General features: G+C 46.9%; 103 protein-coding genes and 1 other annotated feature (1 of these 104 cut by a window edge). Of the genes, 21 read left to right on the forward strand and 82 right to left on the reverse strand.

Annotation, left to right across the window (positions count from 1 at the left end):
- The 22 genes from AC0YNT_RS23390 to ilvB form a co-directional block, all read right to left on the reverse strand.
- Positions 1-8: the 5' portion of a DNA alkylation repair protein gene (locus tag AC0YNT_RS23390; RefSeq protein WP_475806773.1), read on the reverse strand. Its footprint begins 700 nt before the window's first position; 8 of the gene's 708 nt are visible here — the first part of the coding sequence; it begins with the start codon at positions 6-8; the stop codon falls past the left edge of the window.
- Between the two features lie 119 nt (positions 9-127).
- Positions 128-1252 (reverse strand): NADH-dependent flavin oxidoreductase, encoded by a 1125-nt coding sequence (locus AC0YNT_RS23395; protein ID WP_475806774.1) that lies wholly within the window; start codon positions 1250-1252, stop codon positions 128-130.
- 182 nt (positions 1253-1434) lie between these two features.
- Positions 1435-2994: a glycoside hydrolase family 43 protein gene (locus AC0YNT_RS23400; protein ID WP_475806775.1), complete on the reverse strand. Its 1560-nt coding sequence runs from the start codon at positions 2992-2994 to the stop codon at positions 1435-1437.
- A gap of 74 nt (positions 2995-3068) precedes the next feature.
- Positions 3069-4064 (reverse strand): endo-1,4-beta-xylanase, encoded by a 996-nt coding sequence (locus AC0YNT_RS23405; protein WP_475806776.1) that lies wholly within the window; start codon positions 4062-4064, stop codon positions 3069-3071.
- 20 nt (positions 4065-4084) lie between these two features.
- A complete protein-coding gene (locus AC0YNT_RS23410; RefSeq protein WP_475806777.1) occupies positions 4085-6148 on the reverse strand; it encodes an alpha-glucuronidase family glycosyl hydrolase in 2064 nt (687 codons plus the stop codon).
- A gap of 129 nt (positions 6149-6277) precedes the next feature.
- Complete coding sequence (locus tag AC0YNT_RS23415) at positions 6278-7198, reverse strand: carbohydrate ABC transporter permease (protein ID WP_475806778.1); 921 nt, start codon at positions 7196-7198, stop codon at positions 6278-6280.
- Positions 7199-7236: 38 nt separating this feature from the next.
- Positions 7237-8184, reverse strand: coding sequence for an ABC transporter permease (locus AC0YNT_RS23420; protein WP_475806969.1), 948 nt, complete (start codon positions 8182-8184; stop codon positions 7237-7239).
- Positions 8185-8293: 109 nt separating this feature from the next.
- On the reverse strand, positions 8294-10006 hold the full coding sequence (locus tag AC0YNT_RS23425) for an ABC transporter substrate-binding protein (protein WP_475806779.1): 1713 nt from the start codon (positions 10004-10006) through the stop codon (positions 8294-8296).
- 133 nt (positions 10007-10139) lie between these two features.
- Positions 10140-11873, reverse strand: coding sequence for a sensor histidine kinase (locus AC0YNT_RS23430; protein WP_475806780.1), 1734 nt, complete (start codon positions 11871-11873; stop codon positions 10140-10142).
- 15 nt (positions 11874-11888) lie between these two features.
- The gene (locus tag AC0YNT_RS23435; RefSeq protein ID WP_475806781.1) at positions 11889-13457 is read right to left on the reverse strand and encodes a response regulator; all 1569 of its coding nucleotides are present in this window, start codon (positions 13455-13457) and stop codon (positions 11889-11891) included.
- Between the two features lie 334 nt (positions 13458-13791).
- Positions 13792-15306, reverse strand: coding sequence for a leucyl aminopeptidase (locus AC0YNT_RS23440; protein ID WP_475806782.1), 1515 nt, complete (start codon positions 15304-15306; stop codon positions 13792-13794).
- Positions 15307-15386: 80 nt separating this feature from the next.
- Entirely contained in the window at positions 15387-16766 is a 1380-nt protein-coding gene (locus AC0YNT_RS23445; protein WP_475806783.1) for an ATP-binding protein, read from the reverse strand.
- A gap of 164 nt (positions 16767-16930) precedes the next feature.
- Entirely contained in the window at positions 16931-18226 is a 1296-nt protein-coding gene (locus AC0YNT_RS23450; protein WP_475806784.1) for an anti-sigma factor domain-containing protein, read from the reverse strand.
- Positions 18223-19017, reverse strand: coding sequence for an RNA polymerase sigma factor SigI (gene sigI / locus AC0YNT_RS23455; protein WP_475806785.1), 795 nt, complete (start codon positions 19015-19017; stop codon positions 18223-18225). The genes AC0YNT_RS23450 and sigI overlap by 4 nt, the downstream gene beginning before the upstream one ends.
- A 233-nt stretch (positions 19018-19250) precedes the next feature.
- Positions 19251-19667, reverse strand: coding sequence for a hypothetical protein (locus AC0YNT_RS23460; RefSeq protein ID WP_167282176.1), 417 nt, complete (start codon positions 19665-19667; stop codon positions 19251-19253).
- A 378-nt stretch (positions 19668-20045) separates the two neighbouring features.
- Complete coding sequence (locus tag AC0YNT_RS23465; protein WP_167282174.1) at positions 20046-20594, reverse strand: peroxiredoxin; 549 nt, start codon at positions 20592-20594, stop codon at positions 20046-20048.
- Between the two features lie 147 nt (positions 20595-20741).
- Positions 20742-21821, reverse strand: coding sequence for a 3-isopropylmalate dehydrogenase (gene leuB / locus AC0YNT_RS23470; protein WP_167282172.1), 1080 nt, complete (start codon positions 21819-21821; stop codon positions 20742-20744).
- A 135-nt stretch (positions 21822-21956) separates the two neighbouring features.
- Complete coding sequence (locus AC0YNT_RS23475) at positions 21957-22376, reverse strand: secondary thiamine-phosphate synthase enzyme YjbQ (RefSeq protein ID WP_475806786.1); 420 nt, start codon at positions 22374-22376, stop codon at positions 21957-21959.
- Positions 22377-22461: 85 nt separating this feature from the next.
- Positions 22462-24006 (reverse strand): 2-isopropylmalate synthase, encoded by a 1545-nt coding sequence (locus tag AC0YNT_RS23480; RefSeq protein ID WP_167282168.1) that lies wholly within the window; start codon positions 24004-24006, stop codon positions 22462-22464.
- Between the two features lie 131 nt (positions 24007-24137).
- Entirely contained in the window at positions 24138-25130 is a 993-nt protein-coding gene (gene ilvC, locus AC0YNT_RS23485) for a ketol-acid reductoisomerase (protein ID WP_167282166.1), read from the reverse strand.
- Between the two features lie 220 nt (positions 25131-25350).
- A complete protein-coding gene (gene ilvN, locus AC0YNT_RS23490) occupies positions 25351-25836 on the reverse strand; it encodes an acetolactate synthase small subunit (RefSeq protein ID WP_167282164.1) in 486 nt (161 codons plus the stop codon).
- Positions 25833-27578: a biosynthetic-type acetolactate synthase large subunit gene (gene ilvB / locus AC0YNT_RS23495; RefSeq protein ID WP_441893716.1), complete on the reverse strand. Its 1746-nt coding sequence runs from the start codon at positions 27576-27578 to the stop codon at positions 25833-25835. The genes ilvN and ilvB overlap by 4 nt, the downstream gene beginning before the upstream one ends.
- A gap of 520 nt (positions 27579-28098) precedes the next feature.
- On the opposite strand from ilvB, the gene AC0YNT_RS23500 reads away from it, so the two are divergent.
- A complete protein-coding gene (locus AC0YNT_RS23500; protein WP_475806787.1) occupies positions 28099-28560 on the forward strand; it encodes a GNAT family N-acetyltransferase in 462 nt (153 codons plus the stop codon).
- On the opposite strand, the gene AC0YNT_RS23505 is transcribed toward AC0YNT_RS23500, so the two are convergent.
- From AC0YNT_RS23505 to AC0YNT_RS23525, 5 genes are all read right to left on the reverse strand, one after another.
- On the reverse strand, positions 28561-28971 hold the full coding sequence (locus tag AC0YNT_RS23505; protein WP_475806788.1) for a hypothetical protein: 411 nt from the start codon (positions 28969-28971) through the stop codon (positions 28561-28563). It abuts the gene before it with no gap.
- A gap of 209 nt (positions 28972-29180) precedes the next feature.
- Positions 29181-31235, reverse strand: coding sequence for an alpha-galactosidase (locus tag AC0YNT_RS23510; protein ID WP_475806789.1), 2055 nt, complete (start codon positions 31233-31235; stop codon positions 29181-29183).
- 121 nt (positions 31236-31356) lie between these two features.
- Entirely contained in the window at positions 31357-32988 is a 1632-nt protein-coding gene (locus tag AC0YNT_RS23515; protein WP_475806790.1) for an ABC transporter substrate-binding protein, read from the reverse strand.
- A gap of 105 nt (positions 32989-33093) precedes the next feature.
- Positions 33094-33981 carry a carbohydrate ABC transporter permease gene (locus tag AC0YNT_RS23520; RefSeq protein WP_475806791.1) on the reverse strand — a complete coding sequence of 296 codons (888 nt, stop codon included), beginning with the start codon at positions 33979-33981 and terminating at the stop codon, positions 33094-33096.
- Positions 33982-34007: 26 nt separating this feature from the next.
- Positions 34008-34991 (reverse strand): ABC transporter permease, encoded by a 984-nt coding sequence (locus AC0YNT_RS23525; protein WP_475806792.1) that lies wholly within the window; start codon positions 34989-34991, stop codon positions 34008-34010.
- 174 nt (positions 34992-35165) lie between these two features.
- Here AC0YNT_RS23525 and AC0YNT_RS23530 point away from each other — a divergent pair, with 174 nt between their 5' ends.
- Positions 35166-36806, forward strand: coding sequence for a response regulator (locus AC0YNT_RS23530; protein ID WP_475806793.1), 1641 nt, complete (start codon positions 35166-35168; stop codon positions 36804-36806).
- 17 nt (positions 36807-36823) lie between these two features.
- Complete coding sequence (locus AC0YNT_RS23535) at positions 36824-38566, forward strand: sensor histidine kinase (RefSeq protein ID WP_475806794.1); 1743 nt, start codon at positions 36824-36826, stop codon at positions 38564-38566.
- A gap of 272 nt (positions 38567-38838) precedes the next feature.
- Here AC0YNT_RS23535 and AC0YNT_RS23540 read toward each other — a convergent pair whose 3' ends face one another.
- Together AC0YNT_RS23540 and AC0YNT_RS23545 are read right to left on the reverse strand one after the other, a co-directional pair.
- Positions 38839-41883: a carbohydrate-binding protein gene (locus AC0YNT_RS23540; RefSeq protein ID WP_475806795.1), complete on the reverse strand. Its 3045-nt coding sequence runs from the start codon at positions 41881-41883 to the stop codon at positions 38839-38841.
- A 183-nt stretch (positions 41884-42066) separates the two neighbouring features.
- Positions 42067-44391: a glycoside hydrolase family 95 protein gene (locus AC0YNT_RS23545; RefSeq protein ID WP_475806796.1), complete on the reverse strand. Its 2325-nt coding sequence runs from the start codon at positions 44389-44391 to the stop codon at positions 42067-42069.
- A gap of 196 nt (positions 44392-44587) precedes the next feature.
- Between AC0YNT_RS23545 and AC0YNT_RS23550 the strand changes: the two genes are divergently transcribed.
- Complete coding sequence (locus AC0YNT_RS23550) at positions 44588-45457, forward strand: helix-turn-helix transcriptional regulator (RefSeq protein WP_475806797.1); 870 nt, start codon at positions 44588-44590, stop codon at positions 45455-45457.
- Between the two features lie 98 nt (positions 45458-45555).
- On the opposite strand, the gene rplT is transcribed toward AC0YNT_RS23550, so the two are convergent.
- The 5 genes from rplT to AC0YNT_RS23575 form a co-directional block, all read right to left on the reverse strand.
- Positions 45556-45915 carry a 50S ribosomal protein L20 gene (gene rplT / locus AC0YNT_RS23555; RefSeq protein WP_167282138.1) on the reverse strand — a complete coding sequence of 120 codons (360 nt, stop codon included), beginning with the start codon at positions 45913-45915 and terminating at the stop codon, positions 45556-45558.
- Between the two features lie 53 nt (positions 45916-45968).
- Positions 45969-46169: a 50S ribosomal protein L35 gene (rpmI, locus tag AC0YNT_RS23560; RefSeq protein ID WP_091186665.1), complete on the reverse strand. Its 201-nt coding sequence runs from the start codon at positions 46167-46169 to the stop codon at positions 45969-45971.
- Positions 46170-46189: 20 nt separating this feature from the next.
- Positions 46190-46687, reverse strand: coding sequence for a translation initiation factor IF-3 (gene infC / locus AC0YNT_RS23565; protein ID WP_167282366.1), 498 nt, complete (start codon positions 46685-46687; stop codon positions 46190-46192).
- Between the two features lie 56 nt (positions 46688-46743).
- Positions 46744-46905: a sequence feature (ribosomal protein L20 leader region), on the reverse strand.
- A gap of 77 nt (positions 46906-46982) precedes the next feature.
- Positions 46983-48221: a glycosyltransferase family 2 protein gene (locus tag AC0YNT_RS23570; RefSeq protein WP_475806798.1), complete on the reverse strand. Its 1239-nt coding sequence runs from the start codon at positions 48219-48221 to the stop codon at positions 46983-46985.
- A 350-nt stretch (positions 48222-48571) separates the two neighbouring features.
- Positions 48572-49750 (reverse strand): glycosyltransferase family 4 protein, encoded by a 1179-nt coding sequence (locus tag AC0YNT_RS23575; RefSeq protein ID WP_475806799.1) that lies wholly within the window; start codon positions 49748-49750, stop codon positions 48572-48574.
- Between the two features lie 326 nt (positions 49751-50076).
- Here AC0YNT_RS23575 and AC0YNT_RS23580 point away from each other — a divergent pair, with 326 nt between their 5' ends.
- Positions 50077-50640, forward strand: a complete 564-nt coding sequence (locus tag AC0YNT_RS23580; protein ID WP_475806800.1) for a phosphatase PAP2 family protein — start codon at positions 50077-50079, stop codon at positions 50638-50640.
- A 6-nt stretch (positions 50641-50646) separates the two neighbouring features.
- Here the strand turns inward: AC0YNT_RS23580 and trmB are convergent, their stop codons facing one another.
- The gene (gene trmB / locus AC0YNT_RS23585) at positions 50647-51402 is read right to left on the reverse strand and encodes a tRNA (guanosine(46)-N7)-methyltransferase TrmB (protein WP_167282130.1); all 756 of its coding nucleotides are present in this window, start codon (positions 51400-51402) and stop codon (positions 50647-50649) included.
- Between the two features lie 160 nt (positions 51403-51562).
- On the reverse strand, positions 51563-51769 hold the full coding sequence (locus AC0YNT_RS23590; RefSeq protein WP_475806801.1) for a hypothetical protein: 207 nt from the start codon (positions 51767-51769) through the stop codon (positions 51563-51565).
- 285 nt (positions 51770-52054) lie between these two features.
- Between AC0YNT_RS23590 and mnmL the strand changes: the two genes are divergently transcribed.
- From mnmL to AC0YNT_RS23610, 4 genes are all read left to right on the forward strand, one after another.
- Entirely contained in the window at positions 52055-53020 is a 966-nt protein-coding gene (gene mnmL, locus AC0YNT_RS23595; RefSeq protein WP_475806802.1) for a tRNA modification radical SAM protein MnmL/YtqA, read from the forward strand.
- Position 53021: 1 nt separating this feature from the next.
- A complete protein-coding gene (mnmM, locus tag AC0YNT_RS23600) occupies positions 53022-53600 on the forward strand; it encodes a tRNA 5-(aminomethyl)-2-thiouridylate-methyltransferase MnmM (protein ID WP_475806803.1) in 579 nt (192 codons plus the stop codon).
- 435 nt (positions 53601-54035) lie between these two features.
- Positions 54036-55031, forward strand: a complete 996-nt coding sequence (locus tag AC0YNT_RS23605; RefSeq protein WP_475806970.1) for an ROK family transcriptional regulator — start codon at positions 54036-54038, stop codon at positions 55029-55031.
- Positions 55032-55049: 18 nt separating this feature from the next.
- Positions 55050-56276 (forward strand): MFS transporter, encoded by a 1227-nt coding sequence (locus AC0YNT_RS23610; RefSeq protein ID WP_475806804.1) that lies wholly within the window; start codon positions 55050-55052, stop codon positions 56274-56276.
- Positions 56277-56332: 56 nt separating this feature from the next.
- On the opposite strand, the gene AC0YNT_RS23615 is transcribed toward AC0YNT_RS23610, so the two are convergent.
- Complete coding sequence (locus tag AC0YNT_RS23615; RefSeq protein ID WP_475806805.1) at positions 56333-57007, reverse strand: deoxynucleoside kinase; 675 nt, start codon at positions 57005-57007, stop codon at positions 56333-56335.
- A gap of 201 nt (positions 57008-57208) precedes the next feature.
- Positions 57209-57523 (reverse strand): ArsR/SmtB family transcription factor, encoded by a 315-nt coding sequence (locus AC0YNT_RS23620; protein ID WP_475806806.1) that lies wholly within the window; start codon positions 57521-57523, stop codon positions 57209-57211.
- A 182-nt stretch (positions 57524-57705) separates the two neighbouring features.
- Here AC0YNT_RS23620 and AC0YNT_RS23625 point away from each other — a divergent pair, with 182 nt between their 5' ends.
- The gene (locus AC0YNT_RS23625; RefSeq protein ID WP_475806807.1) at positions 57706-58893 is read left to right on the forward strand and encodes an MFS transporter; all 1188 of its coding nucleotides are present in this window, start codon (positions 57706-57708) and stop codon (positions 58891-58893) included.
- A 62-nt stretch (positions 58894-58955) separates the two neighbouring features.
- Here AC0YNT_RS23625 and AC0YNT_RS23630 read toward each other — a convergent pair whose 3' ends face one another.
- Complete coding sequence (locus tag AC0YNT_RS23630; protein WP_475806808.1) at positions 58956-60782, reverse strand: B12-binding domain-containing radical SAM protein; 1827 nt, start codon at positions 60780-60782, stop codon at positions 58956-58958.
- A 142-nt stretch (positions 60783-60924) separates the two neighbouring features.
- Positions 60925-62469, reverse strand: coding sequence for a stalk domain-containing protein (locus AC0YNT_RS23635; protein WP_475806809.1), 1545 nt, complete (start codon positions 62467-62469; stop codon positions 60925-60927).
- 248 nt (positions 62470-62717) lie between these two features.
- Between AC0YNT_RS23635 and AC0YNT_RS23640 the strand changes: the two genes are divergently transcribed.
- Positions 62718-63656, forward strand: a complete 939-nt coding sequence (locus AC0YNT_RS23640) for an RluA family pseudouridine synthase (protein ID WP_475806810.1) — start codon at positions 62718-62720, stop codon at positions 63654-63656.
- Between the two features lie 6 nt (positions 63657-63662).
- Positions 63663-63962: a DUF6509 family protein gene (locus tag AC0YNT_RS23645; protein ID WP_475806811.1), complete on the forward strand. Its 300-nt coding sequence runs from the start codon at positions 63663-63665 to the stop codon at positions 63960-63962.
- Between the two features lie 44 nt (positions 63963-64006).
- Here AC0YNT_RS23645 and AC0YNT_RS23650 read toward each other — a convergent pair whose 3' ends face one another.
- Entirely contained in the window at positions 64007-64354 is a 348-nt protein-coding gene (locus AC0YNT_RS23650; protein ID WP_475806812.1) for a hypothetical protein, read from the reverse strand.
- A gap of 100 nt (positions 64355-64454) precedes the next feature.
- Here AC0YNT_RS23650 and AC0YNT_RS23655 point away from each other — a divergent pair, with 100 nt between their 5' ends.
- Both AC0YNT_RS23655 and AC0YNT_RS23660 read left to right on the forward strand, forming a co-directional pair.
- A complete protein-coding gene (locus tag AC0YNT_RS23655) occupies positions 64455-66320 on the forward strand; it encodes a prenyltransferase/squalene oxidase repeat-containing protein (RefSeq protein ID WP_475806813.1) in 1866 nt (621 codons plus the stop codon).
- 183 nt (positions 66321-66503) lie between these two features.
- Positions 66504-66836, forward strand: coding sequence for a DUF1904 family protein (locus AC0YNT_RS23660; protein WP_475806814.1), 333 nt, complete (start codon positions 66504-66506; stop codon positions 66834-66836).
- A 56-nt stretch (positions 66837-66892) separates the two neighbouring features.
- Here AC0YNT_RS23660 and fur read toward each other — a convergent pair whose 3' ends face one another.
- The 3 genes from fur to AC0YNT_RS23675 form a co-directional block, all read right to left on the reverse strand.
- A complete protein-coding gene (fur, locus tag AC0YNT_RS23665; RefSeq protein ID WP_475806971.1) occupies positions 66893-67363 on the reverse strand; it encodes a ferric iron uptake transcriptional regulator in 471 nt (156 codons plus the stop codon).
- Between the two features lie 148 nt (positions 67364-67511).
- Complete coding sequence (locus AC0YNT_RS23670) at positions 67512-68048, reverse strand: GNAT family N-acetyltransferase (RefSeq protein WP_475806815.1); 537 nt, start codon at positions 68046-68048, stop codon at positions 67512-67514.
- An 80-nt stretch (positions 68049-68128) separates the two neighbouring features.
- Positions 68129-68695: a GNAT family N-acetyltransferase gene (locus AC0YNT_RS23675; RefSeq protein ID WP_475806816.1), complete on the reverse strand. Its 567-nt coding sequence runs from the start codon at positions 68693-68695 to the stop codon at positions 68129-68131.
- A 93-nt stretch (positions 68696-68788) separates the two neighbouring features.
- Here AC0YNT_RS23675 and AC0YNT_RS23680 point away from each other — a divergent pair, with 93 nt between their 5' ends.
- The gene (locus tag AC0YNT_RS23680; protein WP_475806817.1) at positions 68789-70867 is read left to right on the forward strand and encodes an ATP-dependent helicase; all 2079 of its coding nucleotides are present in this window, start codon (positions 68789-68791) and stop codon (positions 70865-70867) included.
- Here AC0YNT_RS23680 and AC0YNT_RS23685 read toward each other — a convergent pair.
- The 4 genes from AC0YNT_RS23685 to AC0YNT_RS23700 all read right to left on the reverse strand — a co-directional run bounded on the left by AC0YNT_RS23685 (position 70858) and on the right by AC0YNT_RS23700 (position 73801).
- Entirely contained in the window at positions 70858-71403 is a 546-nt protein-coding gene (locus AC0YNT_RS23685; protein ID WP_475806818.1) for a hypothetical protein, read from the reverse strand. The genes AC0YNT_RS23680 and AC0YNT_RS23685 overlap by 10 nt on opposite strands.
- 80 nt (positions 71404-71483) lie before the next feature.
- Complete coding sequence (locus AC0YNT_RS23690; protein ID WP_167282050.1) at positions 71484-71987, reverse strand: ferritin; 504 nt, start codon at positions 71985-71987, stop codon at positions 71484-71486.
- Positions 71988-72076: 89 nt separating this feature from the next.
- Positions 72077-72298 (reverse strand): DUF1450 domain-containing protein, encoded by a 222-nt coding sequence (locus AC0YNT_RS23695; RefSeq protein WP_167282048.1) that lies wholly within the window; start codon positions 72296-72298, stop codon positions 72077-72079.
- An 84-nt stretch (positions 72299-72382) separates the two neighbouring features.
- Positions 72383-73801: a S41 family peptidase gene (locus tag AC0YNT_RS23700; protein WP_475806819.1), complete on the reverse strand. Its 1419-nt coding sequence runs from the start codon at positions 73799-73801 to the stop codon at positions 72383-72385.
- A gap of 173 nt (positions 73802-73974) precedes the next feature.
- Here AC0YNT_RS23700 and AC0YNT_RS23705 point away from each other — a divergent pair, with 173 nt between their 5' ends.
- Complete coding sequence (locus tag AC0YNT_RS23705; RefSeq protein WP_475806820.1) at positions 73975-74781, forward strand: Cof-type HAD-IIB family hydrolase; 807 nt, start codon at positions 73975-73977, stop codon at positions 74779-74781.
- Positions 74782-74857: 76 nt separating this feature from the next.
- Here AC0YNT_RS23705 and AC0YNT_RS23710 read toward each other — a convergent pair whose 3' ends face one another.
- From AC0YNT_RS23710 to AC0YNT_RS23735, 6 genes are all read right to left on the reverse strand, one after another.
- Entirely contained in the window at positions 74858-75919 is a 1062-nt protein-coding gene (locus AC0YNT_RS23710; protein WP_475806821.1) for a sulfate ABC transporter substrate-binding protein, read from the reverse strand.
- 43 nt (positions 75920-75962) lie between these two features.
- Complete coding sequence (locus AC0YNT_RS23715) at positions 75963-77027, reverse strand: sulfate/molybdate ABC transporter ATP-binding protein (protein WP_167282040.1); 1065 nt, start codon at positions 77025-77027, stop codon at positions 75963-75965.
- 3 nt (positions 77028-77030) lie between these two features.
- A complete protein-coding gene (locus tag AC0YNT_RS23720; protein ID WP_475806972.1) occupies positions 77031-77828 on the reverse strand; it encodes a sulfate ABC transporter permease subunit in 798 nt (265 codons plus the stop codon).
- 2 nt (positions 77829-77830) lie between these two features.
- Positions 77831-78646, reverse strand: coding sequence for a sulfate ABC transporter permease subunit CysT (gene cysT, locus AC0YNT_RS23725; RefSeq protein ID WP_167282038.1), 816 nt, complete (start codon positions 78644-78646; stop codon positions 77831-77833).
- A gap of 231 nt (positions 78647-78877) precedes the next feature.
- Entirely contained in the window at positions 78878-79510 is a 633-nt protein-coding gene (locus AC0YNT_RS23730; RefSeq protein WP_167282036.1) for a YigZ family protein, read from the reverse strand.
- Entirely contained in the window at positions 79510-80859 is a 1350-nt protein-coding gene (locus AC0YNT_RS23735; protein ID WP_475806822.1) for a glucose-6-phosphate isomerase, read from the reverse strand. The genes AC0YNT_RS23730 and AC0YNT_RS23735 overlap by 1 nt, the downstream gene beginning before the upstream one ends.
- A 191-nt stretch (positions 80860-81050) precedes the next feature.
- Between AC0YNT_RS23735 and AC0YNT_RS23740 the strand changes: the two genes are divergently transcribed.
- Entirely contained in the window at positions 81051-81944 is an 894-nt protein-coding gene (locus tag AC0YNT_RS23740; RefSeq protein WP_475806823.1) for an NAD(P)-dependent oxidoreductase, read from the forward strand.
- Between the two features lie 323 nt (positions 81945-82267).
- On the opposite strand, the gene ppnP is transcribed toward AC0YNT_RS23740, so the two are convergent.
- The 4 genes from ppnP to AC0YNT_RS23760 form a co-directional block, all read right to left on the reverse strand.
- The gene (gene ppnP, locus AC0YNT_RS23745; protein ID WP_167282030.1) at positions 82268-82585 is read right to left on the reverse strand and encodes a pyrimidine/purine nucleoside phosphorylase; all 318 of its coding nucleotides are present in this window, start codon (positions 82583-82585) and stop codon (positions 82268-82270) included.
- A 35-nt stretch (positions 82586-82620) separates the two neighbouring features.
- On the reverse strand, positions 82621-84639 hold the full coding sequence (tkt, locus tag AC0YNT_RS23750) for a transketolase (RefSeq protein ID WP_475806824.1): 2019 nt from the start codon (positions 84637-84639) through the stop codon (positions 82621-82623).
- 156 nt (positions 84640-84795) lie between these two features.
- Positions 84796-85674: a formyltetrahydrofolate deformylase gene (purU, locus tag AC0YNT_RS23755; RefSeq protein ID WP_475806825.1), complete on the reverse strand. Its 879-nt coding sequence runs from the start codon at positions 85672-85674 to the stop codon at positions 84796-84798.
- A gap of 47 nt (positions 85675-85721) precedes the next feature.
- Positions 85722-86852, reverse strand: coding sequence for a deoxyribonuclease IV (locus AC0YNT_RS23760; RefSeq protein ID WP_475806826.1), 1131 nt, complete (start codon positions 86850-86852; stop codon positions 85722-85724).
- Positions 86853-86953: 101 nt separating this feature from the next.
- Between AC0YNT_RS23760 and AC0YNT_RS23765 the strand changes: the two genes are divergently transcribed.
- From AC0YNT_RS23765 to AC0YNT_RS23775, 3 genes are all read left to right on the forward strand, one after another.
- Entirely contained in the window at positions 86954-87391 is a 438-nt protein-coding gene (locus AC0YNT_RS23765; protein ID WP_167282022.1) for a DUF2621 domain-containing protein, read from the forward strand.
- A 236-nt stretch (positions 87392-87627) separates the two neighbouring features.
- Positions 87628-88137, forward strand: a complete 510-nt coding sequence (locus tag AC0YNT_RS23770) for a hypothetical protein (RefSeq protein ID WP_475806827.1) — start codon at positions 87628-87630, stop codon at positions 88135-88137.
- Between the two features lie 18 nt (positions 88138-88155).
- Positions 88156-89061, forward strand: a complete 906-nt coding sequence (locus AC0YNT_RS23775) for a TIGR01777 family oxidoreductase (RefSeq protein WP_475806973.1) — start codon at positions 88156-88158, stop codon at positions 89059-89061.
- A 9-nt stretch (positions 89062-89070) separates the two neighbouring features.
- Here the strand turns inward: AC0YNT_RS23775 and AC0YNT_RS23780 are convergent, their stop codons facing one another.
- Genes AC0YNT_RS23780 through AC0YNT_RS23825 form a run of 10 tightly spaced genes read right to left on the reverse strand, consistent with a single transcriptional unit; the run spans position 89071 to position 99229 of the window.
- Entirely contained in the window at positions 89071-90564 is a 1494-nt protein-coding gene (locus tag AC0YNT_RS23780) for a DUF6382 domain-containing protein (protein ID WP_475806828.1), read from the reverse strand.
- 17 nt (positions 90565-90581) lie between these two features.
- The gene (locus tag AC0YNT_RS23785) at positions 90582-91094 is read right to left on the reverse strand and encodes an A24 family peptidase (protein ID WP_475806829.1); all 513 of its coding nucleotides are present in this window, start codon (positions 91092-91094) and stop codon (positions 90582-90584) included.
- The gene (locus AC0YNT_RS23790; protein ID WP_475806830.1) at positions 91091-92062 is read right to left on the reverse strand and encodes a TadE/TadG family type IV pilus assembly protein; all 972 of its coding nucleotides are present in this window, start codon (positions 92060-92062) and stop codon (positions 91091-91093) included. The genes AC0YNT_RS23785 and AC0YNT_RS23790 overlap by 4 nt, the downstream gene beginning before the upstream one ends.
- Positions 92028-94256 (reverse strand): coiled-coil domain-containing protein, encoded by a 2229-nt coding sequence (locus AC0YNT_RS23795; protein WP_475806831.1) that lies wholly within the window; start codon positions 94254-94256, stop codon positions 92028-92030. Before AC0YNT_RS23795 ends, AC0YNT_RS23790 begins: the two co-directional genes overlap by 35 nt.
- Positions 94253-94894, reverse strand: coding sequence for a hypothetical protein (locus AC0YNT_RS23800; protein WP_475806832.1), 642 nt, complete (start codon positions 94892-94894; stop codon positions 94253-94255). The genes AC0YNT_RS23795 and AC0YNT_RS23800 overlap by 4 nt, the downstream gene beginning before the upstream one ends.
- Positions 94895-94946: 52 nt before the next feature.
- Complete coding sequence (locus tag AC0YNT_RS23805) at positions 94947-95135, reverse strand: Flp1 family type IVb pilin (RefSeq protein ID WP_475806833.1); 189 nt, start codon at positions 95133-95135, stop codon at positions 94947-94949.
- 34 nt (positions 95136-95169) lie between these two features.
- Positions 95170-96018, reverse strand: a complete 849-nt coding sequence (locus tag AC0YNT_RS23810) for a type II secretion system F family protein (protein WP_475806834.1) — start codon at positions 96016-96018, stop codon at positions 95170-95172.
- Between the two features lie 10 nt (positions 96019-96028).
- Positions 96029-96889 carry a type II secretion system F family protein gene (locus AC0YNT_RS23815; protein WP_475806835.1) on the reverse strand — a complete coding sequence of 287 codons (861 nt, stop codon included), beginning with the start codon at positions 96887-96889 and terminating at the stop codon, positions 96029-96031.
- A complete protein-coding gene (locus tag AC0YNT_RS23820) occupies positions 96880-98127 on the reverse strand; it encodes a CpaF family protein (RefSeq protein WP_475806974.1) in 1248 nt (415 codons plus the stop codon). Before AC0YNT_RS23820 ends, AC0YNT_RS23815 begins: the two co-directional genes overlap by 10 nt.
- On the reverse strand, positions 98117-99229 hold the full coding sequence (locus tag AC0YNT_RS23825) for a P-loop NTPase family protein (RefSeq protein ID WP_475806836.1): 1113 nt from the start codon (positions 99227-99229) through the stop codon (positions 98117-98119). Before AC0YNT_RS23825 ends, AC0YNT_RS23820 begins: the two co-directional genes overlap by 11 nt.
- A 283-nt stretch (positions 99230-99512) precedes the next feature.
- Here AC0YNT_RS23825 and AC0YNT_RS23830 point away from each other — a divergent pair, with 283 nt between their 5' ends.
- Positions 99513-99623 carry a paeninodin family lasso peptide gene (locus AC0YNT_RS23830; RefSeq protein ID WP_475806837.1) on the forward strand — a complete coding sequence of 37 codons (111 nt, stop codon included), beginning with the start codon at positions 99513-99515 and terminating at the stop codon, positions 99621-99623.
- Positions 99624-99768: 145 nt separating this feature from the next.
- Here the strand turns inward: AC0YNT_RS23830 and AC0YNT_RS23835 are convergent, their stop codons facing one another.
- From AC0YNT_RS23835 to AC0YNT_RS23900, 14 genes are all read right to left on the reverse strand, one after another.
- The gene (locus tag AC0YNT_RS23835; RefSeq protein WP_475806838.1) at positions 99769-101580 is read right to left on the reverse strand and encodes an ABC transporter ATP-binding protein; all 1812 of its coding nucleotides are present in this window, start codon (positions 101578-101580) and stop codon (positions 99769-99771) included.
- Positions 101581-101595: 15 nt separating this feature from the next.
- Positions 101596-102789 (reverse strand): nucleotidyltransferase domain-containing protein, encoded by a 1194-nt coding sequence (locus tag AC0YNT_RS23840; RefSeq protein ID WP_475806839.1) that lies wholly within the window; start codon positions 102787-102789, stop codon positions 101596-101598.
- A gap of 19 nt (positions 102790-102808) precedes the next feature.
- Positions 102809-103258: a lasso peptide biosynthesis B2 protein gene (locus AC0YNT_RS23845; RefSeq protein WP_475806840.1), complete on the reverse strand. Its 450-nt coding sequence runs from the start codon at positions 103256-103258 to the stop codon at positions 102809-102811.
- Positions 103259-103264: 6 nt separating this feature from the next.
- Positions 103265-103558 (reverse strand): lasso peptide biosynthesis PqqD family chaperone, encoded by a 294-nt coding sequence (locus tag AC0YNT_RS23850; protein ID WP_475806841.1) that lies wholly within the window; start codon positions 103556-103558, stop codon positions 103265-103267.
- Positions 103555-104502, reverse strand: coding sequence for an aldolase (locus tag AC0YNT_RS23855; protein WP_475806842.1), 948 nt, complete (start codon positions 104500-104502; stop codon positions 103555-103557). The genes AC0YNT_RS23850 and AC0YNT_RS23855 overlap by 4 nt, the downstream gene beginning before the upstream one ends.
- Before the next feature lie 74 nt (positions 104503-104576).
- Complete coding sequence (locus AC0YNT_RS23860; RefSeq protein ID WP_475806843.1) at positions 104577-105725, reverse strand: glycosyltransferase; 1149 nt, start codon at positions 105723-105725, stop codon at positions 104577-104579.
- A complete protein-coding gene (locus tag AC0YNT_RS23865) occupies positions 105722-106915 on the reverse strand; it encodes a glycosyltransferase family 4 protein (protein ID WP_475806844.1) in 1194 nt (397 codons plus the stop codon). The genes AC0YNT_RS23860 and AC0YNT_RS23865 overlap by 4 nt, the downstream gene beginning before the upstream one ends.
- Entirely contained in the window at positions 106912-108099 is a 1188-nt protein-coding gene (locus tag AC0YNT_RS23870; protein WP_475806845.1) for a glycosyltransferase family 4 protein, read from the reverse strand. Before AC0YNT_RS23870 ends, AC0YNT_RS23865 begins: the two co-directional genes overlap by 4 nt.
- A 24-nt stretch (positions 108100-108123) precedes the next feature.
- Complete coding sequence (locus AC0YNT_RS23875; protein ID WP_475806846.1) at positions 108124-109179, reverse strand: glycosyltransferase family 4 protein; 1056 nt, start codon at positions 109177-109179, stop codon at positions 108124-108126.
- A complete protein-coding gene (locus tag AC0YNT_RS23880; protein WP_475806847.1) occupies positions 109176-110303 on the reverse strand; it encodes a glycosyltransferase family 4 protein in 1128 nt (375 codons plus the stop codon). The genes AC0YNT_RS23875 and AC0YNT_RS23880 overlap by 4 nt, the downstream gene beginning before the upstream one ends.
- Positions 110300-111646, reverse strand: coding sequence for a lipopolysaccharide biosynthesis protein (locus AC0YNT_RS23885; protein WP_475806848.1), 1347 nt, complete (start codon positions 111644-111646; stop codon positions 110300-110302). Before AC0YNT_RS23885 ends, AC0YNT_RS23880 begins: the two co-directional genes overlap by 4 nt.
- Positions 111647-111658: 12 nt before the next feature.
- On the reverse strand, positions 111659-112810 hold the full coding sequence (locus tag AC0YNT_RS23890; protein ID WP_475806849.1) for a glycosyltransferase family 4 protein: 1152 nt from the start codon (positions 112808-112810) through the stop codon (positions 111659-111661).
- Entirely contained in the window at positions 112785-114215 is a 1431-nt protein-coding gene (locus AC0YNT_RS23895; protein WP_475806850.1) for an O-antigen ligase family protein, read from the reverse strand. Before AC0YNT_RS23895 ends, AC0YNT_RS23890 begins: the two co-directional genes overlap by 26 nt.
- Entirely contained in the window at positions 114191-115117 is a 927-nt protein-coding gene (locus tag AC0YNT_RS23900; RefSeq protein ID WP_475806851.1) for a glycosyltransferase family 2 protein, read from the reverse strand. The genes AC0YNT_RS23895 and AC0YNT_RS23900 overlap by 25 nt, the downstream gene beginning before the upstream one ends.
- Positions 115118-115343: the final 226 nt, after the last annotated feature.

Genomic DNA, 115343 nt, shown 5'->3' on the forward strand with positions numbered 1-115343 from the left:
AAGGTCATCTCTTGGCCTCCAATTGCACTCTAATTAATATGAGTATAACGTTGCAGGAGGGGTTGTGCAAAACAAAAAGGACTGACAAGCGGATGCGTTACTCATCCACTGTCAGCCCCCATTTATATTAATCGGTGAATGACAACCAGCCTTCTCTTGCCGTCAGCATGTGCCATAAACCGTCGGGAATTACTAGTTGCTTCTGTGAGCTTAAGCTCAGCTTCGTTTGAATCTCATCCGCATGTCCGGTTTCGACCTTTTGCACCCAATCCGGATCAGTCAGCAGTACCCGTCCAATTGCCACTAGAGGAGCCCCCGCTTGCTGGACCTCAATCGCCTCATCAGCTGTATGAATCGAACCGACGCCAATAATCGGTACCAGCTGTCCTACACGCTCCGTAATCCATTCGAGTCTTGTTTTGCTGTCATCAGCGCCACGCGCTGGCTTGGAACGGAAGTCAAAGAGTGATACATGAAGGTAATCTAATTCCTTCTGCGCCAGCTCATCAATCAGGCGGAACGTATCCTCCATCGTAAGCCCTGGTGTTTCCGGCTCTTCCGGCGAGAAGCGGTATCCCACCAAGAAAGGACCTTCCGCATGTTCAGCCGCTGCCCGTTTCACTTCATCAACAACAGCTAGCGGGAAGGTAAGTCTGCGATCAATATCTCCACCCCATTGATCACTTCTGCGATTGGAATGCGGAGAGTAAAACTGCTGCAGAAGATAAGTGTTAGCGCCATGAATTTCGACTCCATCGAAGCCGGCAAGTGCCGCACGACGGGTCGTCTCGCCAAAATCACGGATAATCGATTCAATCTCTTCATGCGACAACTCACGCGGAACAACATTTGGATTTTCTGACGATGCAACTGCACTTGCGCTGACAACATCTCCGTTAGGAACCAATGCTGGAGGAGCTTGACGGCCGCCATGGAAAATTTGCAGAACAGCCTTAGCTCCTTTGGACTTAATGGTTTCTGCCAAACGAGTCAGGCCCGGAATCATCTCATCACTATCTCCGGCGAATTCCCCGGGAAATCCTTTGCCGTTAGGTGTGACGTAAATACATGCCGTAATAACCAACCCTGCTCCTTCGGAACGGCGTGCATAGTACTCTAGCTCTGCATCCGTTACCGTTCCATCCTCATTCGAAGACGAGTGTGTCATAGGTGCCATAATAATCCGGTTGCTGACCTCAACCCCACTCCGGAATTTAAAGGATTCAAATAATGGTTTATGCTTTTGATCCAAGTTCTCCACTCCTCGTGAACATATCGTATTATTTCGTCGTCAAGTAACTGTAACAACTTTTGTTACTGTAATAATATTACACACAGTTTAAGCTGTCAAGGGTAGTTTATGTAGTTGCGAGCGAAGTAAAACAAAAAGCCCCGTCTCATACCTTGAGACAGGGCTGACCATTGAGGAAGGAGTTACTCCACGAATCCCTCATATTCAAAATAATCATAATAAGCTGGAGCCGAGCTGCCCGCTTCTGTTCCCGTAGCAAACATACCAACACATACGCCAGTAAAAGCGCCATCAACATCAGAGGTCAAATTCTGAGCTGGCATCGTACCAAGGCTTATCCATTCTGCAGTTGTACCATCCAAGGTATACAAGAACTCATAGACATTCTCATCTGAACGGATCGACAGCCTGACGGGTACCTGAGCTTTTATTGGGGTAAAATACTTCGTCACCTTCCCTTGTCTCCATGCCGTTACAAGAATGCCGGCTCGTCCATCTTGCCGAGTTACTCCAATGGAATAATTAGATTTATCACTTAGTCTCGCGGCAATCCCTGCAATCTCACCCTCATGGACCGGCTCATACATCAACCTGGTCTCTATTCTCATGCAATGGTGCTGCTGGCGGCGGCATACAAAAACATTTGCTCCACCTTCTCGAAGACCATTAGCATTGCCGGTTAGCCTAAGGCAGCCTTCCAGCTCCGTCAACGACACGACATCCGATCCAGGAATAACACGGGTGTACATCCATTCCAGTCCAAGACCTTTAGATGAAAATCTCGTCATGACCCTGTTTTTGAAGGATTGGACTGCCCCCTGCTCTCCAATAGCAGGCACCTTCATCTGCAAGGATACATGACCTTCATTATTATCGATCATTGGCCAGCCATCTTCGCTCCACTTCACAGGTGCTAAGAAAGTCTCTCGTCCAAGAACACTGCCTTTTCCGTTCTGCGGCCGAACACCAAGAAATAATGCCCACCAATTACCATGTACATCATCAATTAATTCGACGTGGCCCGTATATTGAATGGGATGATCCTTTAATTGATTATGCGTCAGGATTGGATAAGACAGCATCTCAAATGGACCATATGGCGACTCACTACGGCCAATGATCTCACGATGCATCGGCCCTGTTCCTCCTGAGGCCGTCATCATATAATAGGTACCATGAATTTTGTACAAATGTGGTCCTTCCACCCATGGACCTTCATCACCTTCCCATACGACAACAGGTTCCGTCAGCGCTTTGCCTGTTAAGATATCAATCTCATATTGAATAATATGAGACGTTTCTCCAAACCCAGCTTGTGCGGACACATACACTTTGCCATCCTCATCAAAGAACAGCGAAGGATCAATGTTGCCATAAGGAATAAGAATAGGATCAGACCATGGCCCTGCCGGATTCGTCGCCGTAACATAGAAGTTGCTGATCCCATACACATCTGTCGTAATCATATAGAACACACCATCATGATAACGAAGGACAGGAGCATAGATTCCCTCCGAGCTGTTGCGCGAAAGAAGGTTCACCTGACTTTCACGAGTTAAGACATGACCGATCTGCTCCCAATGAATAAGGTTCTTGCTATGAAAAATCGGCACCCCGGGAAAATATTCAAACGTACTTGTCACCATATAATAATCCTCGCCTACTCGAATGGCGCTGGGGTCCGGATAAAAACCCGGAAGTACCGGATTACGATAGGTCATTGTACTTGCTGCTTTTGCCATTCATGAACCCTCCTCATATTCCAAAAACACATAATGAACGGAGCCCTAAATTCGGGCTCCGTTTCACATCAAGCTTATTTCTGCTGCCAATTGGCGATTTTCCAGAAGGATGCTTTAGGCTCATGCTTCTGATCAAATACAAATGGCCAGTTCTTCCGTCCCCGAACCGGGAAGTTATTCAGCCAGGTGTAATCATCTGCTGCGCCCCAGAAGGTAACGGCTGTAATCACATCTTTGTACTCTCGGAACAGCTGGAATATCTGCTCATACCGCTCAGCTTGCTTCTCCAGCATCTCTTCCGTAGGCTCCGTAAGATCAGTCCGCTTTTCTTCATGATCAAACACTGATATATCAAGCTCTGTCACCTGAAGCTTAAGGCCAGTAGCGGCATAACGCTCAATGGCTTCCCGAATCTCCTCAAGGCTTGGGCCATTCAAGTTCCAATGTCCTTGCAGGCCAATACCGTGAATCGGTACATTCTTATCCTTCAGTGATTGAATGAGACGAATGATTTTATCCCGTTTCTCCGGATTGCATTCATTGTAATCGTTGTAGAACAATAGAGCGTTTGGATCCGCTTCATGTGCATATTCAAATGCTTTTGCAATAAAATCCTCACCCACGAGATTCAGCCATTTGGACTCACGCAGCCAAACGCCGCTTTTATCTTCAATAACTTCGTTTACAACATCCCAGCCGTAGACAATCCCTTTATAACGACCGACAACCGTCTCGATATGAGCCTTCATACGAGCAAGCAGCGTTTCCCGGTCTGCCCCATCAAATACCCAGTCCGGAGTCTGATTATGCCACACCAAGGTATGTCCTCTAAGCTTCATGCCGTTAGCAGCAGCAAAGTCTGCTATTTGATCAGCCGCTTCAAAGGTATAGACCTCTTCAGAGGGATGAACTCGTTCGAATTTCATATCATTTTCTGCGGTTATACTGTTGTAATGGGTGGTCAGTACAGCCTTCTGCGTCTCAATGGTCATTAAATTAACAGCTGCACCAATATCAAAATAATCTTTATATAAGGAATGAAGTGCTGGTATCGTTGATGTTTGTGCCATGTGATGCACCATCTCCTTTGTTAGTAGATAACACGGTTTTGTGCATCAGGAATGCCGGATTTACGGAAGAAGTACGTATTCACAATATCGCGCCATTGCTTGGCGTTCTCAAGCTGTTTGTTCATGCGGCCTGCCACGTGATGGAAGCGATCCTCATCGACAAGGCCCTCCAGCTCCAGCCAGCGGCTGATCCAATACTCAACTTGTTCAACCCCTGCAAAATGCGTATCGTAAATATGTTGAATAATGGTCTTGCCGGATTTCAACTGATGCGTATATGGAACATGATGGAAGAATAGCAGCATTTCATCCGGGCAGCTATCCAGGCTGTCATAGATTTCAGCATTTGGCTTCATATATTGGCCGGAGTACCCCGTACCTGTCGCAATCGTACGATCGACACCAATCCCTTTATGATCAGCAAAATGATACGTTCCCCATTTGGAATATTCATAACCATCTATATCCGGACCGTAGTGATAATGCGGTGTAACCATCCAGCCTACACCAAGTGGTGCTGTATAATTCTCATAGATCGACCAGGACTGCAGCAGGAAGTTTACACTAAAATCTTGTACTTTCTCATTGCTGCCGAAGGTTTGTGCTGCCCACTCTCGAGCAATCTCCTCTGAAGTAAGCTCCGGATTCCAGATCAACCGGCCATAGCCGTACAGATTCGCCTGTGCCAGGTGATGCCCCGTCCAGTTCTCGTCATTACCAATATTACTTACGGCCGTAATGCCGCTATGTGTGTAAGCATGTACTAGTCCTGCTGCGATTTCCTTCACGGTACTACCTGACCCTTTGACATGAGTGTCAAAGTTCAGGACTTCTTTCCATTGCGGAATTAGAAAGCAGACATCTCTTTGCTGGCCCGTGTATTCTTGTGCAATTTGGAACTCCATCATTTGATTCGTATGCTCCATAGCGCCAAAGAGAGGAGAGACAGGCTCACGAACCTGGAAGTCCATCGGTCCATTCTTAATTTGCAGGATAACATTATCTTTGAATCGTCCATCAAGCGGCTTAAAATGATCAAAGGCTGCACGGGCACGATCAGTCGACCGGTCACGCCAGTCCTGATGGCAGTTATACACAAAACAACGCCACAAGACGAGACCGCCGTATGGCTCAAGCGCTTCAGCAAGCATGTTGGCGCCGTCTGCATGGTCCCGGCCATATGTAAATGGACCAGGACGATTCTCCGAATCCGCTTTCACTAGGAAGCCTCCGAAGTCCGGAATATAACGGTACACTTCTGCCGCTTTATCCTTCCACCAAGCACGTACTCGCTCATCAAGCGGATCCGCCGTTTCCAAGCCGCCGATCTCGATTGTGCCGGCATAGTTCACGCTAAGGAATAGCTTAATGCCGTATTCACCAAACACTTCAGCGATACGTGAGACATCCGGCAGCAGCTTTTCTGTAATAAGGAAGGTTTCTTCCCGATGGACATTAACATTATTGATTGCAATTCCATTAATACCGACAGAGGCCATCAAGCGAGCGTAGTCGCGAATTCGCTCAGCATCAGACAACACTTTATTGTTCTCGTAAAAGATGGAACGGCCAGAATACCCCCGCTCTACGCTGCCATCGATATTATCCCAATGATTAATCATGCGCAGGCTATATTTCGGTGACTCTACCAGATCAAGCTGGTCTAGAGAAGCACCTGACTGCATCAGGCGGAGAAGATGGAATGCAGCGTAAAGAACACCTTTCTCCGTACGGCCAGCGGCCACAATGTATTCCCGCTCGCCTTCGCGGACAGTCTTCAAGATATAGCCTTCATCAGAAACTAAGGCTACATTTCCAACCATTTTATCTACCCATGTCTCTCCACCAAGCACATCAAGCACGATAAAACGCTCTTGTGATGACTCATGCGTTACAGACGGTGCCGTCTCAAGCAGCGATCGAATACCACGTGAAAGCTCCATTACAGCCGTCTTCAGAACTCCTTCAATCGGTACTCCAGAAGGGATAACGATCTCCTTTGTCCACTCCGCATATTGTGCCGCAAGCTCTGTTCCCGTCACTTGATCATATCTCAGCCACGCTGCGTATCCATTGTCCCCCACTATTTAAACCCTCCTTAAAGAATTGCGAAGCAATTCTACTTCGTAAGTATTAACCTAAAAAAATGGCGTCCGCCCGATTCCATAGGATGTCGAACGGACGCTATCAAACTATTCGTAATTTTCAATCGACTAGCCTTTTACGCCGCCAACCGTCATGCCTTTTACAAAATATTTCTGTAAGAACGGATAAACCATAATAATGGGCAAGCTCGCAATAATCGTCATTGTTGCGCGGATCGAGGTTGGTGTAACCGCCGTAACCCCGCTTTGACCTGCTGCGAACTGGTCGCCTACATTCGTAGAAGAAGCTGCCGTATTCGAAGTTTGTAAGATTTTCATCAACTCATATTGCAACGTACTTAAGTTAATGTGTGATGAGTTATACAAGAATACGTCGAACCATGAGTTCCACTGCGATACAGCTACAAACAGGGATACGGTCGCTAGAGCTGGAACCGTAAGCGGCAGCACAATACGCATAAACGTAATGAAATCACCCGCTCCATCAATCTTAGCCGACTCCATGATGCCATCCGGCAATCCTTCAATAAAGGAACGGATAACAATCAGATTGAAGACGCTGATAATGCCTGGAATGATGTACACCCAGAAGGAGTTGATCATGTGAAGCTCTTTGATGAGCAAGTAACCAGGAATCAAACCACCGCTGAAATACATTGTGAAGATTGCTACAATCGTTACGAATTTACGAAGTACATACTCTTGACGGCTTACGGTGTACGCCAGCATAGCCGTACAGAAGACGGAAACAACCGTTCCGAGAATGGTACGCAAAGCCGAGATAAATGTAGCATGATAAATCGAAGCTTCATTGAAAATATAATTATAGTTATCCCATGTCCACACGCGAGGCCAGAAATAGAGCCCTCCACGAATCGAATCATTCGCATCATTAAACGATAAGGCGAACATATTAATGAAAGGATACAATGTTACGGTTACGATGCACAACATAAAAACTATATTAGTTATATCAAAAACTTTATCCGGAACGGAGTTGTACCTTGCTTTGGCAGAACTCTCTTTCATGTCGATAACCTCCTTGCTTAGTCCAGCACGCAATAAATCTAGAACAGTCTACTCTGTCCAAGCCGCTTCGCAATCGAGTTGGCTGACAAGAGGAAGATAAAGCTGACGACCGTTTTGAACATGCCAGCGGCCGTAGCCAAGGAATAGTTGCCCATGTTCATCCCGTATTTCAGAACGAATATATCAAGGTTTTCGGAATAGTCAACGGTCATACCGTTACCGAGCAAGTATTGCGGCTCAAATCCGGATTCCAATATATTTCCTAGGTTCATGATCAACAAGATTACGATAACCGACTTCATACCAGGTAGTGTAATATGCAGGATGCGTTGGAAGCGGTTCGCTCCGTCAATCTCAGCAGCTTCATATTGTGATGGGTCAATAGTTGTAATGGCTGCTAAATAAATAATGGTGTTCCAGCCTACGTTTTTCCATACTTCCGATGCACCAAGAATACCCCAGAAGTAATTGCCTTTACCAAGCCACAAGATCGGTTGATCGATGAGATGCAGCTTCGTCATTAAAATATTGATGACCCCTTCAGGCGCCAGCGCCGAAGAAATAATGTTGGCCGCAACGACCCAAGAAATGAAATGCGGTAAGTAACTGATCGTCTGAACGACCCGTTTGAACATCATGTTGCGTAACTCGTTTAACATAATGGCTAATACAATCGCTGTTACAAATCCAAGTACAAGGTTGATCGAGCTCATCACAATCGTATTTCTTAGAACACGATAGAAAGAGTCATCACTGAATAAGAAGTGAAAGTTTTTCCAGCCTACCCATTCTTGATCAAACAAATCCTTTGCAGGTCTAAACTTTTGAAAGGAGATTGTCCAGCCCCAGAGCGGCACATATTTAAATAGGAACAACCAAAGCACAAACGGTATAGACATCAATAACAGTACTTTTTGTTGCATCAGTTTCTTAAAGAACAGTTGAAGCCGTGATGAGCTTGCTGCTGGGCTTTTGACAACTGGCATAACATCTTGTAGTTTCTCCACCTGCTATTCCCCTCTCTGCCATCTTGCATCCATCATAGATCGGAAGGCCGGTTAAGCTGCATCCGGCCTTCCGTCTACTTTTATTTAATTACCATTTACCATTAATACGGTCTTGAACAACTTTCGTAATGAACGTTTCATAACCTTTTACATCAAGCTTGTTCATTTGGCCTACATAATCGTTCCAAACCGAATCGAAATCGCTTGTTTTAGCAAGTACGAGTTTCGGAATATATTTCTTTTGAAGGTCGCTAGCTTTTTGCTCGAAGATTTGCTCTGGTGTACCTTGGCCTTTGTTGATACTCCAAGCTGGGTACCAAGCACGCTCGTCCGGTTTCGAGAAGTATTCGGAGAAGGTCTTAGCGCCGTATGCGTCCAGAAGTGCTTTGTCGCCATCTGTGTAACCTGCATAGGCTACTTCTGGCTGATTGCTTACTGCATACGAATTGCCGTCAGCAAGAACGGAGTTGTTGCCGTAACGCGGCCAGCTGTACTCGAAGTACTGCCATCCGATCGAGCGTTTTTTCTCAGGGTCACTACGATCAGAGATTTGTTGAGCGTTCATAATGAAGCGGCCGTTTGCGTCTACGCTATAGTTCTGATCTTTAACGCCCCATTGAACAAGAACTTGGTTCTCTTCTTTGAGCAGGTTGTCCCAGTACTTGATAATACGTTCTGGATCTTTAGCATTAACCGAAATACCGATACCGCGGTTGTTTACAAAGCTAGGTGGATCTAAGTATTGGTCTTTGGTGTTCTCATCAAATACGATTGGCAGCGGAGCGTAACGCTTCTCGTCAATGCCGGCTTTCATCAGGTTGTTCGTCGCATCGCCAACTTGCCATGCGTAGTTGAAGTAGCCAAGAACACGGCCAGAAGTCAGCTTAGCAAGGAATTGGTCTTTGTTCGCCGTGAATGTTTCTGGATCGAACAAGCCTTCCGAGTTCACTTGGTTCAGCTTTTGCAGCCATTTTTTCTCGTTATCAGTAGCTGCATATGTTTTTGCTTCATGTGTAGTCATGTCAACGATAACGCTGCCGTCATTTGGATAGCCCGCAAGGTGCATGGCTGGGTTCGTGATCGAGAAGAAGCTGTCAGCAGGACCAGCCAGGGAAGCGAAACCAATTGTTCCTTTGCCGTCCACTGTTGGATGCTTCTCTTGATATTGCTTGATTAGATCGAAGTATTGATCAAGTGTTTTGATTTTTGGATAGCCCGCTTCTTTCAGAACCGAACGTTGAATCCAGAAAGCGCCTTGGCTGATACCAGGATCGCCTACGTAGCCTTGGTTCGCACCAAATGGCAGGAAGTACATTTTGCCGTCTGCTTGTCTGAACTTATCGAAGTACTGGCCATACACGCGTTTGATGTTAGGACCGTATTTCTCGATCAAATCATCCAGTGGAATAAATGCGCCAGCATCAAGCAGCTTGTCGATTTCGCCTTCCGGTACGATAACGTCTGGATAGTCACCAGATGCGATCATTACGCCGGATTTCGTTTGCGGGTCGCCGACAAGGTATTCCATTTTCCAGTCTACACCGGTTTGGTTTTGCAGTTCTTTACCGATAACGGTGTCGCTAGCCATTGTGTCTTTCTGGCTGGTGAAGCTGTAATACGAGAAAGTGACGGGTGTTTTGTCTTCTGCTTCAGGTGAAGTAGATGCATTAGCTGCATTACCGCTGTTGCCTGTATTGCTGCTTTTTGGTTCATCATTATTGTTATTGCCTCCGCAAGCGGATGCAGTAACAGCTAACATCGCAGCAGCTAAGCTGACAGTTAAAAGCTTTTTATTGACCATTCTTTTTCTATCCCCTTTCGTCATTTCAACGCGTCTGTTGTAAGCACTTTCATCATAAAACGAATACGAGTTCTTGATTACCCCTCAAACTTTAGTTCGTACTTTGAAAAGCATAGTTCAATGATTTCGTCGTTTATTGACCATTCATGTCGAGAGGCAGGCGTAATTCAACTATAGTCCCATGACCTTCCTCACTACGAATGTCGAACTCGAAGGAGTCTTTATAGCACAATTTAAGCCTTGTGTATACGTTCTTCATGCCTACGTTATCACCAATGGAATCATCCATTCTTAGGTAGTTAAGAAGCTCAGAGAGCTTTGTTTCGGACATGCCGATCCCGTTATCAGACAATCTGAACATCAGCTTATCGCCCGTAATTCCGATATGAATCTGAATGAAGCCAATCCCCGGCGAGCCTTCAATGCCATGAATACTTGCATTCTCGACAAACGGAAGGAAGGTCATCTTCGGAATCATTTGATCGTAGACCGCATCTTCAATCGTCAGTTGATACTTAAGTTTATCGCCAAACCTGTATTTTTGAATTTCCAGGAAGCATTCGGTCAGCTCGATTTCCTCCCGAATAGTTACCCAGCTGCGTTTCCACGAGATCGATTTACGGAAAATTTTCGCCATATAGTGAATGGTCTTCGCCGTCTCCGTTTCACCCTTCATCAAGCTGCGCATCCGGATAGTCTCCAGAGAGTTGAACAGAAAATGAGGATTAATCTGGCTGTGAAGGGCATGAAGCTGCGCCTGCCGCTGCCGGATCTCAAGATCCTTTTTCTGAATATCCGCCAGGTAAACATCCGTAATTAAGTTGTCGATCCTCTCGGTCATACGGTTAAATTCACCGGTTAATTGACCAATTTCATCACGTGAATCATCAAGCGGAATCGTCTCGAAATGCTGGTTTTTCACTTTTTTCATATGCTTCACAATCTTAACGAGCCGTACATGAATCGACCTGGAGAGAGCCGCAATAATTAAAGAAGGCAGCACGAAATTAATGAGCGCCAAATAGATGACAAAAGCACCTGATTTCCGTACATCATGCAGGAAGCTTTTCTCATTAATCACACCATGCAGCGACCAATTATTCAAATAATTATTGTTGGTGTACACCTTGTCGAAAGAAATGGTGTTCTTCGGCTTTTCTACTCGATCAAGCTTAATTTCTTGGAAACGCCAGTCCAATGCATTATCATTCGAATAACGAATCGTGCCATCGGGCTTCAGGAAATAAATACTTCCTTCAAAGCCAGAGATAGCAAACAGCTGCTTTACAGTGGTCATATTCAGATCAATCTTGATTAGATTGTTATAGCCGTTGCCCTGCGTATAATTAAGCCTCTGAATAAGACTAAAGGTATCATCGGATTGAATTAACAGAGGATAAGACACCTTTGTATTCATAAACTCCCTGTACCAGTCCGTTGCCTTTTCAATATCCGTAAGCGGCATAATAGGTCCCGAGGACAATACGGTCGGATTATCGGTATAAATGATCGTAGAGCTGGTCGTTTTGTACGCCTGCTCGGATTTGTTAAAGACACTTCGGATATTGTTGAACGCTTCAACATATTCAATTTGAGAATCATAATTGTGGTCGAGAAGCTGGTTAAGAAGAGGATCAATGTAGTACAAATAGGAGATCCCCGCCGCTTCATCAATGACAGCACGAAGCTCGCCCTGAAGCTGCTCCAGGGCGATATTGGCATCATGTGTTTTCTGATTTTTAATATTGTTGGTTGTTACGTTGTAAAAAATAATATTCGTCAGCACGATCGGAATAAACACGCTGCAAATGTACATTAACAGCAGCTTGTCCCGCAGCTTTAGATGATTCCAATGAAATCTGCCCATCCAATCCCCACCCGTTTATTTTTTGCCCAGCAGCTTGTTGCGATAATCGGTCGGGGTTACTTTCTCCAGCTTCTCGAATTGGGTTACAAAATAATCGGCGTTCTGGAAACCTACCTTCTCCGCAATTTCGTACATCCGGAAATCCGTTTGACGAAGCAGCTTCTTCGCTTCACTGATCCGAATTTGCAGTAGAAAATCATTAAAATAGACACCGTATGTTTTGCGGAATAACTGTCCCAAATAAACCGAATTCATATAGAATTTGCCCGCAATACTCTTCAAGCTAATATTCTCGGTATAGCTCACTTCAATGTATTTCTTAATTCGTTCGATACCGCCCTTAGACTGCTCATTACGAAGCTCGGCTAAATAAGCGGCAGCCTCGTGCAGAAAATCAGCAAACAAGCTCTTAAGATCCTGTAATCGGCTGTAGTTGCCTTGCCAGTCCATAATAAGCGGAAGCTTGCGAAGTCCTTTCTCATCGCCTTCCATCTTTCGAATAATATTGATGATCCCGATTACGAATCGGGTAATTGTATTGGCGACAGCATTTGGAGCAAATCTTTTCTCAACAAACTGACGGAACAACAGCTCGATATCCTGCTCATACAGCTCCGCATTATTTTCTTCCAGACGCTCAAGCAGCCTGCTGTATACTTCCGAATCGACGTCGAAATAATACAGAGGTGTTCCCTGAACCTGGCTGGAATAGATAACGGGCGCATCATTCTCCGCATACTTGTAGGACATCGTTTCATTAGCAGAACGATAGGATAGATTCATTTCCTGTAGATGATCAACGGGTTTGCCGATATACAAAGTTACAGGTCGGCCCGAAGCTTTTGTTATTGCAGCATGCAGGCTAAGATAAGCGGATTCCAACCTTCCTTCCGATGTGACGAACTGCTCCAAATCGACTAATAGGCCATACAATCCACTGATTTGTTCATACACCGGTACTTTACCAGCTGGATTCGCCATCACCGTTTGCATAACTGCAGTTAACTCTTTGGCCGTCCACTCTAAAGTTGGTGTATTCGGATTAGTGTGAAGCTCGACCAGCACATATTGAAAACGGGAAATTTCCGGCATTTGAAGAGCAGCAGACAAAGCCCCTTTATCTTCTTCGGAAAACTGGCCCTGCACCAGCGTCTCCACAATAGAATCGGTAACAAAGCTGTCTCCAGCAATTGTCGTCAGCTTTTTAAGCCCAAGCGTACCGGAAAGCGTCTTTAAAGTAGACTCTAGTTCAACCTCGTCTATTGGTTTCAATATATAGTCATGTACGCCATATCGTAGTGCACGCTGTGCATACTGGAAATCATGATAGCCACTGACAATGATGAAAGTCGGACGATAAGCACCTTCCTCGGTAACTCTGCGTATCAACTCCAATCCATCCAGGACCGGCATCCGGATATCGGCGATAACAAGATCAGGTTCAAGCAGCTGAATTTTCTCGAGTGCTTCCTGACCATTACCCGCTTCGTCGCAAATCTCGTAGCCCAGCGATTCCCAGTCCATTAAATTTTTCAAGCCTTTACGAACAAAAATCTCATCATCCACTAATAATACTTTGTACATACGTGATGCCCCCTGACCCATAAATCGTAAAAGCGTAATAAACCAATTCCAATAATTAACGATATTAACTATTATAGAGACAAGTCTTTATGAAAAACATCCTACTATGGTTATCCGTATTATTGTATTATTAGGAAATTTCATTTCAATTAATTATCATGAAAGCGATTGCATCAAAATAATGTCCGGTGTACGCCGATGATTATACGGCTGTTGAGCACCTATTAATACCTAAAAACTATAGTTCTTTCTTTGTAAATTAAACAAAAAAAGCTAGTTATGGCAGGCTGATGTTCAGCCTTTCATAACTAGCTTTATGAGTATTTACTCGGAACTAGCTTTGGCTATTTGTCACCAATTCTACAAGTGTGCGAACCATTACGCCGGTTGCGCCTTTCGGCTCAATCCCGCGGCTCTTATCCAGATAAGCTGTTCCAGCTATATCCAGATGAACCCATGGCAGGTCTTCTGCAAACGCTCCAATAAACAATCCGCCTGTAATCGTTCCTGCATATCGGCCGCCGCTGTTTTTCAAGTCGGCTGCATCGCTGCGCAGCTGTTTCTTATATTCCGGATAAGTCGGCATCTGCCATACCCGTTCGCCGGAACGTACTGCAGCTTGCTGCAGCTGCTGCATTAATGCCTCATTATTGGTTACGACGCCTGTTGCTTCTGTACCAAGAGCAACAAGTACTGCACCCGTTAATGTGGCTACGTCAACCAGCTGCGTTGCACCACGGCGAATAGCAGTCGTTAAGCCGTCTGCGAGGACTAGTCGTCCTTCCGCATCAGTATTTACGATTTCTACCGTAAGACCATTCATCATTTTAATGACATCGCCCGGCTTAAAGGCTTGCGCAGACGGCATATTTTCCGCTGTAGGAATAACTGCAATAATATTTACTTCCGGCTTAAGCTCACCAATAATGCGCATTGCACCAAGAACTGCTGCAGCTCCGCCCATATCGGAGATCATATCTTCCATTCCAGGCCCCTTTTTCAAGGAAATGCCACCTGTATCAAACGTGATGCCTTTGCCGATTAAGCCCCACGCTTCCTCCTGATCAGGTGCTCCTTTATAATGAAGCACGATCATTCTTGGCGCGTGAATGCTGCCTTGGCCAACCGCAAGCAAACCACCCATCCCTTGCTCTGCTGCACTCCATTCATCCAGCACTTCAATATCCAGATCATATTCACGAGCCAGATCCTCCGCATGTGCTGCGAGGACTTCTGGTACCAGCTTATTACCCGCCATATTCGTCAAGTCACGAGCAACAATTACGCCTTCCGCATACACCACTCCAAGAGTAACACCCTCCATCCACTGCTCCGCAGCATCTGCGGGCAGAGCAACACCTGCTGCCGGTACAAAGGATACATGTGATAAGCTGTAACGCTGCTTCGGTTGACGCAGATCAGGCAGGCGGTCATAGACAGCTAAAGTAAGACCTTCCACCAGTGCCTGTGCCGCTTGCTGCAGTGTAAAATCTTCTATCGATACAATGGATTCCGGCAATCGTACTTGAGCCGTTTGCGCTTTGATCCGCTTTAATGCATTGGCTGCTGCAGCGGCAGCAAGCCGCAAGCCGTCTATGCCATTTTTATCATCATAGCCTACGAATATAATATGGCCAGCGGAATGTAGTCCGAGGGTCGATAAGACTTCTGTCTGCTCCGGTTCAGCCTTAAACAAGCCCTTCGCATAAAGCCCTCTGATGGCTTCGTCAATCTGCGGCAATATCCATTGCGCCGTGCCCTGCTTAAGCTCCGCAGCGCTGATCAGCCTTACAATCGCATCTGCAGACCCTGCTGTCGCAGCTGCTTCATATGTAAAATGTGTTTGCATGAATAAATTCCTCTCTCTCAATGACAAAATCGGGGATTCGCAAGATCTTAAGATCAAGCGCCTCCCCCGATTCTAATCGTTTATTCTGCTAATGGCAAATAGATCAAGAACGAAGTTCCACTTCCTTCGGTGCTGTCTACACGGATCGACCCATTATGATTACGGATAATCCGATAGCTGACCGATAAGCCAAGTCCCGTTCCAGCTTCCTTCGTTGTGAAGAAAGGATCAAACAAACGGGCAAGCGTCGCTTTGTCCATTCCTTTGCCATTATCCTTTAATGTAATTTCTGCAAAATGCCCGTCGGATCGCACAACAAGATCAATTCGGCCTCTTCGTGCTTCCTGAAGCGACTCAATGGCATCGATTGAGTTCTTGACAATATTCAAGATCACTTGCTTAATCTGTTTCACATCAATCGATACCATCAAATCACTGTCATTCTCATAGGTTTCGAGTTGAATATCGCAGTTACGCATTAAAGCTTCGCTCTCCGTCAGTAGTATAACCTCTTGAATCAGGCGATTAATCGACACTGATTTCTTCATTGGAGCCGATGGCTTGGATGAATTTAAAAACTCGAAAATAATATCATTGGCACGATCAATCTCCGTTAGGATAATCCGGGCATACTCTTCCTTGCCAAGCTGCATCAAGTAAGGACGGAGCAGTTGGATGAAGCCTCGAATTGATGTGAGCGGATTACGAATCTCATGGGCGATAGCAGCGGCAATACGGCCCAGCATGGCCAGCTTATCGTTCTGTAAAGCGGTCTGCTCTATTTGCTTGTATTCGGTTACATCCTTCACACTGATGAGAAAATCTCCGTTCATCTGCTCGCCATTCGTAAAGGTGACAAGCAAATGCTTGCCATCCTTATCTTGAAACTCGTAATAAACACTACGCTTCAAGATCATTTCCTTATACAAGCGAAGAATGACGCGCCTTGTCGATCGCTTCAGCAGCGGATGCAGCAAAATCTCCCTCAAATTGCAGCCAACCAGCGTTTTCCGCGGAATATCAAGCAGCCCTGCCATCCGGACATTAATAAACGACAGGATGCCGTCACTATCAAATAAGGCAATGCCGCTATCCATATGCTGGAGGACATTCTCATACTTATGCTTGACCATCTCAAACGACCTATTGGACAGAAATAGTCGCTCCCGCATATCCGAAAACTTTTGCTCCACGGTATCAATAGGCACTTCATTCATACGGTATGCAACCATCACTTCTATAAGAAACATGAACGATTGATTATAAAGTTTAACCGCTTCCTCTGATTCCACGTTGGCTGCCAAATATTGAATACTCTCTTCGTGAACAGCAATAATCTCCTCAGGCTTGAAGTTTTGCATGTATTTACCGAGTTCAGATGCTTTGTAGAGGGACTGCTCCTCGCCGTCACGAATATATTCGGCAAGCGCCGGGAAATAGCGCTTTCTAATGGAATGCATCTTCAACCCTCCCCGGCAACATCAATAGACAACAATTATCAACATAACATATCACTATTATCATAGGATCTATTACCAATAGCTGTCAATCGGAGACTTTGTCGAAAGATAGGTCATTTCCAATCGAAAAAACGACTAATTTCATGCGTCTATCGCCCTACCCTTTATCTATTCCGATCACGACGGCTATCTGAATCATCCCGCTTGTTATCCCAACGATCATCATCGTCATCATTATTGTTATTATTGTTATTATTGTTATTATTGTACCAAGACCATTTCTCCAGCTTATTTGAGCTGCTTTCGTCCTTATTCTTACTAGAGTTGCCTCGCTTGTCATCCTCAGAATCGTCATTTTGATTCCATCTGTTATTAGACCAATCCCCGTTCTGCTTCTTATCCTTATCCGAGCTAGAAGGCTTGGCAGGAGTAATCGGCTTCACGGGGCGATTTGGTTTATGTGACTTATCATCCTTAGACCAGTTTGGACGTTCCGATGGATTTGGTTTCGTTGGCAGCTTTGGCCGTGTTTCATTTGTTTTTGGCGATTCGGTTTTAACCGTGCTCTTCACTGGTGTTGCTGTCGGCTTAGCAGCTTGCGCTTTATCTACAGCAGGTGTTGCTGAAGCTTGCTTTTTGTTTTGCTTTTCCTTCTGAGCAAGTTCTTTCAGCTTTTCTTTGCTCGCACCCTGTTCGACAATTTTCTTCACACCGCCAATGGATTCTGTTGCATCCGCAATCGATTGAACCTTTAGTTGTTCAAGCTCAATATCGAATCCCTCTTCCTTGGCCATCAAATAAACAGCCATTTTACCAGAAGAGATGCCGTTTGCAGCTGCTTCCTCCCGAACTTCCGTAGGGACTGAAAGTACAGTCACATTGGGCTCATTGTTCGCATCCAGTTGCTTGATTGTTTCTTTTACTTTCTGATCAAGCGCTTTGGCTACCATTTGCTCGAGATCATTAGCTGGATTATCGCTATCCAGTATTAAACTTGTGATTACGATATCTTTATCTGGTTTATCCAAATAATGACCTTTCGCAACCGTACTCATAATCGATGCTGCTACAACATCAACCGGCTTACCCTTATAGCTCAGACCGCTAATAATGGCTTTCCCATCGCTATTGAGTCCTTTGAGCTCCTGCACTCGCTGCTCTTTATCTACTCCCATTTCGATGCTTGGATTAATATCCAAGCTTACGTAAGCAACCACAGGATGGGCCTCCGCTGTTGTAAGAAAGAAGAAGGGGATAATAAACAGCAGAATCGCTGCAGCTGCGCCGGAATACCAGAAGGCTCTTTTTGGTGCACGCTTAGGCACCTTCGACTCTGCCTGAATTGAAGTTTCTTCTCCAATTCGCATGTGGGCTTCGTGCGGGACTGAAATGAATTGGCCGTCTGCAGTCATTAGAACAGCCTTCTTGTTTTCTATGGAGAGAACAATTCCTCGTTTCATAATCCCGCCTCCTTCCCTTGCTTTGGTATTGTAATGTTTAAGTAGTCCGATAAATAAGGATATGTACCGTTCATAATAAGTGAAATCGCAATAATATATTTCCGGTTGCGCTCAACTGTTTTTCTCGACACGCCGCATAACTCTGTAAGCTCTTTGACCGGGAGTTTACCCGTCACATAGAGCTGTGCGAACATATCACGTTGACTTGCAAGTGTCTGGGCTATTCCCTGCAGCAATTGGCGGGAATCAGCATGCTTTGGTGAACACTCCGCAAGTTCCATGAAGGAAATCTGGAACTGCATCAATTCCTTCGTATATTCTTCAATCTCCAGACGCCTGTCATCACCGTCTTGCTTGAGCTGATAGGCATGCAGAGCCATCTTCGTATCTAACGGATTATAAATTTGTTCATCTTCATCCTGCTGATCAAATGCTGTATAGGGCACTGTCTTTAAATGACGCTGCTCCTTACGCACATAGTCAATCAGCCTGCGGCGCATGACCGTTTCTGCAAAGCTAAGGAAAGATCTACCTGATTCAGAAGAAAATTGTGTGATAGCCTCATTAAAAGCCGTTAAAGCGATACTAAACTCATCATCTCGAGTTGGGTCAACGTATCGTTTGCAGAATCCGCTTGTAACCTTAGCTACATACGGCCTGTAATCAGCAATGAACTTCTCTCTTAGCTGTTCATCGCCCTCTTTAATTTGTTTAATGATTTGCTCAGGAGATAGCCTTTCATCATGCGCAGCTTCAGCGGTAGTTTTCTTCCGCAAAAACCGTTTGAACATGAAGAGTATCCTCCTCTCTGTATAAATTTCGATAGTGCATCTTCTTTTTAAGGGGGTTCCAAGTTAGCAAATGTTAGAAATATGAGAAAAAACATTAGAAACATGTAGAAACGGTACTACCGTCTTCATTACAGCAAAGTACCGTTTCGCGATGATAGATAATAAGTACTTACAATACCTTATCCATAAAAAAAGCCTCCGGCTCGGAGGCTTAACTTTATTCCATCTAAAAGTTAAACAGACGTTCGTCGCTGCCGTAGTTTATTACGTCTGTCGCTCAACATACCAAGACGTGTCTTTAGCTCATTTTCCCATTCTGAATCGCCAATCTGCTTTGCAAAGCATAACAAGTCTAAAGACATGTCAATCTGGCTGAGTACAACATCCATCGGATCCTCATTCTCGTGATTGACGCAGTTTTCATGCAACGCTTTGCCTTCCTGTTCCACATACTCCTGGAAATCAACCTCGGCGGCGCCGTCCCCGTGTGCATATTCAGCCAGTATTTCATATTCATTCTCGATTAAGTAGTGAATTTCTACACGGTGACAAACAGGACAAAATAAGATAGGTACATTATGAATATGAGTTCGCATATGCTTCAAAGTGCCTTTCGTTCCGATCATACTCGCTCCACAACAAAAGCTCATCGGGCACAACCTCCTCAAAAGAATTTTCGCGGTCTTTGCGATAATTCTTACCTCGTAAGGATCAGCTTAAAGAATTTTCGCGGTCTTTGCGATAATTCTTACCTCGTAAGGATCAGCTTAAAGAATTTTCGCGTTCTTTGCGATAATTCTTACCTCGTAAGGACCAGCTTAAAGAATTTTCGCGTTGCGATAATTCTTACTTCGTAAGGACTAACTTCACTAGCGCATGCTTACTTCTCAAACTTATTCGCTTTCCTATACCGAAATTCCTGCTTTTCAAGCAGATTCCTGCGCCTTTCTACACAAAACGGGGAATAAGCGTATAAAAAATAGCCCGTACCACCTAAGTGGCACGGGCTATTTGCATCGAATAATCGATTATTTGGCAACCAGAGTTTGTTGACCTGGTTTCCAGTTCATTGGGCACAGACCGCCGGATTGCAATGCTTGCAATACGCGAAGAGTCTCATCCACGCTACGACCTACGTCGTTGTGGTTAACAACTTGGTATTTCACTTCGCCTTCTGGATCGATGATGTACAGGCCGCGCAGTGCAACGCCTTCTTCTTCGATCAGGACGCCGTAGTCACGAGCAACGCTCTTCGTGATATCAGCAGCAAGCGGGAAGTTCAATTGGCCAAGGCCATTGTCATTAACTGGTGTGTTGATCCAAGCGCGGTGGCTATGTTTGCTATCAACGGAAACACCAAGAACTTCTGTATTAAGTGCTTTGAATTGCTCGGAAGCAAGGCTCAAAGCTGTAATTTCGGTAGGACATACAAATGTGAAGTCGAGTGGATAGAAGAACAATACCAGCCATTTACCTTTGTAATCAGCAAGTGTTGCCGTTCCGAAATCTTTACCGTCACCTGTAGCTGTATCCATTTTGAAATCTGGAGCCGGACGGCCAACCAAACGCTCTGCCATAATACAATTCCTCCTTAACCAATCCAACAATTTTATAGTTAATGTCACTATCAAGTCGTGACTTACTTATAGAATAGTAACATCAGTCTATAATAAAGTCAATATTGTAATCAATATTTATTTATAATTATTATAATTAAGAGTTTCCTATTTTGTCATTGCTGCAACGATCAAATCGCCCATTGCAACTGTACCGATTGCTGTACTCTTATCAACTGCGATATCACCTGTACGGTGACCAGCATCAAGTACATTTTTAACCGCATCTTCAATCACTTGAGCTGCTTCATGGTAGCCGAATGTCAGGCGGTACATGAGTGCAACGGAGAGGATTGTCGCGATTGGATTCGAGATACCTTGTCCAGCAATGTCAGGAGCGGAGCCGTGTACCGGCTCGTACAGGCCGAAACTGCCTTCGCCAAGGGATGCAGAGGACAACATACCAATCGAGCCTGTCAGCATAGCTGCTTCGTCGCTCAGGATGTCGCCAAACATGTTCTCAGTAACGATTACGTCAAAGCTCGATGGACGGCGAAGCAATTGCATTGCGCAGTTGTCGACCAGTACATGCTCAAGTTCAACTTCCGGATACTCAGGAGCAATCCGGTTAACCACTTCACGCCACAGACGGGAAGTTTCAAGTACGTTAGCTTTATCAACGGAAGCGAGACGTTTGCTGCGTGTCATTGCGATTTCGAATGCTTGGCGCACGATACGCTCAATCTCTTGCACATTGTATACGCAAGTATCAACCGCTTCTTCACCACTCGCACCCTCACGACGGAATTTCTCGCCGAAGTAGATACCGCCAGTCAGCTCACGAACAACGATCAGATCTGTACCTTCCAGTACTTCTGGTTTCAGTGTCGATGCTTCTTTCAGGCAGTCAAATACGTTTGCAGGGCGGATGTTCGAGAACAAGCCCAGTGCTTTACGAATACCGAGCAAGCCTGTTTCAGGACGAAGCTCTTTCGAGTTGTTGTCCCATTTCGGGCCGCCTACAGCGCCGAGCAATACAGCGTCAGCATTTTTACAAATATCAAGTGTTTCTTGCGGCAGCGGAGTACCTTTCTCATCAATGGCAATACCGCCGAACAAACCATGCTCGAATTCAAATTGGAATCCGAACAATTCCTCGGTTTTTTTCATCACTTTGATTGCCTCGCCAACTACTTCTGGACCGATACCGTCCCCGGCGATGACAGCGATTTTTTTAACTTCTGACATAATTGAACACTCCTCTTATTCGCTCTAGTAAGCTATTCTCATTCTGTTATCATTTGTACCACATTTCTAGCACGAAAACCAAGATATAAAATCTATCATCTTTATAGGCACTGCTTATAAAGGCTATAGCCTAGCTTATCCATTGATTATCTTCACATGAAAATGACGATTACGCGGACCATCAAATTCGCAGAAATAGATGCCCTGCCACGTGCCAAGCAGCAGCCGGCCTTCAGTAATAATCACGGTCTGGCTTGTCCCTGTTGTTAGCGCCTTCAGATGAGAGGCCGTATTTCCTTCTGCATGACGGTATTTCGGATGCTCCCAAGGATACACCTCGTCAAGTCGCATCAGAATGTCGTGCTTAACATCCGGATCTGCATTCTCCTGAATCGTAATGCCGGCGGTTGTATGAGGACAGTATACCACCGCAAGACCTTCCTTCACCCCTTCACGGGCTACTATGGATGCTACTTTACGTGTAATATCCATCATTTCATCTCTTCTGGCCGTTTGCAGTGTTTCAGTAAACAATAGTATTCCCTCCTTCTTCATTTATTCAGCCAATTGACCACAAAAGCCAAACAGAGAAAGTCTGAATAGACTTAGTCCGCTTGGCTTTTGTCGGTATTGTTCTTTGTTAGATCAAGCTCATCTTATCGCGGCGTCCAGGGGACTTGCGCTTCTCGATGAGTCGGTTCACTGCGTCGATATAAGCACGTGCGCTTGCTTCAAGAATGTCTGTGCTAAGGCCGCGGCCTTGAGCAGACACTTCATCCTGCTTTAAGACGACATGCACTTCACCCTGTGCATCCTTACCTTGCGATACGGACTTGATGGAATAATCCTCAAGCTCAACCGCTTCTGCCGTTACTTTATCAATCGCATTGTAGATTGCATCTACCGAACCATTGCCGATCGCAACTTCCTCACGAGTCTCGCCTTCCGCTACGCGGATGCGAACCGATGCGCTAGGCGTCGATTGGTTGCCGTAGCTCACTTGAATCGCCTCAAGCGTAAATACTTCAGGCGTATCGATGAGCTTCTCTTCCAGGAAGGCACGGATATCTTCATCCGTTACATGCTTCTTGCGGTCAGCCAAATCCTTGAACTTCGCGAAGGCTGCGTTAACCGCTTCTTCATCCAGCTCATAGCCAAGGTCGATCAGCTTCTCGCGGAATGCAGCACGACCGGAATGCTTACCAAGAACAAGCTTCGAATCACGAAGACCGATCGTATCCGGAGAAATAATCTCGTAAGTTGTTTTCTCCTTCAGCATACCGTCTTGGTGAATACCGGATTCATGCGCAAATGCGTTCGCGCCAACAATCGCTTTGTTGCCAGGGATAACCATACCGGTCAGCTTGCTTACAAGACGGCTTGTTTTTGCAATTTCCTTCAAGTTCAATGTCGTCTTCGCATCAAAGTAATCGAAACGAGTCTCAAGCGCCAGCGCAATTTCCTCAAGTGCTGTGTTACCTGCACGTTCACCAATACCATTGATCGTACCTTCGATCTGGTCGGCGCCGTTCAGAATTGCAGCGAGGGCGTTAGCTGTTGCCATACCAAGATCGTCATGGCAATGTGCGCTCAGTTGAATTTTTTCGATATTTGGTACGTTTTCTTTCACGGTCTTGAAGATGTTGCCGTATTCAAGCGGATTCAAGTAACCAACGGTATCTGGAAGATTCACGACAGATGCACCTGCTCGAATCGCCATTTCTGTCATTTGGCAGACGAAATCAAGCTCGGTGCGTCCTGCATCTTCAAGCGAGAATTCGATCTTGCTGAAATACTTCTTCGCGTAAAGGATCGCGCGTTCAGCCGTTTCCAGCACCTGCTCCTTCTCCATCCGCAGCTTATGCTTGCGGTGAATCGGACTGGTAGCCAGAAACACGTGAATAGATGGATCCTGCGCGCCTTTCAGCGCTTCACGTACCGCGTCGATGTCCTGTTCGCGGGAGCGTGACAAGCCAATAATCGTAGCATTCTTAACTGCGCTCGCAACCGCATTAACTGCCGCAAGGTCACCTGGGGAAGCCGCAGGGAAACCAGCTTCAATCCGGTCTACTCCGAGCTTCTCAAGCTGCAGCGCGATCTCAACCTTCTCTTTTGTGTTCAGGTTAACACCGGGAGACTGCTCTCCATCACGAAGCGTCGTGTCAAAAATATAAATTTTTCGCATTTGTGCCTTACACCTCCGAGAACAGAATCATCCCGGACCACTCAGAGCGCGTGCCGGATAGGTTGGAACCTAACCTACTCGCACTCCGGCGAACCGGGATAACATCTTTTTATATGCGGGTTATGATCTTATTACTTTTTGATCCAGTGCATCAGTTCGCGCAGCTGTTTACCAGTTTGCTCGATTGGGTGAGCAGCCTCGTTACGACGAGTAGCTGTCAGCATAGCACGGTTCGATTGGTTCTCAAGAATGAAGTCGCGAGCGAAGCGGCCGGATTGGATGTCTTCCAGAACGCGTTTCATTTCTTTTTTCGTTTCTTCAGTAACGATACGTGGACCAGTTACATAGTCGCCGTATTCAGCTGTGTTGGAGATCGAGTCACGCATTGTAGCCAGACCGCCTTCATACATCAGGTCAACGATCAGCTTCAGCTCGTGCAAGCACTCGAAGTAAGCCATTTCTGGAGCGTAGCCAGCTTCAACCAAAGTTTCGAAACCTGCTTTAACGAGCGCGGAAGCGCCGCCGCACAGTACAGCTTGCTCACCGAACAAGTCAGTTTCTGTTTCTTCTTTGAAGGAAGTTTCGATAACGCCTGCACGAGTACAGCCGATACCTTTTGCATAAGCAAGACCAATTGCTTTCGCGTTGCCGGAAGCATCTTGATGGATAGCGATCAGACCAGGAACGCCGAAGCCCTCTTGGTATGTACGGCGAACCATATGACCAGGGGATTTAGGAGCTACCAGGAATACGTCTGTATCTCTGCTAGGTACGATTTGACCGTAGTGAATGTTGAAGCCGTGGGAGAACATCAGAGCCGCACCTTTTTTCAGGTTTGGTTCGATTTCTTCTGCATATACTTTCGCTTGGGTTTCGTCAGGGAGCAAAATTTGAACAACGTCAGCAACTTTAGTAGCTTCAGCTACAGTCAACACTTCGAAACCGTCTTTTGCTGCAACGTCTGCGGATTTACCCGGACGAAGGCCGATAACAACTTTCAGGCCGCTGTCGCGAAGATTTTGCGCTTGCGCATGGCCTTGGCTGCCGTAACCGATAACTGCGATTGTTTTACCTTGAAGTACGCCTTGATCTGCGTCTTTTTCATAATACAATGTAACTGCCATTTTAATGATTGCCTCCTTTAATTTAACCCTTTTGAACGGGTGTTTAAGCAGAGAAACTCAGAAACGATTGCGCCCTCTCCAGGAGGAGCAATAAGTTTCTCGAGAAAAATATAAGCATAGTATAAAGAAATCTATACTTTCTTATATTTTAGAAGCTTCTCCCCTTAAACTCCCGTTCAAAACGGGATATAGCTTATTATAAATGGTATTGCAAATGTTATTAACGTGCGTTACCGCGGTTTAGTGCTGTTACGCCAGTACGCGAAAGCTCACGGATGCCGTATGGTTTAAGAAGTTCTACCATTGCATCGATTTTCTCTGTATCGCCGATAACTTGAACGATAAGTGAATGAGTGCCAATATCAACTACTGCAGCACGGAAAGTATCTACTACGCCAAGAATTTCTGGACGAGCAGCAGGCTCTGCACTTACTTTAATAAGCGCAAGCTCGCGGGATACCATCGGATTCGAGCTGAGGTCGATAACTTTAATAACGTCGATCAGCTTGTACAACTGCTTTGTAACTTGCTCGAGCGTATGGTCATCGCCAGAAGTGACGATAACCATACGGGACAAGCCCTGCTCTTCGCTTGCACCTACTGTAATGCTCTCAATATTGAAGCCGCGGCGTCCGAACAAGCCGGAAACACGCTGCAGAACGCCGGGCTGATCGTTAACGATTACTGCGATCGTGTGCTTTTTCATTCTGCATCCCCCATGATCATCTGGTCGATCGTGCTACCCTGTGCAACCATTGGATACACATTCTCGTCTCTGCGAACGACAAATTCTACTACTGCAGGTCCTGGATGATTCATTGCCTCTTCCCATACTGCTTTTGCTTCTTCTTTGTTCGAAGCACGGAAGCCTTTAACACCGTAAGCTTCTGCAAGCTTAACGAAGTCCGGGCTGCCTGCAAGATCGATATGGCTGAAGCGGTTCTCGTGAATTAGTTCTTGCCATTGACGAACCATGCCAAGCACTTGGTTGTTCAGAATAACTACCTTAACCGGAATATTGTTGATTGCACAAATCGCAAGTTCCTGTGCACACATTTGCATGCCGCCGTCACCATTGATCGATACAACGACACGATCCGGGTTAGCCATTTGAGCGCCAATCGCGGATGGGAAGCCAAAGCCCATTGTACCAAGACCGCCGGAAGTAACCCAAGAGCGTGGTTTGTTGAATTTATAATATTGCGCAGCCCACATTTGATGCTGGCCTACGTCAGTTGTAACAATTGCGTCGCCGTTTGTTGTTTCATGAATCATTTCAACAACCCATTGCGGCTTCAGCTCAACATCCGAATCTTTGTAGCTGAACGGATATTGCGCTTTCGATGCTTGAATCTGCTCACGCCAAGCGTCTGCTTTGTCGGCGCGTTTCGCCAGTTGGTTAACCTGCTGCAGAACCGTTTTCACATCACCTACGATAGGGATATCAGTAGGAACGTTCTTGCCGATCTCTGCCGGATCAATATCGATATGAACGATCTTCGCAAGTGGCGCAAAGCCGGCCAGCTTGCCCGTCACGCGGTCATCGAAACGTGCGCCGATATTAATAAGAAGATCCGCTTTTTGAATGGAAGTATTGGCCGTGTACGTACCGTGCATACCTGGCATACCAAGCCACAGATCATTACCGCTTGGGAAGCCCCCAAGACCAAGCAAGGTTGTTGTGATTGGAATTTCCGTCTTTGTTGCAAACTCCAGCATCTCTTCATGTGCCCCGGAGTATACAACGCCGCCGCCTGCAAGAATAAGTGGACGCTCCGACTCTTCGATCGCTTTGATCAATTTGTCGACTTGCAGTTTATTAGGCGATACCGTCGGGTTGTAGCCGCGGATGCTAACTTCCGTCACCGGCTTAAACAATGTTTTCTTAGCCGATATATCCTTCGGAATATCGATCAGGACTGGACCTTTACGGCCAGTATTGGCGATATGGAAGGCTTCATGGATAATGCGAGGAAGATCCTCAACATCACGTACCATATAGCTGTGTTTCGTAATAGGCATTGTAATACCTGTAATGTCAGCCTCTTGGAAAGCATCGGTGCCGATCAGGGACGAAATAACATTACCTGTAATAACAACGAGTGGTACAGAGTCCATATAAGCGGTCGCAATCCCCGTTACGAGGTTCGTTGCACCTGGACCGGATGTGGCGATACATACGCCGACCTTGCCGCTAGCACGGGCATAGCCGTCTGCTGCATGAATTGCGCCTTGCTCATGCCGTGTGAGCACATGGTTGAAATCGGAGAATCCGTGCATTGCATCGTAGATATAAAGGACGGCACCGCCCGGATAACCAAATACGCAATCGACGCCTTCCAGCACCAAACTACGGAGTAATATTTCGGAACCGGAAATTACTTCAGGTTTTCTCATCCGTTCCATAACTTCTTCTTTTGACTTCAGCGTTGCACTTTGCGTGACCATTAGTCATCCTCCTCTCGAAAACAACAAAAAAACCTCTCGTTCCTCCAGCTTCAATAATTGAAGCCTGAGGGACGAAAGGTTATATCTTCCGTGGTACCACCCAAATTCGTTATACATCTTGCGATGCATAACCTCCATAAGGTAATGAACGTGTGCGCACAATACGCCCATACCTTTGACACAATAACGCGTGTCTTGCGATTTTCCCTAATAACCAACATTTGACGATGTTGCTTTTCAGGAAAACAGCTCCGAGGTGAGCTCGTAGAAAAGGGGTTTTGGCGATGGTTGCAGCTGATCCATCCGCTCTCTGAGCAAAAGAGCCCTTAACACTTCGTCCTCATCATTGCCGATAACATATGCTTGGATAAGATTTTCTTTATTATATGCCTTGGATACCTGTTCGTCAAGCTAAACTGCCTAACAATTGCAAAAAATAGTGAGGCGCATAATTCGCCTGCTATTCATAGTATAACTTAGCCCATATTCGGCAATTTCATTCGGTCAGGACGGATCGCTGATGATACGAGCACGTAATCCAAAAACAGATGACACGGAAATTTTCCGTCTCATCCAAGCCGAGCTTATTCCGATGTCTCATACCGCTCATCCCTTAGATGCCCAAACGATGCGAGAACTCCCCATACGATTCCGACGGGGCGTCACCTATGTAGCAGCAGAAGGTAAAACAAGTAAGCCTTACGGCTTTATTCGATTTGAAATTACAGGCGAAATCCTGTATCTCGATATGCTTGTCGTTCACCCGGATCACCGGAACCGGCAATGGGGCAGAAAGCTCCTGCTTGCTGCTGAAGCTTACGGCACAACCCAAAACTGCAGAGTCTCCAGACTATTCGTGGATGATATTAATACCAAAGCCAGAAATCTATACAGCCGCCTTGGTTATCAAGTCATCCAGTATTATCCGGAGCTCCGCTGTTATGAGATGATTAAACCTCTAGTTTCCTTGCCTTATTTCTAATTAATAAAAATTGCCGCCGCCGTAGCCGCCACCATAGCCACCGTTGCCGCTATAACCACCATCATAGCCGCCGCCGCCAAAACCGCCGCCATAGCCACCACCGTAGCCACCGCCGCCGCCATAGCCGCCACCGTAACCTCCTCCGCCGCCGCAGCTGCCGCAGCCAAAGCCACCGCATCCACACCCGCCGCCACCGCTCCAGAGTCCGATGGCAAGCAGTTCAAACAACACCAATGGAATTATCGCTTTTGTTTTAACTACTTTCCCCTTATCTCTCTTCAGAGGTGCCAGTACGAGCTTGTTTTGCCGCAGTTCCACCAGTTTGCCTGTAACGACAGATCCATCCTTGCGAACCGCATAGATTTTTTTGCCGACCAGCTTCCGAGCTTGTGCCTTGGAAACTTTGCTCATGTTAGTATCCCTCCCTTCCCGTTGTTCTTTAGCTTATTCAACGGATACTAAAGCTGCCTGTTTGTTTGTCCTTGGAGGATATTTGCAGGCTCTTCCTATTTGGAGTCAACTGATAGATTACTATTAATAGATATAAAAAAAGGACGTTCCCTCCGATCGTACTGACCGGATGGAACGTCCTTTTAAACATATATAATGATGCTTAACGGCTAGACGTAGAACAGCAGCTTCGATTCGGCAGGCTCAAGCTCCACCAGATGTTCCGCCGTCCCAGGTTTCAGGCTGAAGGACTCACCACTCCATAGATCGCGTACCGTCAGCCCCTTTGATCCATCGATGCCAACGCGGGATAAATCAATCGTTTTCGACTTCCCATTCCCTGCATCAAAATTAAAGACTGCAACCCAGGTGCCGCCATCGCCAGACAGCGAGTACAAGTCCTCACCGCCGGTGCCGCTTCTGCCTTCTGAAGGACGGAAGGTTTCTCCACGTCTTGCAAGGGACATTACTTCCTTGTTTGTCATCCATGCTTTAGCGCGGGCTGCCGCTTCTTCCATACGATAATCATCGCCGAGCAGCAGCGACGTGCCTGCTATGACACCAGAGTTCAAACGGCTTCTGCCTTCATGGGCAGAGGTTGACTCCTGATTATAGCTTTTGAACAATACGATATGATCCGGATCATTAAAGCGGTACAAATTGTCGCTGATCCACCAGCCGTATGTCAGTGCATTTAACATATATTCCGTATCGCTGATCATACCAAAAGCGTCACAGGAAACACGTCTGCTATGCGCATAGCCATGCGGGAACAGTGGTGCAATCGACAGATTGATCAGAAAGGGACGGCCGATTCGCTCTGGGCTTAGTGCTTCTGCAATAGCCGCCATGCCGTAATTGTATGCCTGGATACCAGTACGGAACGAAGGATCGTAATGTACACCCTCCATCGCACCATGCGCCAAAAAGTCCATTTTCAAATAGTCAAAGCCGTCAGCAACGACTTCATCAAGCTTACGCATAATACGGGCAATCGCTTCTGGATGCGTCGGATCTATCGGCATGGCGCCATCCAGCCTCGGCAGCGGTCTGCCTGCAGCATCCTTCAGCAGAATATCCCGGTACATGACCGAACCATCTGTTCCTTCAACCGGCGTATCCGGGTCTTTCCCCCAGAACGCAAACGGCGTATAGTACGTTCCCGGCTTCTGGCCGTTTGCCTTAACCCGGCGAACAGCATCCTCAAGCTCCCCTTCCTTTAAATTGGTGGAGAAAGCATCGAAGTTAACGTACAGGCTGTTTTCCTGATCCGCAAAGCCGTTCTCTTGAAGCTCCTTCGCGAAAAAATCAGAGGTATGTGTATAGACTTCATAGTCAAGCTTCGCCATAACAGCAGACCAGCTGTTCCAGCCCATTGGTACACCGCCAAACCAAGGCAGCGCAGGCTGTATAACTGTATTTGCTTTGCCGTAGGCTTCCATACCTTCCCGGTAATCGCTGTAAGCGCCTACAAATATCGTCGAAGATACAATTGATGTTCCCCTCAGCGAGCCGTGCGGCACAGTATCACGAGTCTGCAGATCAGAGGCACCGGCCAATACCCGCAGACGTCCAATTGCTTCAGAGAAAGTGCCTTCCACGTCAATCGCCGTTTTCCACGTATCATGGGTTACTGATCCAATAACAAAGCCCCGTCTAGAATATGCCCGGTAGATCGCAGTCACCTCGTAGCTGCGCACACTGCCCGGATTAGCCTGGGAGCCGAACCGTACCCACTTATCATTATCAAAAGGAATAAACAGAGAGCGGATTTCTTCCTTCGAATCGTCGCCAAAATCAAGTATGCCATCATCATTCAGGTAAGCTGCTAGCGGAGTTAATTCATTCGTCTCCCACTCCTGCGTATCTTCCGCTTCCAGTTCAATCAAGGCGTAAGGCAGGTTCTTATACAAGCGAATCTGCTGTTTAAGCGTCGGCTTACCCGGCTCTGCATGCTCAAAGCTGAATCGAAGACCTTCACCTAAGCCATCCTCAATCGATTGAACCGCTGCTTCAGAAACAGTATGCGAGCCGTAATAGGTTGAACGAACGACAGCTCCACCAACACGAGCTTCAGCGAACAAGCCTGTCATCGTCTGACCGTCTTTCCAGGCGAGCATCAATGTACCGTCTGCCGTATTTGCTGTCACCTTAAGAATGCCGTTATCCGCTGTAAACGTCCCGGATACCTGCTCCAACTTGAATTGTCCCAAATCCGTCGTCATGATTGATCCGCTCCCATTCTATTATTGGTTCACATTCTATTCTACGCTTATATAGTTTGCTATGTAAGGGAAAAAGCCAGCTCCGCTGGCCCTTCCCTTGCTCTCATTTCTTCCGACAATATTAATTCCACAGTTGTTTGCGGGCAGCATAATTGCTAGAGTATACAGCTTCAACTTTGTCGTCGCCTGCGCCCTTCATATCGGACAGCATCTTATCAAAAATCGAGCTGGCTTCATCAGCCGAAGGTGCCATAATCGCTTTCGTGATTGCCTGCTTCATAATGTCGCTGATCTTCTGTTCGCTCAGCGCTTCCGGTGTACCGCCCTGTGGGCTCAAGCCATCATAAATGGCTGTATCAAACACTGTATCGGACAAGTTTTTGATCGCCATCTGGTCAATTGGTGAACGCTCGTAACGGCCTGGAAGATCATAAGGTGTGCCGTCAGTACCCGGACCGTTCTTAATAAACCAGGTCCATTTGCGAATACCAGTTTCTTTCGTATATGCAGCCCAATCGTCTTTGAAAGCTTGCAGTGTTTCCGGACGCGGCACATGCTTGCCATCCTTCATATCCCAGTGCGTACCTTCGATGCCCCACATAAGCAGGTATTGGCCTTCTTCGCTTGCCAGGAAGTTAATGAATTGCATCGTACGTTCTGGATTTTTGTTCTTCTTCGTAATAGCAATCGCATCCCAGCCGAGTGAGCTGCGGCCGCCATACGTCGTCTTCGCAGGGTCTACACCATCTGCCACAACTTTATAGGCAAACAGCTGTGACTCTTCACCTTTATCCTTTTTGAGGATGGTGTTGGAGTTACCCAGATCCCAATAAGCGCCTGTTGAAGAGAAGATCGTGCCTGTTGCGATTTTTTGCTCCCATACTTGGCGTTTGTTGATTGCCCATTCTTTGTCCATCAAACCGGAGCGGTACAAGTCGTTCATGTACAAAATCATATCTTTGTACATTGGATCCTTCACGTCATATTGCAGCTTATCGTCATGCTCGTAATAGCCATTCAGACCAAACATTCCTTTGAAGGTGCCAAGCGTACCTCCCCAGTTCTCGCCGTCCATCGTCAGAGCGATCGAGTCCTTACCGTCAATTTGCGGATATTTCGCTTTGAAGTCGGTCAAGAGCTGCTTGAATTCGCTTTGTGTGAATGGAACTCCGCCTTCCGCTTTATCCGGTGCAAGCTCCTTCACGATATCCTTACGCATGTTGAAGCCGAATACCGGCTCATGCTCGAGACCATACCAGTTGGACAGGTAATAGTTTTTACCGTCTTTGTAACGTGTTTTGTTCAGCACATCGCCGTACATTTCGGTTACGTCTGGACCGTATTGCTTAATCAAATCATCCAGCGGAATGATCGAGCCCGCTTCAATATATTTCGCCACCAGATCGCTGGAGCGATCGAACATAATCATATCCGGCAAATCATCGCTCGCCAGCATCAGGTTCAGCTTTTCCGTCGGATTGCCCGTCGGCTGTTGGATCTCAATCGTTACGCCGGTACGCTTCGTGATCTCTTTGGCGATGGCGTTATCGAATTTGTCACCTGTGTTTTTGTCAAAGAACGTAATCGTAATCGGATCCGTGCCTGGTTCCTTTGTTCCGCTGTTATTACCCGTTTCGGTATTCGTTGTTCCCGTGTTGCTTGGTTTATTAGATGAATTGGAAGAACAGGCAGATATTACGGAAATCATCATTACAGCTGTTAGCATAGACAGCATCCATTTTTTTGCGTTCATATGAAATCCCCCTAATTCAATAATTGTAGGCTAATCATAAAAGCTGTTCGGCCTTCTTCTGCCGGGCCGCACCTCCCCTTAAGTAATCTGTAATGTCCAGGCGGGTTAACTTTTAACTGCGCCTAGTGTCATACCTTTAACGAAATATTTTTGCAGGAACGGATACACCATAATGATAGGAAGCGTTGCGACCATCGTCGCAGCCATCCGGATCGTGTCCGGTGACACCGCCAGACGCTTAGCTGAATTCGCCATAGCCTGTGCATCGCCTACCATAGAGCCCGTTTGATACTGGTTCAAAATTTTGACGAGTACAGCCTGCAGCGTTTTCAAATCCGGATTATAAGTAAACACATAGGAGTCAAACCAGGAATTCCAATGGCTGATCGCCGTGAACAAACCGATTGTTGCGAGTACTGGCGTCGTCAGCGGCAATATAATCCGGAAGAAAATCTGGATGTAATTTGCTCCGTCCATTTTCGCCGATTCATCCAGCTCCTGCGGCAGTCCCTGCATAAAGGTCCGGATGATGATCATATAAAACACATTCATTAAACCCGGCACGATAAACACCATAAAGCTGTCGATCAGATGATAGCTTTTGAGCACCATGTAGTAAGGAATTAGTCCGCCGCCAAAATACATCGTAAAGACGAAGTATAACGTCCAGAAGCGGTTTGCGACCAGCTCCTTTTTACTAAGTGCAAATGCCAGCATACTAATCGTGATAACTGCTAGCGGCGTACCGATGACTGTCCGCAGCAGCGTAACCCGGATCGCCATCCAAATCTCGCTGTCGCTCAAAATCTGCGTATAGCTTGCAAGACTAAACTCTCTTGGCCACAGATACAGATTCCCACGCAGCGTGTCCTCTGCACTGTTGAGCGAAATAATGAAGACATTCCAGAAAGGATAGAACGTCACTATAAATACCGCAACGATAAATGTGTAAACGGCGGTCATAAAGAGAAAATCTTTTTTGTCTTTCACCATGACGTGTTCTCCTCTTCCGTTTTGTACTAGAACAGCGACTGCTCTTCCGTCTTTTTGGCCATCTGATTAACGGTGATGACAAGCAGGAATGCCACAACCGATTTGAACAAACCAACTGCAGCACCGTAGGAGAACATCCCGTTCTGCAAGCCGTATTTGTACGTGTACGTATCAATGACTTCCGAGTATTCCATAACCGTATTGTTCTGAAGCAGGTACTGCTGGTCAAAGCCTGCGTTCAATATTCCGCCAACCGCGAGAATGGCCAAAATGATAATGGTTGGACGAATAGAAGGAAGCGTAATATGCAGCATTTGCTTCAGACGACTTGCTCCATCAACCTTCGCCACCTCGTACAGCTCGGGGTTAATTGCCGCTATCGCAGCCAGATACATAATGGCATTAAAGCCCATGTCCTTCCAAGCATTCGAGAAGGCGATAATCCACCAGAAAAGATGGCCCTTTTGCATGAACTGGATCGGCTCGTCAACAATATGAAGTCCGGTCAGGATGTTATTGATGACCCCGCCTGATGAAAGCATCGTAATAATGATGTTCGCTGCGATAACCCACGAGATAAAATGCGGCATGTAGGAGACGGTCTGGAACGTTCGTTTGAACCAGCCGTTGCGCAACTCATTAATCATTAAGGCCAGAATGATCGGCATCGGGAATCCGAACAGCAGCGACAGGAAGCTTTGCGCCAGCGTGTTACGCATAATTCGCACAAAATCGCCGTTAGTGAAGAAGTAATCAAACCACTGCAAGCCAACAAAGTCTGTTGTGAAAAATTGCTTGAAAAACGATCCGCCGCCCGGCTGATAGTTAATGAACGCCATATACAGCCCGAACATCGGCACGTAGGAGAACATCAAGGTCAGGATGATCGCGGGCAGCATAAGTACGTAAAGCAGCTTCTGCTCTTTCAATCTATCAAGCAGTCCACCTCTTTTCCGCTTGACGGTAAGCGCTCCGCTTCCTTGTGGATGCGCTTTCGTTTGTATGTTCATCGTGTTGCCCTCCTATGAATGGATTGCGTTGTCATCGCTTTGTGTCCTTATTATAGGCCGGGCAAAATAGCCGTTCTATAATAAGATCTACCGATTCATGCTCGAAACCCACACACTTCCTTTTGCTCCATTGTTGAATAACGGCATAGCCGTTAAACTAGAGAAACATGAAGCATGAAAGTTATTATTCTACCGAGAAAGGCTGGTGCCGACATGTATTCTGTGCTTCTGGTAGACGATGAAGCTATCGAGTTGGAGACGATGGAGCATTATGTTCCTTGGGAGCAAGCCGGCATACAAGTCGCTGGAACGGCGCGTAACGGAAAGGAAGCGCTGGCTAAGCTGACCGAGCTCAAGCCGGACATTATCGTGACAGATGTGCGTATGCCCATCATGGACGGACTGGAATTTGGACGGCGTGCGAAGCAAATCGATAAGAGCGTCAAGCTTATTTATTTAAGTGGACATAATGAATTTCAATATATTAAGTCCGCCCTTAATATCGAAGCCGCAGGCTATTTGCTCAAGCCAATCGACATGGAAGAGCTGCTTGTGCTTCTGGAAAAAGTAAAGAAGAAATGCGAGGATGAGCAGCTTGCCAGCGAAGGCGGCGGCTGGCAGCTTGAGAAGCTGCTGCTGCGCATTGTGCGTGAGTCATCCGCGCAGCGACGGCTCGAATGGATTCGGCAATGGGAGAAAGCCGCTTCCGGCTTTCTCCCACATCAATCTTTTGGAGCCGCTTACATGACGTTCGAGCATCCGGCATTTCGCAGCAAATCGGCTGATGGCGCGGCTGGAGACAAAGCACGGCAGCCATCCTCCTCCATTCTGGCCGCAGATGCAGCAGAGACTGTGCGGGATCTGCTCAAGCGGAGACTAGATGCCGCTATTGTTCTGGAGACCGGACCAAACACGCTGTTTGTTCTATTCCAAGGAAAACCCCAGCAATGGGACATTGCTTATTGGGAGCTGCTCCGAGAGGAGCTGCTGGCCGTAACAGCGCAGGGAGAAGCCTTTGCGACCATTGGCTTGTCCGGCCCTTACAAAGGGTTTCATCTGCTCAAGGAAGCGTACGAGGAGTCACAGCGATGTAACGAAGAGAAGTTGTACCGGCAGGCCGGATCCGTCATCCGAAGCGGCAGCGATGAGCTGGTGAAGCAGACCGATATCCCTGTCGAAGGCGCAGCAGCTTCCCTAATTGCCGCCGTCCAAGCAGGCGATGGAGAGCGTGTGGGCTTGGTGCTGGATGACTGGTTTTGCAGCATGCGGCAGGAGCGAATCGAGCGTAATTTTGCCGTTCGGGCAGTTATCCAAATTTTGACCATCCTGGAGCAGCATTTTACCTCCTTCATGGTAGGTCCGCTTCGCGATCAACTATTGGCGGATCACTGGAAGGAGCTGTCGTCGCTCCCGACGATCGCCCATTATCACGCTTATGCGCTTCGATTCTGTTCGGAGCTGGTGAAGGCTGCAGCCGAACGTGATGTCGATCGCCATCAATCGGTTGCTGAGCAGATTATGAAGCTGATCGCGGAGCGCTATCATCTGCCTCTTACAGTGGAGGATATCGCCAAAGAGGTCTTTTTATCACCAAACTATGTCCGTACCATCTTTAAAGAAAAGACCGGCGAGACGATCCTTGATTACTTAACCCGGATCCGGATGAATCATGCGGCTGAGCTGCTGAAAGACCGTTCGCTGAAGGTGCGCGAGATCGCCCATCGGGTCAGCTATGAGAATGTATCCTATTTCTGCTCGGTATTCCAAAAGCATAAAGGCAGTACGCCAAACGAATACCGCAAATTGCAACTTTAGGCTGGAGTGGTCTGTCAATGAGGAAGCTTGTCGGATGGCTGATTAATCCCTTTTACAATTGGCGGCTTCGCGAGAAGCTGTTTGTCATGTTTTTGCTGGGAGGCATTCTCCCTTTGCTCTTTTTCGTTCAATATTCCTATTCAACAATTCGCAGCGAGCTCTCCTCCCAGATGGTAGCGAATACTGGCTCTACGGTAGCGCAAATTAATTCCAACCTGGAAAATAAGCTGGATACGTACACGAAGCTGTCTGCAACGCTGTACTTAGACTCCTCGCTGCGTGCCTATTTGACGAATGATTATTCGAAGGATCCATCTCTGTTCGTTGATGCTTACAAATATATCAACAACTCTTTCGTCAACATGCTGACGACAAATCCAGATATTGATTCGATGACGATCTTCATTAGCAATGAAACACTGCCTACCGATGGTATGTACATCAAAGAAATGGATGACAGCTTTATGAGCTCCTTGCCGTACAAATCCCTGCGAGGAAGCTTTGGGGATGTCCGGTTTGTCACGTCGCCGCCTTTGCCCGACAAGCCGCCGATGTTCACACTGACACGTCTGCTGAATATTAGCAGCATGAACAACCCCTATGGCGTGCTGACGATTAATATTTTGGAATCTGATATTTTCCGGCTGATGGAGAAGGAAGCCAATGACAAAACAGTGCTGATCATCAATGAAGAAGGTGTTGTTATGTCAGCCAAGGATAAAACGCTCCTTAATCAGCCGATCGACTTGCCGGATACCTTCCCCGTAGAGACAAATGGCAAATTCGACAGCACATATAAAGGCGAGAGAGTACTTGTCGTTTACAATACAACCAAATATGGTTGGAAAAGCGTCTCCCTCATTCCATATAGCAGCTTTCTCTCCAAAGCCCATCTAACGGCCAAAAGAATACTCACGTACGCGTTAATCAGCCTTGCGCTTATGGCGATTATGATCTATGTGACCGCCCGGCTGTTCACCAAGAGGATGGAGAAGCTCGTCGGCATGATACGCCGCATTGAAAAGGAAGACTTCGAGCTTATCGACATTCGCCCGCTAGGACGAGATGAGATCGGTCAAATCGGCAACGCGCTGCGGAAAATGGGACAGCGTCTGAACTCTCTGATCTCCGACGTCTACATGAAGGAAATCGATAAACGAGAGGCCGAGCTGAACGTGCTGCAAGCGCAGATTAACCCGCATTTCCTGTACAACTCGCTTGCCTCGATCTCGTCGCTCGCTATACGAAACGCCGATCCAAGAATGAACAAGATGGTCACCGATTTGGCGAAGTTTTACCGTATCTCGTTAAACAAAGGCAAAAACACGCTGTCGGTGCATGAGGAAATTCAGTTGACCCGCTATTATGTATCTATCCAGCAAGTGAGGTTCGCGAATCTGCTCCGGGTTCACTACGATATTGATGAATCAGTGCTGGCCTGTCCAATCGTCAAGCTGACGCTTCAGCCGTTCGTGGAAAATTGTATCAACCATGCGATATGGGATCATGAGCATGGCATCAATATTATTATTAGAGCCTATCGCGATGGTCAGGATATCCTGCTCAATGTGATTGATGATGGTATGGGGATGAGGATGCAAAGCGGACTCCTGCCAATAAGTGAGGATACGTTGTCGGGCTATGGTGTGAGGAACGTGGATAATCGGATTAAGTTGTTGTTTGGCGATTCGTATGGGGTGACGATATTTAGTCGACTTGGAATTGGGACTACGGTGACGATTCGGATTCCGGGGAAATGAACGTTTGGTTAAACAGCAGACTGCGCATTTGAATGTTCTTCCGATCGCCATTGCTCGGGGATTCCTCCCAACAATCCTAGCGGATTGGAATCCCCGAGCAAAAGCGAACGTTAACACTTCTTCAGAATCATTCAAATTACTCCGCTTGCTATTAACCTCATTTCCGGCCTTTGTAGTCGCTATATTACAAGACGCCTAATATCTTATGATTATGCAGTTAGACAAAACAGCCGCGCAGGTTATCCCTGCACGGCTGTTTTTTTGTTAGAAGGCTATTTCTTGATTTTGATCTTGTAGAGCTTCGATTGAGCGCCTTCCAGGCTCACTTGGAGAGTGTCTTTGGCTTCGACTTTGGAGTTGGTCCACACGTCCGTGAGCTCAACCTTCGAGGATGCCGTTACGCCTAATGCCCGCTTCAGATCGACCGTTTTGACTGTTGGGTCGTTCGTGTAGTTGAACACAGCGAGGTAGTAGTCCTGTTTGTCTTGGAGGACGAATACGTCCGCTGCGGAGTTGCCTGTGTTGCCTTCAACCGGACGGAAGGCTTCGCCGATCAGGGCGATATCGTTTACGTTTTTATTTGTCAGCAGCGATTTCATCAGCTTTTGTGTTTCCACATTGCTTACGTCATCAGAGTTCATGTAGACCGTACCGGAAATCGCCGCGGAGTTAACCCGCGTTTGTGCCGCGTTATATGAGCCGCCCTTCGCGAGGGTCACATAATCCGGATCCGTGTAAGCGTAGATGGTGCCGTTCTGCCACCAGCCATAGGTCAGATTGTTAAGCTGGTATTCCGTGCGGCTAAGGCTTCCATCAATATCGCAGGAAATGCGTCTTGCATGCGCATATTGGCTAGGGAACATCGGTGCGATCGAAGCGCTGATGAACATTTTGCCGCCCAGTGTCTTGTTGATATGAGCCATTCCTTGGTTATAAGCTTGAATACCCGTTTGCACTTTAGGATCGAAATGCTGACCTTCGAAGGAGCCGTGGCTCAGGAAGTCGATCTTGATATATTCAAAACCATAATCCAGGAACTTCTTGAATACATATTCAACGCGCTGCTTTGAGCCCGGATGGGTTGGATCGATGGCATAAGCGCCATCCACCTTCGGAAGGATATTGCCTGCGGCATCCCGCAGCACGATATCACCGTAAGTGTACTTGCCGTTTGTCCCTTCTACAGGCTGAGACATATTGTCGCCCCAGTATACAAATGGACCATAGTAAATACCAGCTTTTTGTCCGTTTTTACGAATCACCTTCACAGCGTCACGAAGCTGCTGTTCGGATAGGTTATCCCAATAGGAGTCCATATTGATATAGACGGTACCCTTGTTTGTGAAAGACTTTTGCAGATTAGCCTTAAAGAAATTGGATACCTCAACAACTTTATCGTAGCTAAGTGAGCTTTCATATGCTCCCCAGCTGTTCCAGCCAACTGGCACGCCGGAAGGGATACCTTTCTCGAACTTGAGAGGTGGAGCAACAGCCGCATTAGCCTCCCCGTAGTTCTCCAGCCCGTAACGGTAATCCGCGTAATAACCGACAGCAATTTGAGGTGAAGTAATGGTTTTGCCCGATACTTTGCCATGCCCAATGCTGTCATGCGTTGATGTGAGCGATGTAAAACCGCCATACACCTTCAATTTATTTATCTTGTCGTTTGAACCACTCCAGAAAATACCCGTTTTCCAAAGATCGTGGGTAACCGAACCAATTACGAGACCACTGCGGCTGGTGTTATCATAGATGGCCGTCATCTCGGAGCTGATATAGTTATTATTATTCAGCGATGTATTGATCGTACGCGCCTGATAGCGGGACCATGCGTCATTGTCATATGGAGTAATCAGTACGCGGTTATCTCCATAGCTACCAAGATCAACGCCACCGCTCGCATTCACGACAAGCGGAGCCATATCATTCGAGCTGACCGTAGAACTGCTCACTACTTGCTGCGATACGAGGAAATAAGACTGATCCTCATACAGCTGGTAAATTTGCTTCATCGTCGGCAAGCCCTCACTGCGATTCTCAACCGTAATACGGACGCCTTTGCCATGTCCGTCCTTTATTTTCTCAACTTCACTCAGCTTAAAGCTGTGTTCGCTGTATTTACGGCTGTCGAGCAGTTGATCTTCCAGCTGCGCGCTCGCATAAGCGCCTTTAACAAGCGTTTTGCCGTTCCAAGCGAATGCCGCAAGCCCTGATTCCGTATTGTACGTAACGCTGTAGGAGCCGGATAAGAAGGTAGCTCCTTTTTCATGTGCCGTTATTTTGATAGAACCGTATTTTTTCGAGTCGATCACTTTGCCAATCAAGCCAATGTTGTCCACCGGTCCTGGATCTTCGCCCGGATCTTCCGCAGCTGCAATCTCCAGCTTATCGATATCTGGTGACCAGCCACCGTCATCGTTGAACGTAATCGTATTTGCTCCTGCTTTCAACGCAATCTCCAGCTTGAACACGCCAAGCGTATCCCAGTTTTCCGTTTTGGGCAGCGCGTAATTTTCTAAAGCGCCGTCATTGACGGCAATGGATACCGGACGTGGATCCCCCGAAATATAAGAAATGCTAAGCGTGTACACGCCTGCTTTTTCCGCCATAACATCTCGGAATTGAAGCGTAGAGCCGCCCCACAGATTGCCCACCTTCTTGCCTCCTGAGCAATCGGTAGCTGCTGAGCAGCCACTAACAGATGCATTACCCGTTAATACATTGATTGATGATTCTGCCTCGTATGCAGTACCTTCTACCGGCCCACCAGGACCATCGGATAACTGGAGATCGATCCGGTCAATGTCTGGCGAGTAGCTGCCTTCATCGTCCAACCGGATCGTGTTCACTCCCGCCTTCAATTCAAGCTCCAGCTCGTAAACACCAAGCGTGTTCCAATCAACTGTACTCGGCAGATCATAGTGATCCACGGTACCATTGTTGATACTTACCCCAACTGACCTTGGATCTCCAGAAATATAATGCACCGTCATCGTATATACACCAGCTGTCTCTACCGTCACCTCGTTGAAGGTTAGTGACGAGCCGCCCCACAGCCCTCCAACCAATTGCCCACCCGAGCAGCCTACAGCTTCTTCGCAAGCTTTGATTTCCGCTTTGCCTGTAAGTGTATTGGCGGCCGCTTCTGCTTCATACGAATAGCTCCCAGCAGCAGCAGCTATCGAAGTGGTCGACTCCACACTTGCGGCGGCCTCAACTTCCCGCCCAAATGTTCCTCCAGCTAATTGGACAATCAGGACTGCAACCAGCAAGAGGAACAAGCCTTTACCGGACCATGCCCCATACTTCCTTTTCATTACATCAAGCCTCCTGTTCGTATCGAAAATGATGAAGCGCTTTCAAGATGCATATTCAATGTAATTCAGAGAAGAGGCTTGAACAATCCCAATATTTAACGAACAATACGACAAACCGCCAAAGTTTGAAGCGGAGCCCTCTGCTCTCTCTTCCTTTGGCGGTTAGGTAACGATAAATAGGAATTAGACCTTTTCAACCTCTACCAGTTTCAGCCGGTCATCCAACCGATAGCGCTTGCCTGCTTCCATCTGCAGGCTGATCTGCCTGCCTCCACATTTGACGATTGTCTCCAGATCGGAATACGCCGTTATTACCGCTTCAGTCAAACGGTCATCCTGCCAGGATGCCGCTGCTTCCGCATTCCCCTTTGCCCGCAAACCTCGATATGAACCAACAGACCAGTCCACCGGCAAGGCGGGTAACAAATGAATGGAACCTGCATGACTTTGAAGCAGCATGTCGGCAATCGCTGCCGTCCCACCAAAATTGCCGTCAATGACAAATATATTTGTCTCGGCACCAGCTACACCCGGCTTGGAATAGGACAGCAAGTTATCAAAGCAGAGCTCTCCGATCAAATGCCGGACATGCTTCACAGCCTGATTACCATCATGCAATCTGGAAAAACCAAGAGCGAACAACGCTGCCGTAAATTCAATATCTTCCCGCTCATCAACCAACATTCGGCCCAGCAGTGTTTGCCTCATAGCCTCACTCAGCTCTGGCGTTTGCTCTGGTGTAATCTGGTTGCCGGGATAAACACCATACATGTGGGAGAAATGCCTGTGCTGCGGCTGCGCCTCAGCATAATCCTCCAGCCACTCCTGCAGCTGGCCACGCTTGCCGATTTGCAGTGGCGGCAGTAGATTAATAGCCGACCTTAGGCGTTCTTGCAGCCCCACATCTGTCTGCAGGAGCTCCGCAGACTCCAGCACAAAATCAAACAAATCGCGGACAAGCATTTGGTCCATCGTTGAGCCCATAGAGAGCTGCTGCTCCCCCTGCTCAGGAGGATCTGGATAGAAGCTGTTTTCCGGAGAGGTTGACGGCCCAGTAACAAGCCAGCCGTATTTCGGATGTACTGTCATATAATCCAGGAAAAACAACGCCGCTTCCTTCATGACTGGATACGCCTGATTGGATAAAAACTTACGGTCCATGCCGTATTCAAAATGCTCCTTCAGATGAGTCGCAATCCATAAGCCGCCCGTCACGTTTAAGCCCCACGATCTTCCCCAGCCAGGCGACGCAAATCCCCATGCATTGGAGAACACATGCGCCACCCAGCCCTCGCAGCCATAGAAATCCTCAGCAGCTGCACGTCCCGCCTCTGCAAGCTGCTCGATATAATTCATAAGTGGAATGTGGCATTCTGCCAAATTACTTATTTCCGTCGGATAATAATTCATTTCGGTGTTCACGTCGAGGTGGTAGTCGCAGCTCCATGCCATCGCGTTAGCTTCACCGTCATTCCATATGCCCTGCAGATGAAGTGGCAGACGCGAGTCATGCCGTGATCCAGCAATCGTCAAATATCGTCCGTACTGATAAAACAAAGCGATAAGTCCGTTATCCTCCGAATCTCCAGCCCGCAGCCGTCGAATCCGTTCGTCTGTCGGCAGAGCATCTAATCTGTCCGAAGAGCCTCCAAGGTCAAGCTCTACGCGGCCAAACAGCATTTGATAATCGCTAATATGATTGTCCCGCAGCTGCTCGAAGCCTTTTGCCTCCGCCGCTTTAAGCCGCTCCATACTCTCGGCCTTCCACCCATCATCCATACGGCCATAGTCAGTCGCTGCCGCGAAATAAAGGATGACCTCATCGGCTTGCTTGACAACAATGGCGCCATCCTCGCTGAATACCCTGCCACCTTTGGCGATAACCTTTAATCCACCTTCACACCAGACCCCGCAAGCTCCGTCGCTATGTATGTTTTCCGTTGCCTGAGTGCGGAAAGCCAGCTTATCCGAACCTTCCAGCCAGGTATCAAACGTGTTCGTTCTGCCCGATAGGCGCAGCATAAGCGATACGCTTCCTATCCTATCACCTTGTATACGAGAGACCAGCACCCCGTCCGCATGCGTCGCGAACGTTTCCCTGCGGATCGCCGCTCCTGATGTGCTTCTATACGATACCGTTGCGACAGCCCTTTCCAAATCCAGCTCCCGCATCAGTTCACTGCCTTCTTCATCCCCATAGGTAATAAGAATATCGCATAACGACAGGTTGGTACCGAAGTTGCCTTTCTTTGGCTCCAGCTGCTCCTCTGCCAGCTTGTCTCCAAGCACATAATCACCGCTGAAAAAAGCTTCCCTCATGACGGACAGCTTTCCTTTTGGATCCTGTGACCCACCAAAGCGCTCCGGCTTACCCGACCAAAAAGTAACCTCTGTCATATTCCAGGTTTCGCTGTTGATGCCGCCATGCAGCACAGCACCTAGCTGTCCGTTTCCAAGCGGAAGCCCTTGCTTCCAGCTTGTTGCCGGCTGTGTATAAGTCATTTTCATTACAATCATCCTCTCGGGTGTTGGCTAATCATCCGCCTTAACGGTGAAAGCCCTTTCGTAAATTTCGCCATTATTGTAACATTGATAACCATAGACGTATTTGCTCACCAGTCCATTTAGTTGACGATTAATCCGGTAATTTTATGGATGATTGTACTCGAGAGGGTGGGACGATTGCCAAAGCAGGGGGAAAGCGATGAAAAACTTGAATGAATTAAAGCCTTATGTCGGTGATTCCATGCGTTATCTATATGTTGGCGGCTGGAACGAGAAGCTGCGTGTCTGCAATGTGTATGCATTCCATCTGTTTCTAGACGGGCCTGGCGAAATGGAAGTGAACGGGAAGCTGTACCCGATCGACCGCCACACCTTAATTTTCCTGCGCCCGGGTGAGCCCCATGCCTTCCATATTACAAAAGAACAACCACTCTCTTCCTTCAACCTCTATTGCGACATGTGGGCAGGTGCATCTAATCCCGTATCTCTTAACCGGGTCTTCATTCACGCGCCGGAGCCATTCTCACTAGAGTCCAGCTCGGTGATGGAGGTATGCCCAGAGTTGGACTCGCTGCCAAGCTGTTTCTCACTCCAGCCCTATCCGTGGCTTTACGATTCCTTCGTAACGTTAGCCAAGCAATTCGAAGAAGCTAAGCACTACCGTGCCGAACTGGTAAATAGCTTGCTGTACGCCTGGATGCTTAGCTGGCACAACGTTATTCACACCAGCCAGCCAAGTGACTTCCGGATCGTTAAGCTGCTCGCGCACTTGAACGAGCACCCAGAGATGCGCTCGTCCGTAGAGGAATGGTCGGCGATGTGTGGCCTGAGACGATCCTACTTCCATTCCCTCTTTCTGCGCGAAACCGGATATACGCCAAGCGTGTACCGCCACAGACTGCTGATGAAACAAGCTGCTCAACTGCTCGTAGAAACGAATTATTCGGTGACCGCTATTGCCGAACGGCTTGGCTATCTATCCATACACCCGTTTACTCGCCATTTCAGCGCATTCCACGGTGTCAGCCCACGTGCCTACCGGCTGCAGCCATCTCCAGTCCTCATCTAACCTGCTGTCACTTTTCGAATATATGTCCAATCGTCTTAATATACAAAAAGAGGTTGTCCCCATTAAGGGAACAACCTCTTTTATATCACGCTTAGAAACTAAGCGTTGATTTTCTCTTTTGCAACGCCAGCAAGGGAGTTGAACGAGTTGATGTCGTTAACAGCCAGATCAGCAAGCATTTTGCGGTTTACTTCGATGCCAGCCAGTTTCAGGCCGTGCATGAATTTGTTGTAGGAAAGACCGTTCAGACGAGCAGCCGCGTTAATACGAACGATCCACAGTCTGCGGAATTGACGTTTGTTTTGACGACGGTCACGGTATGCGTAAAGAAGCGATTTACCAACTTGCTCCTTTGCTGTTTTAAACAGACGGTGTTTCGAACCGAAATAACCTTTTGCTAGTTTAAGAATTCTTTTACGACGACGAGCGCGGACAAAACCGCCTTTAACTCTTGCCATGAGTGGAAACCTCCCGTAGGTTGAATTGGATTATCTTATCTGAACAATTGCTACTATTTAAGGTTAGCGAGACCTTGTTGAATACGACGAACGTCGCCAGCTGCCATCAGTGGTTGGCCAGCAAGTACACGTTTTTGACGACCGGATTTGTGGGAAAGCAAGTGATTTCTGAACGCTTTATAGCGTTTTACTTTACCAGTACCAGTAATTTTGAAGCGGTCTTTCAGACTGCTGTGTGTTTTCATTTTAGGCATGTCGATTATCCTCCCTTTATTTAAGTGTTGCTTTTTGGTGCCAAAATCATAATCATGCTCCGGCCTTCCAGCTTCGGTGCACGTTCTACGCTGCATATTTCGGCAACCTCTTGCGCCAGACGATCCAGAATTTTCTGGCCGATCGACGCATGGGCGATTTCCCGTCCGCGGAAACGTACGGAAGCTTTAACTTTGTCGCCTTCACCCAAAAACTTAACGACATTACGGAATTTCGTTTGGTAGTCATGCTCGTCGATGTTGGCACGGAACCAAACTTCTTTAAGGTCGACGATCTTTTGATTCTTGCGTGCTTCTTTTTCTTTCTTCTGTTGCTCGTAACGGAATTTACCGTAGTCCATAATCCGGCATACCGGTGGTTTAGCCGTTGGTGCTACATTCACCAGGTCCAGACTAAGATCAATTGCCATTTGCATAGCTTCACGGATCGATTTGATGCCGATCTGCTCACCTTCCGCGCCAACAAGTCGTACTTCTCTGGCCCGGATCTCATCGTTGATTTGATGTTCTCTGCTAATAACGTGCCACCTCCAAGATAGGATGTTTATGTTTGTTTACAAAATAAAAAATGCGGGTTCGCACGAACCCGCATTGTATAACCGTTCATTATGGCTGCCCTTGTTACTTCTCAAGGGAAGCAACTCGTTAACCTTAGTCGATTATCGCGAACCAGTCGGCTGTACCGAAAGGTGAGAAGCGGGTGCTTCTGCTTGTGCAAATATGTTTGTCAAAAACGTTACCGACATACTATAACATAATGGATTTATATGTGTCAACCCATTATATCACGTGTAATTATAGCTGTTTGCTTTGTACGTCTTCGAGACGAATAACACGTGTGTGCTGTGTGTGGCTCCACTTCTTGTTGTTTTGCGTGAAGAACGCGTGAACTGTAATCGGCCACCACGACAAAGTGAAAAGCAAGAACGTTGGAATCCGCAGATACAGCTTCCATGGCACCTTCGCCATATACATCGAGAGCGGAATCTGAATAAATACGTACGCCATGTAAGGCACACTCAGCCAAATCGGAAGCAGGTTGTACACCGATTCCACGTCGTTGCCGCCAAACAGGACGATATCGCCCCAGATGATCGCAGCGATGAAGAAGCCGGCCAAATAGTTATATGCGTTAAAAACGTAGAGCGCAGCGTCAATCTTTGTCATGCTGCGGTCTTTAATCCCCTGCCACAATAGCGGCAGCATGTATTTGCGTGTAACATCGAAATGCCCTTGCATCCAGCGCAGCCGCTGACGTGCCGATGCCTGGAACGTAATCGGCTTCTCGTCGAACACTTTCGCTTCGAAATTAAACTTCGGATAAATTCCCCGCTGAATACAGCGGACTGTAAACTCAAGGTCTTCTACGAGACTTGTTGCGCCCCAGCCCATTTCCTGCAGCAGCTTGGCATCAAAGCACATGCCCGTGCCTCCGAGGAAGTTAGCTAGACCAAGATTCGTGCGTGGCAGTTGCCAAAGTCGGTTACAGAACCAGTAGTTGATCGCATTAGCCGAGCTGATCCACGAGTCGTTCGGATTTTTTGTATCCAGGTAGCCTTGAATAACCCGGTGTCCATTAATCAAGTCATTGTTCATGTACTGCAGGAAGTCTGTTGCCACCAAATTGTCGGCATCAAAAATAGCGACGCCGTCATAGCTTTTAGGCATTTTCCACAGTTCCTTCAGCATCCATTCTACTGCATAGCCTTTACCGCGCTGGCTTTTGTTATTACGAACGCAGGCATAAACGCCTTCATAGCTGTTCACAATATCGACGGTGCGGTCGGTACAATTGTCGCAGATCACGAAAATATCGAAAAACTCGCGAGGATATTTCATTTTCATCAAGTTTTCAATAAGCGCCCCGACAACCTGTTCTTCATTGTGCGCCGCGATAAGCAAAGCGAATGTCTTTTGCGGAGGATGGGATACATCTTCTTTTTTTCGGTGCCAGCCAAAACATGTCAAAAACAGTTGGTACAAGCCCAGCAATGCAAAGACAATTTGGAACACTAGCATAATCGTGTTGAACATTTTTCGGTACTGCCCCCTTGAGACCCCTTTTTAATTGCCCGTTCTAATCATCCTCATTCGGACGCCGACAGGCTCTTTACTATCATTTCTCTCATGTGTCCTTACGCCGCTTTTTTATTTGTATCAGCGATTCGTGAGACCTTTTTGATTTTCCACACAATGCTTATCTTTGTCAAAACCGCTATATCCCGCCATTACCGATTATCCAGCCATTAAAACGCTTGCATGCCATTCAGATGGTTATATTACCTCCTATTCCGCCCTATCGCCCTTATTTTCATCCATTTCCTAATTTTTTAGCCCTTACGTCCAATACATACGTGTAAGCTTGAGACAATGTTCCCAGTTCATCACTTTGCTTTGTGACGAATCTGTGGCTGAATAGGTGTCGAATGCCGCTCAAAGCTTGAAGCCAGCTTGTCGAAAATAGCCTCCCACGATTGTTTGAGGCCGTATATTCGGCCTTGCTCAGCCATTGTTGCACGCCGTTCGTCATTGTTATAGAGCAGCTCCATGGCTTCCGCAAATGAATGTGCATCGGTCGAATTGCATAACATTCCTGTTACACCGTGCGAGACGGAATCGGTTACGCCGCCTTTGTCCGCACAGATAACTGGTGTTCCGCAGGCCATCGCCTCCAGCACAACATTGCCAAATGTTTCTGTCGCCGACGGAAACAAGAACAAATCCGCCGAAGCATACCACTTTTGCAAATCAGGCAGCGCCGTAAAACCAATAAAACGAGCATCGATTCCTTCACGGCGGCACCGTTCCTTAAGTACATCTGCCGAAGGTCCGTCGCCAGCGATAACAAAGACTGCTTCCGGGCATGTATTGCGCCGAAACTCCGCAAAAGCATCAAGCGCGATATCGACATTTTTCTCAGGAGCTAGTCTTCCAACATAAAGCACAACAAATCGACTGCTGTCGATTCCTTGCTGACACAGCCACTCCTCCCGGTCAACATTCGGATGGAAGACTTCCGTATCCATGCCTCGGCTCCATATTTCAAGCCGGCTGGCATCCCAGCCTTTATCCAATAAATCCTGATGAGTCGAATGAGAAGGTACATAAATGGACCGGCAATCTTGATGAAACCATTCCATATATCTCCATAACAGCTTTGCCATCCATTGCAAATTGTAAAACGGCAAATATTGATCAAAATGGGTATGATAGGACGCAACAAGCGGAATGTGAAGCTTGCGGGCATAATGAATGCCGCAAAGACCGAGGTTAAATGGGGTAGCGACATGGATAATAGTCGGAGAAAACTCTTTTAACGCTCTGCGGATATGAATGGGATTAGGCAGTGCCAGACGGCACTCGGGGTATAAGAAGAATGGCAGACTAGCGAAGCGTTCCACTGAGCTTGACGTTTTGCCGCTTAACTTGCCGGAAGCCGGATCCGGCGCCAGGACAAGCACTTCGGCACCTTGCCGCTTCAAATAGTCCGTCCAGCGGCCAAGCGTGCGTGCCACACCGTTCACATCGGGCTCAAAGGTGTCGGTAAAAAGCGCAACTCTCATACAGGACGCCTCCTTATAATGAACCTTGATCGGTTCCAGTCTACAGGAGGACTGTTAGGCGATGATCAACCTGATTTTAAAAGTTCGTGAAGCTTTGAAAATATAGGCCTTCGTATAAACTTAAAACTTGCACAAGCTTCATTATTGAACAATAATAGGCAGATATCGATTATAATGTGTGGGAATTAAGCAATCTAAGCAAATGCTTACGAAGTAGAATTGCTACGCAATTCTTAAGTTAATGCTTACGAAGTAGAATTGCTACGCAATTCTTAGTTAATGCTTACGAAGTAGAATTGCTACGCAATTCTTTTAGGAGGAACCGGATGAGAAGAATGATTGGGTGGTTAAGATCAAGAGAAATGCAAATGATCCTGTGGGCGAATCAACGTCGTTCACAAAGCAGGCTTCATCGATGTCTTGGGCTATGGCTGAGCACGGTGACGCATGTTGGGGGAGCGTCATTTACACTTACCAGCTCATTCCTCGTTGCCATGTTTGCCCCAAACCCTTGGAGCTTAACTGGCTGGCAATGCTTTACGGCTGTATTCTTAAGTCATCTTCCTGTCTATGTCGTCAAACGAAAAATGAAGAGGCTGCGTCCTTATCAGGCATTAAACGGGGTAAATACGGGGAAAAAGCCGCTTGTTGATTCTTCTTTCCCTTCCGGGCATACAACAGCCATATTTGCATATATTATTCCCATTATTTCGGCAAGCGGTGTTTGGTTCCCGGTTGTCATGCCAATCGCGGCATTATTAGCCCTGTCGGTCGCATGGTCCCGTATGTATCTTGGCCTGCATTATCCATCTGATGTCGCCGCCGGCGCGCTTGTCGGCACGCTGACGGCATTGACAGTTGAATATGGCTGGACTCTTACGTTATTTTAGAAAAATTTAATCTTCGGATTGGTCGCTTTGCTCGGCAGCTTCGGCTTCCTCGCGGAGCGACTTTTCTTTTTTACCGGCACGGTATTCTTGCAGAACGGCTTCACCAATAACCGCTTCGAGGCGGAAGATCGGCTGGCCTTTCTCCATAAACTTCATCTCATATTCAGTAAAGACAAGATCCTCACGCGGTCCGTTTTTATGAAGATTAAGCGAGATATTACGAAGCTGCATCTCCACTTCTGCAAAGCTGTTCAAGGAAAACTCAAAGAGCGATTCCGAATCCGTCTTGAAATGGATTTCCCCACGCTCGCTCAGCAGCTGCGCATACTTCATCAGGAAGCGCGGATGTGTCAGCCTGCGGCGTGCATGCTTGCTTTTTGGCCATGGATCACTGAAATTAAGATAAATCCGTTCGATCTCACCCGGCTCAAACATCTCTTCGATATGCTCAATATTCGCACGAAGCAGCGCCAGATTCGGCGGATCCTCTACCCCGCCCTCTTCCCAAATATCACGGGCCTTTTCACTTGCACGACGAATAAGCTCATCATACATATCAACACCAATGTAGTTATTATCCGGGTTGCGGAAGCTCATATTGCTAATAAAACGGCCCTTCCCCATGCCAAGCTCCACATGGATTGGCTTATCATTGCCAAAAAATTCGCGCCACTTGCCTTTGAGCGGCTTTGCGTCAAGTACGACCAGCTCCGGCTGGGCCTCGATCGACTCGCGAATACCTTTTCTACCTCTTAAACGCATCTTGTATTGATCCTCCTACTAATTAAGCTAGTCCTTATTGTGCCCAAGATACACCGCCTTGTAAAGATGCAAGGTGCAGGAAGGCAAAAGAAAAAGCCTTCACGATGTGTAAGAATCGTTAAGGCTTTACGTTTGTATGGATATTGTCATCGCTGTAAGTTTAAACAAGCAGTTGATAATCAATTGGTCCCTCAGATTGAACATCTCGGCAAGTATTCTCAATTACTTCGTTCAATTTCTTGCGTGCCGATATTTCAATATTGTGATTATTATGGAATCGAATTCCTGAAAGCGCCATCAATTCTTTTACTGTTAATTCAACCGTTACCTTCTCATCACCATGCGGAATTCTTGTTTGTTGGCTCATTAAGATCACCTCATCGATTTATTTTACATTATTTCCAGTTTATCGACGTTTTATGACGATGGCTACGAATAAAGCATGTAAGGTTTTTTTATTGATATGTCGCACTTTTAATATAACAGTTCATGTAAGGTTTTTCAAGCCCAAATCTGACTTTTTGAAAAATAATTTCCAGATCGTCTTCGTTCCTAATATGTCCTATTACGGTCCTATAATCCGGCGTGGTATTTCCCCCTTGTTTCCGATAAAATTGAGGTTGCAATTCTTATCGTGAAAAAGGAGAACGGCATGAACACTAATTTATTGCAATTAACGCCTGATCAGCCACAGCTTTGGGGCGATAAACGATTTCATACATGGAATTACGAGATGCGCGAGCAGTTCGGCGGCAAAGTATTCAAAGTCATGCTGGATGCCGGCTTCACTTGTCCGAACCGCGACGGCTCGATCGCAACAGGCGGCTGTACATTCTGCAGCGCCCGCGGCTCAGGTGATTTCGCCGGGAGACGGCGTGATGATCTTGTGACCCAATTCCATACCATTAAAGAGCGTCAGCATCAGAAATGGCCGGAAGCCAGCTACATCGGTTACTTCCAGGCCTATACGAATACGTATGCCCCCGTTGAAGAGCTGCGGGAATATTACGAAGTAATCCTGCAGCAGCCAGGCGTTGTTGGCCTGTCCATCGCAACACGGCCGGATTGCCTGCCGGATGATGTCGTTGATTACTTAGCTGAACTTAATGAGCGAACTTACCTCTGGATCGAGATGGGCCTTCAGACGGTACATGAGTCAACTTCTCAGCTGATTAACCGTGCCCATGATACGGCTTGTTATTTGGATGCCGTACGCCGCCTGCGCGAGCGCGGTATAAGGGTATGTGCACATATTATTTATGGCCTGCCGCAGGAGACGCATGAGATGATGCTCGATACGGGGCGTGCAGTCGCTCAGATGGATGTGCAGGGCATTAAGATTCACCTGCTCCATCTCATGCGCAAAACGCCAATGGTGAAGCAATATGAATCTGGTCTTCTCCGGTTCCTGGAGCTGGAAGAGTACGTGAAGCTGATCGTTGACACCCTGGAATTCCTGCCTCCTGAGATGATTATCCAACGGCTTACCGGCGATGCTCCCAAAGATCTTCTCATTGGGCCGATGTGGAGCATGCAGAAATGGGTTGTGCTAAACGCCATTGATGCGGAGCTGAAGCGCCGCAATACTTGGCAAGGCAAGCTATGGGGGGCGAATTAATATGGGTTTTTTATCGATTCTCAGCATGGCGCATAAATGGATTGCCGAGCGCGTTCAGCCTGCCGATACCGTTATTGATGCAACGGCTGGCGGCGGAGTTGATACACTGGCGCTTGCCGAGCTTGTAGGGCCACGCGGCAGCGTACATGCCTTTGACATCCAGCAGGATGCGCTTGACCGGACACGGGAGCGGCTTAACTCCTATACTCATCAGGACAAGCTTGCTCAAGTCGAGCTGCATCTGGCAAGCCATGCCCTTATGGCAGAGGCTGTTGATCCTTCCGCAGCAGGTACGGTTGCAGCTGTAATGTTCAATCTCGGCTATTTGCCTGGCGGCGATGAGACAGTTATTACCGTCCCGGAAACAACAATTACCGCTCTCAATGCAGCGCTGTCTATGCTGCGCCGCGGCGGTATTGTAACCGTCGCATTGTATCCAGGACATCCCGGTGGTGCGGATGAGGCAGCGGTCGTCACCGACTGGGCAGCTAAGCTGCCAGGTGCCTTATATGCAGCTATCCTTTACCGGCAGCCGCAAAGGGATACTGCACCTTATTTGATCGCGGTGGAGAAAAGATAGGTATATCACAAGACACCGGTTAACAACTATTTCGGTAAGGTCCCCAAAGACCTTATCTTCCAAGAATATTTCAGTTTTATCAACTTTAAGGTCCTAATAGGGCCTTAAAGTCTTTATCCCCTCCCATCGATACTGATATCCTACTGACCACTCATCGATAAGGTCCTTTGGGGATCTTAACTTCCTCAAGTTGATCAGTCTGTGCAGCTTTAAGGTCCTTAAAGGACCTTATGAAAATGAATATGAATATGGCCTCTCACTTTTAGCAGCAAGTCTGATCTGATTTCAATTAGAACTGTTCTTACGTAAATAAATTACTCCCGCTCTACATCTTGCTCTTCGAATTATTTTCTGATACGCTCATATCAACTTATTAAAGATGTTTAATAAGTTTCTATAAAGGAGCTGTTCAACTTGCAAACAACGCCAAAAGATATGAAAAACATCATTCTCCATGGCCTGCGTTCCACTCTGCTTACGCTTGGAAGTGCTACGAAAGCGGAGCTTAGCCAAAAGCTGGGAATCAGCTTTCCGACCATCAGCAAGTTTCTAACGCAAATGGAAGCAAGCGGTGAGCTTCTTCTTGTTGGGCTCGACGATTCAAGTGGTGGAAGAAGAGCGCAGCGCTATTCCTATAATCCGGAGTTCATGCTTGGACTTGCGATTGTTTTCGAGAAGTCTGATTTGAGTTATACGATATTCAACTGTGCGGGTGAAGTGAAGGAGCATCGCACCACCTCCAGCGCTTTCATCAATGACGTCCCCAGCTTAACGAAGCACATCAAACAACTCATCAAGACCCATCCAAAGATCAAATCCATTGCCATCGGCTTACCAGGCGCGGTCAACAACGGACGAATTATTCATATGCCCGATTACATCCACTTTCAGAATTTCGATTTGAAGCGTCATCTAGAAGAGCAATTGGTGCTGCCCGTCGTCGTTGAAAATGATATGAATGCCGCTGTCCTAGGGTACTACAAGACCGTCGGACAACAGGCTCATTCATCTCTGGTCTATCTATACTTCGGACAATTTGGTCCAGGTGCCGGCATCATGATAAATGGAGATGTGGTCAGAGGAAGTACGTTTTTCTCTGGCGAGGTATCTTATGTACCTCAATACGATGACCGCAATTTTCAGCAAGCAATGCAAAATAAGGCCAATAATCATAGGCTTGATGCCATCAGCAGACTGATTGCTTCCTTTACAGCGATTATTAATCCGCATGCCATTATTTTTTACAATGCCGAGGTTAACAGCTCTATTCTTGAGCAGATTGCAAGGCAAAGCGCTGTGTATATCCCGCAAGAGCATCTCCCGTTGCTGACAACTAGTGATCTGAAACAGGATTATATGAACGGCCTGTTGAGCCTTGGGCTGGATCTTATGATTACCGAAACTAGCAGCAGTACAGGAAAAAATGAATAAAGAAACAGGTGAGACCGTATGGCTACTTTCTTTTTGATTATTATTTATTTAGCTTTCATCAGTTTAGGTCTGCCGGATTCCTTGCTTGGATCCGCATGGCCGGTTATGAGGCCGGAACTTGACGCCCCGCTTGGGGCAGCAGGTGTGCTTTATATGACAATCGCTGCAGGTACCATTGTATCCAGTCTTGCGAGCGGAACTATCTTAAGACGCTTTGGTACGGGAAGAGTGACGCTCGTCAGCTGCATCATGACCGCCGGCGCATTACTCGGATATTCCACCTCCCCTTCCCTGGCATGGCTGCTTGCATGTGCTATTCCGCTTGGGTTAGGTGCAGGAGCAGTTGATGCCGGCCTAAATAATTATGTAGCCGCTCATTATAAAGCTCATCATATGAGCTGGCTGCACTGCTTCTGGGGTGTCGGGGCAACACTTGGACCAGTCATCATGGCTCAGTTCATTTCGAATAACGCCTGGAGATACGGCTATTTGACTGTTGCTGCAATCCAGTGCGCGCTTGTTATCATCTTGTTCTTCACCTTGCCTTTATGGGATAGGGTGGCTAAGATTCATAAAGCCAACGCAAACTCAGATCATATAGAGATAATAGATCTACTCCCGGAGGAGGACTCCTCAACGCCTCCGCTGAAGATCAAAGGTGTCAAACTCGCACTTGTCTCTTTCTTATTGTACTGTGGCATCGAAGCAACCATTGGTCTTTGGGGCGCAAGCTTCCTCGTAAACATGAAGGATGTGTCCGCATCAACAGCAGCCCAATGGGTGTCGCTCTACTATGCAGGAATCACTGCCGGCCGGTTTATTACAGGCTTCGTCACCTTTAAAGTAAGCAACCGCAATCTGATCCGCAGCGGTCAGCTGATTGCCTTAATTGGTGCTTTGCTGCTTTTCCTTCCGCTGCCCGACGGCTTTACGTTAGCAGGCTTCATGATTGTAGGGTTTGGTCTCGCACCAATCTATCCTTGTATGCTTCATGAAACACCCGTACGGTTTGGGAAAAAACATTCGCAGACCATTATGGGCTATCAAATGGCTGTTGCTTACACAGGCAGCACGCTGATGCCACCGTTATTAGGCCTTCTTGCTTCCTCGATCACAATCGGGATTCTCCCGATGTATCTCGTCATCTGTGCAGCAGCGTTGCTCTTGTTCTCCGAGCGATTAAATGCATTCCTGAAGAAAAAGGTTAAAAGCGGTCAAGTTGTAAACGAATCGATCTCATCCTAAACACAAAAAATACTGCCGAGAATCCCGGCAGTATTTTTTGTGTTTTATTACATCATTTATTTGTTTACTGCAGCCGCTTCCTCTTTCGCAAGCCGCGATGCACCAATCGCTTCCGTGATTTGAGCGATAATACCGTCCATCGATGCTGGGTCATTTACGTCGTATTCGTCAATATTTAGCCGGATCACCGGACAAGCATTAAATTCACCGATCCAAGCCGCATAACGTTCATGCATACGCTCCCAATAGGTACGTTCCGTCTGAATTTCCATTTCCCGCCCACGCGCTTCGATCCGATTCAGAATAGATGGCAGGCTGCCTTCCAAATAGATCAGCACGTCCGGATGTGGAAAATACGGTGTCATCACCATCGCTTCGAACAAGCTGGTGTATGTCTCATAATCAGTAGCACTCATTGTCCCCTGATCCGCATGCATTTTCGCGAAGATACCAGTATCCTCATAAATGGAACGGTCCTGTATAAAGCCTCCGCCTGCCTCAAAGATCGCCTTCTGCTCCTTAAAACGCTCGGCCAAAAAATAAATTTGCAGATGAAAGCTCCATCTTTCAAAATCATTATAAAACTTCTCCAGATACGGATTATGATCGACTTGCTCCAGCGAAGTGTTAAAGCCCAGGCGCTCAGCCAGAGCTGAAGTTAGAGTCGATTTACCGACACCAACCGTACCAGCAATAGTGATCAGCGAGTCAGAAGGAATAAAATGATTCATATAAATAGCTCCTTTGTACATGCATAAAAGGCTGCGCCGTCCTTAGGAGGGCAGCACAAAAAAACATTCCACACAGCTTCTTATTTTATCATATGGGTAACCGGGAGCAATGGTTTAATATCCCTGAGATCTGAACGGTTCTGAAAAAAGAAGAAAGCACAGTCTCCTCATCCTTTTGAGGGTCTGTGCCTTTTTGTTGTCCTATTCGATTAGTTCTAGCTTTACATTTAACACAGATGTCATCAATCCCGGGAATATTTGCTCAAGGTCGTCTGTCCGTAAGGAATAAAAATGCTGCGTCCCTTCAATTCTTACCTTGGTCACACCTGCCTCCCGAAGGACTTTTAGATGATGAGTAAGTGTCGACTTGGGCATCAAGTCATGATAGATCGTACAGTTCTGTTCCTTCTGATCTTGAAGGCTGAGCACAATTTGCAAGCGCCGCGGATCGCTTAAGGCGTGCAGAACCGTTGATAAACGAATTTCGCTTGTTTGTGGTTGATATTGTTTTCTCATATGACAAGAATAACACATAAACACGTACCATTCAAATTACTAATGTACCAAAATACTAGTACTTTAAAATAATGGTTGACTTTCTGCATGCGTATGCTATTATCCTATTGTACTAGAAAATTCGAACAAAAAGAAAATTCAACCAGCTGCCCAAAAAACGATTGTAAGGAGAGGGATAGACTATGGCTAAAATTTTTATTATTTACATTCTTGCCTTTGGTGTCTTTGGTATTATCAATACAGAAATGGGGGTCATCGGAATCATGCCCCAGATCTCTCAGCAATTCGGCATAAGCGCCTCTCAAACCGGCTTGCTTGTCAGTCTCTTCGCCTTAGCTGTTGCAATTGCAGGCCCTGTGATGCCCTTACTATTCTCTGGAATGAATCGTAAGAAAGTGATGCTTCTTGTTATCGGACTTTTTGTCATCTCCAACGTCGTTTCCGTTTATGCCCCTAACTTCACCGTACTCTTAATCGCTCGCATCGTCCCCGCCTTCCTCCATCCGGTCTTCTTCTCGGTAGCATTTGTAGCGGCCGCTAATATGGTCAGCAAAGAGAAGGTCACTCAAGCGACCTCCAAAGTATTCATGGGCGTCACTGCCGGAATGGTCATTGGCACGCCGATCTCCTCTTTTATCGCTGACACCTTTTCCCTTGAAGCTTCGCTCTGGTTCTTTGCAGTCGTCAATGCCATTACCTTCACAGCGATCAGTCTCTTTGTTCCATCGATGCCTGTACAAGAGAAGCTAACCTACGGCGCACAATTAAGCGTCTTAAGAAAACCTCTGGTCTGGATCAGTATCGCAACCGTCATCTCCATAAACTCGGCTATGTATGCCATGTACAGCTTCTTCGCAGAGTATCTGAATGACGTAACGCATATGTCGGGCAAACAAATCAGCCTCATGTTAATCCTGTTTGGTGTAACTGGTGTTGCAGGTAATCTGCTAGCGGGCAAATCTCTTCACCAAAAAGCAATTCCAACAGCGCTCGTTTATCCTCTTGTTTTTGGAGTCATCTACACGCTCGTGTTCGTCTTCGGACATTATTCAACGCCAATGATTATCCTAATTGCAGTATGGGGAGTCCTCTTCACCCTGGGACTTAATATTTCTCAATATTGGATTACTTCAGCCGCACCGGAAGCGCCTGATTTCGCGAACGGTTTATTCGTAGCCTTTGCCAATCTGGGTATCACAGTTGGTACGTTTATCGGTGGAGCCTTCATCACAGGGATGGGCACACAATACACGGCGATAGCCGGCTTAATCTTCCTCGCGGTTAGCCTCGTACTGATTATTGTGAGAGCTTCACTCTACAGCCCTAAACAACAAGTGAAAATAAAAGAGAGTTCGGTTGTAAACAGCTGAAGAAGAAACAAAAAAAGAAGCCGCTCTTAAAATAGAGTGGCTTCTTTTTTTGTATTCCCTACTTATACACTTGCCGGCAAAGCTTCCGTGCTTACCTTCAGCATAAACGGCTTAGGTGTTGGCTTCGCCTGACGCTCGCCACCGCCAAGAGCATACAGCACAGCAAGCAGGGTATGCGAGTTCTTGTTGATCTCTCCCGTCTCCAGATACTGCTCCAGATCAAACGGAATCATCTCAATTACAGTATGCTTATGAAGCTCTTTCTCGTTTAGGCCAAGAGCAACAAACGCCTCCGATACATCCTCTGGACGCTCGACAAGACGGCGCATCCAGCCGATCCATACCGCTTTATCCATCGTGAACTCCCACCATGTTTTACGCGGCTTGAAATTATGATTCAAGAAGTAGTCATACTTCATTAAACCAAGGACAACCTCCAGATCAAGTTTATCTGCCTCTTCAGCAGCAGCACTGGCTTTGAACTCTGTAAGGAACGCCCACAGCCGGGAGAACAAGTCCTCAAGCTGATGGCCAATCTTCTGCCAGCCTCTTCCTTCCCAATAATCGCCAAACGACTGGAAGAAGTCAAAGGCCGATGGGAATACTTTATCCACCAAATAATGAAGTGTACGATCCATTCGGTGTGCATTCCAATATTTCTCAAGCACATCCTCAACCCGTTTGATCCGCACAATATCACCAAACGGCATCAAATCATTACCCAGCATTTCGTAAGGGGAATGATCCATGTAAATATAACCCCATTTGTCCGCGTCACGGCGCAAACCAGTCCCTCTGAGCATTTTCAAAAAGCCAAGCTGCAGCTCTTCCGGACCTAATGCAAACACATCGTTAAATGTGCCGCGGAACGTATCGTAATTCTCGAGCGGCAACCCGGCGATTAAATCAAGATGCTGGTCAATCTTGCCCGATTCCTTAACCTTCGTAACGGTACGAACAAGCTTCGACCAGTTCTGGCGGCGCTGAACCGCTTCATTGGTTGGATCATTCGTCGATTGAACGCCAATCTCGAAGCGGAAGACGCCAGGCGGCGCATGCTCGGCCAAATAGTCAAGCACCTCAGGACGCATAATATCGGCTGTAATCTCGAACTGGAAGACGCATCCACGGTGGTTCTCGATCAGGAACTTAAACATCTCTAGAGCATAGTCCCGCTTAATATTAAATGTACGGTCAACAAACTTGATCAGCTTCGCGCCAGAATCAATCAGATAATTAATATCTGCTTTGGTTCGGTCCATGTCAAAGTAACGTACGCCAACCTCAATACTGGACAAACAGAATTGACAGCTGAACGGACAGCCGCGGCTCGTCTCGAAATATACGACCCGGCTTCCGAGATGCGGAATATCCTCCTGGAATCGATGTGGCGACGGAAGTGTAGCTAGATCCAGCTTCGGACGACCTGGATTGAGAAGAATTTCAACGTGATCCGTACGCTGCTTGCGGTAAGCAATCCCAAATACCATATGGTATTTGCCCGCTCCTTCAATCTCTGTCAGCAGATGATGGAACGTCTCCTCACCTTCACCAACAACAATAAAGTCGACCTCTGGAATGCGCTCCATCCAATATTCCGTATCGTAGCTGACCTCAGGCCCGCCAAGGATGATCTTCACTTCCGGCATTATTTTACGCAGCATATTGATTACAGTAATCGTCTCATTGATATTCCAGATGTAGCAGGAGAAACCAACGACTTCAGGTTTACGCGAGAAAATATCCGAAACGATATTCATCGCCGGATCTTTAATCGTATACTCTGCAATTTCCATATCGAATTGCTCACCACTAAAAGCCTTCAGGCAGCGCAGGGCAAGCGAGGTATGAATATATTTGGCATTTAAAGTGCTTAACACTACTTTCATCACGGTACCTCTTTCTACTCTCATGCAAGATGACTACTATTGTACCAGAAAAGCGAGGCAAAAAAGAAGAGGCTCGCCGCAAGGAGCATAAATGCGCCTAACGGAAAGCCTCTTTTCAAGCGGATAAATGAGATAATAGTAATTAGTTCCTTAAATCAATATAAAGCTGATCTTTAAGCTGCATATCCAAAATCGGGAATCTTACTTCCCATTTTCCATCGCCAAGCGCCTTCATTTCGCTGGAATCAAAGCCACGCGGCTCGAAGCCAAACACACGGTCGAAGTTAATTGTAAATTGGATCGTCTCATCCGGAAGCATACGGTGGAGCTCAGAACCAAGGTTAATCGCCCAGGTACGAAGATCCTCTTTCGTTTGTCCGCCGTAATAGGTATAGAACACAGGATCCATGTCCGTTGTGATGACAAGCCAGCCTTGCGAGTCCTTAGTAACTTTCCAATTGCTCAGTTCCGCCGTACCCTGCTCCGTATCAAATGTACCAAATTGGTCTTTCAAAAGAGCAGCGATTTTCTCGTTCGACTCACCAACAAGAGTAGCCGGCAAGGTTGGATCAAGGAACTTCAAGTTATCTGCTGGCTTCTCTGGCAGATCCTCCATAAGAATAGCTGCATACAGCGAAGATACGGCGAAGTTCAAATCAGCCTGCGAAGTGTAACCTGCTGCCGTAATCCCGATCAATTCGCCGTATTCATCAAACAATGCGCCGCCGGAGCTGCCATGGTCGATTGGAGCGCTTGTTTGGATATAACGGGTTCCACTTATGTACATAATATTGCTGATAAGTCCGTCGGATACTGTGTTCTGCAAACCAAGCGGGCTGCCGATCGCAACAACTTTATCGCCTTTTTTTACATTCATGCTGTTATAGCCAATTTCAACTGGTGTTGCACCAATCGAACGGTCCGTTTGAATAATGGCCAGATCATTCTCTTTATCAGAAGCTGCTACGCCAGTAACTTTGATCTGCTCGTTATCAATTGTAGTCACAGTAGCAGAAGAAGCATCCTGAATAACATGGTAGTTCGTCAGTACGTAACGATCGTCAATTACAATACCGCTGCCTAGTCCTTTATTTGTCGTAATGGTTACGACACTATCATCGTACATATCTACGATCTGCTTAGGTGTATATTTCGTACGGTTATTCAACTCATTCTGGTATTGTTCATATTCCTTCTGGAATTCATATTCTTCCGTTGTAATACGAACGGCTTGATTAGCACTATCCCATTTCACCTTGCCGCCAAGTGATTCCGCTACAAAACGTGCCGGTACAAAAGTCGTATTGGATTTCATCTCGGGAGCTGCATCCAGCTTCACCGATTTCCCGTTAATAAGGGCAATTTTATTGCCAATTGTTAACGTGATGGACGTATTGTTTTTACGAACAATAATCGTTTGGGCTTTCGCTTCCCACGTAACCGATGCATCCAGAGCTTTGAACAGTTCGCGCATTGGAACAAATGTCACACCGTTTTTCGTATAAGGAGCTTTCGATACCGACAGCTTCTTATCATCCACATACACTCCGATAGCCGAAGTCTTGGCCGTGGCAGCCAATTTGACTGGTGTTGCGGCAGCGGCATGATCCACACCTGCTAGAGGTGAAAGAAGTAAGCCTGCGGCAAGCAGCGGACTTAATAGGGTATAAGCTAGTTTTCTTTTCACGATTACCATTTCCTCCAAATTCTTACTGTATTACCAGTGATAATGATAGATTTAATAATCGTAACACTATCGACCTGCGCTTGTCTATGAAATTGGTTTCATAGGGTAATAATACCATTACCCATTATATCGGCTGATCATGAACGGAGTATGAAGCCTTCCGCGTAGAATTTGTAAAGCAGATCATGGTATAGTGGTAGCAGTCAAGCTTAAGAAGAAGCGGACTTAAAGCAGGAGGTCCTAACGTCATGTCCAAGAAATCACATCCCCCGGCCAAAAGCCAAGTGCCAAACAAATCATTCGCTGTCACTGAGACGTCGGAGTTGTTGGCCTTTTTACTAAGCAATCTGAACCAAGGCCGTAATTCGGTCAAATCACTGCTTGCGCATGGACAGGTATACGTGAATGATCACGTTGAAACGAAATATAACTACCAGCTGCAGCCAGGACAAACGGTTGTCATTCGCAAGGAACGAGCACCGGAGACCATCCCTCTGATGGGACTATCCATCCTACATGAAGATGAACATCTTATTGTTGTAAATAAAGATGCCGGTCTTCTCTCCATCGCCTCGGACAAAGAAAGCGATGTAACCGCCTACCGCCAGCTGACGGCGCATGTTCGCGCGGTTAACCCGAAGAGCCGAATTTTTATCGTCCATCGTCTCGACCGGGATACGTCCGGTGTTATGATGTTCGCAAAAAGCGAAGAAGTGCAGCAGAAGCTGCAAAATGAATGGCAGACGATCGTGAAGGAACGTTCCTATGTGGCACTCGTCGAAGGTGAGGTTAAACGGAGCGAAGGTACCATTACATCGTGGCTGAAAGAGAGCAAGACGCTCAAGATGTATTCCAGCCAATACCCTAATGACGGACAGCACGCCGTAACACACTATAAATTGCTGCAAGCAAGTAAAGGCTTCTCACTGATGGAAGTACATTTGGAGACTGGCCGTAAAAATCAAATTCGCGTGCACATGCAGGATATCGGACATCCTGTCGTTGGCGATAAGAAGTATGGCTCAACCACGAAGCCAATCGGGCGTCTCGGCCTGCATGCTCGTATTCTTGCTTTTGAGCACCCGATAACAGGAGAACTGCTGCAGTTCGACACCAAGATACCAAAGCTGTTCTATAATCCATTCCGGATTGAAACAGCCAAACCAGATCGAAGAAGCAAAGGATGATCAAGTATGCTTGAGATTACAACTTACAGTGTCGAGTTTATTAAGGATCCGTTTGGCATTTTATCCGGACGCAGGTACGAATTTCTGGTTGATATCGAGCTGGACGAAGAGGATGATCTTTATTCCAGTAACGGGATTTACATTCGGGCCGTGTACAGTGTGGAGGAAGGCGGAAATCGACTTGTAAAGCACGAATTGATCGAGCGGGTAACAGATAAGCTGCTTGATTTCGAATTAGAGGATGAAGAAACCTTGGAGCTGCTCGCCTTCTGTGCGGAGCATTACGCAGAAGCAGATGCACAATAAGAGAAGAAGCGGCTGACCTTATCGGGTCAGCCGCTTTTTACTCCTCACAAAGGAATACGATATGACGAGTGCTCTTCGACAATATGCTCGCCGTTATTAAAAACCCATTTGAATGCAAAGCTATTGCCTTGATAACCCGTACGAGCTTTAATATCCGGTAAAATAACAGCCTCAAAGTTGTCTACTATCGTCTGCTGAAGGCCCCGTAGACGTTCTTCATTTGACTGCTGCTGAAGCAGTGCTTCCTCATTCGCTTGAGCAGTCTGGCGGAAATAAGCGCTTCCGACCTCCTGATCACTTAGTTCCTCGGGCAGCGGATGCCCTGAACCCCTGAACACTTCCTTGACGGTATTGGTCCAATCCTTATATAAATCAATTGTAATCTGGTACATAGAAAAAACTCCTCTCTTATCGCCGACGAATCTGTTGTTTAATCCCGCATATACATATCAAAGCAGCAACATCATGGCAGCAAAGGAATGAATGCGGTCTATGGATATGAATCGAATCCGCGAACGGATTGAACAATTGAAACAAGAACTCCTACAGCTTCAATCAACGGATGGGTCATGGCGCCTTTGCTTTGATTCCGGCACAATGCCGGACAGCTACTTCATCGTCATTCTTCGTATGCTTGGCTACAAGGATGAAGAAGTACTTATTCGATCCATTGCAGAGCGGATCCTGTCGAGGCAGCAGCCAAATGGCGCTTGGAAAATATACCCTGATGAGGAAGACGGCAACCTTGACGCCACAGCCGAAGCTTATTTTGCCTTGCTCTATTCCGGCTATATGCGCAAGCAAGATCCACGCTTGCAGCTAGCCAAGCAGTTTATCCTTCGCCAAGGCGGACTGGCCAAAATCCGCTCCTTGTTGACACAAGCTCTTCTGGCCGCAGCCGGACAGGCGACATGGCCAAAGTCGATGCGAATACCGCTTGAAGTATTTTTCTCCGAGCATGGTCTCGGAATTGACCTCTTCTCCCTATCCGGGCATGCCCGTGTACATATCGTACCGATAATTATGCTGGCTAATGCCGGATTCGTCCAGGCAAGCAGCACAATGCCCGATCTGTCCGATCTGTTCACAAGCAGCTCCAAGAAATTCGAGAATGATTCGCCCTGGATCGCTGCTCTCGCAACTTTAGTTGGCTCACTATCCCTGTCTGAACTGCTTCCTTTCGAGTCCCCTACTCCACAGGAAAAAGCCGTTCAGTTTCTGTTCGACCGCATTGAACCAAACGGTACGCTGCTTACCTACACAACAGCGACCATGTTTATGATTCTGACGCTTCTCATGCTTGGGTATTCACCAAGCTCGCCGATGATTCACCGCATGATTACTGGCATTCGATCCGTCATGTGTGCGAACAGCCATGTGCAAATCGCCTCCTCCGAAGTATGGGATACGGCGATGCTTGTCCATGCCCTTAGGAAAGCTGGTGTCAGTCCAACCTCTTCTGCTTTAGAACTCTCGGGATCTTATTTGCGTGTGAGACAGCAGAATCTGCGCGGAGATTGGGATATTCGCAATCCAAATACTCCAGCTGGCGGTTGGGGCTTCTCTGATGTCAATACGCTTTACCCGGATGTGGATGATACCACCGCCGCGCTTCGTGCGATCCGACCTTATAGTTCACGCTCACCAGAGCTGCAAGCCGATTGGCAAAGAGGGCTGAACTGGGTTCTCACTATGCGCAATGATAATGGGGGCTGGCCTGCCTTTGAACGGGAGGGATCCTGGCTTCCAATCAGCTTCTTCGCTTTTGATGGTGCCAAAGACATTGCTGTTGATCCGTCGACCGTTGATCTCACCTCTCGCACGCTGCAATTTCTAGGCGAGGAGCTTGGCATGAACATAAGCAGCAACTGGATTGAATCAACCATTCGCTGGGTTCTGTCACAGCAGGAGAAAAACGGCAGCTGGTATGGCCGATGGGGGATAACCTACATCCATGGCACCAGCGCAGCCATTCAAGGCTTAATCGCAGTAGGTATGGCGGAAGATCATCCTGCTATTAAGAAAGGAATCGACTGGCTCCTTCAGGTACAAAATGAAGATGGAGGCTGGGGCGAGTCCTGTATCAGCGACAAGGTCAGACGTTATGTGCCATTAAACCATAGCACCCCCTCCCAAACCGCATGGGCGCTAGATGCGCTCACTGCTGCGCTGCCGAAGCCAACTCCTGCTTTGGAGAGAGGCGTTGAAGCGCTTCTGCAGTCTCTGGACCGCCATGACTGGACCTATACGTATCCAACTGGCGGAGCGCTTCCAGGCAGTGTCTACGTCCATTATGCCAGTAACAATTATATATGGCCGCTGCTTGCTCTCAGCAATTTTTGGTTGAAATACAATTAGTGCCGCGCTCCTTGCAGATCGGGAACAAGGATTTCCAGGGAGCCGTCCCGTTAGTCATTTCTATCTTTTACTACCATAACTTACGAATAGCTGTATCTGCAACCATGGATGAATCCATTGCAATCCGTGGCCGGATCAAGGTAATCTAAGGGATAGGTAACAGCAAGAAAGGGAGAGATTAGATTGCCGCAATTATTGTTTCGAGGAGTACCCGCAGATAAGTTGAAGACGATCAGTCTTGGACTGGCAGAAGATTTAGCTCTTGTATGTGAGTGCGGAACGGATAACTTTACAATGGAAAGCCTTCATACAACTGCAATCTTTGGCGGTCTAACGGAAGGCGAGTCTTATCCTTTCGTTGAAGTAGGCTGGTTCGAGCGCGGACAAGCTGTAAGAGACCGGATCGCCGAAGCCGTCACGGCAAGACTAGCACATATTGGCATTGATGAAGTGGAGGTTGCCTTCCGTACCTACCGGGAAGACAGCTATTACATCAATGGAAAGCCATGCGGATAAGGTATACGTAAAAAAGGAGCCTGCTGGTCGATATTGACCCTGGCTCCTTCCTATTTTTAAGATACCGCTTTATGATCATTGTCCTTCGCTTTGCTTTTGCAAGCCTGACAAATACCTTGAAAATCAAGTCGATGATCTAATACTTTAAATCCAAATTCCTTCTCAATCCGGTTCTCCATCGGAAGCAGCCAGTCATCCTTAATTTCCTCAACTGTACCACATTCGGTACAAATAAGATGATGATGGTGATGCGCCTGATCACTGCTGCGGAGATCGTAACGTGTCGCGCCGTCGCCGAAATTCACTTTTTCCACGACATGCAGTTCACTTAACAGCTCCAGGGAACGGTAGACCGTTGCAAGTCCGATATCCGGATTGCTGCGCTTGAGCAGCATATAGACATCCTCCGCGCTCAAATGATCCTTCTCATGCTCCAGCAATACACGTACTGTCGCCTCCCGTTGAGGAGTCAGCTTATACCCTTTTGTTCTTAACTGACGGTTGATCGTCTCCAATTGTTCATTGATCATCGCAATTACTCACCCGCCTTTCTTGCGTCTTTGTACTCTGTACTTTAATCTTATTTAGAATGATTCTTATTTAGAATAATTATAATCTTAACATAGTTACAAACATTACACAATGACAGCTGAAATTTCTCAGCCATCTGCCTCTTTACCATCGGTTAATCAGCTCAATATCTGCAAACTTGCCTTCTGCAAATTCCTTGTCGCCGAATATCCCGCTAATGTAGTTGAAGCCGGACTTGTTCCAGAAACGTAAACCCGCCCAATTGCGGAGTGAAACATTCACCCTTACTTCCGAATAACCAAGCCGACTGGCCTCCAGCAGGAAATGCTTCATCACTTCTTGACCATACCCTTGATTCTGAAAATCACCGCTAATGCACATCATAGCCAGATAAAGCGAATCACCCTCTGGATAACCATGATAAAGACTAACGAACCCGATAATCTCCTCTGTGCTCTTCATCCTCAACGTTTGGATCCGGAAACGCTCCTTCACGCCGCCCTCCGGCAATATGCCCTCATGATAGGAAAGCTCAATATAATGGGGATCATGTTCCTTCCCATCCCATAAAGTGACGGGTGCGCTTGCCATGTAAAGCTCTTGCACAAAACCAATCTCGAAAGATTGCATATCTTCACAAATAAAAGTCGGGGTACTCCACTGCGAAGGAATAAGGTTCATTATGTATCACCCATCATGATTAATAGTTACGCCGGATCTACTTTTTCGACATAACTCGCCCTATTCCTCCTTTTTTCCCTTTAATGATCGGAAACAGTCTTTACCATTCTGGTGTAGCGATGTCCGCTGACGATCAGCTCCCCGTCTTCCTTATAACCCATTTTCTCATATAACAAACGTGCCTGACCATTGTACTCCTCCACAATTAACGAGACCAGATGGTAACCCTGCTTTACGGCTTCCTGCTCGAAAGCAGCCATAAGCGCCTTCGCAATTCCTTGATTGCGGAAAGAAGCAGCAACAGCAATGGAATCCAAATAGAACTCACCAAGGCGGGTTTCCGAAGTGATCGCATACTCAGCTATTCCTGTCACCCGTTTCACCCGCTCAATTAATGGTTTGTCCAGCTGTTCCGCTTCATCTCCGGCATAACAGACTACTATTCCTGCTACTACGCCATCTCTTTTATCCACAATCACATTCCGGTAGCTCACCCGATTGCCCTCTTCTATATAAAAATGCGCCAAAATCCGCATCGCTTCCGCCTCATCCTCTACTCCTGCAAGCGAACAGGCAATATTGCCAATCGCTTCATGAAGCAGCGGCATCACTTGCTCCACATCTTCCTTGCCTGCTGGTTCAATCATGCTGACACTCCTTCTCCAAATATTAATAATTTCAGTAAAATGTACGAACACCCATTCTATCATGCTATAATCGACAACAGGTGATTATAGACAATGAATAACGCAACAAATTCCAACAATAAAATCTACTACAAACGGCCTTATGGGGTCGTAAACAAAAATTATGCGCCAGCCGCTCATGCTTCCGCTGATACAAGCGAGCAGCTCGTTACGGCCTCTGATAAAGACGCCTTCTATTTCCGCTCTCTGGAAAGCCAAGGCATCCGGCTGAACAAACGGCAGATTACCGCAGTCCGCCATATTGACGGACCAATTCTGACACTTGCTGGAGCAGGCTCAGGCAAAACATCCGTCCTAGTCTGCCGGACAGGCTATATGCTGTCTGTGCGCGGTATTCCTCCTCAGCAATTGCTGCTTATGACATTCTCGAAAAAGGCCGCCGATGAGATGCGGATCCGCATAAGCCAGCTGCCGAATATCGAGCCAGGTGCAGCTTCCCGTATCGAAGCTCGAACGTTCCACTCGTTCTGTCTGCTTATGCTGCGAAGACGAGGATACAAGCAGAACATTCTGGGAGAGAGCGGACGTAAGCAAATTTTCTTCAAACGGCTGCTGCGGGAGCGGAATTTGCATGAAACGTACCAGCCTGAGACGCTTATTACTTTGCTCTCCTCTTATAAAATGCAAATGATCGCAGTTTCGGACCTCCCAGAGAAGTCTGAACAAGATCGGCAATTGAAGCTTTTGTTTACTTGTTATGAGGAATGGAAAAGAGAAGCTGACCTAATTGATTACGATGATATGCTGCTTGAAGCCTACCAGCTTCTTCAGCGGGATGAAAATTTATTACAGTCCCTGCAGAACCGTTTCCGTTATGTCATGATTGACGAGTTCCAGGACACGAATACGATCCAATACGAGATCATCAAGCTGATAGTTGGTCCACATCGGAATCTGATGGTCGTAGGTGATGATGATCAGACGATCTACTCCTTCAATGGGGCACGCAATGATTATATCCTTAACTTCGAGCAGCAATTCCCAGGCGCGAAAAATGTCATCCTGGACGTTAATTATCGTTCAGGCTCCGGTATCGTAGGCCTTGGTAATGCTGTTATCCGTCACAATAAACAGAGGCGAAGCAAGACGCTTCTGACTGCTAAGCCGCATGGTCTGCCTCCGGTATTCGCGCGGCCCGGCAATAGTGATGATGAAGCGGATCTAATAGTAAACACGCTGCTCCAGCAAAAGGAGAAGAAGGATCGGTCATACCGTGACTTTGCGATATTATTCCGGACAGCGAGCAGCAGCAGGGCGGTGTTTGATCAGCTAGTTATCCGTCAAGTGCCGTTCATTGATTATGGGAACGGTGAATCGTTATACGAGCAATGGGTAATTAAACCGGTTATTGCTCATCTTCGTTTATCGCTTGACCGCCGTAATTTCGACGCGATGGAAGCGATGCTGGCAACGATGTACGTCCGTCCGGACCAAGCGATGGCGTTTATTTGGAACGAGGACAAGAAGCAAGCTAAGAAATGGCCGCTCATTCATTTAACTCGCTTCCCTGAGATTAAGTCTTTCCATCAGGAAAAAATAAAAGAACGGATCAAATTGATCCGTTCCCTGGAGAAGTTGAAGCCGGAAATGGCTATACGACGACTGCGCATCGAATTCTATGATCAGTATCTTGAAGCTAATAAGAGCGGCCCTGCACTAACCGAGCATAAGGATTCACTAAAAGAAATGCTGGACGAGCTGGAGGCTTCGGCCAAACGCTTCGATCAGATTGAAGCTTTCCTCTCCTTCATTGATGAGATTGCCATCAAGCATGAGGAGATGAAACGGCTGAAGCTCGACAATCGGAGCGCCGATGCGGTCAACTTCATGACCATTCACAAATCAAAGGGACTGGAATTCCCGGTCGTCTTTGTCTGCGGCGTGTCCGAAGGAATTCTGCCTCACAGCTCAGCGATTACGGCCGAGAAAAACAGCGACCGAAGCGCGATTCAAGCTGGTGATAATGTTGCAGAAGCTGCTATGGAGGAAGAACGGCGGCTTGCTTATGTAGCCGTAACAAGAGCAGAAGAGGAGCTGTATATCAGCTCCCCTGCATATTACCGCGGCAAACCTGCAGCGGTATCCTCTTTTATTATTAATGCTTATAGTTGAGCTGATATCGTCTTGACTGCAATCTGCAGCTTGTCGCCTTCCAATTGAATGGCTAGAGGCAGTGCCGACAGCCTGACAAATACCTGGTCATTAAACTGAAATAAGCTGCTGCCTTGCCTGCAGCGAAGTTCGCATAGGAGGAGTACAGGTTCAGTGTCTGGAAAGACGAACTTGTACTCCATTTCTTGCTGCTCGATATAAGGAACAAAAGCTTTTGCCCGCAGATAATACTCTCCATGCAGCATCAGTAGCGGATACGCTGTACCATCAAAGGGATGGATGGTTAAGCCTGATGAGAATACCTTCACAGGCTGGCTAAGCTTTATCATCTCATTGATCTGCTCATTCTTGTAAGGCAGCCCCAAGGCCAAATGATAAGTTCCCTGCTGCATTCGGACAAGCTCAGCTAAAGAGACAAGCACAGAGCCTGCGGCTGCAACAATCAGTCCGGCCACAATATTGGAAAACAATATAATGACTCCAAATAATATAGCAGCAAAGCCTAATAAACGCTGTGCCAGAAATAATACATTCAATGGTAAGATTCACCTCATCATAGGATCAAAAAAACGGGACCTGCCAGTAAATCTGCAAGTCCCGTTTCTCATGTCTGTTATTATTCCGCAGGTGCTGTGAAGGAACGTTGTGCGAACTCCGCGTCCATCATATAAAAGGCGTTGCTGTCCTTGTCAATCCGCTTCAGCTTCTGAATAATGTTATCGAACAAAGCTTCTTCTTCAACCTGCTCGTCGATGAACCATTTCAGGAAGTACATCGTCGCATGCTCACGATCGTTCAGAGCGATATCAGCCAGGTTGTAGAAGCGTTTCGTATTTTGCTGCTCATGCGCATAGCCATGCTCAAAGGCATCAAGCATCGAAGCGTACTCGTTCTTTGGCTCGCCAAGTGCAGCAAGCGTTGCGCGGCGGCCGCGGTCGTTCAGGAAATTGTATATTTTCATAGCATGGAAACGTTCTTCCTCGGCCTGAATAATGAAGAAGTTCGCAAATCCATCCAGACTTTCGCCGGAGCAATATGCTGCCATTGCAAGATACACATGCGCCGAATAAAATTCAAAATTCATCTGCTCATTAAGTTCTTGTGCTAATTTATCATTCATCGCTTATGCACCTCTTTCACTGTTTGGTCTTATTCTAACACAAACAGAAAGGACGGCAAAAGACGTCCCATGCAAAATTTATCCAAAATTCATCCAATTAGCTTCTTTAGTTCTTTATACAATTGATCCGGGCTTGCTGCGCAGATGCTCTTTGACTTAATCATGACAAAGCTTTCACGCCTGCAGGTTCTGCAATCGCCAAGACAATCCTTCTTCTTCATCTTAATATCCGGATATTTCGCCTTCATGGCCTTATAGACGGGCTTCGTCCCATTCTTCAAATTCCGGGTGCAATATTTGATCTTCTTCATGCCGGCTCACCTCGCTGTGCAACGGTGTAATGAATTCTACTCCAAATGATATTAATTATCATTCCCGTTGTCAATAGCATCGGCTTACTTGCTGGCTAGAATTTCGATCCCTTTCTGTAGCTGCGTATCTTCTTCCTTCAGCTTCTTGCTCAGTAGCTCAATAATACGGTAACCCGTCATATCGTTAAATACGCCGGTCACTGTCATCTTCTGATCCTTCTGGAAGCGGCTTAATGCATCCGATGTCCGGGCATCAAACAAACCAATATCCCCTACCGGTGTATAACCAAGCTCCTTCAGCATGAGCTGTAGAGTTTTCACATTTTCCCCGTAGCTGCCCGTCTTAAGCTCTGTACCAAAAGGAAGCTGGCTTAGACTTGCGAAAGCTGGCAGAGCTACTGTTACGTCAGGTGTTACCCCTTGCTTGTGAATCCATGTACCACCTGGCGTTTTCCACTGCGCTTCCGTCAGACTTAGTACGGAGTTATCCTTAAACTGCTGGAACGTCTGGACAATCCCTTTGCCAAATGTCTTTTCTCCTACAACTGTCGCGCCTGCAGATTCCTTAAGGGCTGCCGTCAGTACCTCGCTGGCACTGGCTGACTGGCCGTTCACCAGCACCACAATTGGAACCGTCCAAGGCTTCTCCTGCTTCGACTTGTAGGTGATTGTCTTACTGTTGTTCTTGTAGACAACCTTCAGGATTACTTTATCCTTCGGCACCAGCATATTAGCAATTTGAATAGTAGATTTCAGAAGCCCGCCGGGATTCGAACGAAGATCAAGCAGCAGCTTGGTCATCCCGTCTTTTTGCAGTTTCTCCACTTCGGTCTTGAATTCAGCATCGGTTTTCTCTGCAAACTTCGAGATCGTCACATGCCCAACTCCGCCGCTCAGCATCTCGGATGTTACGGTATGAACCGCGATCGATTCCCGCGTCAACTCCACCTCAATTGGCTTCGCCGCTCCTCCACGCTGCAGCGTCAGCTTTACCTTCGTACCTACATTGCCGCGGAGCAGCGTGATAATATCCTCATAGGCTTTCCCTACAATGGACGTCCCGTTCACCGCAACGATCTCATCCCCTGCATGTACACCTTCGCGCTCTGCTGGTGCTCCTTCCGTCAGGCCCGCAACAAGAAATTTGCCGTCTGCTTCTTGAAGCGTAATCCCTACTCCGGAAAATTCAGCTTCATAGCCTTGCGTATAAGCGCTCCCCTGATCCTTAATCAGATATCTGGAGTATGGGTCTCCAAGAGAGGCGAGCATCCCTTGAGAAGCACCGTTAATCAGATCCTCTGATTTTGCTCCATTCAAATATTTATCCATAATCGTATTATAAGATACGGTAAAATTGCGGAATGAAGGCTCCTTCAGCATCGGATAGCGCACCTCCATCCACACCCAGCCTAATATAAACCCGATAATTGTAAATAGTAAGGCTCCGAGAATCGCCAGCGTCGTTACCCGCTGTTTGGCATCGGCGTTCGAGAAATATTTCACTTAAGGTCACTCCTGACTTATGACTGATCGATCTTTCTCTACTGTAGCTCATTTCGGGGCCACGGAGCAAATATTGGGAAGAGCCCGCCTGCTTACGCTTGAACCGGGCAATATTTTCCGCTACAATCAACCTAGCTTTTAAATGGACGAGATATAGATAGGAGAGAGAGAATATGTACAAATTAATTGCCATTGATGTTGATGACACGCTTCTTAACGATGATCTGATTGTAACCGAAGGTACAAAAAAAGCGATGGAAGCAGCTATTGCGCAAGGTGTAACGGTGACACTGGCAACAGGCCGGATGTACGCTTCTGCCAAAAAAATCGCTGAACAAATCCAGCTAAATGTACCGATCATTACGTACCAAGGCTCGCTCGTCAAAACTTTGCTGGATGGCGAAGTACTGTATGAACGTTGTGTGCCTCAGGATGCGGCGAGGGAGCTGTATGCTTTCACCGAGGAGCATGGCCTGCATCTGCAGCTGTATGCGGACGATATTTTATATGTCAAAGAAGCAAATGACAAAGCTATCAAATATTCTACCCTAACGAACATCCCTTACGTTGTAGCCGAGGATTTCGAGGCATTGCTGGACAAGCCAAACAATAAAATGCTCATTATCGACGAGCCTGCGTATCTGGATCAGCTTGCCGAGCAATTGAAGCCGATGATTGGTGATCGCGTTCATATTACGAAATCCAAAGCACATTATCTGGAGTTCATGCACAAAGAAGGCACAAAGGGCCATGCCCTCCGCTTCATGGCGGAACATCTGGGCTGCACAATCGATCAAACGATTGCCATCGGCGACGCATGGAATGACCATGAAATGATCGAAGCAGCCGGACTTGGTGTTGCAATGGGCAATGCTACGCCTAAGCTGAAAGAAATTGCTGACTACATTACCTTATCGAACAATGAAGAAGGCGTGCGCCACGTAATTGAGAAATTCGTGCTGCAGCCGGCTTCCAAATAATAAATTCGCAAAAAAAAACCTCCATTTCTGAGCTGCTAATTGCAGCTTCTGAATGGAGGTTTTTCTTATCATTGGATTAAATTCCCGCAAGCACCTGGTACCAGACGCCTTTCTTCGAATAAAGAGTCTGGCGGACTTCTTTCCAGCCGCCTAAATACCCAATATCAAACAATCCCTCAGGCTCGACGTATTTGTCTTTCGACTCCGCCGCCACCTTCTCATTAACGGAACGGAAACCATATTTGACGAATATGCGCTGTGCCTCTTCACTTTGCAGATAGGAGATAAACGCCTCCGCTACTTTACGTGTTCCATGCTTATCGGCATTTTTGTCTACTACAGCCGCTGGGTTCTCGATTAGAATCGTACTCTTCGGAATAACGATATCGTATTTCACACCATTCATAATCCGGCCGAGCAGCTCATTCTCGTACGTGACAATAACATCCCCAACACCATATTCGAATGCTGCCATAGATGCACGGCCGCTCTTATCAAGTGATTCCACGTTCTCATGAATGGACGCCAAATATTTTTTCGCAAATTCAGGATCCTTCGTACCCGTTTCTGCTTCCGATTTCTTTAGGCCGGCTCCGTAGATGGCATTAATGTCCCATTGCGCTCCACCTGAGGTTTTAGGATTTGGATACAATACTTTAACATCTTTGCGAGTTAAGTCATCCCAATCTTTAATCCCCTTCGGATTGCCTTCTCTTGTGCCTAGTACCACAATCGACTTCGTTACCAGACCTTGATTAGGCTGTGCCTTCCAATCGGAGGTAATGAAACCCGCGTCTGTTATTTTATCCAGATCGCCATCCATCGCCAGAATAGCTACATCTGCCTCGAAACCGCCGGCAATCGCGCGAGCTTGTGTGCCTGAAGCTTCATAAGATTCTTGAAAAACAACCTTTTGACCTGTCTGCTCTTTCCAATAGGCCTGGAATTGCGGCAGCACCTGGCTGAACGCATCCTTCACTACGGAATAAGCACCGATGACAAGCGTCACATCACCGTCTTGTGCGGTAGAATCGGTGGATGGTTCCGGCTTCTCCTTACCGCAGCCTGCTGTAATAAGAAGCAGAACCGCAAGGAGCAGAACGGCGATCCGCCGGCTTGCTCTTCGATTTATATTCATGTTCGTATACAACTCTTTCTGCTAAAAATGAGTGTTCAAACGCTTAAATATGAATTGGCATTGGGTCAACTTTCAAGCTGTTTTCCATAATCCAGCTGTCCGTATCATTAAAGAGATAAGCACGATGAACGAGTACACTTACCTGTTCACCTGGCTGCAGGACTTCCTTCTCCAGCGAGCGATACGTAATGAGCTTCACATTGTCGACTAAGAGCTCAACCATCCATTCACTTCCACGGAAATGCAAAGCTTTCACTGTTGCATTCACAGTCGCAGATTGCAGACGGATCTCGCCTGGTTTGCCGATCTCAATATATTCTGGACGAATAAGTGCTTTTGTTCCCGGGTAATTCAGTGCAGAATCAAAGCCTTTTAATACTTTAATATCTTCTACAATCGTTGATTCACCAATGAAGCTTGCAACAAACGGCGTTTCAGGATTTTTATAAATCTCCCAAGGTGTACCCTTCTGCTCGAGTCTGCCTTTGCCGATGATCATAATCTCATCCGCCACTTCAATGGCCTCGTCTTGGTCATGGGTAACGAAGATCGATGTAATGCCGACACGCTCAATCATTTCTTTCAGCCAAGTCCGAAGCTCCGTACGGATCTTAGCGTCAATCGCCGCAAACGGCTCATCCAGCAGCAAGAGCTGCGGCTCTGGAGCAAGCGCACGGGCAAAAGCAACACGCTGTCGTTGACCACCGGAGAGCTGGTGCACATAACGATGCTCAAAGCCTTTGAGGCCAGTAAGCTCAACAAGCGTAGATACACGCTCGCGAATCTGCTCTTTGGATTGTTTCTTCACTTTTAAGCCAAAAGCGATATTATCATACACAGTCATATGTTTGAAAAGAGCATAGTTCTGGAAGACAAAGCCGATCCCCCGCTCTTGCGGAGGCAGATCATTTACACGCTTGCCGTGAAAAATGATATCACCGGAGGTTGGTGTCTCAAGGCCAGCCAGCATACGAAGAATCGACGTTTTACCGCCGCCGCTTGGTCCAAGAAGCCCAATCAAATGACCCTTTTCAATCTCAAAGCTGACATCTTGCACGGCGTGGAAATCGCCAAAGCTTTTGTTAAGGTTGCGAACTTCAATATGCATGGCTTAATGCACTTCCTTTCGTTTTTTCGCCCATTCCATTAAAAGGAGAAGGCCAACTGAGAACACCGCAAGCACCAAAGCTACACCATTGGCTTCAACGACGTTAAAGTTCTCGACATCCTGATAGACCAGCGTCGTAGCAGTCTGCGTCTTATTCATAATGTTTCCTGAAACGACCAGAACCGCACCAAATTCGCCAAGTGTTCTAGCCACCGTCAGGACGACACCATAGATAACACCCCATCGAATAGAAGGCCATGTCACCCTCCAGAACGTATACCATGAGTACGCGCCTAGTGTAGACGCTGCTTCTTCCTGCTGGGCACCGATCTCTTGCAGCACCGGTAACACTTCACGAACCATGAGCGGGAAAGTGACGAACAGTGAAGCTAAGATCATGCCTGGCAAAGCGTAAACCACTTTGAATCCAGCATCTTCGAAAAAGGCACCAATCACTGTGTTTGGTCCAAGCAGGAGAACGATCATCAAACCGCCGATAACAGGTGATACTGCAAACGGCAGATCAACAATGCTGTTGAGCAGACGCTTCAAGCGTGCTCCCATCCACTCAGCTCGAACCAGGTACAGCGCGAGCATGACACCAAATACGGTATTTATAGCCGTTACGACAACAACGATACTAGCGGTCATCTGCAAGGCATGAATGGACTGCTTACGGGTTAAGCCTTCGGCAAAACCGCTCCAGCCATCCGCCCAAGAACCTGTGAATATTTCAATAAGCGGAATAATTAACAATAGTGTAAAAACAATATACGTTAGTCCAATCCACGTTCGTCTAATTGTCATTTGCCCGGCCTCCTAGATTGAATCAGGTTGACCGTCCATAAAATGATAAACGAAAGCGTCAGCAGTAATACAGAAACGGCTGCGGCTCCTTGCGGATTGTCACTTTCAATTTCCCCGAAAATATAAACGGCTGCTATAAGCGTCTTGCCCGGGATATTACCTGCTACAAGAACAACCGCACCAAACTCTGCCAGCGCTCTGGAAAAGGCCAGCATCGCACCACTGAGCACGCCTGGGAGCATCGAAGGATAGATAACACTAAAGAACGTACGCAGCTTGGTCGCACCCATCGTATAGGCTGCTTCCTCTTCCGATTTGTCGATCTCTTCGAGCAAAGGCTGTACAGCCCGGATCACGAACGGGAAGGTAACGAACACCATCGCAATGACGATAGCAGGCTGGTGGAAGACGATTTCAAAACCAAGTTTTGAAGCCAAATCACCAACAAGGCTGCCCGGACCAAGTAATAACAAAATCATAAGTCCAGTTACTGCTGTCGGAAGTGCAAACGGCAAATCAACCAAACTATTTAAGATCCGTCTCCCTGGAAAACGGTAACGGATAAGTACCCAGCCAATCATAGACCCCAGCAGCACGTTAATGACGGTTGCAATAAGTGCCAGCTTGATAGTCAGCAGGACTGCCTTCCATGCCAGAGGATCCGATATACTCTCCCAGAACGGTACGAAACCGCTTGAGACTGACTGCGAATAAATTCCGATAATGGGAAGTACAATTAAGATAACAAAGTAGAGCATAATCGCGCTTCGGAATCCGAAGCTCCACCACTTACTGCGAAACATGACATTCATGCTGCCTTTGACCTCCAAACCATCGGCTCGAGCCGCAGGTGTTTGCTGAAATAAATAATAGTAAATATAGAATTCCTATTAGATCACTTGGTATTCTTAATTTAGCAGACAACAACTGGTCTAGTCAATCCCATTTTTACAATTTCTGCTCCGTTTGGCTGTCCAATTTTGCTATTTTCGAAGCAAAAGCCGCACATTGTCTTGGGCCCAAGACAACATGCGGCTTTTTCATTATTCGCCTTCAATATAATAAAGCTCTTCACCTTCCGTGATTACCGCTTGCCCTTGTGTCAAATCAGTCATCCATGCAATAAAGGCATCGGCTTCGGATACGACAGGCAGACACTTTACGATAACACGGTCCATAAATTCGGTTCCGCCTAGCCGCGTGCCCCGGCCATGGAGCTCATTCTCCAATTTACCGTACCACGTGTAGTCCACGTCAACGAATACTTCACGGTGCAATACTTTAACGATCTCTCCAGCTGCTTCAATTCCAGCCACAGCACCGTCCGTATAAGCACGGACAAGCCCGCCTGCTCCAAGCATAATACCGCCAAAATAACGAGTTACGACGACCGCAACATTTTTTAACCCCTTATGCTTGATGACCTCAAGGATTGGCTTGCCAGCCGTTCCGCTTGGTTCACCATCATCGGAAGCTTTCTGATGCTGGTCGCGTTCCCCTACAATATAAGCCGAGCAGTTATGCGTCGCACTGCGGTGAAGCCGTTTAATCTCATCAATGAAGGCAACAGCTTCTTCTTCCGTCTCTACCGGCTTCGCATATCCGATAAATCGAGATTTCTTAATGACGATCTCTTCACTGTTATACTCTCTTACCGTTGAATAACGTTCCAGCATTACAAACGAGCTTCGAGCTCAGCCTTTTCTTTCTCATAGCCCGGTTTACCTAGCAGAGCAAACATGTTCGTTTTGTACGCTTCAACACCTGGTTGGTCGAATGGATTAACGCCAAGCAGGTAACCGCTGATGCCACATGCTTTCTCGAAGAAGTACACCATGTAACCAAATGTATATGGTGTCATGTCCGCAATGTTCACGATAAAGTTAGGTACTTGACCGTCGGTATGAGCAAGAAGAGTACCTTGGAATGCTTTTTTGTTCACGAAGTCCATTGTTTTACCTGTCAAGAAGTTAAGTCCATCAAGGTCAGCAGCGTCAGTACCAATTGTGATATGCTCCGATACTTCATTTACTTGGATAACCGTCTCGAAGATGTTACGGTTACCCTCTTGAATGAATTGGCCCATCGAGTGCAGGTCTGTCGAGAAATCAACGGATGCCGGATAGATGCCTTTGTAGTCTTTGCCTTCGCTTTCGCCGAAGAGCTGTTTCCACCACTCGGATACAAAGTGCAGGTTTGGCTCGTAGTTTACGAGAATTTCTGTTACTTTGCCTTTGCGGTACAGCGCGTTACGTGCTGCTGCATATTGATAAGCCTCGTTCTCAGCGAGGTTCGGATTGCTGTATTCTTTCGATGCGTCTGCTGCACCTTGCATCATCGCGTCGATGTCGATGCCAGCAACGGCGATTGGCAGAAGGCCTACCGCTGTCAGAATGGAGTAACGACCGCCTACATCATCAGGAATGATGAACGACTCATAACCTTCTTCAGTCGCCAGCTTTTTGAGAGCGCCTTTAGCTGTGTCAGTTGTTGCATAGATCCGTTTGCGAGCTTCTTCTTTACCATATTTGCGCTCCAGTGCTTCACGGAAAATACGGAAGGCAATCGCAGGCTCAGTTGTTGTGCCGGATTTGGAGATGACGTTGATCGACCATTCGCGGCCTTCGATCAATTGAAGCAGGTGAGTCACATAAGTGGAGCTGATGTTGTTGCCTGCGAACAAAACTTGAGGAGTCTTGCGTTGTTCTTTCGTTTGCAGATTGTAGAAGGAGTTCGACAGCATCTCGATCGCTGCACGTGCGCCGAGGTAAGAACCACCGATGCCGATAACGATCAGCACTTCGGAATCGGAGTTGATTTTCTCAGCAGCTTGCTTGATACGTGCGAATTCTTCTTTGTCATAATTAGTTGGCAGATCGATCCAGCCAAGGTAGTCGGATCCTGCGCCAGTACCGTTATGTAATTGTTCGTGGGCGACACGAACTTGTTCTGTTTGGTGATCAATTTCATGTTGTCCTATAAAGCCAAGTGCTTTCGTGTAATCAAATTTTACTGTTTTACTCATAAAAAAAAGGCCTCCCTGATCATGTTTTTCAGTTACCTGCTTGTCTTAGCCTTTAGAATATAGGATTTAGATTTGAAAAACAAGCGACTAAACAATGAAAAAGGTATGAAGATTATCTATAATGATTAGTAAAAGTATTTATAGCTGATGAAAAAACCATCATACTATAGATGCATAGGAGGGAAAATAAAATGAAAAAAATTGGATTTATCGGCCTTGGTGTTATGGGCTATGGAATGGCTGCGAACCTGCTTCGCAAAGGATTTGAAGTTACCGTCTACAACCGGACATCCGGAAAAGCCGGCGAGTTGATTACACTTGGTGCAAAAGAAGCAGTAACCCCAGCGGACGCTGTTCGTGGATCGGATATCGTTATTACCATGATTAGTAATGATGCAGCTATCCGTGAAGTTTACTTTGGCGAAAATGGCATCTTCGGTGCAGTTGTTTCGGGTACTACCCTGATCGACAGCAGTACCATCTCTCCATCCTTGGCTCTAGAGCTGACAGAAACAGCCGAATCAAAAGGTGCTGTATTCCTCGATGCTCCGGTAACAGGCAGCAAACCTGCAGCAGAAGGCGGAACCCTTACGTTTATGGTCGGCGGTACTGACGCTGCGCTCAAAGACGTAGAGGACGTTCTTCTTGCCATGGGACGCAAAGTGATACATATGGGGGCTAACGGCAGTGGTGCTACCGCCAAGCTCGCCCATAACACGATTGTTGGTATTAATATGGCTGCACTTGCCGAAGGTATGGCCATTGCAGCAAAAGGCGGTATTAACGGCAGCGCGTTCTTCGAGCTCGTACAATCAGGTGGTGCAGCCAGCCGGACGGCTGAGCTGAAAGGCGAGAAAATACTCACAAACGATTATGACGTCCAGTTCTCGTTAGCGCTTATGCTGAAGGACCTTCGCTTATCATCCGTATTATCGGATAATCTGAAGGTACCAACTCCAATGCTTGAAGCTGCAAAAAGCTTGTTCCAAGTCGGCGATTCCATGGGTCTTGGCGAGCTCGACATGAGCAGCGTCACGCAAGCCTACGAGCAGTGGATCGGCCGTAAAATCGGTGATAACAAGTAAACAAGTTTTTTAGACAAGAAAAAGTGGCCATGCGGTATAAATCTGCATGGCCACTTTCAGTTTAGATTTCTTACTGGTTTTGAAAATAACAGGTTAATTGCAAATAGTGCAATTCGAATGATTCTGGAGAAGCGTAGCGTATGCTTACGAAGCAGCTTTCTGGCAGAAAGCTTTCAAGCGTTCGCTTTTGTGAGGGGATTCCTACCTTATTTCATTGATTCAAAGGAATCCCCGAGCACAGTTTGCAGTTTAACCCAAATTAAAAAAGGGCCGCCCCATCGTCATATTTATGACGAATGGGACGGCCCTTTTTTCAATACATGCTATTCGTAGATGTAAGAGCAGCAGTAGTCGGCTACTGTCGCTACTTGAAGCTTGAATTTCGTGTTAGCTGGAACGGTGAATTCACCTTTACCTTGGATATGCAGCCATTCTGTTTCCCCAGGAAGCTGCACTTTCAGGTCACCAGCCAAAATTTCCATAATTTCAATGCAATCCGTGCCGAACTCATAGTCGCCAGGAAGCATAATGCCAAGCGTTTTTTTCGTGCCGTCTGCGAACAGGACAGCGCGGCTCGTTACTTTACCGTCAAAGTAAACATTAGCTTCTTTGACAACTGTTACATTTTCAAATTGCGACATTATGGTTAGCTCCTCTACGCCAATTACTTATTGGATTACAGTACGGACTTAACTTTGCTTACTACGTTCTCAACAGTGAAGCCGTATTCTTTGATTACGCGGTCGCCAGGAGCGGATGCGCCGAAACGATCAATTGCGATAATCGCGCCTTGGTCGCCAACATAACGTTCCCAACCAAATGGATGAGCCATCTCTACCGCTACGCGAGCTTTAACTTCTGGCAGAATAACGGAATCTCTGTAAGCTTTGTCCTGTTTCTCGAACAGATCCCAGCTTGGCATGCTGATTACACGAACTTGAATGCCCTCTTCAGCAAGTGCTTTTTGAGCAGCAACAGCAAGTTGAACCTCGGAACCTGTAGCGATGATTTGAGCTTGTGGAGCGCCGTTTGCTGCATCAGATACAACATAAGCACCACGTTTGATATTATCACGGGAACCTGTTACAGTGCCTTCCAGGATCGGCAGGTTTTGACGAGTCAGAACAAGCGCTACTGGATTGCTTTGGTTTTCAACCGCGTAAGCCCAAGCTGCAGAAGTTTCGTTCGCATCAGCAGGACGAATAACTGTCAGATCAGGAATGATGCGGATCGAAGCCAGTTGTTCGATAGGTTCATGTGTAGGACCGTCTTCGCCAACAGCGATCGAGTCATGCGTCAGAACGTAAGTTACTGGTTGCTTCATGATAGCAGCAAGGCGAATAGCTGGACGCAGGTAGTCTGTGAATACGAAGAACGTACCACCGAATACTTTCATACCGCCATGCAGACTCATGCCGTTCATTGCTGCAGCCATACCGAACTCACGAACACCATAGTAGATGTTGCGGCCGTCGTAGCTGCCTGGTTTGAATTGTGCAAGACCTTTAAGGTGAGTCATTGTCGAGCTCTCCAGGTCAGCGGAACCGCCAGCTAAGTTAAGCACGTTTTTCACAAGGCCATTCAGGGCATTACCTGATGCTACGCGAGTCGATACTGCGTTGTCAGCCGTTGTGTATTTAGGAAGGTCAGCGTCCCAGCCCTCAGGCAGTTGGCCGGAAGTAGCAAGCTCGAATTGAGTTGCGAGTTCTGGGTTAGCTGCTTTGTAAGCTGCGAACATTTCGTTCCATTTTGCGTTAGCTTGCTCGCCGTTTTGTTTCACTTCTGCGAAGTGAGCGCGAACTTCGTCTGGTACATGGAATTGATGCTCTTCCGACCAGCCGTAGAATTGTTTTGTCAATTTAGTCTCATCAGCACCCAGCGGGGAACCGTGAGGACCAGCATGTCCACCTTTGCCGCCTTTGTTCGGGCTGCCGTAACCGATAACGGTTTTGACTTCGATCAAAGTTGGTTTACCAGCTTCAGCTTGTGCTTCAGCAATGGCTTTCGACAATGCGTTCAGATCGTTGCCGTCTTCTACGCGAAGAACTTGCCAGCCGTAACCTTCGAAACGTTTTTGAACGCTTTCGGAGTAGGACAGGTCAAGTGCGCCGTCAAGGGAGATATCATTCGAATCATATAGAACAACCAATTTGCCAAGCTTCAAGTGACCTGCGAAGGAAGCTGCCTCATGGGAAATACCTTCCATCAAGTCGCCGTCGCCGCAAATGGAGTATGTGAAGTGATCAACTACGTTAAAGCCTTCTTTGTTGTAAGTCGCTGCCAGATGAGCTTCTGCCATCGCCATACCTACTGCCATTGCAACACCTTGTCCAAGTGGACCAGTTGTAGCGTCAACGCCAGCAGTGTGGCCGAACTCTGGGTGACCTGGTGTCAGGGAGCCCCATTGACGGAAGTTTTGCAGCTCTTCCAGTGGAAGATCATAACCGCTCAGGTGAAGCAAGCTGTAAAGCAGCATCGAACCATGTCCTGCGGACAGAACAAAACGGTCACGGTTAATCCAAGTCGGGTTCGACGGATTGTGGTTCATGTTTTTTGCGAACAATTGGTAACCCATTGGAGCTGCGCCCATAGGCATACCTGGATGTCCGGATTTAGCTTTCTCGATGGAGTCGATTGCAAGTGTGCGGATCGTGTCGATCGAAAGCTGTTCAATCGATTTTTGTGTAACTGTCATTACATACTTCCTCCTAATTCCTGTGTGAAATTGCTCGTTCTCTCTCTATATTTCATGATATAGCGCGAGTTGTAGCGCAATGGCTTTGAATATTGTACCATTCCGAAAACACGTTTGCCATCTTTAAAATATAGAATTTCTAGAGCATTTATTGGATTAATTGAAGACGACGGTCTTGTTTTGATGCACAATGACTCGGTCTTCGGTATGCCATTTCACGGCACGTGCGAGTACAACGCGCTCGATTGTACGACCAATACGCTTCAATTCCTCTACGTTGTCACGGTGGCTGACGCGCTGAACGTCCTGCTCGATAATCGGGCCGCCATCAAGTTCCTCCGTTACATAATGTGCCGTTGCGCCGATGATTTTAACACCACGGTTATACGCTTGCGCATACGGCTTGCCGCCAACAAAGGCCGGAAGGAAGGAATGATGGATATTGATAATGCGGTTCGGGAATTGCTCGATAAATTTCGGCGAGATGATCTGCATATATCGGGCAAGCACGATGAGGTCAGCTTTGTCAGCGACCACTTCCATCTGCTTGCGCTCTGCTTCCGCCTTCGAATCAGCCGTTACCGGAATATGATGATATGGAATTCCAAATGACTCGACCATATCCTTCATATCCGAATGGTTGCTGACAACCATCGAGATGTCCGCGTCCAGATCGCCTGCTTTCCACTGCCACAGAAGCTCCATTAAGCAATGGTCTTCCTTCGACACGAAGATCGCAAGACGCTTCTTGCGGCTCGCACGGAACGTATGCCACTTCATATCGAAGCGATCTGCCACACGGGCAAAATCTTCGACAAGAATAGGCAATTCCTTGTCCATATCGTTCAAATCAAATTCAAAACGGATGAAAAACATTCCGCCTTCCGGATCCATTGTATATTGGTCCGATTGTACGATATTAGCCCCATGCTCGTATAAAAAATGGGAAACCGCCGCCACGATACCCGGTCGATCCGGGCACGAGATCAGCATGCGCGCGCGTCCGCTGCGCGACTCAGTAGTTGTTGAAGACATAAACGTTAAAACTTCCTTCCTTTTGCAATGGTTATCTTAAAGCATAATTACACATTCTTAAGCAATTGCTTGCCTGCGAACCATGCTGTAATCCGTTGGTTGATCTGCTCTTCCGTCAAATCACCAGGAAGCGCATCAGTATCCGAGAGTAAATCGAACAAGCGCTCCATCGGCTCGCGTGGATCTGCTTTTTTCGCCTTAGCATCGTTCTTCAGCACATCCCAAGTCGACAGAACAAATGTACGAGGGTCGATTTCCTGCTTGCCATAGAAATGATGCAGACGTTCTACATGGTCGAAGAAGGATTCGCCGAAACGATCCATCGCATCACCGCGAAGCAATGCAATCTCCGCTTCATACATCGGGAATTGCTTCTTATCATCCTTACCGATCCATGGTGTCTCCAGAATAAACGGTCTGCCTGCAAGTCCCTCATGATGAACGATCGAACGGATCGCCTCATGTCCAAGCCAACCTGCACCTACAGGAGCGTGACGGTCTTTACCTGCTCCGACAGGGTTCTTGCTGTCATTGACATGGACTACCGCTACTCGATCTAGACCGACGACTTGGTCAAACTTCTGAAGGACGCCGTCCAGATCATTGATGAGGTCATAACCCGCATCATGCATATGGCAAGTGTCCATACATACGGTCAAACGCTCATTATTTTGCACTTTATCAATAATTTGCGCAATCTCTTCAAAGCTGCGGCCGATTTCTGTTCCTTTGCCAGCCATCGTTTCGAGCGCGATGTTAACATTGGTGTCTTTTGTACCTTCCAAAACTTCATTAAGACCTTCGGCAATACGAGCAATGCCGAATTCCGCGTCCTTATCCGTATAAGCACCAGGATGAAGCACGATATTTCTTACTCCGATGTAATCGGTACGGCGGATTTCCTCCTGGAGGAAACGGACAGCCAGCTCGAACGTATCGTCCTTGTAGGAGCCCAGATTAATGATATATGGCGCATGCACCACAATCTCATTAATGCCAGCCGTCTCCATCATCGCTTTGCCTTCTTCAATATATAAAGATTCAATTGGCTTTCTCCGGGTATTCTGCGGTGCACCGGTATAAATCATGAAAGAGCTTGAACCATAGGACATAGCTTCTTTGGCCGCAGTAAGCAGCCCCTTGTCCGAAAATGATACATGGGAACCGATTTTCAACATCTTTTAAAACGCCCCTTTCGGTTGATCAACCCTTATTTTACAAGGAATGTCGAAATAAATCTAGGAATACGGTATAATTCTTCCTGAGGTGAAGGTACAGTATGAAATCAGCTCCCGATTGGTTTATGTTTTTCATTGTTTTCTGGGCAGTAGTGATGATCGGCGCGATGTCCATCGGCGGTTTCTTTATGTTCCGTAAGTTCCTGAAGGTGCTGCCGCAGCGAGACGGCAAGTCGAAGCTTGATTGGCAAAATTATTGGGTCGAACGGAGCCGCAGCATGTGGACGGATGACTCGAAGCATTTTCTGGACGAGTTAGTTTCCCCGGTTCCAACTGCTTTCCGCGATATTGCTAAGCATTCCATAGCGGCAAAGATTGGACAAGTCGCCATAGATAATGGCGCAACCGAGGTGACACGGAACCACTGCATTGAAGGATACATACGCGCAACGCCAAAGCGTGATTATCGAAGCCTTGTCTCCTTCCTGGAACGTAAAGGTATAGATTACGACCCGTTTCGGCATTTGCTCAATAAATAAAGTTAGTTCGATAGGTTGCTGCGCGAGCAGCAGCCTATTGTTATACTTGTACAAATAGTGTGTACAAGTATATTGGAACCTTAAACCGTTCTATTTCGTTAATATAAGCATTAGCATACGAAGCAAGAATTGCTTCACAGTTGTTTGAGCTAATGCTTACGAAGCAGAATTGCTTCACAATTCTAAGCTAATGCTTACGAAGCAGAATTGCTTCACAATTCTTTAGGAGGTGCCCTATGACAACTACGAAAACAAAAAAGAAGAGCAGCTTAATCGCTGCTAGCGCCGTACTACTCGCCGTTATGATGACCGCATCTGCATGCGGCTCGGACAAAGCCAGCACAAACAATTCGGAGCAAGGCTCGTCCGTTGAACAACCAGCAAATGCTGCACCTGAAGCAACTGATAACCAAGCAGCAGAAAATAATAACAGTATAGAGAATAACAACAGCGGCGTAGTCGATCCTGAAACTGCATCACCGGATCCGGCAACAAGCACAGTACCTGAAGAAAGTGCAGTCAAGACAAATGAAGGTGTCTTTGTTGGACAAGCTGATACAACCTCGGTTGAGATCGATCTGCCGGAAGGACCAATGGTTCTGCAATTTACAGAAGACATGACTGATACTCTTAATAGCATCGCTCCTGATACTAAGGTTCAATTCGAATACACCGAGAAAGTCATTGGAAGCGGCGATCAGCAAGTAACACAATACTTCCTGAAGAAAGTGGAAGCCAAATCCTAAATTGAAGGCGGATGAATGATGCGTGTTGCAGTAACGGGAGGCACCGGCTTTGTTGGCCGGAGGCTGGTAGAAGCATTACTTGAACGCGGCGACGAAGTATGGATTGTATCGAGAGCTAGTACGACCGATTCCTCACAAGCAAATACCAAGCTTCATTATGTGACATGGAATGAACTTGCCACATCGCCTGACAGATTAGAAGGCATGGACACCATCGTGAACCTGGCAGGCGAAAGCATAAACCAGCGGTGGACTTCAGCAGCCAAACAGAGAGTACTGCAATCCCGGATAGATGCCACAGCACGTATCGCAGCGCTAATTCGAAGACTTAACCAGAAGCCGGAGGCCATTATTAATGCCTCCGGCATTTCTGCATACGGAAGCTCATATACAGCAACATTCGACGAGACCAGTCCCATCAATGTAACTGACTTTCTATCGGGCGTCGTGGAACAATGGGAAAAGGCCGCCGATACCATTCCGGTGAAACGACTTGTAAAACTTCGTGTAGGAGTTGTACTGAATAAAGAAGGCGGAGCTTACCCACTAATGACTTTGCCTCATCGCTTGTTTGCTGGAGGGAAGCTTGGCAACGGTTCGCAGTGGCTGTCCTGGATCCATTTGGAGGATATGATCAGGCTGCTTCTTTTTTGCATCGATAACCATGAGATTCAAGGTCCGGTTAACGGTTCTGCTCCTGAACCCGTGACCAATGATACCTTTGGAAGAGCGCTGGGCCTAGCTATTGGCAGACCACATTGGCTGCCCGCACCCGCTTTTATAATGAAAGCTGTGCTAGGAGAAATGTCCTCCCTGCTCCTTGACGGCCAGCGTGCTATTCCACGCAAAGCATTAGAGCATGGTTTTACATTCAAATATCCCAATATTGAAAGTGCTATGAAGGAATTAACAAACAAAAGCTGAAGACGAGAGTTAAACTCTCATCTTCAGCTCATATTTGGGCCCGCTGCTGCCAGCAAGCTGAATAACATCTCCTAATGCCAAGGGATATGACTTATAAGGAATCATCGTTTGTCCGTTCAGCGTACTGCCGTTCCGGGATCCCAAATCTTTTGCCCGAAATGCCCCCGCTTCCCTCTCCAGCTCCAGATGAAGCCGTGAAATCCCATGCGCTTCTTCCTCATAGCTGACCTGCTCGCCTAATCGGCCGATTGTAAACCGTTCTTCCCTCCAATTTATCCATGCACCGCCGCCTGCCCATTCCCGGTATAATGAGGGTTCTAATCCCTGTTCACCTTCCCGCTCCATCAGCAGCACTGTTGCTTCAGCAGCATTCTGTTTGCTCCGGAGGTCGGCAGTATTTCCTACGTAGGCGTATGATCCAGCTTCTAAATCATCAATTGGCTTAGCTGGAGTTTTGAACTCGGTCTTGTTCAAAAGATGCTCTTCCTCTTCATAACGCGGCCACATCCCAAGCGGCTGTGATTCTGGAATAAACTCTTCCAACTCCTCGTCCTTTGTCAATAACCCTGCTGGCAGCCTCCGCATCCATACCATATATAAAGCAGCAATCCCCATAAAGCTCAAGCCCAAACAAATATATAAGCTGCTTTTTGAATGAGAAGGCATGTAAATATATTTCCATACACAAGCGACAGCTATCGCAACGACAGCAGCTGAAATCCATAGCTTCTTTTTCGCTACATCGGAATCAAACTCCTCTTCCACTTCTACCAGCTGGATAGGCCGATTGTCAGCTGCGCGAAGCTTTACTTGCGGTATTAGCGCTTCAGGTTGAAGACGTAAAGGATCGATAGCTTCAGACTGCCTTGCAGCCGGGACAAAAGAAGGTACAATGGGCTGGACTGGACGAGGCCCAGATTGAATAAAAGCATCCCCGATCAGTCCGAGTAAAATAGACCGAAGCTCGCTTAACGGCCATTTGCTTCCGTTAAGAGGCTGAAGCACTCGCTGCAAACCAACTCCGTCAATTTCTTGAATGTAAGCCGTCCAGCGAACGACCAGCGAAAGCAAGTCACCTGCACCAGGAACTCCGTCAAGCTGCCCTTCCTTCAAAGGCACATAAGCAACAGCTATATCATTTAATTGCTCGCCTACAAATAAATATTGGTCATCCAGCAGGCAGCCCTCAGGCCGCAGCATATGATGCTTACATTCTTCAAACGCTTCTACAATGCCAAGCAATAAGGTATAAAACTGCTCCATAGTCAGATGCTGAACCTGCAGCCGATGAAGCAGCATTTTTCTGCCCGCCAATCCATACCGGAACGTAACACGCCCATCAATCTCCAGCCATTCGATCGGCAAAAGATGAGGAATTTTGCTGGACTGCAGCATCTGTAACTCAAGCCCATCCAGCTCTTCTCTACGAATCCCGTTCTTCCGGTCAATAATCATCTCATGTCCACGATTTACCGAAAAATCAATCATAAAAGGCTGTCTCATACTTCTCCCCCTTTCAATCAGATCGTTATCATCCACATCGTTATTGCACCAGGTGCTACCGCCAGCATAAATGGAAAGGTCCTGCCGGATTTGGCCCAAGTAAACCAAGACGAAGCCCCCAAACGGCTGCCTAGCAAGGACGTCAGCATGGAGAGGCCTGCTGTCATTCGTCTTGCAAATGGTCTATTAAATACAAGTAGAAGCAGCCCTATTAAACCCGCATACAAAATGGCATACATCATTAATTGAAGTACAGCCATTGTTCCAATCCACGCACCGATAGCAGCGAATAACTTCACATCTCCGGCACCTATTCCTTTTGCCAAATGTAGAACAAGTAATGGAATAAACCCTGCAGCCGCACCACCAATAGAAAGGAGCAGGCCATGCCATCCATCTGATAACAAAGCAAATAAGCAGCCTCCTGCTAAAAATGAAACGGTAAGGAGATTAGGTATAGTCATTGATTTCAGATCCGTATAAAAGGCTGCTAATAATAGAATCGCAACTGCTGCAAAAGGTATAGTCATGACGCGTCATCCTCCTTCTTGACGACATTAAAATGCATGGAAACGATTTGGCCCGATGCCGAGGTTGCTGTTAACTCCCAGGTGCCTGGTGTTGTATTGCCGGAAACGAGCCAGGTCCATTGTACATATCCATTGGCATCAGCCGTGGCGCTTCCAAGATGCTTCGCTTCACTTGTGCCGCTCTTGTACTTCACTTCAAGTGAAGCAGAAGCACCAGGTGAGGTTAATGCGATTACCGTTGCTCTATTGCCGGGGCGTAAAGGAACTGGCTGAATAGAAACAATCTGAATCGGTATAATGTCGGCTGAAACTGTTTGCTCTTTTGCTGGTAAGGAATCGTTTACCCATACACGCTCGGAAGCCTGCTCCCGTAATACGATTTTTTTATTTATAAAAGGCAAGGACAAAGGGAAAGTATATTCTGCTTCAATCGTCAAATACGGTTTATCCTTCTCTTTCAAATCAGGAAGCGATAACCGTGACAGCTTCAAACGCTCTTTCTCCAAGACTGCTTCATCAGCAAACTGAAGGAGCAGCGGTTCAACGGCCGTACGTCCTATCCCAGTTGCTGCCGCATCTTCTACCGGCTGCCAGTTGCCTTCTAGAACTGCTGACGCTAATACATCTGCCGGAGCTGGCAGCCACTCCGCAGCCTCGGCCGCAATCGTTCCGCCCCAGTCCGGCAGCGGCAAGCTGATTGACCCCAAATTCGGGATCGACGAGGAAGCTTTCTTGAATGCAAGATCGGCCGGACGTATATGAGTCGCAATTTGCCTGACAGTCTGCGAAGCGGTTGATTGAAGTGCCATCTGTACAGCACAGAGACGGATCAACACAATAAATAGGAGCAGGATAATAAGTAATAGAGGCATAACAAGAGCCGCCTCAAGCACGATACTGCCATCTTCCCTCTTCCTCGCCTGGCTCAGTCTCCTAATAAGACCATCCGATCGTTTGCGTCGTTTCATACTTTCCGTCGACAACCTTTCCCTGCAGAGATCCAAAGTGCTGAATCATGTCCATTACGCCAGGTAAAAACCACAGCTTTGCGGAAGCTTGTACCTCACCTGTAATGGCTGTGGGCACTTGGGATAAAGTCACTCCATCATTATGCTCAATGACCGCAATCATCCTGGCAAGCGAAGATGGACGGTCCGATCCGCCATGTACCAGCATAAACAACCGCAAATAATCGGTATACGCAACATCCACATTTATATATTTGGATAAGGGTGCTGCCCCGCGTTCTGTAAAAGCGACCATATCTTCCATCGTTTTCTCTAGTCCGTACACAATAGAGCAGGATAATATTAGTAATGGATGTGCGGATGCCTTGCAGGCTGACAAGCCCTCCATCGTTCTTATCGCCATCCGAACGCCAATCAATTCCCCATAAGCAGCAGCCAAATTAGCTGTTGTACTATGAAACCCGTAAATGACATATTCCGCTTCTTGATTGTTAAACGCGACAGCATGAGCAAGCTCTGCCTGATCACCGTTCATTAAGAGTGCTCGAAGATTTTGTGGAGCAAATGAAGCATAGTGCTGGAGCACATACTCCGACATATACACCGAATCTCTCGTTTGCTCGAGCATATCTGCGATACCTCCGAACAATCCGCCGATTAAAGAGGATGCATTCTCTGCTTCCTCATGTGCATCCCCGGCTACCTCAAGACCTGCTGCTTCGGCATCGTCTGCCTTCTGATTGAATAAGAGATTATCTTTGTACCTTTTCTCGATCTCTTGAATAACCTTAAGATGCTCTTCCGTTTGAGGAACTGAAGTCATGCCATGCAGCAGATTTCTTGCCTTCGACCATAATTGACCGGCTTTTGCCTCTTGAGCCTGCCGTTCCTTCTTAACTTCTTTGTCCGTCAGCTTCTGCTCACGCTCATCTATTCTAGAGCCTGTGCGCAAATAAGCCCCCTCGTATTGTTCATAAGCGATGCGCAGATTTACTGCGCCTTCTTTTATTTGCTCATTGTTCAAACTTGGGGTTGCTATACCCGCTGCCAAATTAGATATGAAACCTTCCGCTTCCATCTGCAAGGATGCAAAGACAGATGCCTGATCCGAAATTTCCTGACTATAATCGGTAAACCAGCTGTCAGGCAATACAAGCTCATCTGCAGTATTCTGAATCTCCTTAATATCGTTTGCCGGATCAGCCCCTACTACCTCAGCATCCTCACCTGCGAGTTTTTTTCCTGTAACACGGTCATATCCATTAATGGAAGGAGCATTAGCAGCTTCCTGCTTAATCCGCTGCATCTCTTCGTTAAACTGTTTGGCTGATTGAAGTGCTCGAACCGCTTCTCCCTGCAGCTTATCATGCTGTTTCTTTGCCAAAGCCAACTCGCGGGCCATTTCGTCCATCCAGGCTCTTGCCTTTTGTTCATAATCTGCGATTTGTTCCGAATACCTTACTTTCTTCCCTTGTTCCGCCAGTTGTCTGTCCGTTAGCACCCAGCTTGCATACTGTGCATAATCGCTAGCTAATCTAGCGGCATGCTGAGTACCTGTTGCTAGCGCCAATGCTTTCGTTGGAATAAGTCCAGCAACATTAGTTACTGTCTCCGCCGCATCCCGCTGCAGTTGCAGGACGGTGGTCAGCTTCTCCTCCCGCTTGTCGTACAGCTTCCTCAGTTCTTCAAGCATATTGATGGTAACAGTGGCTTCCTTCATTGTTCCGGAGAGCGGAGCAAACTTTGATGCCAGCTCCAATGTAAAATCAATGGGGGCTTTGTATTTGCTCTCTTCCAGCACTTGATGGACAAAAACCTCATGTTTGCCAAGTACCTCTGCAGAATCTGTATGAGCCGACTCAAGCTCCGCCTGTACGAGCTTGAATGAATCCTCTCCTTGGATAGAGGCCGCATCCGCATCCCTTCCGAAGTTGGCCTGCACCGTTTGTTCGAATATCTCATCACCATCAGTTCCGCCTCGACCGAATAACCCGTAGCGTTCATATAACCTCTCATCATAAGCAGAAAGAACAGACCGGACGCCAGACCGTGCAGCATCCTCGGTCAGTTTATGAAGGACAGCGATTCGTGCATAATCAATCAGCACCGCCGAGAACAACAGCAGACCTGACAATACAACCGCCGAAAAAATCGTTATAGAGCCTTGTGTGGCATCACTTTTAACTTTGTTCACGAAGTTCCCGCTTTCTCGCCACCGCTGTATGCCTGAAGCGCTTTGCCAGCTTTTTGCTTCGACGTTCCATTATTGAATTTGGCTGTGTAATATCGGACCAGATCCACATCCCTGATAAATTGAACGGGGTCTACTATACTAGCCGATGCAACCGTCTTTGGCTCCGACAGACCAAGCGTACGTTCAAGCGGTACAAGCGACATCGGCTGCATCAGCTTAACAGCTACTTTCCGATTCCATATGCTATTTGAATAACCAACAGCCCCTTGAAAGGGCAGCCCAGCCTCACCTGTCAGCCAGACAGATGCTTTATTCAGTTTTGCTCCAGACAGCTTTAGTGAACTCACATCCTGCAGCAGAGGCAGTTCCAGAGAAAGATCGGTCTCACCAGTACTCATACCAAAGAGTGAACCCAGCATATAATCCTCGCCAATACGCCAGTACAAGCTGTCATATTCATGGGTGACAAGCATGCCGTTACGGGCATTCCGATGGCTGTTATCCCAGCTGAATGAAGCTCGTTCTGCTGTTTCCGAGGCCGAATAGTAGAGAACAACTTTTTGGTAGATATACATACTGAAGAGCAGGAATAACAGGATAAGAAAAAAGATGATCGGAAATACCAACGTTGACTCCAACGTAAAGCTGCCTTCTGAATTCTGAAGCCAGCGGAGCCATCTGCGTACGCGATTACGAGAAAATTTTATCCGCTTCATCATCGGCTTTGCCCATTAATTTCTCAATCAGCTCGATAATCCAGTCTTTGAACAGCAGTGCAATAATAATAACCACTGCAATAATCAGTATCACTTCAAGCGTGCCTAGACCACTTTCTGAGCGCCAGAATGAACGAGCTGCTTTCCCTAATTTTTTCAACATAATAAACATCCCCTCTAATCATTCAAGTATTGGATTACGACATTATCAGCATGGCTGGCGCCGCAACAAAAACCATTAAAACCAGCAATATTCCAACAAGCGGAAATACGAGTTTGGATGAAGCCTCTTCCCCTCGGGAACGGGCAACGGCTTTGCGTTTCTCCCATAAGGTGTAGGAGATCTCCCGCAATGCAAGTACAAATTGATCGCCGCCTCTGCGGTAATTAAGCAATAGAACTGTTGTAAAAATAGATACCTCTTGCACAGCACAACCCCGGTTAAAACGTTCAATCGCAGTACTGAAGGATTCACCGTTGCGCAAAGCAACTGCGACTTTACTCCATTCCTTATATAGTGGATGAGTCGTTGTCTCCTTGCCTTCGAGGCAGCGGACAAAAGCCTGCAGTACCGGCTCTCCTGCACCAACAAGCAGCATCAGCTTGCTTAATGTCTCCGGCAGTTCAGCAACGATGGCTTGCTTTCTGCGTTCAACGATTCGGCCTGCCTCCATAAAGGGACGGAGTGGCAAAAGCAAACCAAGCAGTATTCCCATTCCGAAGAGGAGTGGTTCCTTAACCAGTAAAGCAAGCAAAGAGCATCCCATTAAGACCGCATATCCAAAGCCAACCGTCTCCGCTATCTGCTGCTTCGTTTGTGTCAACTGCCAGTCTGTCCCCTTGAGCAAAATCTGTTTCGAATGATAGCTGCTAATCGGGAGCTGAAGTTGTTCGTAAAACTTGCTCCTATCCAGCAATCGGGCGAAAGGGATGGCGATCAGAAGCTCCTTCCACGCCGGCTTATTTCTCTTCCACAGACTCGACAGCGCTGTCTTCCCGATAAGCAGAAGCCATAGTACAGCAAGCAGCAGTACAATAAAAGCCATCTCCCGCCTCCTATACCCGAATTTGCATAATCCTATGGATCAGCCAAAAGCATAATACTAGAACCCCAAGGCCGAGTGTAAGGAGTACATACCCGGCTCCTCCATACAATGGCTTCATATAGTCGGGAGCAAACGCATTAAGAAAACCAAGAAAAGCAAAGGGAACGGCCATCATAATGCGGGCTTCAAACCGCTTTTGCGCAAGCAGAACAGCAATCTCCTGTTTGACTTCCAGCTTCTCACCAATTGCCTGCGAAGTACGCTTCATTACTTCGACCAAATCGCCGCCCGATCGTTTGCATACTGCAAATACATCTGCAAATTGGGTTATATCGTCCAAATTGGCCCGTATTGCCAAGCTGCGCAGCGCCTGCTCCAATGGTTCGGCATTATCCAGTCGATGCTTGATGATTTGAAACTCTACAATCAGCTCCGTATGAGGATCTGGATACAGCAGCTTTAGATCATCTATCGTTGCTAGAAACGCATTTTCGACCGACCTGCCTGCTGCCAGCGACGAAGCAAGAGAATAAAGCGCCTCTTTAAATTGCAGCTGCAGCCGCTCCTTCCTGCGGATCAGAAGGGATGACCTGTACAGTCTTGGTGCAATAATGCCGCTAAACGCAAGCAAACTGGATATAACAAATGAGTGATAGATAAGATAAATTGCTGTAAAAACAGCAGCATACCCTATAGCAGCTGATCCGATAAACTGCCCAATCGATAATTGGTAATAATCATAACTCTGAAGCTTCACCGGCTTAATTTGTGGTGATTTCCCCCAAGATGATCTCTCCCATCCGCACCATTCCAGCCATAAACGCAAACGATCGGATGGAGATGGTTTGCCCGCCGTCCTGGCTAAAGGCATACGGCATCCTCCCAACCACGCTCCATAGATAATCCGGCCATCGTAAGCTTCTCTGTATGCTGAAGCTTATTTGCTGTCCGCTTAAGCGATCCGATGACCTTTCCCTCTTCCTCACCTGCTTCTTCAAATTGGAAAAGAGGCCGGGTAGCAATCTCCCCTTCTTCAAGCCCAACGACTTCACAAATTTCCGTGACGCGGCGAGAACGGTCTCTGAATCTAGAGAGATGAATGACAATGTCAAGAGCGGAAGCGATCTGTTTTCGTATAGCTTGCACCGGCATATCCGCTGCGCTCATTACCATCGTCTCGAGACGTGACATCATATCCCTCGGGCCGTTGCTATGCCCGGTGGACATACTTCCTGCATGTCCCGTATTCATAGCCGCCAGCATATCGAGTGCTTCACCGCCGCGCACTTCCCCGACGATTATCCGGTTTGGCCTCATCCGCAGCGAGGCTCGAATCAAGTCGCGAATGGGAATCTCGCCTTTGCCTTCGGTATTCGCATTGCGTGTCTCCAGCGATACAAGGTTAGGAACACTTCGAATTTGCAGCTCCGCGGAATCTTCAATCGTAACCAGCCGTTCATCGCTTGGAATGTACTGGGAGAGGGCATTAAGAAAGGTTGTTTTCCCCGTTCCAGTTCCTCCGCTAATAAAAATGTTATACTGCGCTTTCGTTAGCAGCTGAAGGAACGCAGCAGCCTCCTGCGTTAACGCCCCGTTCTGTACGAGCTCGTTCATAGATAACGGCCGCTCTGGGAATTTGCGGATAGTCATAGCAGGCCCCCGCAGCGCGATTGGCGGAAGTACGATATGAACACGGGATCCGTCCTTTAGCCGCGCATCTACGATAGGAGAAGATTCATTAACGACCCGGTTCACACTCGCTACAATCGATTGGATCAAATCTTCAAGGCGCTCTCTGCTCTCGAAGGCTACAGGTAACAAACTGAGCTTGCCGCTGCGTTCAATAAAGATCTCTGCATGGTGATTGATCATGACCTCCGTTACAGTGGGATCATCCATAAGAGGCTGTAAAATATCGAGTCCACGAAAAGAATGAAACAGCCTTCGTACGAGTGATGCCAGTTCAGATGCAGTAAGCGGATGACTGCTGCTCCAAGCGAATACCGTCTGTTCTACGATTGCGGTTAACTGCTCATCAGATACGGCCCCACTGTAATCCAGCCTTTCCTTGATTCGATTCTTGAGCTCCAGTACGGATTCATCGGTCAGCAATCAACGCACCTCCTTCCTCCCTTACAAGCTCCTTAAACAACCGTTCAACAGCAGCCTTATATAGAGGCGAAGCCAAGACAGAAGTGGAAGAACTTAGCCGTATGTCCGGCAATGCTGCAGCTGCAGGCTTGAATAAATGTAACGCGTGAGACTGACCGTCACTTCGATTAATAACTGGAAGAATACGCCGCTCAATCGTACGAAATCGATCTCCCCACCGCTGCATAGCATACTGATACACCAACTGGCTTTTTCGCTGAACAGCCAAATCTTCTGTGATGAGCCATAAGATCTGATGACTAAGCTCCAAAACAGCCAGATGCAGCTCATCTTGTCCATCATCCAGGTCAATGACGATGTGATCATATTGGCCTGTAGAGACTATTGCCTGAATAATCGCAGCAGCATCAGCGGCTTGAAGCGTCATACGATCCTCTGGATTCGTACAAGGCAGGATATAATCACCTTTGAACGAAGCATGCCGCTTACTATGTCTGGTCAGCCACTCTCCAACTTTGTCCGGATGGGATTGCAGCGTATAGAGCAGTTGGGATAATCCTTCCTCACCTGCTGCTATTCCAGCTTCTTCAAGCCAAGCACCGGCAGCACTCCAACGCTCCAGATTCAAATAGAAAACACGATGGCCATTACTTGCCGCCGTATGAACCAGCTGTCTTGCTAGCGTTGTCTTCCCTATGCCACCGGAGGCTGAATAGACGGTAGTGATATTTACCTCTTGTTCTTTTACAGCAAGATGAGGGGCAGTTGCCATAAAAGCAGCTATTCCCTGCAGCAGCCCGGGCAGCGCTTGAAATTGTAGCAGCTCATGATAATCAGGACACTGACCTATTGCTGTTACCAGTGCTGCAACCGGTACACCTTCTGGCAATACATCAGCATCAGCAGCCGCTTTCAGCATCTCGGGCTGCGCAGCAATCCCATGAATCGGGAAACCCGACTTTAAAAATTGAACAAAGGCTTCTACATGCGTGAAAGCCGTTAGCTGCCATTGCTCACTGAACGGACTATCCCGCACATAATCAGCTAGTCTCTTTACATAATCCTGCTCTTTGACTGCTATCGCTAATTGCTGCCTCACCTGACTGCTCCTACCTTTCTATTTCCGACAAAAACACAAAAAAGCACCGTAAAAGACGCAGTTTCCTGCGATCTTCTACGGTGCTTCCGTAAAATTGCCGATTCAATTTGTAATGTACAAATCTTACCATTCCATCCAAACGTCCGTCAACCATCATCTGTAAAAAAAAAGATAAACTTTTTCAAGAAAAGTGATACAATTTGTATCAACTTATGTTATAATAGGAAACGTAACGTATCTCATACATATCGAGGTACATGAACCAAAAGGGGGAGGTGAAAGTATGAAAAAAGTATGGGAAGCTCCTGCATTGGAAGTACTCGATGTGAAAATGACTTTCACAGATGTTGAAGTTGAATCCTTCAACCATAAACCTGGCAGCAAAAAATGGTAATTTCTTATTGAAATAGACAAATGAGCCCGTCATCTCCTTAGGAGAGACGGGCTCATTTGTTATTAGTCTAAAATAAAAAAAAGATGCCCATCACCATTGCTTACTGGTAATGAGCAGCTTTAATTCTATTGATTGTCATCATACGTTATTGAATGAGTTCCTTTGTTTCAGCCTGATAATTCAGCAGCTTCTTAAAGGTTCCGCGAGTCTCCATCGAGAGCTGTAAATAACCGCCCTGCTGAACGACCTCCCCGTTTTCCAGTACAATAACCTGATCCGCATAGCGAATCGTAGATAGACGATGGGCGATGACAACAATGGTCATGGAACCTCGCAGCCTATCTATCGCCTCTTTAATAAGCACCTCATTCTCGCTGTCAAGAGCGCTTGTAGCTTCATCCAGAATAAGAATAGAAGGCTTCCTCAGGATCGCTCTCGCCAGTACAATTCTCTGCCTTTCCCCGCCTGATAGCCTTACCCCGCGATCGCCAATGACCGTATCGAGTCCTTGCGGGAGCTTACGAACAAATTCATCTGAAGCAGAAAATCGGAGTGCCTCCCACATTTGCTCCTCAGTTGCATTCTCTACGACCAATTGCAAATTTTCACGCAGACTGCCATGAAATAAGAAAGGATCCTGCGATACATAGCCGATTGTATTCCGGTAATGGAATCGTTGTTCCTCATTCAGAACCTTCCCATCAATCAGTACACTTCCCACATCTGGTTGAATAAGCCCCATCAGCAGTTCAACAAGCGTACTTTTCCCGGCACCAGACTTTCCAACAATAGCCGTCATCTGATTCGCTGGAATTTTAATATGGATATCCTTTAAGGCGAGATGAGTGCTTTCTTTATCATACTGATATGACACATGACTGCACGAAATATGATCTTCCACCGAGAAGGAAGCATCCGGCTTAATATCCTGCAGCAAGAGCGACTCGCTTGCATTCTGGCTCTCTCTCTGCAAATTCATGAGCACCTTCATGGCAGGCAATTGAGACATGATTCGTTCAAGACTCGACTGTATCGTAATAAAATGCGGCCACAGCCGTGTAAAAATCAATACAATTAAAATAAGCTGCTCCGCAGCCACATGAAGTAAAGTAATGGAAACATAAGCAAATACAGCAATTAAAACAACGGAAGAGGCGCGGTATAGAAATTGGGAATTGGCATAAACCCGGTATGCCTTCACATAATTACTTTCAATTTTGCTGCACAGATTAATAAATTTTCTGATATGCGAACGTTCAAGCAAATTACTCTTAATGTCTTTGATACCGTTGAAATGATCACTCAAATCGGCAAAATAGTTTTTAAACAGCTGTGAAGTTTCTTTGCCAAGCTTAGCTGATTTTCTTACAAATTTGCGTGAAACAAGAGAAAGCAGCAAACCACTAATAATAATGATGGAGGTAAGTTCTGTAGAAAGCCACAGTGCAAAGCCGATTTGGATAAAGGTAAAGGCAGCCGCTGAAATTAACGTCAACAGCAGATTAATACCGTTGCTTACCCGATTCAATTCCGTAGAGAGAACCTGATTATAGTCTGAATTTCTTCGGTTCAAAAAAAATTCCCATTTGGCATTAAGCAGTGACTCATGGGTCTCTACTCTTAGCTGCCTGATATAACGTTGTTCAATCTTAGTTGCCAATAAGAATTGATTGCGCTGCAGTAAGGCTTGGCCGCCAACAAGAATAACATATACTGATAAGACAACAGGCAAATTCATGGGAAAATCCCACTGCTCCAGTTTATCCATTGCAGAATTTATGAACGGGATTGCCCCCATATCCATATCAAATACACCAATTATACTAAGGAGCGGAATAATCAGAAAAATCCCGATCCCTTCCAATGCGCTTACGAACAACATCATCAGAAAATGCAGATAGAGTCGGTTGCCGGAAGAGGCATATAATTTTCGAAGCAGCAGGAGAATGTCCTTCAAGATGAGCAGCCTCCCTTATATGGTTTGCCGTTTCACTTGCCGCCAGAACCATAAGAAAGGGCGGAGAGGGAAATAGAGAAAATGCAGAAATTTGGGAAGAGGTAATACCATCATATCCTTGCTACTCGGATACAGCTTGTTTGTCACATATAGTAGCTTTTGCTTGGGGGTCATTGTTGAGAGGAGATACCGGTTGTAAGCTACCGCAATTTCTTTCTTCGCAGGCTTAGGATACAAGATAACTTCTTCACGAATGAACAAGGTCACGGTTTGTGCAAGACGGTGGGCTTTTTGATTTTGGGTCATGGCGTATGCCTCTTCTGGGAGCAGACTGCCTAACAAATTGCTTGCCAATATAATAGCTTTTCCTCCCAGAACCGTGCTTTTGCTTTCTTCAAAAAGCTGTCGTACTCGGTTCCAATTCAGAAATCTGCTCAACATACGGTCGATATCCAAAAGCCACCTCAGACTAGTCCAGGCATGCCTCGTGCCGTGCAAGATCAGATAAACAAACATATCTTCGTTGCCAAGTGTATAAATAAACTTGCTCAGCGTGCTTTTCTGTCTTCTGCTCCAAAGATCATCAAAAGAAGGTTCTATAACTGTATCCGGATTCAGGCTCCAATGCAGCTCAATCTCAACATTTTTCGTGGGATGAACATAGGAGATATGATGGGTCTTCCGTTCGGTATTCTTAAACACCTCACTATCATCCTCATATTGCTCGCCTCGAATATAACCTGCTTCAAGTAATACTGATACGGAATTATCCCATTCCTTCTTCGACACTAGAATATCCAAATCACCCGAAGTTCGTCCCGAAATATCTCCGTACAGCATATCAGCCAGTACCGGTCCTTTAAGAGTCAGTGAACGAACACCCTTATCAGCAAGCAGCTTATTCACCCGCTCCAGTTCGCCCCGCAAATGAAGCATTTCCATTGTATTTCTAACATACAACGTCTTGAGCCTATTCATAATGAGTTCCGGGGTCCATGACTGCTCCTCATTAAGCTTCACCAGCAATGGATACAAAACAGGAAATGTCTCATGATATACAGCAAAACTAAGGAAAGAATTCCAATCCAGATCACGGGAATGCCGGATCATCTCATCCGCGTCCAATGGAAGATCAGAGCGCAGAAGCTTCAGCATAAATTTCATTTCATTCGAGAATGTACTTATATCCAGCGCAATAGGGCGGTTCATCTCCAACTCTCCCCTTTTTTTATCTTGACCCTTCTTGAAGCAATTTCCCAAAGATACCAACAACCGTATAGCGCTCCATGATTTCGGCACCGGTTAAATAATGAGGACCTGTGCGAAGCCATGCATGTGCATTCATCTTGCCTTGTTCATTTTTCATCGTCCCTAGATACAACGTGCTCTCGATCTTCCTTTTTTCCAGCATTTTCATACATGCAATTGCCATTACTAAACACTTACTCTCCCATAAGGTATAGCGGCTCATGATGCGGATTGCTCTTGCAATCTTTTGTATAAGCTCCTCATCTTGCAATGACGTCTGATATGACGTTTCTCTCAAGGAAACACCAAGGCTCGGAGCCACCTTTGCGAAAGGCAGAGCTTTTAAAATTCTTGCCCATCCAAGATATATAAAAGCTTCTGCCAGCAAGAGCTTAGCGTCGGAGGAAATAAATTTCCGTAACTTCCTCATCAACGTCTACACCTCAGTGCTTACAATCAACCCTTGCTCTGCCAGCTGCTGCAAAAAGACAGACACCTGACTCACGCACGCCTCTCTATCAATGTCATACTCTTCGCAAATCTTATTCACAATTTCTGTGAGTGTAGTAGGGGCAGCTAGATGCTCCCAGATTACTCCGCCTGATTGACCAAGGTTATAATATTTACCACTTTGGATGCTCATCATTACTTTTTCCCCGCCCATGTCGCTGACAAGAAAACCTTCGGCACGCATAATGGTGCCGCTGACCATAACATTGAGTTTATTCATAAAGAAACGACCTCTCCTTCTCTGACGGTATTAATAATTTGGTTAACTAAATCAGGTGCGGTAAATCCGTCAAGCGGACGCTTTAGTTGATAAAAGGGAATTGCGAGTGCTATCTTTACTGCCAATGCAAACAACCATTGTTCCATTTGCATTTCTTTTAATAACTTATCTAAAAAGGAATGGTAACGGAGCAATCGAACGCGCTCGAGCGGAGTTAAAGGATTCAGGGTTACACGTGTGATATCTGCCTTCTCAAGTTCAAATATTCCTGCTAACGGCAAAGAGTGGTGTACGAACTGATCATGTACGGGTACAGCAAATTTGTCGTAGCTCTCCAATATCGGATTGTAATGATCAGCTTCCATGTGGAAATAGTCCAGACTTTGTTTCCAGAGTTTCTGTTGCGGATATCCTGGATAAGCCGTCAGCATATTCGTGCTCTCATCCAACGACACTCCAACAATATCGTCACTTAGCAATTTATATCCAGCATGTCTGAAAGCTGTAGCAAGTGTAGACTTGCCTGCGCCGCAATCACCAAGTATCGCATAAGCCTTACCATCTATTACCACGCCGCTTGCATGCAGCGGTACCATTCCTCTGCGTACCAGCAGCACTGCACAGCAAGCACCAAGAATGTACATCCGGTATTCTCTTGGATCTGCTCCATTGACAGGCATGACTTGTATGAGGTGATTACCAACCACACGATAGTTAGCCACATCCGGAACTCTGAAGACGACATCATCAATTCCAGCCCGTTCGAGTCTGTCCGATTCCCAATCCTTCACAAAGTCACTCAAGTCCGCAAATTCAATAAAGACATCCGGCTCGCCGCTCTCTCCGTCCCATAGTTCCGGCAGATCGATTTCACTCGCCATTAGCAGTCCATATGCGGAATAAAACTTTTGATCTACCCGTCCATTCTCCCTAATTGAACTCACCTCTTCTTCTTTATGATACTAATTGTAGCAAAATAGATCAAATTAATCAACAAAATGTATCACTATAGACAGAACTATCTCCCAAAATGGACGCCTGCCTCCACCCCATAATGTTTCAGGCTGCTTCCAAGCGGATCAATTGCACTTTGCAGACTGGACAATAGCCTTTCAATAAAGAAACGTTCATTAAACGACTCTGCATGTTCTCGAATAAGCTGCGGATCCCATTTCATACCGTCAAAGTTTTGCAGAGCAACCATTAAAGATCCTGCACTTTGATTTTTGAAGAACATCCCGTTTAGTCCAGACTTAATGGTATCTAATGCACCGCCTGCCTGAAACGCAATAACAGGTCTGCCACAGGCGTTGGCTTCAAGAGGAGTAATCCCGAAATCCTCGAGCCCTGGGAAAAGAAGTGCCCGGCATCTTTGCATATAACGGACAACATCTTCATCACTCCTGCGTCCTAAAAATTGAACGGTCGGACCAGCCATTGCTTCAAGCCGTTCCCGATCATCTCCATCTCCTATGATTAATAACTTGCGACCAAGGCGGGAGCAAGCTTCGACGGCAATATCAATTTTCTTGTAGGAGACCAGCCTTGAGACAATTAGGTAATAATCCTCAGGTTCCTCTTTACTTACCATAAACCGCTCCACCTCAACTGGCGGATAAATAATAGTTGACTCCAATCCATAAAATTTGTTGATTCGCTCTTTCACAATACTGGAATTGGCAACTAAACGGTCTACCTGCTTCGAATTGGATTTATCCCAAATCCGCAGAGGAAAGGTCAGCCATTTGGCAGCTATTTTACGGAACGGTGACACCTTTACATTCTCAATATAACCGTCGAAATTCCAGGCAAAACGCATCGGGGAATGGCAATAGCATAAATGAACTGCATGCTCCGGCTTACGTATTCCTTTAGCATAGGCGCTGCTGGAACTGATAATGATGTCATAGTTTTCTAAATTCATTGAACGGACGGCAAACGGATACAGCCAAAAGTACAGCTTGAAGTCACGTAAAATATTCGGAATACGCTGCATCCATGTCGTTATAATTTTTGCATCTTGAAATTCAGGCAATAGCTTTTCCTTGTCAACAATCGTCGTATAAATCGGCGCTTCAGGAAACAGCTTGTGCATTACACCGACAACTCTTTCAGCTCCGCCCATTTGATTTAAATAATCATGTACAATGGCTACCCGATACTTCATTTCGCCACCCCCTTGGTTTCCCGGAGTTTGCCCCCGATGTCTGCTCCTCCGCTGACTGTCTGCATATAGATCTGCTCCGTCTTAACAGCTGCCTGCCCGATTGAAAAATATTCCTTGATCCGATCAATAGCGTTATCACTGATTAGCCTGCGCAGCGGCTCCATCTTCTGAAGATCCTGAATACATTGAACAAGCTCCAAAATTTCTCCGGTCGTATATAGTAATCCACTCCGTCCATGCTGAATAATCTCCGTTACCCCGCCGCCATTTGTAGCAATGACCGGAGTCCCTTGTGCCATCGCTTCGATTATGACTCTACCGAAAGGTTCATTCTCCGAACAAAGTAACAGCAGGTCAGATGCGCAGCACACTTCGTCTATATCCTCACGAAAACCTGTAAAACGGATATATTGATTTACCTTTAGCTGGTCGGCCAGCCGATGAAGCTCTTCCAGATACCTCTCATTCTCCTCACGGAACTTGGGCTCTCCGACAATCCACAAATAATTCTCCTCTCCATTTTGAAGTAAGGTATGAAGCGCCCGTATCGCATCCGCCTGCCTCTTCCAAGGCGCAATTTGGCCAATTATTGTCATTACACGACCTTCCTGGGGGGTGTTCAGCTCGGCCCGAATTTTTTCCCGGTTATAGGCCTTTTCTCTTTCAGAAAATTCGCTGAGTACAGCTCCGTTATGGACGAGATGAATACGCTCCCCCAGCTTTTGATATTCCTTCATAACTGGTCCTGAGATAGCGATAACCGACTGTGCTGCAAGCGAAGCATACAACCGTATTACTTTGCCGATCAGCCCCTTCGGAGGAATATCATGCAAATGCCAGATTACAGGAATCTGGTGCCGCCAATAAAACAACGACGCCATCATCCCAGCCCGAAGCGAATTGGCATGAATCACATCTATCTCGTGAGCCGTCACCACTTCAGAGAACTGATAACCGGCTTTAATCATGCCGGTCACTCCAGCAGCCAGCCGGATTGGATTGCGGCTAAGCCGCGCATTATAACTTGGCAGCGGCACAACTTCCAGCCAGTCCTTTCTAGCCCGATCAAGCAGCTCGCCTTCTGGTGCAAATACAATTGGATGAGTTTTCGTGTAATGCTTTGCCGTCACCATCAGATTCATCTCGGCTCCGCTTACCACACTGGTATGATTGTAATAGGCGACTCTCATCGGCTTGGCCCTCCTTTACTCCTCATCTCCATGGCATCCCGGAACACATCGGTTACTGCCCCTGCCACACTGCTCCATGTATATTGCTGAAGCACATGCTCCCTACATGCTTCTCTTGACGGCAGCACAAGCTGTCCGCTTAAACCATCGATCAGTTTCCCGCTTATTGATTCAACCGTTCCGTCTTTGAACAGCAAGTCCGGAGAGATTTGACGCAAAATTTCGCTCGTCCCGCCGTAAGGCGTACCGAATACCGGTGTTCCGCAAGCCATTGACTCAATTGTTACAAGTCCAAAGCCTTCGAGTGTAATGGTCGGAACAATACTGTAATCTGCCGCTTGATACCACTCGACCAATTCTTCGTTAGACACCCTGCCCAGCATCCTTACATTCTCAGACAAGCCCAGTCTAACAATCTGCTGTTCATATTCATTTCGCATCGGACCGTCACCAGCAATATACAGCCTGATCCCCGGATGTTCCCGGACAACCACCTGCATGGCATCAATCAGCCGGTCAATGCCCATCCGGCGGACAATGCGCCTAGCGCAGAACAGAAGTTTCTGACCAGGTGCTACCCCCAGTCTTGCACGCAATGCCAGCCGATCCGGGTGAGGTTTGAACCGCTCATGTTCCACAGCTCCAGGAATAATATGAATTTTACCGTGGTCAATGCCATAGCTGTTCGACAAGATGTTTCGAAAATATTCGCTCAGTACAATAAAACGGTCGGAGCGGCGATAGGTCAGCTGTTCGACCTGCTTCTTAAGTAGGTACCTGGCTTCTCTCACAACTCTGGGCTTGCCGCCTTCCTCCATTTTGGACTCAAGAGCCCACGGACCATGAAAATGAGTGACAATCGGGATATGATTGGGCAGTGACTGCCTGGATACCAAGGAAGCGTATAAGGCAAAATGCGGATTAAATACATCCGGACGAAACGTACTCAGCGCTTGCAACGTATGTGCCCTCACCGAACGGATTCGTGACAGAAGACCGGATGTATTAGTCGCTGTATTGGCTACATTCAAGTTGGTATTCAGTTCAACTCCAGGCTCGGCCACGACAAGCCCAAGCTCGGTATGCCCGTATTCCTTCATGGCATTCGTATAATCAACGAAATATCGATTTAACCCTCCGGGCTGTTGTTCATTCCATCCTAATCCGGTCGTTAACACGTTCATCGGCAATCACTCTCTTCATCCTACTTATTGACTCAAAACTTCTCTGTAAATATGAAGTGTTTCTTCTGCCACCCGCTGCACTTGATAAATTTCCAGCCCCTGCTTTGCGCGCTCGCGGAAATATTCCCGCTTCTTCGTATCCTCAAGCAGCTCGATAATTGCCTCCGCAAGCAGAGCGGGCTGTTTGGGAGGAACAAGTATGCCTGAATCCCCATAATCAAGCGCTTCAGGAATGCCGTCCACCCCAGTGGCTACAATGGCACAGCCCGCTTCCCTCGCCTCGATTAGGACAAGCGGAAACGGGTCTTTGCGGGAAGCTAGAACAAATACGTCAGCAACCTGCATATATGGAACAGGATCGAGCTGAAAGCCTTCAAATTTGATTTGGTTCCGGTAAATCGATAAACCAGCCATTTTCTCGAATAAGGTTCGGTCCGGACCTTCTCCGACAATATATAACCTGACATTCTCTACCTTGGGGGCGATCCGGTCAAATGCCTCAATTAGATCCCCGATTCCTTTGCGTGTATACAAGCCTGCAACTGTCACAATAATTGGTCCTTTCAGGTCCAACATGGATGAAGCATGTATCTTCCGTGGGCTTCCGACCGTGCCATTGCGTACGACCTTTAATTTACTTTGCTTAATCCCCCGTGCAGCCATCGATTCGGCTACCGCATTGCTCACGGCGATGACGGCGTCGCCTACCCTCATCAAGTCGGCATTTTTTTGAAACTCATTGTGTACATGTGTCACAATCTTGTAGGAGTTCATTCCTTTTAAATAGCGGGATAACAAAGCACCTGTCATCATATGAGCGTGAATAATATCCGGACGAACCCTCCTCATTAGAGCACGAAATTGAAAAAAAGCCCGAAGCATCGGTGCAGGTTTTCTCGTTTGATCAAGTTTGTAATGGACGACACCATACTGGTGGAGCAGTTCCTCGTAGCTTCCTCCTCCGGAAACAACAATGACTTCATTGCCCATCTTCACTTGCTCACAAGCCAGATCGACCATGACATTAACAATGCCGTTGCCAACCTCCTGCACATGATTCGCGATATGTACTATCTTCATCCACCCTTCACCCCGCGCACTTCTTCGTAGAATTGGATAGCTTCTCCTGCAATTTGACCCCAATCATGCTGCTGCGCTGTCTCATAAGCCTTCGACTGAAGAGCAAATAAATGTGCGGGATGCTCGAGTAATTGCTTCAGTCCGTTAATAATTGCAGTAGAATCCCGCATCGGAATAACTAGTGCGTCCTCGTTATCACGTAGAAAATTACCTGTCGTAAATGAGGTAACTGGAGCAAGGCCGCAGGCCATTGCTTCAATTAGTGATAACGGATAACCTTCCGACAATGTCGGCAGCAGCTTGATATGGTGACCAGTCAGCATTGATGGCAGCTCCTTATGGTTATAGCCTGGAATGACACGAATTTGAGAATGCACGGAAGGATCGTAGTCTGCAAGAACAGTCTCAGGCTGACAGCCTGTCCCGATAAACGAGATTTCCACATGAGGATACTCCAGTAAAATTACGTTCATTGCCTCTGCGGTATATTTAATCCCTTTACGTAAAATATAGCTGCCTATCTGCACAATCCGAATTGGTTCACCTGGCAAAGGAATGGAAAGGGATATCGGCAATCCAAGAAATTCGTTTGGCAGACCGTTTCTGACGAGGCGGGTGCTGGCCTCTTTGACTTTCAATCTGGTTATCGCATAGCGATAATCCTGTTGGTTTAAGAACAAGGCTCCATCCGCCTTTCGAAACGATAATGCTACCTCCCAAAGACGGATACCTCCGTGATACAGCGGATATTTCCAGGAAAGCTTGATATTACCGCGCTTATGCTCCTCAAGTAGACCTTCATGCATCGTATGCTCCAGTCCATGGCTTCTCGTAACAAGTGCCGGCTCCCTGTTCTTTTTCCTGAACAGACTCCATATCCAGGCATCACCGCTTGATGCATCGACGATATCCAGCCGGCTTCTAAAGCGCCTGATATGCCTGAATAAATAATAAGGGAAGGCTATGGCCTTTAATCTTCCGGGCAGATAGGTAGGTAAATTATCGTATGAAAACAAGATGACCTGATGACCTGATTGTTCATATTGCTTAGATAATTGATAGGTAGCATTGGCAGCCCCTGCATTTAAATTCATTTCATGATGAATGGATAAGAGAATCTTCATAATAGAGCCCCCTCCTTATCCATCGATTTTGTTCTTCTCCGGCTCAGCTGTTCTTTCATCCAAAGCCAATCCTCCTTGTCATACAAGAAAGCCATCCAGCTTGTTCCAAGCTCCAGACGGTAAAGCAGCAAAATGAACAAGAAATTTACGCCTGCAGAGATCAGTAGCGAATAAGCAGCCCCTATTATTCCAAGGTGAGGTGTAAGTAGATTGATTAATACGACATTCATAAATAAGGAGACTACCTTAAGCAGGGTTACTCTGCCTGGCTTATCCGTTGCCATAAACCCTTGTGCCAGCGTCCAAGTTGCGCTCCCGATTGCAGCCTGGATGATCAAGATTCGAAAGATCGGGATGGCATCCGCAAAGGATTTGCCATACAGCAGCATTAACCCGATTGGTGCAAAGCCAATAGCCGCAATCACGAGTCCAATTGTAACGAACGAGCTGATCCGGTAAACCTTCAGCGTTAGCTGAATGGCTTCAGATTGCTTTAAGCCCGAGGCTTGCGGGAACAGAACGGATACAACAGAAGCTTGAATGATGTCCAGCATCTTCGACAGATTTAAAGCAACGAGATAAATGCCGAGACTTACAGGTGACAGTAACCCAACAACAAGTACTTGATCGATATAAAAGGATAAGGTACCCGCTAAATCCGTTCCATAAGAGCGAATTCCGTACTGCACCAGCTGCTTCGAGGAATTCAAGATTCCCTTTTGCCTGAACGAGTACATCGTCAGCAGCCGAATCATAATCCATAGAGAAAGTGGAATCGTAGGCGCGAGGTAAGTCAGAGATGTATAAAACGGATTGACATGACCTGTTAGAACCAGGACAAGCAGCAGAATGAGTGTAATGATATTCGGCAAATACCGGATCCGGTTAAATAAGGCATACTCTTCTCGTGCTTGCAGAACGGCATTATTTATTGCCCCAAGAAGTCCAAAAGGGACCAGAATAAGTGCCCAGCACGCGAATTGGATTTTATCAGCGGAATAGCCGTCCATCCAGCCGGGAAGAAAGATTATTCCCCCGATCATTGACATCGTTCCCAGTCCAAAACACATCCACAAGGAAGCAAGGAAGAGAGATCCCTGATCACTATCCTTTTGCTTCATATAATAAATAATCGAGGATGGCAGCCCAAGCGTAACGATGTAAGATAGCAGCTGCGGCCACATGATCATCGCCGCCTGTTCCCCTCTGCCTTCCGGCCCAAGAAATCTCGCAATAATAATTCCTGTCAGCGTATTTAATACGAGAATAAATACATTTGATGCAAAAATCTGGGCCATGTAACCAAAGTTGTCCTTACGTTTCAGTATTTTTAATAGAGCCATATCGTTTTCCTTTCACGACTCAGCGGCCGTCATGGTTTTGCAATGTACCGTCTCATCAATTAAACGGCTGTAATGACGGGCCATGTCCTTCCACGAATGGCTTCTGGCTATACGTACTGCTTGTTCGCCCATCTGCTTTAACCGAATTCGATTAAAAGCGCAGGACCGTATCGCTTCAGCCAAAGCCTTGCTATCGTCGGGATCATCCAGAATAACTGCCGCTTCTTCATTCAGCAGCTCAACTGCTCCACAATTTCGGCTTGCTATAATAGGAAGCCCTGCCGCCATCGCTTCCAATAGAACAAGGGCAAACGGCTCATAGCGGGAAGGATAGACGAACAGATCAGCAGCAGACATCAGCTCCGCCATATCTTTACGGTATCCCAGAAAATGAACCCGGTCCTTAATGCCTAGCTCGACTGCCATCTGAGGATAGCTGCTGCCTTCCGTCCATCCGACTACGAGCAGGTGAACATCAGGTACTTCGGCGAGCGCCTTCAGCACGGTATCCAGATTTTTGCGTGAGGAACGGATGTCACCGGCAAACATGGCATAGACCGTCTCCTCTGAAAGTTTAAGTGATTCCCGCTCAACTAACCTTGGATAAAACTCCTGCAAATCTACACCATTGTGAATAACAGATATCTGCTCCGCCGAAATACCGGCTTCATCAACCAGTTCCTGCTTCACTTGTTCCGATACAGCAACAATTGTGCTTGTACGTTTCATAGCATAGCGCTCCAGGCTTCGATTAATCCGGGTATATATATATTGATAAAATGAACGGAAGTTTGTCCCTTCCTGATAGGGATGATAGCGAGAAGCAAGCCACGCGCTATGGACAAAATGAATACAGTTCATTTGAGACCGGGCATAAGTTACAAACCCATTCACAATTATAAAATCAATATTGGAACGAAGGTTTACCAGCCACAATGTCGATTTAACCGCAAATATCTGGTTTCTTATCAGTTCAGTCGGCCAGCCATTGACCGATATCTTCTTCCATTCAACCTGAGGATGATTCTTCAAATCCTCTGATAACTCGGAGGAAATAATGACAATACGATGGCCTAGTCCAATTGCCTCCTGAATAACTTCATAATTAACACGCCCCTGGCCATCGCCTTTTTTCACTTTATGGGTGACGAAGCAAATTCGCATGATTCACCTTCTCTACAGGTTTTACAAAACTCATAGACACTAAAAACCAGATACACACTCCCCCGGTACCAGACAATATATTGCTGCTCAGCAGCAGGAACATAACCGCCACCATCGTCCCGAAAGCAAGATGCTGGTACTCCGTATTCTCCTTACTACTTTTGAAGGTATAGCCTAGTAGAAACAATAAGAGACCGATAAAAAACAGTCCTCCTGGTAAGCCAAAGGTATAAAATATATTCAAAAAGCCATTATCAAAATCTTGTAGAGCGGTATTGTTCAGCTTAGCACTTAACCCTGTACTTCCTAGGCCGTTGCCAATCGGATTAGCCGATATATACGATGTAATTTGTGTAGAGAAAGCAAGCCGCTCTTTATAGGAAGTATCTTCGCTTAGATTACCAAACGATTGGAAGCGCGTAGTAATCGAATCTGAACCCGGGAGACTAGGAAGTACAAATTGAACAAACAATACCAATCCACCTAGCAATGCAATTAGCTTCATCTTGTTTTGAGATTTAGCCTGCATGAAATAAGCAATAATCATCGCAGCAAGCCCGATCCAGCTACTTCTGACAAGGGTTAGCAGTAAAGCAAATGCAACAATCAGAATTCCGGCAAACCCAAATGCCCGCCATTTTTTGTTCATCACCATAACAGCTAGTGCAAATGAGAAATATACACCTGCGGGACCTGGAGAATTCAAGGTGGAGAATACCCTTACCATCATCGGCTCAGGGTGACCAATTGATGTCATCTCGGCACTAATCATCCAAAATGCATCCCATGGAGGAATAAGAAAATATTGTAAAATCCCGTATATTCCGACTAAAACAGCGATGCACGAGAAACTCTTCAACCAAATATCTCTTGCAGAGCTCTTAAAATCACATGCGTTGACATAGGGAACAACAAGCAGAGGCGAAATATAATTGATGAAATCAAACCCCGATGCAACTCCTCCAAACCGGGGCATTCCAATGGCCAAACCATATACAAAAATAAACAGCGCTGTCAGGAGTAAACCTCGTGAACTTTTGGAAAGATTTCTGAACCCTTTAATAATTGGTATCAGCATTGTCAGACTCACCAAAAACGGTGCAAGTGTCATAACAGGTGTATTGCTGTAGGATCCGTACGACCAGTCTAGGAGTCGTCTAAGCTCCGGATATACGGACCAAACCGCCAGCATATAAGGCAAATAGGCAATGGGCCTCACATGATGAATGAATACAGCGCCCATTGTCAGGAGAAAGACAACCGACAGCTGCCAAAGATCCTGAAACAGATAGGTCTTCGCTGTTGTATTGCCAATGACCGCAGCAAGAAGCAATACGCCGCCAATGCTGAAGCTCTTCAGAATGGCTGATCTGGTTGACTCTATGAATCTGTCGATGTTTTCCACGTTTTCCAACCATCCCATCTGCCTCTGAAAGTCGTTCGTAGCTTCCGAAAGGCGGTTAATCCTTCACGTGGAACCATTCGAACCAATTGCAACAGCCCCGGCGAAGGACTGCTGCCAACTGCTATGATCCACAGGATATACATGATTCTGCGTAAGATACCAGAGTGTTTCAAAATAGTGTAGGTCTCGTTATGTGCCATATTCAAGCAAGCGATTTCGTTAAATGCATTCCGCTTGTCCTCATCGAATCTTTCGGCCGGATAATGGTTCACGCATACGCTCGGATCATAGCAAAGACGCCAACCACCTTTCTTCACAAGCAGGCTTACTCCAATTTCTAAATGTACCTGCGCCCCGCTTCCCCGAAGCTGCTCATCAAAGCTGATATTAGCAATAGCTTCCTTTCGGAAGCTCATATTTGCTCCCTTCAATATATCCACATCCCTCGATGTACCGATGCCGATATGATGATTACCTGTCATTCTACCAAACCAGGACAGCTTTCCGACGTTCCGCGCTTCCCCGTACTCCAGATGACCTGCGTGATAGACCCAATCTTTCCCGCCTAGCCCACCTAGTCGTGGTTCTATCTCAAAATGCTGTTCAATTCTAGCTAGCCAATCCGGATAGGGTACCGTATCGTCGTCCGTGATAACGATAATATCGCCTGTAGCTGTTTTTAGCCCCCCGTTATACGCTGCCACTGCTCCTGGGGTATGAATAACAACGCATTTCAGATGCTGCAAGAACAAGCTGGCCAAGAAGTTAGATGTTGCCTGATCGGTATCTCTCGCAACGATTACGATTTCATCCGGCTGCCGAAGCTGATTGGATAAGCCGTTCAAACAATTCCGTAAGCTGTCCACGCGCTTATAGGTTGGAATGACGACGCTAATTTTCATGAAATCTTCACCGATCCTTTATCGATTTAAAAAAGCTAGCTATATCCTCTTGCTGTGCAAGAAAACATAGCTAGCTCTTTAAAAAATAAGTAGGCATTCAACCTGTCCTCACATCACACCAGCGACAATGATGTCTAAGGTCAATTGACCCACAGCGTGACCGAGTGCCTACAGTGATAAAGGTTCAGTAGACATTACCTCTTCTGCTGCGCCACTGATGTCTTTT

This window comes from Paenibacillus sp. J22R56 (assembly GCF_056269375.1).

Excerpts from the sequence above, each read along its gene's own strand:
- AC0YNT_RS23500 (WP_475806787.1), top strand. The coding sequence starts at position 28,099 with ATGATACGAGCACGTAATCCAAAAACAGATGACACGGAAATTTTCCGT.
- sigI (WP_475806785.1), bottom strand. The coding sequence starts at position 19,017 with ATGTTCAAACGGTTTTTGCGGAAGAAAACTACCGCTGAAGCTGCGCAT.
- AC0YNT_RS23680 (WP_475806817.1), top strand. The coding sequence starts at position 68,789 with ATGAATAACGCAACAAATTCCAACAATAAAATCTACTACAAACGGCCT.
- AC0YNT_RS23400 (WP_475806775.1), bottom strand. The coding sequence starts at position 2,994 with ATGGCAAAAGCAGCAAGTACAATGACCTATCGTAATCCGGTACTTCCG.
- AC0YNT_RS23620 (WP_475806806.1), bottom strand. The coding sequence starts at position 57,523 with ATGAGAAAACAATATCAACCACAAACAAGCGAAATTCGTTTATCAACG.
- cysT (WP_167282038.1), bottom strand. The coding sequence starts at position 78,646 with ATGAATGTCATGTTTCGCAGTAAGTGGTGGAGCTTCGGATTCCGAAGC.
- AC0YNT_RS23505 (WP_475806788.1), bottom strand. The coding sequence starts at position 28,971 with ATGAGCAAAGTTTCCAAGGCACAAGCTCGGAAGCTGGTCGGCAAAAAA.
- AC0YNT_RS23695 (WP_167282048.1), bottom strand. The coding sequence starts at position 72,298 with ATGAAGAAGATCAAATATTGCACCCGGAATTTGAAGAATGGGACGAAG.
- AC0YNT_RS23780 (WP_475806828.1), bottom strand. The coding sequence starts at position 90,564 with ATGAGACAGCCTTTTATGATTGATTTTTCGGTAAATCGTGGACATGAG.
- AC0YNT_RS23810 (WP_475806834.1), bottom strand. The coding sequence starts at position 96,018 with ATGGCTTTTATTGTACTGCTGCTTGCTGTACTATGGCTTCTGCTTATC.
- AC0YNT_RS23740 (WP_475806823.1), top strand. The coding sequence starts at position 81,051 with ATGAAAAAAATTGGATTTATCGGCCTTGGTGTTATGGGCTATGGAATG.
- AC0YNT_RS23570 (WP_475806798.1), bottom strand. The coding sequence starts at position 48,221 with ATGTTCAACACGATTATGCTAGTGTTCCAAATTGTCTTTGCATTGCTG.
- AC0YNT_RS23735 (WP_475806822.1), bottom strand. The coding sequence starts at position 80,859 with ATGAGTAAAACAGTAAAATTTGATTACACGAAAGCACTTGGCTTTATA.
- AC0YNT_RS23645 (WP_475806811.1), top strand. The coding sequence starts at position 63,663 with ATGCTTGAGATTACAACTTACAGTGTCGAGTTTATTAAGGATCCGTTT.
- AC0YNT_RS23575 (WP_475806799.1), bottom strand. The coding sequence starts at position 49,750 with ATGAGAGTTGCGCTTTTTACCGACACCTTTGAGCCCGATGTGAACGGT.
- AC0YNT_RS23625 (WP_475806807.1), top strand. The coding sequence starts at position 57,706 with ATGGCTAAAATTTTTATTATTTACATTCTTGCCTTTGGTGTCTTTGGT.
- AC0YNT_RS23875 (WP_475806846.1), bottom strand. The coding sequence starts at position 109,179 with ATGAAGATAGTACATATCGCGAATCATGTGCAGGAGGTTGGCAACGGC.
- AC0YNT_RS23440 (WP_475806782.1), bottom strand. The coding sequence starts at position 15,306 with ATGCAAACACATTTTACATATGAAGCAGCTGCGACAGCAGGGTCTGCA.
- AC0YNT_RS23580 (WP_475806800.1), top strand. The coding sequence starts at position 50,077 with ATGAGAAGAATGATTGGGTGGTTAAGATCAAGAGAAATGCAAATGATC.
- purU (WP_475806825.1), bottom strand. The coding sequence starts at position 85,674 with ATGTCTTCAACAACTACTGAGTCGCGCAGCGGACGCGCGCGCATGCTG.
- AC0YNT_RS23840 (WP_475806839.1), bottom strand. The coding sequence starts at position 102,789 with ATGAACCGCCCTATTGCGCTGGATATAAGTACATTCTCGAATGAAATG.
- tkt (WP_475806824.1), bottom strand. The coding sequence starts at position 84,639 with ATGACAGTTACACAAAAATCGATTGAACAGCTTTCGATCGACACGATC.
- AC0YNT_RS23615 (WP_475806805.1), bottom strand. The coding sequence starts at position 57,007 with ATGAATCATTTTATTCCTTCTGACTCGCTGATCACTATTGCTGGTACG.
- AC0YNT_RS23655 (WP_475806813.1), top strand. The coding sequence starts at position 64,455 with ATGGATATGAATCGAATCCGCGAACGGATTGAACAATTGAAACAAGAA.
- AC0YNT_RS23880 (WP_475806847.1), bottom strand. The coding sequence starts at position 110,303 with ATGAAGATTCTCTTATCCATTCATCATGAAATGAATTTAAATGCAGGG.
- AC0YNT_RS23715 (WP_167282040.1), bottom strand. The coding sequence starts at position 77,027 with ATGCATATTGAAGTTCGCAACCTTAACAAAAGCTTTGGCGATTTCCAC.
- AC0YNT_RS23885 (WP_475806848.1), bottom strand. The coding sequence starts at position 111,646 with ATGGCTCTATTAAAAATACTGAAACGTAAGGACAACTTTGGTTACATG.
- ilvC (WP_167282166.1), bottom strand. The coding sequence starts at position 25,130 with ATGGCAGTTACATTGTATTATGAAAAAGACGCAGATCAAGGCGTACTT.
- AC0YNT_RS23640 (WP_475806810.1), top strand. The coding sequence starts at position 62,718 with ATGTCCAAGAAATCACATCCCCCGGCCAAAAGCCAAGTGCCAAACAAA.
- mnmL (WP_475806802.1), top strand. The coding sequence starts at position 52,055 with ATGAACACTAATTTATTGCAATTAACGCCTGATCAGCCACAGCTTTGG.
- AC0YNT_RS23415 (WP_475806778.1), bottom strand. The coding sequence starts at position 7,198 with ATGAAAGAGAGTTCTGCCAAAGCAAGGTACAACTCCGTTCCGGATAAA.
- AC0YNT_RS23760 (WP_475806826.1), bottom strand. The coding sequence starts at position 86,852 with ATGTTGAAAATCGGTTCCCATGTATCATTTTCGGACAAGGGGCTGCTT.
- AC0YNT_RS23525 (WP_475806792.1), bottom strand. The coding sequence starts at position 34,991 with ATGAACATACAAACGAAAGCGCATCCACAAGGAAGCGGAGCGCTTACC.
- AC0YNT_RS23515 (WP_475806790.1), bottom strand. The coding sequence starts at position 32,988 with ATGAACGCAAAAAAATGGATGCTGTCTATGCTAACAGCTGTAATGATG.
- leuB (WP_167282172.1), bottom strand. The coding sequence starts at position 21,821 with ATGTCAGAAGTTAAAAAAATCGCTGTCATCGCCGGGGACGGTATCGGT.
- AC0YNT_RS23605 (WP_475806970.1), top strand. The coding sequence starts at position 54,036 with ATGAAAAACATCATTCTCCATGGCCTGCGTTCCACTCTGCTTACGCTT.
- AC0YNT_RS23730 (WP_167282036.1), bottom strand. The coding sequence starts at position 79,510 with ATGCTGGAACGTTATTCAACGGTAAGAGAGTATAACAGTGAAGAGATC.
- mnmM (WP_475806803.1), top strand. The coding sequence starts at position 53,022 with ATGGGTTTTTTATCGATTCTCAGCATGGCGCATAAATGGATTGCCGAG.
- AC0YNT_RS23830 (WP_475806837.1), top strand. The coding sequence starts at position 99,513 with ATGAAAAAAGTATGGGAAGCTCCTGCATTGGAAGTACTCGATGTGAAA.
- AC0YNT_RS23450 (WP_475806784.1), bottom strand. The coding sequence starts at position 18,226 with ATGAAACGAGGAATTGTTCTCTCCATAGAAAACAAGAAGGCTGTTCTA.
- AC0YNT_RS23540 (WP_475806795.1), bottom strand. The coding sequence starts at position 41,883 with ATGAAAAGGAAGTATGGGGCATGGTCCGGTAAAGGCTTGTTCCTCTTG.
- ppnP (WP_167282030.1), bottom strand. The coding sequence starts at position 82,585 with ATGTCGCAATTTGAAAATGTAACAGTTGTCAAAGAAGCTAATGTTTAC.
- AC0YNT_RS23890 (WP_475806849.1), bottom strand. The coding sequence starts at position 112,810 with ATGCGAATTTGCTTCGTCACCCATAAAGTGAAAAAAGGCGATGGCCAG.
- AC0YNT_RS23465 (WP_167282174.1), bottom strand. The coding sequence starts at position 20,594 with ATGGCAGAGCGTTTGGTTGGCCGTCCGGCTCCAGATTTCAAAATGGAT.
- AC0YNT_RS23520 (WP_475806791.1), bottom strand. The coding sequence starts at position 33,981 with ATGGTGAAAGACAAAAAAGATTTTCTCTTTATGACCGCCGTTTACACA.
- AC0YNT_RS23425 (WP_475806779.1), bottom strand. The coding sequence starts at position 10,006 with ATGGTCAATAAAAAGCTTTTAACTGTCAGCTTAGCTGCTGCGATGTTA.
- trmB (WP_167282130.1), bottom strand. The coding sequence starts at position 51,402 with ATGCGTTTAAGAGGTAGAAAAGGTATTCGCGAGTCGATCGAGGCCCAG.
- AC0YNT_RS23710 (WP_475806821.1), bottom strand. The coding sequence starts at position 75,919 with ATGAATATAAATCGAAGAGCAAGCCGGCGGATCGCCGTTCTGCTCCTT.
- AC0YNT_RS23475 (WP_475806786.1), bottom strand. The coding sequence starts at position 22,376 with ATGAAGAAGGAGGGAATACTATTGTTTACTGAAACACTGCAAACGGCC.
- AC0YNT_RS23590 (WP_475806801.1), bottom strand. The coding sequence starts at position 51,769 with ATGAGCCAACAAACAAGAATTCCGCATGGTGATGAGAAGGTAACGGTT.
- AC0YNT_RS23530 (WP_475806793.1), top strand. The coding sequence starts at position 35,166 with ATGAAAGTTATTATTCTACCGAGAAAGGCTGGTGCCGACATGTATTCT.
- AC0YNT_RS23690 (WP_167282050.1), bottom strand. The coding sequence starts at position 71,987 with ATGAATGATAAATTAGCACAAGAACTTAATGAGCAGATGAATTTTGAA.
- AC0YNT_RS23775 (WP_475806973.1), top strand. The coding sequence starts at position 88,156 with ATGCGTGTTGCAGTAACGGGAGGCACCGGCTTTGTTGGCCGGAGGCTG.
- AC0YNT_RS23790 (WP_475806830.1), bottom strand. The coding sequence starts at position 92,062 with ATGAAACGACGCAAACGATCGGATGGTCTTATTAGGAGACTGAGCCAG.
- AC0YNT_RS23650 (WP_475806812.1), bottom strand. The coding sequence starts at position 64,354 with ATGTACCAGATTACAATTGATTTATATAAGGATTGGACCAATACCGTC.
- AC0YNT_RS23535 (WP_475806794.1), top strand. The coding sequence starts at position 36,824 with ATGAGGAAGCTTGTCGGATGGCTGATTAATCCCTTTTACAATTGGCGG.
- AC0YNT_RS23705 (WP_475806820.1), top strand. The coding sequence starts at position 73,975 with ATGTACAAATTAATTGCCATTGATGTTGATGACACGCTTCTTAACGAT.
- AC0YNT_RS23550 (WP_475806797.1), top strand. The coding sequence starts at position 44,588 with ATGAAAAACTTGAATGAATTAAAGCCTTATGTCGGTGATTCCATGCGT.
- AC0YNT_RS23900 (WP_475806851.1), bottom strand. The coding sequence starts at position 115,117 with ATGAAAATTAGCGTCGTCATTCCAACCTATAAGCGCGTGGACAGCTTA.
- AC0YNT_RS23850 (WP_475806841.1), bottom strand. The coding sequence starts at position 103,558 with ATGAATAAACTCAATGTTATGGTCAGCGGCACCATTATGCGTGCCGAA.
- AC0YNT_RS23445 (WP_475806783.1), bottom strand. The coding sequence starts at position 16,766 with ATGCATTCCATTAGAAAGCGCTATTTCCCGGCGCTTGCCGAATATATT.
- AC0YNT_RS23860 (WP_475806843.1), bottom strand. The coding sequence starts at position 105,725 with ATGAAGTATCGGGTAGCCATTGTACATGATTATTTAAATCAAATGGGC.
- rplT (WP_167282138.1), bottom strand. The coding sequence starts at position 45,915 with ATGGCAAGAGTTAAAGGCGGTTTTGTCCGCGCTCGTCGTCGTAAAAGA.
- AC0YNT_RS23670 (WP_475806815.1), bottom strand. The coding sequence starts at position 68,048 with ATGAACCTTATTCCTTCGCAGTGGAGTACCCCGACTTTTATTTGTGAA.
- AC0YNT_RS23675 (WP_475806816.1), bottom strand. The coding sequence starts at position 68,695 with ATGATTGAACCAGCAGGCAAGGAAGATGTGGAGCAAGTGATGCCGCTG.
- AC0YNT_RS23865 (WP_475806844.1), bottom strand. The coding sequence starts at position 106,915 with ATGAGAGTCGCCTATTACAATCATACCAGTGTGGTAAGCGGAGCCGAG.
- AC0YNT_RS23405 (WP_475806776.1), bottom strand. The coding sequence starts at position 4,064 with ATGGCACAAACATCAACGATACCAGCACTTCATTCCTTATATAAAGAT.
- AC0YNT_RS23630 (WP_475806808.1), bottom strand. The coding sequence starts at position 60,782 with ATGAAAGTAGTGTTAAGCACTTTAAATGCCAAATATATTCATACCTCG.
- AC0YNT_RS23765 (WP_167282022.1), top strand. The coding sequence starts at position 86,954 with ATGAAATCAGCTCCCGATTGGTTTATGTTTTTCATTGTTTTCTGGGCA.
- AC0YNT_RS23435 (WP_475806781.1), bottom strand. The coding sequence starts at position 13,457 with ATGTACAAAGTATTATTAGTGGATGATGAGATTTTTGTTCGTAAAGGC.
- ilvB (WP_441893716.1), bottom strand. The coding sequence starts at position 27,578 with ATGGTCACGCAAAGTGCAACGCTGAAGTCAAAAGAAGAAGTTATGGAA.
- AC0YNT_RS23460 (WP_167282176.1), bottom strand. The coding sequence starts at position 19,667 with ATGAGCTTTTGTTGTGGAGCGAGTATGATCGGAACGAAAGGCACTTTG.
- AC0YNT_RS23805 (WP_475806833.1), bottom strand. The coding sequence starts at position 95,135 with ATGTTGAAAAAATTAGGGAAAGCAGCTCGTTCATTCTGGCGCTCAGAA.
- AC0YNT_RS23480 (WP_167282168.1), bottom strand. The coding sequence starts at position 24,006 with ATGCGAAAAATTTATATTTTTGACACGACGCTTCGTGATGGAGAGCAG.
- AC0YNT_RS23815 (WP_475806835.1), bottom strand. The coding sequence starts at position 96,889 with ATGCCTTTAGCCAGGACGGCGGGCAAACCATCTCCATCCGATCGTTTG.
- AC0YNT_RS23770 (WP_475806827.1), top strand. The coding sequence starts at position 87,628 with ATGACAACTACGAAAACAAAAAAGAAGAGCAGCTTAATCGCTGCTAGC.
- AC0YNT_RS23610 (WP_475806804.1), top strand. The coding sequence starts at position 55,050 with ATGGCTACTTTCTTTTTGATTATTATTTATTTAGCTTTCATCAGTTTA.
- AC0YNT_RS23845 (WP_475806840.1), bottom strand. The coding sequence starts at position 103,258 with ATGAGGAAGTTACGGAAATTTATTTCCTCCGACGCTAAGCTCTTGCTG.
- AC0YNT_RS23510 (WP_475806789.1), bottom strand. The coding sequence starts at position 31,235 with ATGACGACGGATTTGGGACAATTCAAGTTGGAGCAGGTATCCGGGACG.
- ilvN (WP_167282164.1), bottom strand. The coding sequence starts at position 25,836 with ATGAAAAAGCACACGATCGCAGTAATCGTTAACGATCAGCCCGGCGTT.
- rpmI (WP_091186665.1), bottom strand. The coding sequence starts at position 46,169 with ATGCCTAAAATGAAAACACACAGCAGTCTGAAAGACCGCTTCAAAATT.
- AC0YNT_RS23785 (WP_475806829.1), bottom strand. The coding sequence starts at position 91,094 with ATGACTATACCTTTTGCAGCAGTTGCGATTCTATTATTAGCAGCCTTT.
- AC0YNT_RS23430 (WP_475806780.1), bottom strand. The coding sequence starts at position 11,873 with ATGGGCAGATTTCATTGGAATCATCTAAAGCTGCGGGACAAGCTGCTG.
- AC0YNT_RS23545 (WP_475806796.1), bottom strand. The coding sequence starts at position 44,391 with ATGAAAATGACTTATACACAGCCGGCAACAAGCTGGAAGCAAGGGCTT.
- AC0YNT_RS23420 (WP_475806969.1), bottom strand. The coding sequence starts at position 8,184 with ATGCCAGTTGTCAAAAGCCCAGCAGCAAGCTCATCACGGCTTCAACTG.
- AC0YNT_RS23870 (WP_475806845.1), bottom strand. The coding sequence starts at position 108,099 with ATGAACGTGTTAACGACCGGATTAGGATGGAATGAACAACAGCCCGGA.